The sequence below is a fragment of the Bacillus sp. FSL W7-1034 genome, from assembly GCF_038593365.1.
Lineage (GTDB): Bacteria > Bacillota > Bacilli > Bacillales > Bacillaceae > Bacillus > Bacillus altitudinis.
In genome coordinates, this window is record NZ_CP151989.1 from 57,672 (window position 1) to 173,014 (window position 115,343).

General features: G+C 42.9%; 116 protein-coding genes, 11 tRNA genes, 8 rRNA genes and 2 other annotated features (1 of these 137 only partly in view). Of the genes, 132 read left to right on the forward strand and 3 right to left on the reverse strand.

The features are described 5' to 3' along the window. The first annotated feature begins 23 nt into the window (after positions 1-23). The 126 genes from ridA to NST73_RS00935 all read left to right on the forward strand — a co-directional run bounded on the left by ridA (position 24) and on the right by NST73_RS00935 (position 105,970). Positions 24-401 (forward strand): 2-iminobutanoate/2-iminopropanoate deaminase, encoded by a 378-nt coding sequence (ridA, locus tag NST73_RS00310; protein ID WP_046527604.1) that lies wholly within the window; start codon positions 24-26, stop codon positions 399-401. A 224-nt stretch (positions 402-625) separates the two neighbouring features. After that, complete coding sequence (gene spoVG, locus NST73_RS00315; RefSeq protein WP_008357439.1) at positions 626-922, forward strand: septation regulator SpoVG; 297 nt, start codon at positions 626-628, stop codon at positions 920-922. Positions 923-1,120: 198 nt separating this feature from the next. Beyond that, entirely contained in the window at positions 1,121-2,491 is a 1,371-nt protein-coding gene (gene glmU / locus NST73_RS00320) for a bifunctional UDP-N-acetylglucosamine diphosphorylase/glucosamine-1-phosphate N-acetyltransferase GlmU (protein ID WP_342499297.1), read from the forward strand. A gap of 22 nt (positions 2,492-2,513) precedes the next feature. Then, positions 2,514-3,467 carry a ribose-phosphate diphosphokinase gene (locus tag NST73_RS00325; protein WP_003217907.1) on the forward strand — a complete coding sequence of 318 codons (954 nt, stop codon included), beginning with the start codon at positions 2,514-2,516 and terminating at the stop codon, positions 3,465-3,467. Between the two features lie 138 nt (positions 3,468-3,605). Continuing rightward, the gene (locus NST73_RS00330; protein WP_017359319.1) at positions 3,606-4,232 is read left to right on the forward strand and encodes a 50S ribosomal protein L25/general stress protein Ctc; all 627 of its coding nucleotides are present in this window, start codon (positions 3,606-3,608) and stop codon (positions 4,230-4,232) included. Positions 4,233-4,372: 140 nt separating this feature from the next. Beyond that, complete coding sequence (pth, locus tag NST73_RS00335; protein ID WP_007496201.1) at positions 4,373-4,939, forward strand: aminoacyl-tRNA hydrolase; 567 nt, start codon at positions 4,373-4,375, stop codon at positions 4,937-4,939. A 55-nt stretch (positions 4,940-4,994) separates the two neighbouring features. After that, complete coding sequence (locus NST73_RS00340) at positions 4,995-5,225, forward strand: anti-sigma-F factor Fin family protein (RefSeq protein WP_003217967.1); 231 nt, start codon at positions 4,995-4,997, stop codon at positions 5,223-5,225. Positions 5,226-5,292: 67 nt separating this feature from the next. After that, complete coding sequence (gene mfd / locus NST73_RS00345) at positions 5,293-8,826, forward strand: transcription-repair coupling factor (protein WP_144680501.1); 3,534 nt, start codon at positions 5,293-5,295, stop codon at positions 8,824-8,826. Between the two features lie 139 nt (positions 8,827-8,965). Further along, complete coding sequence (spoVT, locus tag NST73_RS00350; RefSeq protein ID WP_007496196.1) at positions 8,966-9,502, forward strand: stage V sporulation protein T; 537 nt, start codon at positions 8,966-8,968, stop codon at positions 9,500-9,502. Positions 9,503-9,708: 206 nt separating this feature from the next. Continuing rightward, positions 9,709-11,301 (forward strand): polysaccharide biosynthesis protein, encoded by a 1,593-nt coding sequence (locus NST73_RS00355; RefSeq protein WP_135009443.1) that lies wholly within the window; start codon positions 9,709-9,711, stop codon positions 11,299-11,301. A 1-nt stretch (position 11,302) separates the two neighbouring features. Beyond that, on the forward strand, positions 11,303-12,787 hold the full coding sequence (mazG, locus tag NST73_RS00360; protein ID WP_058337196.1) for a nucleoside triphosphate pyrophosphohydrolase: 1,485 nt from the start codon (positions 11,303-11,305) through the stop codon (positions 12,785-12,787). Beyond that, complete coding sequence (locus NST73_RS00365; RefSeq protein ID WP_008341839.1) at positions 12,784-13,044, forward strand: RNA-binding S4 domain-containing protein; 261 nt, start codon at positions 12,784-12,786, stop codon at positions 13,042-13,044. The genes mazG and NST73_RS00365 overlap by 4 nt, the downstream gene beginning before the upstream one ends. A gap of 74 nt (positions 13,045-13,118) precedes the next feature. Further along, entirely contained in the window at positions 13,119-13,427 is a 309-nt protein-coding gene (yabP, locus tag NST73_RS00370) for a sporulation protein YabP (protein WP_007496190.1), read from the forward strand. Beyond that, positions 13,424-14,062, forward strand: coding sequence for a spore cortex biosynthesis protein YabQ (yabQ, locus tag NST73_RS00375; protein WP_039170118.1), 639 nt, complete (start codon positions 13,424-13,426; stop codon positions 14,060-14,062). The genes yabP and yabQ overlap by 4 nt, the downstream gene beginning before the upstream one ends. Positions 14,063-14,080: 18 nt before the next feature. Continuing rightward, positions 14,081-14,455, forward strand: coding sequence for a septum formation initiator family protein (locus NST73_RS00380; RefSeq protein ID WP_007496186.1), 375 nt, complete (start codon positions 14,081-14,083; stop codon positions 14,453-14,455). A gap of 82 nt (positions 14,456-14,537) precedes the next feature. Next, positions 14,538-14,936, forward strand: a complete 399-nt coding sequence (locus tag NST73_RS00385; RefSeq protein WP_003217901.1) for a S1 domain-containing RNA-binding protein — start codon at positions 14,538-14,540, stop codon at positions 14,934-14,936. 179 nt (positions 14,937-15,115) lie between these two features. Next, a tRNA-Met gene (locus NST73_RS00390) sits at positions 15,116-15,189 on the forward strand. 25 nt (positions 15,190-15,214) lie between these two features. Continuing rightward, positions 15,215-15,286, forward strand: a tRNA-Glu gene (locus NST73_RS00395). 203 nt (positions 15,287-15,489) lie between these two features. Beyond that, positions 15,490-17,973 (forward strand): stage II sporulation protein E, encoded by a 2,484-nt coding sequence (gene spoIIE / locus NST73_RS00400; RefSeq protein WP_342495145.1) that lies wholly within the window; start codon positions 15,490-15,492, stop codon positions 17,971-17,973. Positions 17,974-18,049: 76 nt separating this feature from the next. Beyond that, positions 18,050-18,784 carry a VWA domain-containing protein gene (locus NST73_RS00405; RefSeq protein ID WP_342499298.1) on the forward strand — a complete coding sequence of 245 codons (735 nt, stop codon included), beginning with the start codon at positions 18,050-18,052 and terminating at the stop codon, positions 18,782-18,784. Next, a complete protein-coding gene (locus NST73_RS00410) occupies positions 18,768-19,778 on the forward strand; it encodes a protein kinase (RefSeq protein ID WP_082055600.1) in 1,011 nt (336 codons plus the stop codon). Before NST73_RS00405 ends, NST73_RS00410 begins: the two co-directional genes overlap by 17 nt. 96 nt (positions 19,779-19,874) lie before the next feature. Next, positions 19,875-21,278: a tRNA lysidine(34) synthetase TilS gene (gene tilS / locus NST73_RS00415; RefSeq protein ID WP_342499299.1), complete on the forward strand. Its 1,404-nt coding sequence runs from the start codon at positions 19,875-19,877 to the stop codon at positions 21,276-21,278. A gap of 15 nt (positions 21,279-21,293) precedes the next feature. Then, on the forward strand, positions 21,294-21,833 hold the full coding sequence (gene hpt, locus NST73_RS00420) for a hypoxanthine phosphoribosyltransferase (protein ID WP_007496175.1): 540 nt from the start codon (positions 21,294-21,296) through the stop codon (positions 21,831-21,833). 95 nt (positions 21,834-21,928) lie between these two features. After that, complete coding sequence (gene ftsH, locus NST73_RS00425; protein WP_024719367.1) at positions 21,929-23,833, forward strand: ATP-dependent zinc metalloprotease FtsH; 1,905 nt, start codon at positions 21,929-21,931, stop codon at positions 23,831-23,833. A gap of 164 nt (positions 23,834-23,997) precedes the next feature. Then, positions 23,998-24,774: a type III pantothenate kinase gene (locus NST73_RS00430; RefSeq protein ID WP_008341820.1), complete on the forward strand. Its 777-nt coding sequence runs from the start codon at positions 23,998-24,000 to the stop codon at positions 24,772-24,774. 15 nt (positions 24,775-24,789) lie between these two features. After that, on the forward strand, positions 24,790-25,665 hold the full coding sequence (gene hslO, locus NST73_RS00435; protein ID WP_007496169.1) for an Hsp33 family molecular chaperone HslO: 876 nt from the start codon (positions 24,790-24,792) through the stop codon (positions 25,663-25,665). A gap of 52 nt (positions 25,666-25,717) precedes the next feature. Further along, entirely contained in the window at positions 25,718-26,620 is a 903-nt protein-coding gene (locus NST73_RS00440; protein WP_259255614.1) for a peptidyl-prolyl cis-trans isomerase, read from the forward strand. Positions 26,621-26,697: 77 nt separating this feature from the next. Next, on the forward strand, positions 26,698-27,621 hold the full coding sequence (gene cysK / locus NST73_RS00445) for a cysteine synthase A (RefSeq protein WP_017359310.1): 924 nt from the start codon (positions 26,698-26,700) through the stop codon (positions 27,619-27,621). 124 nt (positions 27,622-27,745) lie between these two features. Then, on the forward strand, positions 27,746-29,164 hold the full coding sequence (locus tag NST73_RS00450) for an anthranilate synthase component I family protein (protein ID WP_048002274.1): 1,419 nt from the start codon (positions 27,746-27,748) through the stop codon (positions 29,162-29,164). A gap of 13 nt (positions 29,165-29,177) precedes the next feature. Next, positions 29,178-29,771, forward strand: a complete 594-nt coding sequence (gene pabA / locus NST73_RS00455; protein WP_008341810.1) for an aminodeoxychorismate/anthranilate synthase component II — start codon at positions 29,178-29,180, stop codon at positions 29,769-29,771. Then, positions 29,768-30,616: an aminodeoxychorismate lyase gene (pabC, locus tag NST73_RS00460; RefSeq protein WP_073415774.1), complete on the forward strand. Its 849-nt coding sequence runs from the start codon at positions 29,768-29,770 to the stop codon at positions 30,614-30,616. The genes pabA and pabC overlap by 4 nt, the downstream gene beginning before the upstream one ends. 9 nt (positions 30,617-30,625) lie before the next feature. Beyond that, the gene (gene folP / locus NST73_RS00465; RefSeq protein WP_024719371.1) at positions 30,626-31,483 is read left to right on the forward strand and encodes a dihydropteroate synthase; all 858 of its coding nucleotides are present in this window, start codon (positions 30,626-30,628) and stop codon (positions 31,481-31,483) included. Continuing rightward, positions 31,476-31,838 (forward strand): dihydroneopterin aldolase, encoded by a 363-nt coding sequence (gene folB, locus NST73_RS00470; protein ID WP_024719372.1) that lies wholly within the window; start codon positions 31,476-31,478, stop codon positions 31,836-31,838. Before folP ends, folB begins: the two co-directional genes overlap by 8 nt. Continuing rightward, positions 31,835-32,338 (forward strand): 2-amino-4-hydroxy-6-hydroxymethyldihydropteridine diphosphokinase, encoded by a 504-nt coding sequence (gene folK / locus NST73_RS00475; protein ID WP_007496156.1) that lies wholly within the window; start codon positions 31,835-31,837, stop codon positions 32,336-32,338. The genes folB and folK overlap by 4 nt, the downstream gene beginning before the upstream one ends. Beyond that, positions 32,290-32,523 carry a helix-turn-helix transcriptional regulator gene (locus tag NST73_RS00480; protein WP_008341798.1) on the forward strand — a complete coding sequence of 78 codons (234 nt, stop codon included), beginning with the start codon at positions 32,290-32,292 and terminating at the stop codon, positions 32,521-32,523. The genes folK and NST73_RS00480 overlap by 49 nt, the downstream gene beginning before the upstream one ends. Then, positions 32,516-33,517: a tRNA dihydrouridine synthase DusB gene (gene dusB, locus NST73_RS00485; RefSeq protein ID WP_337903212.1), complete on the forward strand. Its 1,002-nt coding sequence runs from the start codon at positions 32,516-32,518 to the stop codon at positions 33,515-33,517. The genes NST73_RS00480 and dusB overlap by 8 nt, the downstream gene beginning before the upstream one ends. Before the next feature lie 90 nt (positions 33,518-33,607). Next, positions 33,608-35,107, forward strand: a complete 1,500-nt coding sequence (gene lysS, locus NST73_RS00490; RefSeq protein ID WP_057078729.1) for a lysine--tRNA ligase — start codon at positions 33,608-33,610, stop codon at positions 35,105-35,107. A gap of 343 nt (positions 35,108-35,450) precedes the next feature. Then, positions 35,451-36,999, forward strand: a 16S ribosomal RNA gene (locus tag NST73_RS00495). A gap of 182 nt (positions 37,000-37,181) precedes the next feature. Further along, positions 37,182-40,112 (forward strand): 23S ribosomal RNA (locus NST73_RS00500). Between the two features lie 61 nt (positions 40,113-40,173). Beyond that, positions 40,174-40,289, forward strand: a 5S ribosomal RNA gene (gene rrf, locus NST73_RS00505). 782 nt (positions 40,290-41,071) lie between these two features. Beyond that, positions 41,072-41,147 (forward strand) — tRNA-Val (locus tag NST73_RS00510). A 33-nt stretch (positions 41,148-41,180) separates the two neighbouring features. Next, positions 41,181-41,256 (forward strand) — tRNA-Thr (locus tag NST73_RS00515). Positions 41,257-41,293: 37 nt separating this feature from the next. Next, a tRNA-Lys gene (locus NST73_RS00520) sits at positions 41,294-41,369 on the forward strand. A gap of 7 nt (positions 41,370-41,376) precedes the next feature. Continuing rightward, a tRNA-Leu gene (locus NST73_RS00525) sits at positions 41,377-41,459 on the forward strand. Between the two features lie 30 nt (positions 41,460-41,489). Next, positions 41,490-41,561, forward strand: a tRNA-Gly gene (locus NST73_RS00530). A gap of 12 nt (positions 41,562-41,573) precedes the next feature. Next, a tRNA-Leu gene (locus tag NST73_RS00535) sits at positions 41,574-41,659 on the forward strand. A gap of 11 nt (positions 41,660-41,670) precedes the next feature. Next, positions 41,671-41,747 (forward strand) — tRNA-Arg (locus tag NST73_RS00540). A 7-nt stretch (positions 41,748-41,754) separates the two neighbouring features. Continuing rightward, positions 41,755-41,831, forward strand: a tRNA-Pro gene (locus NST73_RS00545). Positions 41,832-41,839: 8 nt separating this feature from the next. Further along, positions 41,840-41,915 (forward strand) — tRNA-Ala (locus tag NST73_RS00550). A 124-nt stretch (positions 41,916-42,039) separates the two neighbouring features. Further along, positions 42,040-43,588, forward strand: a 16S ribosomal RNA gene (locus NST73_RS00555). A 182-nt stretch (positions 43,589-43,770) separates the two neighbouring features. Beyond that, positions 43,771-46,701: ribosomal RNA gene (locus NST73_RS00560) — 23S ribosomal RNA — on the forward strand. 61 nt (positions 46,702-46,762) lie between these two features. Continuing rightward, positions 46,763-46,878: ribosomal RNA gene (rrf, locus tag NST73_RS00565) — 5S ribosomal RNA — on the forward strand. The 16S, 23S and 5S rRNA genes sit together here with 9 tRNA genes alongside, the layout of an rRNA operon. 177 nt (positions 46,879-47,055) lie before the next feature. Further along, entirely contained in the window at positions 47,056-47,520 is a 465-nt protein-coding gene (locus NST73_RS00570) for a CtsR family transcriptional regulator (protein ID WP_003217184.1), read from the forward strand. 14 nt (positions 47,521-47,534) lie between these two features. Next, positions 47,535-48,092: a UvrB/UvrC motif-containing protein gene (locus tag NST73_RS00575; RefSeq protein WP_007496258.1), complete on the forward strand. Its 558-nt coding sequence runs from the start codon at positions 47,535-47,537 to the stop codon at positions 48,090-48,092. Between the two features lie 4 nt (positions 48,093-48,096). Next, positions 48,097-49,188, forward strand: coding sequence for a protein arginine kinase (locus tag NST73_RS00580; protein WP_008345444.1), 1,092 nt, complete (start codon positions 48,097-48,099; stop codon positions 49,186-49,188). Continuing rightward, positions 49,185-51,620, forward strand: coding sequence for an ATP-dependent protease ATP-binding subunit ClpC (gene clpC, locus NST73_RS00585; RefSeq protein ID WP_007496263.1), 2,436 nt, complete (start codon positions 49,185-49,187; stop codon positions 51,618-51,620). Before NST73_RS00580 ends, clpC begins: the two co-directional genes overlap by 4 nt. Before the next feature lie 93 nt (positions 51,621-51,713). Next, the gene (gene radA / locus NST73_RS00590) at positions 51,714-53,093 is read left to right on the forward strand and encodes a DNA repair protein RadA (RefSeq protein WP_017359160.1); all 1,380 of its coding nucleotides are present in this window, start codon (positions 51,714-51,716) and stop codon (positions 53,091-53,093) included. Between the two features lie 2 nt (positions 53,094-53,095). Beyond that, positions 53,096-54,175, forward strand: a complete 1,080-nt coding sequence (gene disA / locus NST73_RS00595; protein WP_007496267.1) for a DNA integrity scanning diadenylate cyclase DisA — start codon at positions 53,096-53,098, stop codon at positions 54,173-54,175. A gap of 153 nt (positions 54,176-54,328) precedes the next feature. Beyond that, the gene (locus tag NST73_RS00600) at positions 54,329-55,429 is read left to right on the forward strand and encodes a PIN/TRAM domain-containing protein (RefSeq protein WP_047946821.1); all 1,101 of its coding nucleotides are present in this window, start codon (positions 54,329-54,331) and stop codon (positions 55,427-55,429) included. 13 nt (positions 55,430-55,442) lie between these two features. Next, entirely contained in the window at positions 55,443-56,132 is a 690-nt protein-coding gene (ispD, locus tag NST73_RS00605) for a 2-C-methyl-D-erythritol 4-phosphate cytidylyltransferase (protein ID WP_008345432.1), read from the forward strand. A 3-nt stretch (positions 56,133-56,135) separates the two neighbouring features. Beyond that, entirely contained in the window at positions 56,136-56,612 is a 477-nt protein-coding gene (ispF, locus tag NST73_RS00610; protein ID WP_007496273.1) for a 2-C-methyl-D-erythritol 2,4-cyclodiphosphate synthase, read from the forward strand. Positions 56,613-56,706: 94 nt separating this feature from the next. Continuing rightward, on the forward strand, positions 56,707-58,158 hold the full coding sequence (gene gltX, locus NST73_RS00615; protein ID WP_039169429.1) for a glutamate--tRNA ligase: 1,452 nt from the start codon (positions 56,707-56,709) through the stop codon (positions 58,156-58,158). After that, positions 58,159-58,388: a binding site (T-box leader), on the forward strand. Between the two features lie 81 nt (positions 58,389-58,469). Next, the gene (gene cysE / locus NST73_RS00620; RefSeq protein ID WP_017366453.1) at positions 58,470-59,123 is read left to right on the forward strand and encodes a serine O-acetyltransferase; all 654 of its coding nucleotides are present in this window, start codon (positions 58,470-58,472) and stop codon (positions 59,121-59,123) included. Next, complete coding sequence (gene cysS, locus NST73_RS00625) at positions 59,120-60,520, forward strand: cysteine--tRNA ligase (protein ID WP_024718297.1); 1,401 nt, start codon at positions 59,120-59,122, stop codon at positions 60,518-60,520. The genes cysE and cysS overlap by 4 nt, the downstream gene beginning before the upstream one ends. A 3-nt stretch (positions 60,521-60,523) precedes the next feature. Continuing rightward, on the forward strand, positions 60,524-60,955 hold the full coding sequence (locus NST73_RS00630; RefSeq protein WP_268412724.1) for a Mini-ribonuclease 3: 432 nt from the start codon (positions 60,524-60,526) through the stop codon (positions 60,953-60,955). Beyond that, entirely contained in the window at positions 60,939-61,688 is a 750-nt protein-coding gene (gene rlmB, locus NST73_RS00635; protein ID WP_017359163.1) for a 23S rRNA (guanosine(2251)-2'-O)-methyltransferase RlmB, read from the forward strand. The genes NST73_RS00630 and rlmB overlap by 17 nt, the downstream gene beginning before the upstream one ends. 2 nt (positions 61,689-61,690) lie before the next feature. Continuing rightward, the gene (rae1, locus tag NST73_RS00640; RefSeq protein WP_007496285.1) at positions 61,691-62,203 is read left to right on the forward strand and encodes a ribosome-dependent mRNA decay endonuclease Rae1/YacP; all 513 of its coding nucleotides are present in this window, start codon (positions 61,691-61,693) and stop codon (positions 62,201-62,203) included. A gap of 63 nt (positions 62,204-62,266) precedes the next feature. Then, complete coding sequence (gene sigH / locus NST73_RS00645; protein WP_008345424.1) at positions 62,267-62,923, forward strand: RNA polymerase sporulation sigma factor SigH; 657 nt, start codon at positions 62,267-62,269, stop codon at positions 62,921-62,923. Between the two features lie 76 nt (positions 62,924-62,999). After that, positions 63,000-63,149 (forward strand): 50S ribosomal protein L33, encoded by a 150-nt coding sequence (gene rpmG / locus NST73_RS00650; protein ID WP_008356502.1) that lies wholly within the window; start codon positions 63,000-63,002, stop codon positions 63,147-63,149. A 34-nt stretch (positions 63,150-63,183) separates the two neighbouring features. After that, positions 63,184-63,360, forward strand: coding sequence for a preprotein translocase subunit SecE (gene secE / locus NST73_RS00655; protein ID WP_008345422.1), 177 nt, complete (start codon positions 63,184-63,186; stop codon positions 63,358-63,360). Positions 63,361-63,531: 171 nt separating this feature from the next. Further along, positions 63,532-64,065: a transcription termination/antitermination protein NusG gene (gene nusG / locus NST73_RS00660; protein WP_003217197.1), complete on the forward strand. Its 534-nt coding sequence runs from the start codon at positions 63,532-63,534 to the stop codon at positions 64,063-64,065. 171 nt (positions 64,066-64,236) lie between these two features. Further along, positions 64,237-64,662: a 50S ribosomal protein L11 gene (gene rplK, locus NST73_RS00665; protein WP_003216956.1), complete on the forward strand. Its 426-nt coding sequence runs from the start codon at positions 64,237-64,239 to the stop codon at positions 64,660-64,662. 99 nt (positions 64,663-64,761) lie between these two features. Then, positions 64,762-65,460 carry a 50S ribosomal protein L1 gene (rplA, locus tag NST73_RS00670; protein WP_017359164.1) on the forward strand — a complete coding sequence of 233 codons (699 nt, stop codon included), beginning with the start codon at positions 64,762-64,764 and terminating at the stop codon, positions 65,458-65,460. 46 nt (positions 65,461-65,506) lie between these two features. Continuing rightward, positions 65,507-65,647, forward strand: a sequence feature (ribosomal protein L10 leader region). Between the two features lie 69 nt (positions 65,648-65,716). Beyond that, positions 65,717-66,217 carry a 50S ribosomal protein L10 gene (rplJ, locus tag NST73_RS00675; RefSeq protein ID WP_003217048.1) on the forward strand — a complete coding sequence of 167 codons (501 nt, stop codon included), beginning with the start codon at positions 65,717-65,719 and terminating at the stop codon, positions 66,215-66,217. A gap of 42 nt (positions 66,218-66,259) precedes the next feature. Continuing rightward, a complete protein-coding gene (rplL, locus tag NST73_RS00680; protein ID WP_008345418.1) occupies positions 66,260-66,625 on the forward strand; it encodes a 50S ribosomal protein L7/L12 in 366 nt (121 codons plus the stop codon). Positions 66,626-66,721: 96 nt separating this feature from the next. Beyond that, a complete protein-coding gene (locus tag NST73_RS00685) occupies positions 66,722-67,327 on the forward strand; it encodes a class I SAM-dependent methyltransferase (RefSeq protein WP_007496296.1) in 606 nt (201 codons plus the stop codon). Positions 67,328-67,582: 255 nt separating this feature from the next. Further along, the gene (gene rpoB, locus NST73_RS00690) at positions 67,583-71,164 is read left to right on the forward strand and encodes a DNA-directed RNA polymerase subunit beta (RefSeq protein WP_024425866.1); all 3,582 of its coding nucleotides are present in this window, start codon (positions 67,583-67,585) and stop codon (positions 71,162-71,164) included. Between the two features lie 61 nt (positions 71,165-71,225). Further along, positions 71,226-74,825 (forward strand): DNA-directed RNA polymerase subunit beta', encoded by a 3,600-nt coding sequence (rpoC, locus tag NST73_RS00695; protein WP_007496298.1) that lies wholly within the window; start codon positions 71,226-71,228, stop codon positions 74,823-74,825. A 146-nt stretch (positions 74,826-74,971) separates the two neighbouring features. Beyond that, entirely contained in the window at positions 74,972-75,220 is a 249-nt protein-coding gene (locus NST73_RS00700) for a 50S ribosomal protein L7ae-like protein (protein WP_008345416.1), read from the forward strand. Positions 75,221-75,333: 113 nt separating this feature from the next. After that, a complete protein-coding gene (gene rpsL, locus NST73_RS00705) occupies positions 75,334-75,753 on the forward strand; it encodes a 30S ribosomal protein S12 (RefSeq protein WP_003216962.1) in 420 nt (139 codons plus the stop codon). 121 nt (positions 75,754-75,874) lie between these two features. After that, entirely contained in the window at positions 75,875-76,345 is a 471-nt protein-coding gene (gene rpsG / locus NST73_RS00710; RefSeq protein WP_003216884.1) for a 30S ribosomal protein S7, read from the forward strand. Positions 76,346-76,399: 54 nt separating this feature from the next. Continuing rightward, the gene (fusA, locus tag NST73_RS00715) at positions 76,400-78,478 is read left to right on the forward strand and encodes an elongation factor G (RefSeq protein WP_007496301.1); all 2,079 of its coding nucleotides are present in this window, start codon (positions 76,400-76,402) and stop codon (positions 78,476-78,478) included. A 117-nt stretch (positions 78,479-78,595) separates the two neighbouring features. Continuing rightward, a complete protein-coding gene (tuf, locus tag NST73_RS00720) occupies positions 78,596-79,786 on the forward strand; it encodes an elongation factor Tu (protein WP_007496302.1) in 1,191 nt (396 codons plus the stop codon). 108 nt (positions 79,787-79,894) lie between these two features. Beyond that, positions 79,895-80,854 (forward strand): alpha/beta hydrolase, encoded by a 960-nt coding sequence (locus NST73_RS00725; protein WP_342499300.1) that lies wholly within the window; start codon positions 79,895-79,897, stop codon positions 80,852-80,854. A 218-nt stretch (positions 80,855-81,072) separates the two neighbouring features. Beyond that, entirely contained in the window at positions 81,073-81,381 is a 309-nt protein-coding gene (gene rpsJ / locus NST73_RS00730) for a 30S ribosomal protein S10 (RefSeq protein ID WP_003156464.1), read from the forward strand. Positions 81,382-81,418: 37 nt separating this feature from the next. Then, on the forward strand, positions 81,419-82,048 hold the full coding sequence (gene rplC / locus NST73_RS00735) for a 50S ribosomal protein L3 (protein WP_007496311.1): 630 nt from the start codon (positions 81,419-81,421) through the stop codon (positions 82,046-82,048). A gap of 27 nt (positions 82,049-82,075) precedes the next feature. Continuing rightward, on the forward strand, positions 82,076-82,699 hold the full coding sequence (gene rplD / locus NST73_RS00740; protein ID WP_007496312.1) for a 50S ribosomal protein L4: 624 nt from the start codon (positions 82,076-82,078) through the stop codon (positions 82,697-82,699). Next, the gene (rplW, locus tag NST73_RS00745; RefSeq protein ID WP_003217016.1) at positions 82,699-82,986 is read left to right on the forward strand and encodes a 50S ribosomal protein L23; all 288 of its coding nucleotides are present in this window, start codon (positions 82,699-82,701) and stop codon (positions 82,984-82,986) included. Before rplD ends, rplW begins: the two co-directional genes overlap by 1 nt. Before the next feature lie 28 nt (positions 82,987-83,014). Further along, positions 83,015-83,848: a 50S ribosomal protein L2 gene (gene rplB / locus NST73_RS00750; RefSeq protein ID WP_007496314.1), complete on the forward strand. Its 834-nt coding sequence runs from the start codon at positions 83,015-83,017 to the stop codon at positions 83,846-83,848. Positions 83,849-83,905: 57 nt separating this feature from the next. Beyond that, positions 83,906-84,184, forward strand: coding sequence for a 30S ribosomal protein S19 (gene rpsS, locus NST73_RS00755; RefSeq protein ID WP_003216920.1), 279 nt, complete (start codon positions 83,906-83,908; stop codon positions 84,182-84,184). A gap of 17 nt (positions 84,185-84,201) precedes the next feature. Next, entirely contained in the window at positions 84,202-84,543 is a 342-nt protein-coding gene (rplV, locus tag NST73_RS00760; RefSeq protein WP_007496316.1) for a 50S ribosomal protein L22, read from the forward strand. Between the two features lie 3 nt (positions 84,544-84,546). Beyond that, positions 84,547-85,203 carry a 30S ribosomal protein S3 gene (rpsC, locus tag NST73_RS00765; protein ID WP_003217241.1) on the forward strand — a complete coding sequence of 219 codons (657 nt, stop codon included), beginning with the start codon at positions 84,547-84,549 and terminating at the stop codon, positions 85,201-85,203. 1 nt (position 85,204) lies between these two features. Beyond that, complete coding sequence (gene rplP / locus NST73_RS00770) at positions 85,205-85,639, forward strand: 50S ribosomal protein L16 (RefSeq protein ID WP_003225801.1); 435 nt, start codon at positions 85,205-85,207, stop codon at positions 85,637-85,639. After that, positions 85,629-85,829, forward strand: coding sequence for a 50S ribosomal protein L29 (gene rpmC / locus NST73_RS00775; RefSeq protein WP_003217155.1), 201 nt, complete (start codon positions 85,629-85,631; stop codon positions 85,827-85,829). The genes rplP and rpmC overlap by 11 nt, the downstream gene beginning before the upstream one ends. 25 nt (positions 85,830-85,854) lie before the next feature. Then, a complete protein-coding gene (rpsQ, locus tag NST73_RS00780) occupies positions 85,855-86,118 on the forward strand; it encodes a 30S ribosomal protein S17 (RefSeq protein ID WP_003216906.1) in 264 nt (87 codons plus the stop codon). Positions 86,119-86,157: 39 nt separating this feature from the next. Beyond that, positions 86,158-86,526, forward strand: a complete 369-nt coding sequence (rplN, locus tag NST73_RS00785) for a 50S ribosomal protein L14 (protein WP_003216882.1) — start codon at positions 86,158-86,160, stop codon at positions 86,524-86,526. Positions 86,527-86,561: 35 nt separating this feature from the next. Then, on the forward strand, positions 86,562-86,873 hold the full coding sequence (gene rplX / locus NST73_RS00790) for a 50S ribosomal protein L24 (protein WP_007496325.1): 312 nt from the start codon (positions 86,562-86,564) through the stop codon (positions 86,871-86,873). A gap of 25 nt (positions 86,874-86,898) precedes the next feature. Next, on the forward strand, positions 86,899-87,438 hold the full coding sequence (gene rplE / locus NST73_RS00795) for a 50S ribosomal protein L5 (protein ID WP_003217159.1): 540 nt from the start codon (positions 86,899-86,901) through the stop codon (positions 87,436-87,438). A 22-nt stretch (positions 87,439-87,460) separates the two neighbouring features. Further along, positions 87,461-87,646, forward strand: coding sequence for a 30S ribosomal protein S14 (gene rpsN, locus NST73_RS00800; protein WP_008356542.1), 186 nt, complete (start codon positions 87,461-87,463; stop codon positions 87,644-87,646). A gap of 31 nt (positions 87,647-87,677) precedes the next feature. Then, positions 87,678-88,076, forward strand: coding sequence for a 30S ribosomal protein S8 (rpsH, locus tag NST73_RS00805; protein WP_007496327.1), 399 nt, complete (start codon positions 87,678-87,680; stop codon positions 88,074-88,076). Between the two features lie 31 nt (positions 88,077-88,107). Continuing rightward, positions 88,108-88,644: a 50S ribosomal protein L6 gene (rplF, locus tag NST73_RS00810; protein WP_008345395.1), complete on the forward strand. Its 537-nt coding sequence runs from the start codon at positions 88,108-88,110 to the stop codon at positions 88,642-88,644. A gap of 32 nt (positions 88,645-88,676) precedes the next feature. Then, entirely contained in the window at positions 88,677-89,039 is a 363-nt protein-coding gene (gene rplR, locus NST73_RS00815; protein WP_003216951.1) for a 50S ribosomal protein L18, read from the forward strand. A gap of 24 nt (positions 89,040-89,063) precedes the next feature. Further along, the gene (gene rpsE / locus NST73_RS00820) at positions 89,064-89,564 is read left to right on the forward strand and encodes a 30S ribosomal protein S5 (RefSeq protein WP_007496332.1); all 501 of its coding nucleotides are present in this window, start codon (positions 89,064-89,066) and stop codon (positions 89,562-89,564) included. 13 nt (positions 89,565-89,577) lie between these two features. Continuing rightward, positions 89,578-89,760: a 50S ribosomal protein L30 gene (rpmD, locus tag NST73_RS00825; protein WP_003217067.1), complete on the forward strand. Its 183-nt coding sequence runs from the start codon at positions 89,578-89,580 to the stop codon at positions 89,758-89,760. A gap of 30 nt (positions 89,761-89,790) precedes the next feature. Continuing rightward, positions 89,791-90,231, forward strand: a complete 441-nt coding sequence (gene rplO / locus NST73_RS00830) for a 50S ribosomal protein L15 (RefSeq protein ID WP_003216888.1) — start codon at positions 89,791-89,793, stop codon at positions 90,229-90,231. A 1-nt stretch (position 90,232) separates the two neighbouring features. Then, entirely contained in the window at positions 90,233-91,525 is a 1,293-nt protein-coding gene (gene secY, locus NST73_RS00835) for a preprotein translocase subunit SecY (protein ID WP_007496334.1), read from the forward strand. A gap of 55 nt (positions 91,526-91,580) precedes the next feature. Beyond that, entirely contained in the window at positions 91,581-92,234 is a 654-nt protein-coding gene (locus NST73_RS00840; RefSeq protein ID WP_096880898.1) for an adenylate kinase, read from the forward strand. Then, positions 92,231-92,977 (forward strand): type I methionyl aminopeptidase, encoded by a 747-nt coding sequence (gene map, locus NST73_RS00845; protein WP_007496338.1) that lies wholly within the window; start codon positions 92,231-92,233, stop codon positions 92,975-92,977. The genes NST73_RS00840 and map overlap by 4 nt, the downstream gene beginning before the upstream one ends. A 310-nt stretch (positions 92,978-93,287) precedes the next feature. After that, entirely contained in the window at positions 93,288-93,506 is a 219-nt protein-coding gene (gene infA / locus NST73_RS00850) for a translation initiation factor IF-1 (protein ID WP_003217190.1), read from the forward strand. 31 nt (positions 93,507-93,537) lie between these two features. After that, on the forward strand, positions 93,538-93,651 hold the full coding sequence (gene rpmJ, locus NST73_RS00855) for a 50S ribosomal protein L36 (protein ID WP_003156543.1): 114 nt from the start codon (positions 93,538-93,540) through the stop codon (positions 93,649-93,651). Positions 93,652-93,672: 21 nt separating this feature from the next. Further along, the gene (gene rpsM, locus NST73_RS00860) at positions 93,673-94,038 is read left to right on the forward strand and encodes a 30S ribosomal protein S13 (protein WP_003217023.1); all 366 of its coding nucleotides are present in this window, start codon (positions 93,673-93,675) and stop codon (positions 94,036-94,038) included. Between the two features lie 20 nt (positions 94,039-94,058). After that, positions 94,059-94,454 (forward strand): 30S ribosomal protein S11, encoded by a 396-nt coding sequence (rpsK, locus tag NST73_RS00865; protein WP_003217231.1) that lies wholly within the window; start codon positions 94,059-94,061, stop codon positions 94,452-94,454. Positions 94,455-94,629: 175 nt separating this feature from the next. After that, on the forward strand, positions 94,630-95,574 hold the full coding sequence (locus tag NST73_RS00870) for a DNA-directed RNA polymerase subunit alpha (RefSeq protein WP_003217009.1): 945 nt from the start codon (positions 94,630-94,632) through the stop codon (positions 95,572-95,574). Positions 95,575-95,649: 75 nt separating this feature from the next. After that, on the forward strand, positions 95,650-96,012 hold the full coding sequence (rplQ, locus tag NST73_RS00875) for a 50S ribosomal protein L17 (RefSeq protein ID WP_003216944.1): 363 nt from the start codon (positions 95,650-95,652) through the stop codon (positions 96,010-96,012). Between the two features lie 124 nt (positions 96,013-96,136). Further along, positions 96,137-96,979, forward strand: a complete 843-nt coding sequence (locus NST73_RS00880; RefSeq protein WP_008345218.1) for an energy-coupling factor ABC transporter ATP-binding protein — start codon at positions 96,137-96,139, stop codon at positions 96,977-96,979. Beyond that, the gene (locus tag NST73_RS00885) at positions 96,955-97,824 is read left to right on the forward strand and encodes an energy-coupling factor ABC transporter ATP-binding protein (RefSeq protein WP_342499301.1); all 870 of its coding nucleotides are present in this window, start codon (positions 96,955-96,957) and stop codon (positions 97,822-97,824) included. Before NST73_RS00880 ends, NST73_RS00885 begins: the two co-directional genes overlap by 25 nt. Then, positions 97,821-98,618, forward strand: a complete 798-nt coding sequence (locus tag NST73_RS00890) for an energy-coupling factor transporter transmembrane protein EcfT (protein WP_008345215.1) — start codon at positions 97,821-97,823, stop codon at positions 98,616-98,618. The genes NST73_RS00885 and NST73_RS00890 overlap by 4 nt, the downstream gene beginning before the upstream one ends. A gap of 11 nt (positions 98,619-98,629) precedes the next feature. Continuing rightward, positions 98,630-99,373 carry a tRNA pseudouridine(38-40) synthase TruA gene (gene truA, locus NST73_RS00895; RefSeq protein ID WP_039169596.1) on the forward strand — a complete coding sequence of 248 codons (744 nt, stop codon included), beginning with the start codon at positions 98,630-98,632 and terminating at the stop codon, positions 99,371-99,373. 164 nt (positions 99,374-99,537) lie between these two features. Further along, a complete protein-coding gene (gene rplM / locus NST73_RS00900) occupies positions 99,538-99,975 on the forward strand; it encodes a 50S ribosomal protein L13 (protein ID WP_003217042.1) in 438 nt (145 codons plus the stop codon). A gap of 20 nt (positions 99,976-99,995) precedes the next feature. Next, entirely contained in the window at positions 99,996-100,388 is a 393-nt protein-coding gene (gene rpsI, locus NST73_RS00905) for a 30S ribosomal protein S9 (RefSeq protein WP_007496354.1), read from the forward strand. A 465-nt stretch (positions 100,389-100,853) separates the two neighbouring features. Further along, a complete protein-coding gene (locus NST73_RS00910; protein WP_342499302.1) occupies positions 100,854-102,005 on the forward strand; it encodes a DUF262 domain-containing protein in 1,152 nt (383 codons plus the stop codon). A gap of 4 nt (positions 102,006-102,009) precedes the next feature. Then, on the forward strand, positions 102,010-102,669 hold the full coding sequence (locus NST73_RS00915) for a HEPN domain-containing protein (RefSeq protein WP_342499303.1): 660 nt from the start codon (positions 102,010-102,012) through the stop codon (positions 102,667-102,669). A gap of 313 nt (positions 102,670-102,982) precedes the next feature. Then, entirely contained in the window at positions 102,983-103,507 is a 525-nt protein-coding gene (locus tag NST73_RS00920) for a GNAT family protein (protein WP_138277953.1), read from the forward strand. A gap of 97 nt (positions 103,508-103,604) precedes the next feature. Further along, the gene (locus NST73_RS00925) at positions 103,605-104,351 is read left to right on the forward strand and encodes an amidohydrolase family protein (RefSeq protein ID WP_342499304.1); all 747 of its coding nucleotides are present in this window, start codon (positions 103,605-103,607) and stop codon (positions 104,349-104,351) included. Positions 104,352-104,387: 36 nt separating this feature from the next. Further along, on the forward strand, positions 104,388-104,861 hold the full coding sequence (locus NST73_RS00930; RefSeq protein WP_160758349.1) for a GNAT family N-acetyltransferase: 474 nt from the start codon (positions 104,388-104,390) through the stop codon (positions 104,859-104,861). A gap of 110 nt (positions 104,862-104,971) precedes the next feature. Continuing rightward, positions 104,972-105,970, forward strand: a complete 999-nt coding sequence (locus NST73_RS00935; protein WP_342499305.1) for a serine hydrolase — start codon at positions 104,972-104,974, stop codon at positions 105,968-105,970. Between the two features lie 37 nt (positions 105,971-106,007). On the opposite strand, the gene NST73_RS00940 is transcribed toward NST73_RS00935, so the two are convergent. Further along, the gene (locus NST73_RS00940; RefSeq protein WP_178929445.1) at positions 106,008-106,577 is read right to left on the reverse strand and encodes a DUF4825 domain-containing protein; all 570 of its coding nucleotides are present in this window, start codon (positions 106,575-106,577) and stop codon (positions 106,008-106,010) included. Positions 106,578-106,724: 147 nt separating this feature from the next. Between NST73_RS00940 and NST73_RS00945 the strand changes: the two genes are divergently transcribed. The 3 genes from NST73_RS00945 (at position 106,725) to NST73_RS00955 (ending at position 109,102) form a co-directional block, all read left to right on the forward strand. Further along, complete coding sequence (locus tag NST73_RS00945; RefSeq protein ID WP_035389125.1) at positions 106,725-107,168, forward strand: YbaK family protein; 444 nt, start codon at positions 106,725-106,727, stop codon at positions 107,166-107,168. Positions 107,169-107,226: 58 nt separating this feature from the next. Further along, positions 107,227-107,940 carry an N-acetylmuramoyl-L-alanine amidase CwlD gene (gene cwlD, locus NST73_RS00950; protein WP_017359175.1) on the forward strand — a complete coding sequence of 238 codons (714 nt, stop codon included), beginning with the start codon at positions 107,227-107,229 and terminating at the stop codon, positions 107,938-107,940. A 103-nt stretch (positions 107,941-108,043) separates the two neighbouring features. Further along, positions 108,044-109,102, forward strand: a complete 1,059-nt coding sequence (locus tag NST73_RS00955) for an Mrp/NBP35 family ATP-binding protein (protein WP_110487782.1) — start codon at positions 108,044-108,046, stop codon at positions 109,100-109,102. 38 nt (positions 109,103-109,140) lie between these two features. On the opposite strand, the gene gerD is transcribed toward NST73_RS00955, so the two are convergent. Further along, entirely contained in the window at positions 109,141-109,719 is a 579-nt protein-coding gene (gene gerD, locus NST73_RS00960) for a spore germination lipoprotein GerD (RefSeq protein WP_007496366.1), read from the reverse strand. A 90-nt stretch (positions 109,720-109,809) separates the two neighbouring features. Here gerD and NST73_RS00965 point away from each other — a divergent pair, with 90 nt between their 5' ends. Then, complete coding sequence (locus tag NST73_RS00965) at positions 109,810-110,412, forward strand: KinB-signaling pathway activation protein (protein ID WP_008345196.1); 603 nt, start codon at positions 109,810-109,812, stop codon at positions 110,410-110,412. Here NST73_RS00965 and pdaB read toward each other — a convergent pair. Further along, entirely contained in the window at positions 110,405-111,169 is a 765-nt protein-coding gene (gene pdaB, locus NST73_RS00970; protein ID WP_342499306.1) for a polysaccharide deacetylase family sporulation protein PdaB, read from the reverse strand. The two genes, NST73_RS00965 and pdaB, sit on opposite strands and share 8 nt — an antisense overlap. Positions 111,170-111,544: 375 nt before the next feature. Here pdaB and NST73_RS00975 point away from each other — a divergent pair. Together NST73_RS00975 and NST73_RS00980 are read left to right on the forward strand one after the other, a co-directional pair. Then, positions 111,545-113,093 (forward strand): 16S ribosomal RNA (locus NST73_RS00975). A gap of 182 nt (positions 113,094-113,275) precedes the next feature. Continuing rightward, positions 113,276-115,343, forward strand: a 23S ribosomal RNA gene (locus tag NST73_RS00980) (it continues 863 nt past the right edge of the window).

Sequence of the window (115,343 nt, forward strand, 5' to 3'; positions counted from 1 at the left end):
GTATTTGAATGGGAGAGATTGATATGACAAAAGTTGTTCAAACCAAAAACGCGCCAGCAGCCATTGGACCTTACTCTCAAGGGGTTATCGTCAATAACATGTTTTACAGCTCAGGGCAGATTCCGTTAACGCCAGCTGGAGATTTTGTGAATGGAGATATTAAAGAACAAACACATCAAGTGTTTCATAATCTTAAAGCCGTCCTTGAAGCAGCGGGTGCTTCCTTTGAAACAGTCGTGAAAGCAACGGTTTTCATTAAAGATATGGAACAATTCGCTGAAGTGAATGAAGTGTACGGTGAATACTTCCATACACATAAGCCAGCTCGTTCATGTGTAGAAGTAGCCAGACTTCCAAAAGATGCACTTGTAGAAATTGAAGTTGTGGCATTAGTGAAATAAACAGGCCATCTCTTTGGAGACCGTTTGGTTTCATTATATGTATGAAAAGGCATCGTCATGATGTCTTTTTTCACGCAACCGATGTAAGCGTCGTCATTAAAATGACAAAAAATGTATAAATATCCCGATATTTCAAAAAAAGTTTAAAAAAAGAGCAGGAGAATCACCACAATCGTTGAATACCTAATTAATGCTTTTATATTGGGAAAAGGTGGTGAACTACTGTGGAAGTTACTGACGTAAGATTACGCCGCGTGAATACCGATGGTCGCATGAGGGCGATTGCATCCATCACGCTGGACCACGAATTTGTTGTTCATGATATTCGTGTGATTGATGGAAACAATGGCTTGTTTGTTGCAATGCCTAGCAAACGTACGCCTGATGGAGAGTTTCGCGACATTGCACATCCAATTAATTCAAGCACTCGGGGTAAAATCCAAGATGCTGTTTTAAATGAGTATCATCGCTTAGGCGAAGAGGAAGAGACAATTGAATATGAAGAAGCTGGAGCTTCTTAAAGATATGTGAACCTAAAAAGACAGCTTTAAGAGAAAATGAATGTTTTCTTTTAAATGCTGTCTTTTTTGCGTTTTTTCTCTTGTTCCTTATGTCTCCCGTTCATTAGAAAATTAATGCACTTCCTCTTGTATCCTTGAAATCAGTCCTTATTTAGGATATATTTTTCTATGGATAATAGGGATATTGGAGGCCAATCAATGGATAAGCGGTTCGCAGTGATTTTAGCAGCGGGAAAAGGAACAAGAATGAAGTCAAAGTTATACAAAGTACTTCATCCAGTTTGCGGAAAGCCAATGGTCGAGCATGTGGCAGATCAAGCGTTAAAGCTATCTTTAGCCAAGCTTGTGACGATTGTCGGTCATGGAGCAGAGGACGTCAAGAAGCAGCTTGGGGACAGAAGTGAATATGCACTTCAAGAAGAACAGCTGGGAACAGCACATGCCGTCAAACAAGCCAAATCGTTCCTCGCGCAGGAAAAGGGAACAACCATTGTCATTTGTGGAGATACACCATTATTGACAGCGGAAACAATGGAAGCCATGTTAAGCGAGCATCAAAAACAACAAGCGAAAGTCACGATTTTGACAGCACACGCGGATGATCCAACAGGTTATGGACGTATTCTTCGTGATGAAACAGGTGCTGTGGTAAAGATCGTCGAGCATAAAGATGCAAATGATGCTGAACGTCAAGTGAATGAAATTAATACTGGAACCTATTGCTTTTCAAATGAAGATCTCTTCCGTGTGATTGAGCAAGTGTCAAATGAAAATGCACAAGGTGAATACTATTTGCCGGATGTCATTGAAATTCTAAAGAATGAAGGACAGACGGTTGCAGCGTATCAAACACCGCATTTTGAAGAAACACTTGGAGTCAATGATCGTATCGCTCTATCACAAGCAGAGCAATTCATGAAGCGACGTATTAATCATCAGCATATGAAGAATGGTGTAACCTTGATTGATCCTGAGAACACGTATATCTCGCCCGATGCAGTCATCGGTGAAGATACAATGATTTATCCTGGGACGGTCATCAAAGGAAATGTAAAGATTGGTGCAGATGCCACAATGGGTCCGAACACTGAAATTGTTGATAGCGTAATTGGAGATCGGACAGTCATTAAGCAGTCTGTTGTCTGTGATAGTGAAGTTGGGGTAGATGTGACAATTGGACCGTTTGCTCATATTCGCCCGTTGTCGAAAATTGGCGATGAAGTGAAGATCGGAAATTTTGTCGAAATCAAGAAAACAGTTTTCGGTGACCGAAGCAAAGCGTCTCATCTAAGCTATATTGGAGATGCAGAGGTCGGAACGGATGTAAACCTTGGTTGTGGATCCATTACAGTTAATTATGATGGGAAGAACAAATTCTTAACGAAGATTGAAGATGGCGCATTTATTGGCTGTAATTCAAATCTCGTTGCACCAGTCACTGTCGGAAAAGGGGCATATGTTGCAGCCGGTTCAACGGTTACAGAAGATGTACCGCAGGATGCATTGTCTATTGCTAGAGCAAGACAAGTCAATAAAGAAGATTATGTGAAAAATATTCATAAAAAATAATCCAAATACCCGGAGGTTTACCATGTCTAATCGTTATGCTGATGCGAATTTAAAGATATTCTCTTTGAATTCAAACCCTGAACTTGCCAAAGAAATTGCCGATCGTATCGGAGTTGATGTAGGAAAGAGCTCTGTTAAACGTTTTAGTGACGGTGAAGTCCAAATCAATATTGAAGAAAGTATCCGTGGCTGTGATTGTTATGTTATTCAATCTACTAGTGCGCCAGTCAATGAGCACATTATGGAGCTACTCATTATGGTAGATGCACTAAAACGCGCTTCTGCGAAAACGGTCAATATTGTCATCCCTTATTACGGATATGCACGTCAAGATCGTAAGGCGAAACCTCGTGAGCCAATCACGGCGAAGCTTTTTGCGAACTTACTTGAAACAGCAGGTGCTACACGTGTCATTGCACTTGACCTTCATGCGCCGCAAATCCAAGGTTTCTTTGATATTCCAATCGATAACTTAATGGCTGTGCCAATCTTAACAAACTATTTTGAACAGAAAAACTTAAATGATATCGTTGTTGTGTCTCCTGACCACGGTGGTGTTACGCGTGCGCGCAAAATGGCGGACCGCCTGAAAGCACCAATCGCAATTATCGACAAACGTCGTCCGAAGCCGAACGTGGCTGAAGTGATGAACATCATTGGGAACATTGAAGGCAAAACGGCGATTCTCATCGATGATATCATTGATACAGCTGGTACGATTACACTTGCTGCAAATGCACTTGTGGAAAATGGAGCGGCTGAAGTCTATGCTTGTTGTACTCACCCAGTATTGTCTGGACCAGCAGTAGAACGTATTACAAACTCTAAAATTAAAGAATTAGTTGTGACAAACAGTATTCATTTAACAGATGACAAGAAAGTTGGAAAATTCATTCCGCTTTCAGTTGGGCCTTTGCTTGCAGAAGCCATCATCCGTGTACATGAAGAAGAATCTGTGAGCTACCTTTTCAGCTAATTTTCTGATTGAAAAAGGCCCTAGGCATCAGCTTGGGGTCTTTTTGCTGTGATAAATGAAAGACAAACATGTTTAAAATGATTCAGTTATGGGTATTTATGAAAGTAGTGACAAAAAAGAAATAGGATGGTGCTGAATATGGCAACTTTAAAAGCAAATAAAAGAACTGATTTCAAACGTTCCACACTGCAAAAAATCCGTCATTCAGGACACGTTCCTGGTGTCATATACGGAAAAAATACAGACAACCTTGCTGTTTCATTAGACAGTATTGATTTATTAAAGACATTACGTGATGAAGGAAAAAACACAATCATCACATTAGACGTTGGCGGTGAAACAAAATCTGTGATGGTAACAGAATTGCAAACAGATCCGTTGAAAAATGAGCTTGTCCACGCTGATTTCCAAGTGGTCGACTTACAGCGAGAAATTGACGCAGATGTACCTGTACAACTCATTGGCGAATCCAAAGGTGTAAAGGATGGCGGTGTGCTTCAGCAGCCACTATTTGAGCTATCCATTACAGCAAAACCAAAGGATATCCCGCAAAATATTGAAGCTGATATTACAAACTTAGAAGTAAATGACGTACTAACAGTTGGTGATCTGACTGTTCAATCTACGTATCAAATTAATAATGATCCAGAAGAAGTTGTTGCTTCGATCTTACCGCCTCAGCAATCAGAGGTTCCAGAGCCAGATAGTGAAGAGGAAACGCAAGAGCCTGAGGCCATTAAAGAAAAAGATGACAGCGAAGAATAACTGGTCAATTAGAGACGTAACCCTCCCGCGGTTACGTCTTTTGTGCTAGAATGAAAAGAATTCATACGTTTTGCATGAGGCAATCACATTGGCTCATTTTTTAGGCGTGTGCATGTGCGACAAAGGAGGTTATTGGTTTCATGATTGCGTTCGTTGGATTGGGTAATCCAGGAAAAGAATATGAAAAAACAAGACATAACGTCGGGTTTATGACAATAGATGAACTATCAAAAAAATGGGACATCCCATTAAATCAATCAAAATTCCATGGACAATATGGAACTGGGTTTGTTTCGGGGCAAAAGGTTCTACTTGTGAAGCCTCTTACATATATGAACTTATCAGGGGAATGTGTGCGTCCGCTGATGGATTACTATGATATTCCCCTTGAACATTTGAAGGTCATCTATGATGATCTTGATTTGCCAACGGGCCGGATTCGTTTGCGTACTAAAGGAAGTGCAGGCGGACATAACGGAATCAAATCGTTGATTCAGCATTTAGGTTCACCAGAGTTTGACCGATTCCGTATCGGCATCGGCCGTCCACAAAACGGCATGAAGGTCGTCGATTACGTACTAGGACGCTTCTCAGAGGAAGAACAGCCTGATATCTCATCTGCTATTCAAGCATCTGTTGAAGCTTGTGAAGCGGCTTTAACAAAGCCATTTTTAGAAGTGATGAATGATTTTAACAAGAAGGTATAAGAATGATAAGCAAAGCACATACTGATCATAAAATCTCAGCATGGGAGGATCACGTATGGCTTTGCACTATTACTGCCGGCACTGTGGTGTAAAGGTTGGCAGTCTAGATGAATCCGCTGTCCAAAGTGAAGCACTTGGATTTCATCACTTAACAAATGAGGAAAGAAACGATATGATTTCTTATAGGGAAAATGGTGATTTACATGTACAAACCATTTGTGAGGATTGCCAAGAGGCGCTCGAAAGAAATCCTGATTACCATCAGTATCATACCTTTATTCAATAAAAAGCTTTGGTGTAGATAATAGACCAAAGCGTTTTTCTGTTTTAAACAAGCAGGGAGGAGGAGCCAAATGAAAAATATACAATCATTTATCAAACAAAGTGATGATTTTCAGTCCATTTTTAATGGGCTAAAGGAAGGTTTAAAAGAACAACTGCTCGCCGGACTATCAGGCTCCGTCAGATCTTTATTTACAGCCGCCATATCAGACGAATTAAAGCGGCCGATGTTTATTGTGACACACAACTTATATCAAGCGCAGAAGGTCACAGATGATCTATCAAGTGTGATGCCAGATCGCTCGGTCCTTCTTTATCCTGTCAATGAACTCATTGCATCTGAAATTGCTGTGGCAAGCCCGGAGCTTAGAGCGCAGCGTCTTGATGTATTGAATCGTCTCGCGAATGGAGAAAATCCGATTGTCGTGACCCCAGCAGCTGCAGTGCGTAGAATGCTTCCTCCTGTTGAGCTCTGGAAGGAGAGTCAGATCCATTTAAAGGTTGGTGAAGAAATTGATTTGGAGGCGTTTTCAAAACAACTCGTGCAAATCGGTTATGACCGGACGTCCATGGTCGCTGCGCCCGGAGACTTTAGTGTGCGCGGAGGAATCATTGACATTTATGCATTAACGGAAGACCACCCGATCCGTATTGAGCTGTTTGATACAGAAGTGGATTCTATTCGGTCCTTCCACTCTGACACGCAGCGTTCATTGGAAACACTTCAAGAAATCAAGATTGGCCCGGCGAAAGAGCTGATTGTAAGAGGGCCTGAACGAGTGAGAGCGATTGAACAGCTTGACGAAGGTCTTGCCAACAGTTTAAAGAAATTCAACTCGGATAAACAAAAAGAACTGCTCCATCAGAATATTTCTGCTGATCGTGAGAAGCTGCTAGAAGGTATTGTGACACAAGAAATGACGAAGTATCTGTCCTATTTCTATGAAAAGCCTGCTAGTTTGCTAGATTATACATCGCAGGATACGATTATCATTCTAGATGAAATCAGCAGAATTCAGGAGATGGAAGAACAGCTTGAACAGGAAGAAGCAGATTGGACAATTAGTCTGCTGGAAGAAGGGAATATCCTGCATGATCTAGCCCTTTCCTTCCCATTTCAAGAGCTGTTCAATCAGCAATCGAGATCGATTCTGTACTATTCCTTATTTTTGAGACATGTTCAGCAGACCAATCCGCAAAATATCGTCAATGTATCTAGTAAGCAAATGCAGAATTTCCATGGGCAGATGAATGTGCTTGCAAGTGAAATTGAACGCTACAAAAAGCAGAATTATACGGTTGTCTTTTTAGGTGCGGATGAAGAGCGGACAGAGAAGCTGTCATCTGTCTTGCATGATTATGACATTGAAGCAGCTCTTGCTAAACCTGATGCTGAGCTTGTCAGCGGGCAAGTATATATTTTACAAGGTGAGCTGCAAACCGGTTTTGAACTGCCTTTATCCAAAATTGCTGTCATTACAGAGGGTGAACTTTTCAAGAAACGTGTGAAAAAGCAGGCACGTAAGCAAAAGCTGACGAACGCAGAGCGAATCAAAAGCTATTCAGAGCTGCAAGTGGGCGATTACGTGGTGCACATTAACCACGGGATCGGTAAGTATTTAGGAATTGAAACGCTTGAAATTGGCGGCATTCATAAAGATTATTTAAATATTCATTATCAAGGAAGCGACAAGCTTTATGTCCCTGTTGAACAAATTGATCAGGTGCAGAAGTATGTTGGGTCAGAAGGAAAAGAACCAAAGCTATACAAACTAGGCGGCAGCGACTGGAAGCGCGTGAAGAAAAAAGTAGAATCATCTGTGCAGGACATTGCAGATGATCTGATTAAGCTGTACGCAGAACGTGAAGCAAGCAAAGGGTATGCCTTCTCGCCTGACCATGAGATGCAGCGCCAGTTTGAATCGGCATTCCCTTACCAAGAAACAGACGATCAAATTCGCTCGATTCATGAAATCAAACAAGACATGGAGCGGGAGCGCCCGATGGATCGTCTGCTTTGTGGAGATGTGGGCTATGGAAAAACAGAGGTGGCGATTCGAGCGGCCTTCAAAGCTATTGCCGACGGGAAGCAGGTGGCACTGCTTGTACCAACAACAATCTTAGCGCAGCAGCATTTTGACACGATTATGGACAGATTCCAAGACTATCCTGTTAAAATCGCTCAGCTTAGCCGCTTCCGTACACGAAAAGAAACAACAGAAACCTTAAAAGGGCTGAAAAACGGAACGATTGATATGGTCATTGGGACGCATCGTCTTCTTTCAAAAGACATTGTGTACAAGGATTTAGGACTGTTAATTATTGATGAAGAGCAGCGCTTCGGTGTGACGCATAAAGAGAAAATTAAACAAATGAAAGCCAATATTGATGTGCTGACGTTAACGGCAACGCCAATTCCTCGTACGCTTCATATGTCGATGCTTGGCGTACGTGACTTATCTGTTATTGAAACACCACCTGAGAACCGTTTCCCAGTTCAAACCTATGTTGTCGAGTACAATGGTGCGTTAGTTAGAGAAGCCATTGAGCGAGAACTGGCAAGAGGCGGTCAAGTGTACTTCCTTTATAACCGAGTGGAGGATATTGAACGAAAAGCAGATGAAATCTCGATGCTTGTTCCAGACGCAAAAGTAAGCTACGCACATGGGAAAATGAGTGAGAACGAGCTGGAATCCGTGATGATTAATTTCCTAGAAGGTGAATCGGATGTACTCGTCAGTACAACCATTATCGAAACGGGCGTAGACATACCAAATGTGAACACGCTCATTGTTCACGATGCTGATAAAATGGGGCTTTCGCAACTGTACCAGTTAAGAGGACGAGTTGGGCGCTCGAATCGTGTGGCCTATGCTTATTTCACTTATCGAAAAGATAAAGTGCTTTCTGAAGTAGCAGAGAAAAGACTTCAAGCTATTAAAGAATTCACTGAGCTCGGATCAGGCTTTAAGATTGCGATGCGTGACTTAACGATTCGAGGAGCAGGAAATTTACTTGGTGCACAGCAGCATGGATTTATTGATTCTGTTGGATTCGACCTTTACTCTCAAATGCTGAAAGAAGCCATTGAAGAAAGAAGAGGCGATACGACTGCTCAAGAAAAATTTGAGCCGGAAATTGATCTCCAAATTGATGCCTACATTCCAGATAGCTATATTTCTGATGGCAAACAAAAGATCGAGATGTATAAACAGTTTAGAGCGATTGGATCAATAGAAGAGCGGAAAGAGCTTCAAGATGAAATGATTGACCGATTCGGAGAATATCCGCAAGAAGTGGCTGATTTGTTCACGATTGCGACGATGAAGGTGTACGCTGTGCAGGAACGTGTCGAGTTGATCAAGATGGAGAAAGGCATTGTCAGACTTACTCTCGATGAAAAAGCTAGCAGCGACATCGATGGTCAAAAATTATTTGAGCTTGGCAGTCAATATGGACGTGATATCGGTCTTGGCATGGAAGGCAGCAAGCTGATTATTTCTGTCCAAACAAAAGGCAAGAAAACGGAGGAGTGGCTTGAAGTCGTTCTTCGTATGCTTCGAGGTCTTCAAGATGTGAAAAAAGAAACCATTCCATCTTCATAAAATTTTGTTGGTCTCTCGTGTATATTACGTTTGATGTGACAGATACTAATCTCAGGGTCAAGTGGTGAATGTTGCATAAAGTGGACGCTTTTGTTCCATTCACCCAACACATCATCAAACGAAAGAGAGGCAGCAGTGAATGAAAGCAACTGGAATTGTACGCCGCATCGATGATCTAGGTAGAGTGGTTATACCGAAGGAGATTCGCAGAACATTGCGCATCCGGGAAGGAGATCCACTTGAGATTTTTGTCGACCGCGATGGAGAAGTCATTTTGAAGAAGTATTCACCGATTAGTGAGCTAGGAGACTTTGCGAAGGAATATGCTGATGCTTTATTCGACAGTTTGGGTCATTCTATCCTCATCTGTGATCGTGATACGTATATTGCTGTATCCGGCAGTTCAAAAAAAGAGTACTTAAACAAATCCATTAGTGATTTACTTGAACGAACAATGGATCAGCGTAATTCTGTATTAGAGGACAGCAAGAAAGAAATTCAGCTTGTGGATGGTATTGATGATGATGTATCAGCTTATACCATTGCACCTATTGTTGCAAACGGAGATCCAATTGGCGCCGTCGTCTTATTTTCTAAAGAGCGTTCAATGGGAGAAGTGGAGCATAAAGCGGCAGAAACGGCAGCTGGCTTCTTAGCCCGTCAAATGGAACACTAGGTCTAATAATTGTATATCATTTTGATAAAACGAAAGAATGCCGATGAAATCATTTTGATTTTGTCGGCGTTTTTTTATATGGAATGAAACAAAACGAGGAATGTGCCGTCTACTCCTTATAAAGAAACGGCTTTTCATTCACATATGATATAATGAGTGCGTTTAAATGCAGGTATATTTTTTGATTGAACATAAAGGAGTCATCCATGAAAAATGCTGTGAATCAGCCGCATTGGCTTTTCCAAGGTGCGGTGATTTTAACCATCGCAGGCTTGTTATCAAAGGTACTGAGTGCCGTATATCGTGTCCCTTTTCAAAATATCGTAGGAGACACAGGTTTTTATATTTATCAGCAGGTCTATCCCTTTCTTGGCATTGCGATTATGCTCGGCACCACTGGTTTTCCTGTGATGGTGTCCAAGCTCCTGAGCGAGCATGGTGAGGAGAATCGCCGAATCATTACAAAGGTATCCTTGGTGTATATCACTTTGCTGAGCTTGGTCTTATTTCTTTGTTTATATATAGGAGCAGGCACAATTGCGAATCTCATGGCGGACAGTCAATTAATGCTTCTCATCCAGATGAGTTCGTTTGTGTTTTTATTTCTGCCACTTACCGTGATGCTGAGGGGTGTTTTTCAGAGTGATGGGCTGATGCTCCCCACTGCGGTCTCTCAATTGGCTGAGCAGCTCATCAGAGTAGGCGTCCTGCTTGTTTTATCTTTCTATTTTGTGAGACATGGCTATTCGCTTTATGAAACAGGAGCGGGTGCGGTGTTCTCTTCTATAGCTGGAAGTGCTGCTTCACTCCTTTTGCTTCTTTTCCTTTGGCTGACCTATCGGAAGCGGTTGTCAGCGAGCAAGACATTAAAACAGGCTACACTGCGGAAAAAAGATGTGCTGAAGAGTTTGGTGCTGTATACATTGACGATTTGTGTGAGTGGATTGCTGATCCTATGGATGCAAATGATCGATGCTTTTCACTTGTATGCGCTGCTGCGCAGTGAGGGACTGAGTGAAGCAGCTGCAAAGGCGGCAAAAGGCGTATATGACCGAGGTCAGCCGTTCCTGCAGCTCGGGACGGTGTTTGCAATTAGTATCGGGACGTCTCTTGTTCCGTTTTTGTCGTCGGCCTTAAGAAAAGGGCAGCATGAAGCAATTCGTGAAAAAGTACGTACATCGTTTAAGGCAACATCGGTGCTGGGGATTGGTTCAGCTGTCGGGCTTATATGTATTTTATCGTCTGTAAACATTATGCTTTTTCGTAATGACTTAGGGACAGATGCGCTGCAAATATTTTGCATATCCATTGCCTTTACATCAATGGCGATTACGCAAACCGCTTTACTTCAGGGTCTGGGACATACCGTGTACCCGGCTATTGTGGTCCTGATCAGTGTACTGGTGAAATGGGGGCTGACGCTGGCTCTTGTCCCGTTATTCGGCATTTATGGAGCCGCATGGTCGACTGTTTGTGGGTTTCTCGCCGCCGCTGCGCTCAATGCGGTGTATTTGAAGCATAAAGGGTGGATTTCAATAAGAGAGCTATTCCCAGTGAAAATTCTTTTATCAGCAGCATTCATGGCCGTCGTTTTAATTGGATATCAGGCATTGTTTTCTTGGGTCATTCCCTTTGAGAAACGTCCGTTTTCTGTTTTAGAGAGCCTGACTTCAGTTTTTATTGGTGGTTTCGCCTTTTTATATAGTATTCTTAAGCTAGACGTATTTACGGAAGAGGAATGGAGACTCATTCCATTAGGAGAAAAGATTTTATATTTTAAACAGATGAGAGGGAATTGAAATGGCAGGTAAGATTACAGTCGTTGGTCTTGGGGCAGGCGACATGGATCAGCTGACGCTCGGTGTATATAAGCAGCTGAAGCAGGCGAAAGAAGTATACATGAGAACGCAGGATCATCCACTCACCGCAGAATTGATGCAGGAAGTCCCGTCTCTGACCTTTTTTGATGAGATATATGAAAAGCATGATCAGTTTGATGCAGTGTATGAGGAAATCACAGACATTCTCTTCCGAGAGGCTGAGGAGAAAGATATTGTTTATGCAGTACCAGGTCACCCGTTTGTAGCGGAAAAGACAGTGCAGCTTCTTGTTTCACAACAGAAGGAGCGCGGGGTTGAGGTGTACGTGGCTGGTGGACAAAGCTTTTTGGATGCGACGTTTAATTCCTTACAGATTGACCCAATTGAAGGGCTGCAATTCGTTGACGCAGGGGATATGAGAGCGGATGATCTAAAGTTGACCCAGCATGTGCTGATCTGTCAAGTATATGATCAGATGACAGCCTCGAATGTGAAGCTGACCCTCATGGAAAAGCTACCTGACGATTATGAAGTCTTTATCGTAACGGCAGCTGGAAGCAGTCAGGAACAGATTACAGGTGTTCCTTTATTTGAACTTGATCGAGATGTGTCGATAAATAACTTAACGAGTGTTTATGTGCCTCCAATCCAAGATGAAAAGCTACTTTATCAACAATTTGACACTTTCCGTGAAGTCATTCGTACATTAAGAGGTCCTGGCGGTTGTCCTTGGGATCAAAAACAAACGAATGAGTCGCTCAAACCATATTTAATTGAAGAATGTTATGAGCTGCTGGAAGCCATAGATGAAGACGATCCAGATCATATGGTTGAAGAACTCGGAGATGTACTGCTTCAAGTTTTACTCCATGCTCAAATTGGTGAAGATGATGGTTACTTCTCAATGGATGACGTCATCCAGCATGTCACAGAAAAAATGATTCGACGACATCCGCATGTGTTTGGTGATACGGATGTGTCTGAAGCATCAGATGTCGTCGCCAACTGGGAAAAAATCAAGCAGCAGGAAAAACCGGAGCGTGCAGCATCTATTTTGCAATCCATTCCAACGACTCTTCCAGCTTTAACAAAAGCCTATAAGCTCCAAAAGAAAGCAGCGAAAGTGGGCTTCGATTGGACAGAAGTAGAGGATATTTGGAACAAATACGAAGAGGAAAAGCAGGAATTCCTTGTGGAAGTGGCAGAGAAAACGGATGAAGGTGCAACAAAGCAGATGAAGGATGAATTTGGGGATCTTTTATTTGTTCTCGTCAACATCGGCAGATTTTATCACCTAGAGCCTGAAACCGCCCTCTCTTCTGCAAACACAAAATTTATGCGGCGCTTTCAGCATATTGAACAAAAAGCAAAGGACATAGGGCGTTCACTAGAGGACTTGACCCTAGAAGAAATGGACGATCTGTGGAACGATGCCAAACGCATAGAAAGAGGTGAACATACATGAGACTAGATAAATTCTTAAAAGTGTCTCGTTTAATCAAAAGAAGAACATTGGCAAAAGAAGTAGCCGATCAAGGGAGAATTTCCATTAATGGCACTCAGGCGAAAGCCAGCTCTGACGTGAAAGAAGGAGACGAGCTTCAAATCCGCTTCGGCCAAAAGCTTGTGACCGTTCAAGTCAACGAGTTAAAAGACACAACGAAAAAAGAAGAAGCTGCTGGCATGTATACCGTGCTAAAAGAAGAGAAAACAGCAGAGTAGGGCTTGTTCTAAATGTCCCGCCTGTCACATACAATGCAGTAACAATGCAAGTATGAGATATGGGGGATGTATAAATGAATCAATATTATAATCAACCTCAAGGCACGAAGTTGTCATCAGAAGCCGAGCATCATGTCACAATGCGCAACAGAAAGCATTTAGATATTACCGGGGTCAAACAAGTCGAGAGCTTTGATAATGAAGAATTTCTGCTTGAGACTGTCATGGGAGTCCTCGCCATTCGCGGAGAAAATCTGCAAATGAAAAACTTAGATGTAGAAAAGGGCGTTGTGTCCATTAAAGGGCGTGTCTTTGACTTAATCTATGTAGATGAGCAGCACGGGGAGAAAGCTAAAGGATTTTTTAGCAAGCTGTTTAAATGACACTGACGGTCCAGTTTTATACGATGCTTTCGATGGCGGCGATGGGCATCTGGCTGGGCGCATCGCTGGATACGTACAAGCTGTTTGTGAACCGGGAAAAAACAGCAAAATGGCTGCTGGTCATTCACGACCTCCTTTTTTGGGTGGTGCAGGGTCTCTTATTCTTTTATGTCCTGCTGCTGACCAATGAGGGAGAATTCAGGCTTTATATTTTTCTAGCTGTTGCTTTAGGTTTCTCGATGTACCAGGCATTGATGAAACAGCTGTATATGAACATCCTCAAGTTTGTGATGAGGTGTATTTATCAGACTGTTCTCGTCCTGAAAAGGCTGATCATGTCGATGGTTTTCCAGCCCATTCGCTGGATCGTTGGTTTGATCATAAGTGCTCTTCTGTTCTTGTTCCACTTGCTCTTACGCCTTGTTCGTTTTGCGTTTCGACTCGTGTGGAAGGTGCTGTATATTGTTTGTTATCCGCTTATTTGGTTACTCAATGTAACCATTATTCATCGAATTCCCGAAAAATGGCGAACATCAATGAGGTTGTTTTTCTCAAAAGGAGCAGGAATTTTACAAGGGATCAAGAAAGTATCTCGTACCATGAAAACGAAATGGAAACAATTCTGGACAAAGTAAGAGAGGAGGCCTTCATCCTTGAACGAGAGAAAAAGAAATATCGCACAAATTCAAAATGATTATCAAAAACAAATGGAACAGCAAGCGCAGCGCCTAAAACGCAAACGCCGGGGACTCCTTAGAAGGCTTACCGTGTTTGGAGTCATTGTGCTCATGTTTGCTGTTTTGGTAACAAGTGCCCTCTGGTCGCAATCGTCTGCATTGAAAGAAAAAGAAGAGAAGAAGGTTGCGCTTGAAAAAGAATTGAAGCAATTACAAACAAAGCAGGAAGATATTTCTGATGAAATTAAAAAGCTGAAAAGCAAGGAATACGTACTCGAACTGGCACGACGGGACTATTATATGTCCAAAAAAGGCGAAAAAATCTTTGATGTGGGCAATAAGAGCGATTAGCCTTGTTGACACTTAAAATTCAGTTTATGTATAATTGAACAAATGAGATTTTTTTATAAGTCTAAGGAGGAGCACTTTTTTTATGTCGATTGAAGTTGGCAGCAAGTTACAAGGGAAAGTTACGGGCATTACAAATTTTGGAGCTTTTGTGGAGTTGCCAGGCGGTTCAACTGGTCTCGTTCATATCAGTGAGGTAGCCGATAACTATGTAAAAGATATTAATGAGCATTTAAAAGTCGGTGAACAAGTTGAAGTGAAAGTGATTAACGTTGAAAAAGACGGTAAAATCGGCTTGTCCATTAAAAAAGCAAAAGATCGTCCTCAACAACAACAATCAAGACCGAGCAGAAATGATTTCCGTCCGAAGGAATCGTTTGAGCAAAAAATGAACAAATTCTTAAAAGATAGTGAAGACCGCTTAACATCTTTAAAACGTAACACGGAATCAAAACGTGGGGGACGCGGAGCAAGAAGAGGTTAACTTGTTGCTGCTTTCTATATATCTTTCACAACAAAGCACCTGCTGTTTAGCGGGTGCTTTTTTTCAATACAAATTCAACGTTTTTTGTGATTTCGCCATTTAATTTAAAACTTTCTATTGACGGACAAGCGAATCCTTTGTATTATAGTTCTTGTGCTTCTTAGCGCATTTTATATTATGGCGGTGTAGCTCAGCTGGCTAGAGCGTACGGTTCATACCCGTGAGGTCGGGGGTTCGATCCCCTCCGCCGCTATCCTTTTAAAAAGAACAATAAGCAAGGCCCGTTGGTCAAGCGGTTAAGACACCGCCCTTTCACGGCGGTAACACGGGTTCGAATCCCGTACGGGTCATCTTCAAAACAGCTTTCTATAGGAAAGCTGTTTTTTTGTGCTTTCGTAAAATTCTGATGAAAGACATCGACTTTCAAGAAAGTATGCCTTTTTGGCAAATAAAGCGTCGAACGTTTTATGGAAACGACAACTTCTTTTGACAAAATTTCTTTTTCACCTTCGCTATAATGACAAGCAACGAATATCAGGTGGGGGATGAAAAGATGGAAAAACTAGAAAGAAGAACTGATTTAACGGGAGCCGGGTTTGAAAGAATCAGTGCAGGGTTAAAAAAGATGAAAAACCTGTTTCTTCATCATACGCATTCTCTTTTTTTCTATAAAGGGTTTATTTATGTTGTTCTGGGCTTTTTATTGGGACGAGCCTTTATCTTATCTGAAATTATGCCGTTTGCATTGCCTTTCTTTGGGTCCATGGTGCTCATTAAAAGGGATAAAGCCATGCTTGCTTGTCTTGCTTTACTCGCTGGAGCGATGACGATATCACCTCAAAATGCATTATTCGTGTTTGCGTCATTGATCGTGTTCCTTCTCATGTCAAAGGTCGTTTCATTCATCATCAAAGACCCAGTGAAAACATTACCGGTTGTGATTGTGCTCTCAATGCTGATGACAAGGGGAGCTTTTGTATACCTCGAGCAGGGTGCGGTTCAAAGCTATGACTATGTGATGGCAGGGGTTGAAGCTGGACTTGCCTTCATTTTGACACTGATTTTTCTTCAAAGTTTGCCGATATTTACAGTCAGGAAAATCAAACACTCTTTAAAGGTTGAAGAAATTATTTGCTTTATGATATTAATCGCTTCAGTTTTAACAGGTCTGGCTGGGATCACATTTCAAGGAATGCAGGCAGAGCATATTTTGTCACGATATGTAGTGCTGAGCTTTGCCTTTATTGGAGGAGCGAGTATTGGTTGTACAGTGGGTGTTGTAACTGGATTAATTCTTGGTCTCGCCAACATCGGCAACCTTTATCAGATGAGTCTGCTTGCCTTTTCGGGCTTATTAGGCGGATTATTAAAAGAGGGGAAAAAAGCAGGAGCAGCCATCGGCTTGATTGTGGGTTCTTTACTAATCTCCCTCTACGGTGAAGGGTCAGCAGGGCTAATGACAACGCTATATGAATCACTCATCGCAGTTGCACTGTTTTTGCTCACGCCACAGTCAGTAACGTCCAAGGTGGCAAAATATATTCCTGGTACGGTAGAGCATGTACAGGAACAGCAGCAATATGCCAGAAAAGTACGAGACGTGACAGCAAAAAAGGTAGATCAATTCTCTAATGTATTTCATGCGCTGTCTGAGAGTTTTGCGACATTTTACGAATCCATTCCTGAGGAGAAGAAGCAGGAAGAGGATGTAGATCTTTTTTTAAGTACGATCACAGAACGTTCCTGTCAAACGTGCTATAAGAAAAATAAATGCTGGGTGCAGAACTTTGATACAACCTATGAACTCATGAAACAAGTTATGCATGAATCTGATGAAAAAACGTACGAGCATAACCGGAAGTTGAAAAAGAAATTCAGTCAGCACTGCTCAAAATCAAAGCATGTAGAAGAATTGATTGAAGAGGAGATAGCTTACTATAAAGCAAATCAGACCTTAAAGAAAAAGGTCCAAGACAGCAGGCGCCTTGTGGCCGAACAACTTATGGGTGTCTCACAAGTCATGGAGGATTTTTCCCGGGAAATAAAACGAGAAAGAGAGCAGCATTTTATTCAGGAAGAGCAGATGATAGAAGCACTTCAGAACTTTGGAATTGAAATTCAGCAAGTTGAAATTTATAGCTTAGAACAGGGAAATGTTGATATAGAGATGAGAATTCCCTATTGCCAAGGTCATGGGGAATGCGAAAAAATCATCGCTCCAATGCTCTCGGATATTTTAGAAGAACAAGTTTTAGTCAAAGCAGAGCAGTGTGCGGATCATCCAACAGGTTATTGTCATGTTGTATTCGGTTCTGCAAAATCGTATCGAGTGTCTACAGGTGTAGCACATGCAGCGAAAGGCGGAGGATTAGTATCTGGAGACAGCTACAGCATGATGGAGCTGGGTGCAGGTAAATATGCCGCAGCTATTAGTGATGGGATGGGAAATGGAGCAAGAGCCCATTTTGAAAGCAATGAAACGATCAAGCTGTTAGAAAAAATCTTGGCGTCTGGTATTGATGAAAAAGTAGCGATTAAAACGATTAATAGCATTTTATCTTTACGGACAACAGATGAAGTCTATTCCACATTAGACTTATCTATCATTGATTTACAGGATGCGAGCTGTAAGTTCCTCAAGATTGGCTCCACCCCAAGTTTTATTAAACGTGGTGATCAAGTGATGAAGGTACAGGCCAGCAACTTGCCTATTGGCATTATTGATGAATTTGAAGTAGAAGTGGTGAGTGAACAGATGAAGGCAGGAGATCTCCTTATCATGATGAGCGACGGTATCTTTGAAGGACCAAAGCATATCGAAAATCATGATTTGTGGGTCAAACGAAAAATGAAGAGCTTTAAAACAGAAGATCCGCAAGAGATTGCTGATTTATTAATGGAGGAGGTCATTCGCACAAGAGCAGGTCAAATCGATGACGATATGACGGTTGTCGTCATTAGGCTCGACCACAATACACCAAAATGGGCATCCATTCCGACAGGTACATTCTATCTCCAGAAACAAGAGATTTCTTGAAATATCGTATAATATGAATTTCTTCTGGCGATGATGGGGATATAAGCATTCAGTTACAATCCCAGGAGGAATGAAGATGCGAAAAGGTCACGTAAACCAAATCTTACTGATTACAGATGGCTGCTCAAATCATGGGGAAGACCCACTTGCGATTGCCGCATTGGCAAAGGAGCAAGGGATCACAGTCAATGTCATTGGCATTATGGAAGAGAACAGACACGATCATGAAGCGATGAAAGAAGTAGAGGGGATTGCTCTAGCAGGCGGAGGCATTCATCAGGTTGTCTACGTTCAGCAATTGTCTCAAACCGTACAAATGGTTACAAAAAAGGCGATGACGCAAACGTTACAAGGTGTTGTGAATAAAGAATTGCAGCAAATTCTTGGCAAAGATACTGAAATTGAAGAACTTCCCCCAGATAAGCGTGGAGAAGTGATGGAAGTTGTGGACGAGCTCGGTGAGACTGTTCATCTTAAAGTGCTTGTGCTTGTGGATACGAGTGCAAGTATGAAACCGAAGTTGCCAACGGTCAAAGAAGCACTCATCGATCTCTCTATTAGTCTAAATTCGAGAATTGGTGAAAATCAGTTTGGGATGTGTGTATTTCCCGGGAAAAACTCAGATGCAGAAATTGTGTTGAACTGGACGCCACGGTTCGATTCGTTATCATCGATTTTCCCGAAGCTGACAACAGGAGGAATTACACCGACAGGACCAGCAATTCGAGAAGCACTCCAGCATTTCAAATCAGTTCGTTCACGAAAAGGGCTGCTTGAAGCGAAGGAAGAACATGATGAATTCGGCTTCTAACATCCCATTAGGTACAATGATAAAGGGAAAGTGGCATCACCAACATTACCGCATTGTAAAAGAGCTGGGAAAAGGGGCGAACGGTGTGGTCTATCTGGCCGAATCGCCAAAGGGGCAAGTGGCCCTTAAAGTGAGTGATGACAGTATGCTCATTGCATCTGAAGTCAATGTATTAAAATCCTTTTCAAAGGCTCCTGTGAAAACCATGGGGCCTTCTTTTTATGATATGGATGATGCTCTTTATCCTGGAATGTCAGAGAAACGGTCGTTTTATGTCATGGAGTATGTCAGAGGGCCATTGCTGCTTGAATTTGTGAAACAAAAAGGTGATGAATGGATCGTCGTTCTCATGATTCAACTGTTGTCTAACCTTGCTCACTTACATAAGGAAGGCTGGATCTTCGGTGACTTGAAGCCTGATAATCTCATCGTTTCAGGCCCCCCAGCTACGATTCGATGTATTGATGTTGGAGGAACAACGAAGGCAGGAAGGGCGATTAAGGAATACACCGAGTTTTTTGACCGCGGCTACTGGGGCTTCGGTACAAGAAAAGCAGAACCTTCTTATGATCTATTTGCCTTAAGTATGGTCATGGTGAACTGTGCCTATAAAAAAGAATTTAAAAAAGGGGCAGAACCAGAAAAGCAGCTTTATCGAGCGATTGAAGGACATCCTTTATTAAAGCGATATGAGAGGGTGTTAAAAGCGGCTCTCCAAGGCAAATATCAATCAGCGGCAGACATGAAAAGCGCGATGTTGAAAGAAGGACAATTGCTTGCTTCAAGAAAATCACGACAAAAGAAGCCATCACAGCAAAATAGGCAAAAGCCAGCTGTTTCCCAACATCAACAGGCCGCACCTTCACGATCAAGAGCTGCTGCTGCGAAAAGAACATCAGTACGCAAAAAATCAGGCGGTCTTTTTGAAACCATTCTCATCTTATGCAGTGTGCTCGCTCTTTACTGTGCCTATGTGGTTTTATTCCTATTATAGAGCTGTAAAAAAGCAGGCTTCTTCTTTGCTTGGAGCTAATGAAAGTGATAGGATATGTATATCTTTAAATTACCTGCTCTTTGTGAGGAGGAAGTTGTGAATAGAATTGAATCTTTTCTGAAAAAACATGATGTTTTCCTTGAAAATACGACAGTCATTGTCGGGGTTTCTGGCGGACCAGATTCTATGCTCTTGCTGCATGAACTAAACAAACGTCGAAAAGGTTCCTTTCAGCTGATTGCAGCCCATGTAGATCACATGTTCAGAGGAGAAGAATCCTTTGCTGATTTGGCATTTGTTGAAGCGTACTGTAAAGAGCATGAGATCCTTTTTGAATCGGCTCGTATACAGGTCGCCCAATATGCAAAAGAAAACCGCTTAAACAAACAGGCAGCTGCAAGAGAGTGCAGATATGCTTTCTTTCGTCAATTGATGGAACAGTACAACGCTCAATTTATAGCACTTGCACATCATGGAGACGATCAAGTAGAAACAATGGTGATGAGGCTGACAAGAGGGACTGTTGGAATAGGACTCGCAGGTATGCAAGCAAAGCGCCCTTTTCAAGAAGGGTGGCTGATTCGTCCGCTGATTGGATATTCTAAGGATGATGTACTCACTGCTTGCGAAAAAGAACAAGTTCCTTATGTCATTGATCAAAGCAATCACACCGATGACTACTTGAGAAACCGGATCAGAAGACACGTTCTTCCCGTGTTAAAAGAAGAGGCACCTCATGTGCATGAAAGCTTTCAGTTTGTAAGTGACATGCTGACTGAGGATGAGCAGTACTTGCAGGCATTAACAAAGGATCAAATGCATCAAGTCATTACGAATCAAACGCCTAAGCAAATTGAGATCAAAACGAAGCCTTTGCTTGACCTGCCTTTGCCTTTACAAAGAAGAGGCATTCAACTAATATTAAACTATCTTTATGAAAACACTCAATCAGCGTTTTCAAACCAGCATATTCTAGGGACTTTGGACTGGTTATCTCATACTGATCAACCGTCTGGATCATTAGATTTGCCAAAAGGTTTACAAGCTGTCAAATCTTATGATCACTGTATGTTTACCTTTGAACGATCGCTTGTCATAGATCAGTCATATACTCATCATTTAAAAGGTGAGCTTGGCGAGGAACTTTTTCTCCCGAATGGACAGTCTATCTTAGTATCAAATCATGTTCCGGAGGATGCACGGAACGGAAACCATTTTTTCTTGCTTCAAAAAGATCATGTTCGTCTTCCTTTGATCATTCGCTCACGAAAAAACGGTGATCGAATCAAACTTAAAGGGATGAATGGATCAAAAAAGGTGAAAGATATATTTATTGATAAAAAAGTGCCTCTTGCAGAAAGAGACAGCTGGCCGATCGTCACTGACTCGGATCATCAAATCATCTGGATCCCAGGTCTGAAAAAATCCGTTTTTGAAGAAATTGATATGACAAACAGCGATCTCATTGTATTACAATATAGACAGCACGAAAATTTGTAGGGGGCAAGCAAAAGCATGAAACAAGATATTGAAAAGATTTTGATCTCAGAAGAAGAGATCCAGCTAAAAGTGAAGGAACTGGGTGCAACATTAACCAGCGATTATGATGGTAAATTTCCCCTGGCTATTGGTGTTTTGAAAGGGGCTCTTCCATTCATGGCAGACCTGATCAAACACATTGATACATATTTAGAGCTTGATTTTATGGATGTATCTAGCTACGGAAAGTCTACCGTATCTTCTGGAGAAGTGAAGATCATCAAAGATCTAGATACTTCTGTTGAAGGAAGAGATATTCTAATTATGGAAGATATCATCGACAGTGGGTTAACTTTGAGTTATCTGGTAGAGCTTTTCCGATACCGTAAAGCAAACTCCATTAAAATTGTGACATTGCTTGATAAACCAAGCGGCCGCAAAGCAGACATCAAAGCAGATTATGTTGGGTTTGAAGTACCAGATGCATTTGTTGTTGGCTATGGATTGGATTTTGCCGAACGTTACCGAAACCTCCCGTATATTGGAGTGTTAAAACCATCTGTTTACGAAGGCTAATGAGCACACGTTTACATGAGGTTATTGGTTGTGTTGGAATGATTTTCTATGATACTATTGAACATAGTTGTGCTTACTGTGGGAGGAGGTAAGGAATGAATCGGGTTTTTCGTAATACGATTTTTTATATACTTATTTTATTACTTGTGATAGGGGTTGTCAGTTGGTTAGGATCCCCTAATCAAAAGCCTGAGAACATGTCTTACAGCAAATTTTCGCAAAATTTAAGTGCGGGAAAAGTGGAGAGTATCTCCATCCAGCCTGTAAGAGGGGTTTATGAAATTCGTGGTCAATTAGATGGCGCGAAGAAAGATGAATACTTCATTACCCATGTTCCAGATGGTCAAGGTGTTGACCAGATTTACAGTGCACTGAAGAATACAGATGTAAAAGTAGAACCAGCACCTGAAACAAATGGATGGCTGCAAGTTCTGACAACCATCATTCCATTCATCATCATCTTTATCCTGTTCTTCTTCTTATTGAACCAAGCTCAAGGCGGTGGAAGCCGTGTCATGAACTTTGGTAAGAGTAAGGCGAAGCTTTACACAGAAGAGAAGAAACGTGTGAAATTTAAAGATGTTGCCGGTGCGGATGAAGAAAAACAAGAGCTCGTAGAAGTGGTTGAATTCTTAAAAGATCCACGTAAATTTGCGGAGCTTGGCGCAAGAATCCCTAAAGGGGTTTTACTAGTAGGACCTCCAGGTACAGGTAAAACATTGCTTGCGAGAGCATCTGCAGGAGAAGCAGGCGTTCCTTTCTTCAGCATCAGTGGTTCTGACTTCGTCGAGATGTTCGTCGGTGTCGGTGCTTCACGTGTACGTGATTTGTTTGAAAATGCGAAAAAGAATGCACCTTGCTTAATCTTTATTGATGAGATTGATGCAGTGGGTCGTCAGCGTGGAGCAGGTCTTGGCGGTGGTCATGATGAGCGTGAACAAACGCTTAACCAGCTTCTTGTTGAAATGGATGGTTTTAGTGCCAACGAAGGGATTATTATCATTGCTGCAACGAACCGTGCAGATATCCTAGATCCTGCATTGCTACGTCCGGGACGTTTTGACCGTCAAATTACGGTTGACCGCCCAGATGTCATTGGCCGTGAAGAAGTACTGAAGGTTCATGCGAAAAACAAACCGCTTGATGATACAGTCAACTTGAAAGCCATTGCAAGCAGAACACCAGGGTTCTCTGGGGCAGATCTTGAGAACTTACTAAACGAAGCAGCACTTGTTGCTGCCCGTCAAAACAAAAAGAAAATTGATATGCGTGATATCGACGAAGCAACTGACCGTGTCATTGCTGGACCGGCTAAGAAAAGCCGTGTCATTTCGAAGAAAGAACGTAATATCGTGGCGTACCATGAAGCAGGTCATACCGTCATTGGGCTTATCCTAGACGAAGCGGATATGGTGCATAAAGTAACGATCGTTCCTCGTGGTCAGGCAGGCGGATATGCGGTCATGCTTCCAAGAGAAGACCGTTATTTCCAAACGAAGCCAGAGCTTCTTGATAAAATCGTCGGCTTGCTCGGCGGCCGTGTTGCAGAGGAAATTACGTTTGGTGAAGTAAGTACAGGCGCACACAACGACTTCCAGCGTGCAACAGGTATTGCAAGAAGAATGGTCACAGAATTCGGTATGTCTGATAAACTTGGTCCTCTACAATTCGGTCAAGCACAAGGAGGTCAAGTATTCCTTGGCCGTGATTTTAACAACGAGCCGAATTATAGTGAAGCGATCGCTTATGAAATTGACCAAGAAGTTCAGCGCTTCATCAAAGAAAGCTACGAACGTGCGAAACAAATTCTCACTGAGAATAAAGATAAGCTAGAAATCATCGCACAAGCTCTTCTAGAAGTGGAAACATTAGATGCTGAACAAATTAAATCTCTTTACGAAACTGGAAAGCTTCCAGAGCGTGTATACGCAGATGACGAAGAGAAAAACGATGATGTGAAAGTGAACATCAAGAAAAAAGAAGAAGACGAGGAGATCTAATCTCCTTCTATAAAAAGCTGTCGGGCTCACCGGCAGCTTTTTTTTATTTCGATTCATGAATGGATCGGTTTCGAATTGTTTACAAATGGAACTCAATTCGTGTATGGTATGATAGAAAGTCGAAAAATGCTCTTTTTGAGACACTATTCAAAGTGGTGATGAAGTTGTTACTCGTGATAGATGTAGGAAACACAAATACCGTTTTAGGTGTTTATCATAATGGCGATTTGAACTACCATTGGCGGATTGAAACAAGCCGTCATAAAACAGAAGATGAATTTGGTATGGCAATCCGATCCTTATTTGACTATGTAGGGCTGATGTTTGACCAGATAGAAGGGATTATCATTTCTTCTGTTGTCCCGCCAATGATGTTTGCTCTGGAAAGAATGTGCGAAAAGTATTTTCACATTACTCCTCAAATCGTTGGGCCTGGCATGAAGACTGGATTAAACATTATGTGTGATAATCCAAAGGAAGTCGGCGCTGATCGAATTGTGAACGCAGTGGCGGCCATTCACCTGTATGGGGCGCCTCTCATTGTGGTAGACTTTGGAACGGCCACAACCTACTGCTATATCAATGAACAAAAACAATACATGGGTGGCGCAATTGCACCGGGTATTACCATCTCAACAGAAGCTTTATATACAAGAGCGGCTAAGCTGCCGAGAATTGAAATTGTCCGTCCAGATCACATTGTTGGAAAAAATACCATCAGTGCGATGCAATCCGGCATCCTTTATGGATATGTTGGTCAAGTCGAGGGCATAGTGAAACGGATGAAGCAGCAAGCCAAACAAACACCGAAAGTCATTGCAACAGGCGGTTTGTCTACATTGATTGGAAATGAATCAGACTGTATTGATATTGTCGATCCGTTCCTCACATTAAAAGGACTTCAATTAATTTATGAACGCAATCGTGTCGGTGTATTATAGGAGGGTTTAATCAAAATGGATTATTTAGTTAAAGCGTTAGCATATGACGGGAAAGTCCGTGCGTATGCTGCGAACACAACAGATACAATCAACGAAGCGCAGAGAAGACACCATACGTGGCCAACTGCTTCAGCTGCAATCGGCAGAACCATGACAGCGACTGTCATGATGGGAGCCATGCTGAAAGGCGAGAATAAATTAACTGTCAAAATTGAAGGCGGTGGGCCGATCGGAGCCATCATTGCAGATGGAAACGCAAAAGGTCAGGTGCGCGGATATGTCTCAAACCCACAAGTTCACTTTGATTTAAATGAACATGGGAAGCTGGACGTTAGACGTGCTGTTGGAACATCTGGAACGTTAAGTGTTGTCAAAGATATCGGACTGAAAGACCACTTTACAGGGCAAACGGAAATTGTCTCAGGTGAAATTGGAGATGACTTTACTTATTACCTGGTCTCCTCTGAACAAGTGCCATCCTCTGTAGGTGTGGGTGTTCTTGTCAATCCAGACAACTCGATCCTTGCAGCAGGCGGTTTCATCATTCAATTGCTGCCTGGAACAGAAGATGCAGTCATCGAAAGACTCGAAAAGAGATTATCAACCATTGAACCGATCTCTAAACTGATTGAAAAAGGGATGACTCCTGAAGAAATTTTAGAAGAAGTGCTCGGTGAAAAACCTCAAATCTTAGAAACTGTACCTGTCGAATTTTCTTGTAACTGCTCAAAAGAACGGTTTGCCAACGGTATTATCAGCCTAGGGAAAGCCGAAATTGAGGATATGATTGAACAAGACGGACAAGCAGAAGCTCAATGCCATTTTTGTAACGAAACGTATGTATTTACAAAAGAAGAGCTAGAAGAGCTACGTGAAGAAATAACCCGCTAAGCTCTAAGCAGCGGGTTTTCTTTTTAGAATGGAAAGGAGACGAAAGATGAGACTGAAAGCAAGAGTGGTATGGACATTTATCCTCGTTCTGCTCATGATTAATGCCGTTGTCATTGCATATGTATTAACAAAGTCACAAATGTCGCAGGCTTCTTCAAATGGGAAGAGCGGTGAAGAAATTGCTTCTATTGGGAAAGAGAAAGTCACACGTCAAGAATGGTTAAAGAAAATGGAAGACCGCTACGGAAAGGCAACACTTGAACAAATGATTAATCAGAAGGTAGTCAATCAGCTTGCGAAAGAAAACAAGCTGGAGGTATCTTCAAAAGAGATCAATCGTGAGCTGCTGATGCTGAAAGCGGTATCTAATAATTTCTACGAAGACGGTCATACAAGTGAAAAGGAATGGAAAGAGCAGATTCGTTATCAAATTTTATTAGAACAGCTTCTAACGAGAGATGCGGTCGTTTCTGAAAAAGAAGCCACATCCTTTTATGAAAAAAACAAAGACTTGTATCAATATGATGACTCATACCGAATTCGCCACATTGTTGTGAAAACAAAAGACGAGGCACAAAGTGTATTAAAAGATTTAAAGGGCGGATCTAGTTTCGAAGCTGTAGCAGCTGAGCGATCCACCGATCGATATACCTCTCCTTACGGCGGAGATCTTGGATTTGTCACAGAAGAGCAAGAAAGCATTCCAGCCCTATACATACAAGAAGCCCAAAAGCTTAAGCCAGATGAATGGACGAAAGAGCCGATCGAGATCAAAAATGGTTATGCCATCATACAATTAAAAGAAAAATTAAATGGCCGCTCTTTCTCTTATGAAGAAGTCAAAGATCAGATCAAAAGGCAGATCGCCATGGAAGATCTGGGTGAAAAGGCGAATGTCAAAACCCTGTGGAAAGAAGCAAAAGTCACATGGTTTTACGATGGAGAGCAGGACTAAAAGCATTGACAAAATTTTTCGAAATTGATAATTTAATATTAATACAATAAAATTACTCGGAGATAGAGGTGTTAGTGATGGCTCGTATTGCAAATTCAGTTTTTGAACTAATAGGAAATACACCAGTCGTTAAATTAAACCGTTTAGTAGATGAAGACAGTGCGGATGTCTACTTGAAACTTGAATATATGAACCCAGGTAGCAGTGTAAAAGATCGTATTGCGTTAGCGATGATCGAAGATGCTGAAGCAAAAGGTACATTAAAAGCTGGTGACACACTCATTGAGCCAACAAGCGGAAACACAGGAATCGGTCTTGCGATGGTCGCGGCTGCAAAAGGAATCAATGCGATTTTAGTTATGCCGGATACAATGAGTCAGGAGCGCCGCAACCTTTTACGCGCTTACGGTGCAGAGCTTGTCTTAACACCGGGTGCAGAAGGAATGAAAGGTGCCATCAAAAAAGCAGAAGAATTAGCGGAAGAGCACGGATACTTCATGCCTCAGCAGTTCAGCAATGAAGCCAACGCTGAGATTCACCGCCGCACAACAGGGAAAGAGATTCTTGAACAGTTTGACGGCGAACTTGATGCATTTATTGCAGGAGTTGGTACGGGTGGTACGATTACAGGTGCTGGTGAAGTCCTGAAAGAAGCCATTCCATCTATTCAGCTTTATGCGGTAGAACCAACAGATTCTCCTGTACTATCAGGCGGGAAACCAGGTCCGCATAAAATTCAAGGCATCGGAGCAGGGTTTGTTCCATCTATCTTGAACACAGAAGTATATGACGGCATTATCCAAGTGAAAAACGAAGATGCATTTGAACTTGCAAGAAAGGCAGCGAAAGAAGAAGGAATCCTTGGTGGTATATCTTCAGGAGCAGCCATTTATGCAGCGCTTCAAACAGCGAAGAAGCTTGGTAAAGGGAAAAAGGTTCTAGCGATTATTCCAAGTAACGGTGAACGTTACCTTAGTACGCCGCTTTATCAATTTGATTAAACAATACACCCCAGCATTTGCTGGGGTTTTTTTATGAATTCTGAAGATGGAAAGCAAATACTATTTTCTAATTAAAATGGATTGCATTACAATAAGATTAATGAAAATAAAAAAGGATGATTACATGACACAACGTAGGCCGATGGGCATCAAAATTCCTTTTACGAAAGATGCATTCTTGAAACGATACGAACAATTAACGGCTCATGAATCACATCACGTCCTTCTTGAAAGTGCACGTGGAGGAGAATACAGTATTGCCGGCATTCATCCGATCGCTAAAGCGAAAGGGAAGGACGGGATGACCACCATCCATTATCAGAATGAGGTGTTGTTCAAAGAGGGAGATCCTTTTAGGGCATTTGCTGATTGGTTTCAAACCCTACAAACCGAAACGAACGACGAATACCCTGACTTCCAAGGTGGAGCGATTGGATTTTTAAGCTATGATTACGCAAGATATATCGAGCATTTTAAAATGCTGTCCATCGATGATTTGAAGACGCCTGATTTGTATTTCCTCGTATTCAATGATGTCGCTGTCTTTGATCATAATAAAGACGTCCTCTGGCTGATGACTCATACAGAAGGAGACGAACCTGTCAGTGAAGTTCATCAAAGACTTGAAGAATTAAAGCAAAGCTGGACAAGCACATCAGAAGAATCAGCACATTCACCTGTCAATGTGTCTTCTTCGGAATGTGTACCTGCTGCACCTTTTACTGAAGAAGCTTTCGGGGAAGCTGTAGAAACGATTAAACAATATATCGCCAGCGGTGACGTGTTCCAAGTGAACCTATCCATTAGACAAGATGAACAGCTTCATACCCACCCATATCATTTATACAAAACATTACGTCACGTGAATCCATCTCCATATATGTCATATCTGCACACGCCAGATTTCCAAATTGTCTGTGGATCTCCAGAGCTGCTTATTAAGAAAAAAGGCATTCAGCTCGAAACAAGACCGATCGCTGGCACAAGATCAAGAGGCAAGGATGATGCGGAAGATCAAGCGCTGGCAAAAGAACTCATTGAAGATGAAAAAGAACGTGCAGAACATGTGATGCTCGTTGATCTTGAGCGGAATGATCTTGGACGAGTGTCTACTTATGGCTCAGTCAAGGTGAACGAGTTTATGGCCATTGAGAAATATTCACACGTGATGCACATTGTATCAAATGTCCAAGGGGAGCTGCGTGATGATTGTGATGCAGTAGATGTCATGAGAGCTGTATTCCCAGGCGGCACAATTACAGGTGCGCCAAAAGTGAGAACAATGGAAATCATAGAAGAGCTTGAGCCGACAAGGCGTGGGCTTTATACTGGATCTATAGGCTGGTTTGGATTCAATCAAGATATGCATTTTAATATCGTCATTCGTACGGCTTATTGTACAGGGGGCAGAGCCTTCATGCAGTCAGGTGCAGGCATTGTCATCGATTCTGTACCAAAGCACGAATACAAAGAATCGATTAAAAAAGCCTATGCAGTGAAAAAAGCATTACAGTTGAGCAAAGAAGAGACTATTTTGAGTTAGAGGTGAGCAGAGTATGATATTAATGATTGATAATTACGATTCATTTACGTACAACCTGGTCCAGTATTTAGGTGAGCTTGGGGAAGAACTGATTGTAAAACGAAACGATCAAGTCACTATTCAAGAAATCGAAGAGCTTAAGCCAGACTTTCTGATGATTTCTCCAGGACCTTGCAGTCCGGATGAAGCAGGAATTAGTATGGAAGCGATCAAACATTTTGCTGGGAAGATTCCGATCTTCGGTGTCTGTTTAGGTCATCAATCCATTGCACAAGTATTTGGTGGAGATGTCATTCGTGCGGAGCGGTTAATGCATGGGAAAACATCAGAGATTGAACACGACGGCAAAGGTGTCTTCACGGGACTCCAAAATCCGCTCGTCGCAACGAGATATCATTCATTAATTGTTAAAGACGAGACGCTACCGGAGTGCTTTGTCAGAACAGCGAGCACAAAGGAAGGCGAACTCATGGCCATTCGCCATAAAGAACTTCCGATTGAAAGTGTTCAATTCCATCCAGAATCGATTATGACGTCCTTCGGTAAGGAAATGCTCAGAAATTTCATTGAAACCTATCGTAAAAAGGGGAATGAAGTAAACGCATGATCATTTACCTGAACGGTCAGTATATAGAGGAGAAAGACGCGACTCTTTCTCCTTTTGATCATGGTTTTCTATATGGCATCGGTGTATTCGAAACATTTACCTCTCTAGCAGGACAAGTCTTCTTGTTAGACTGGCATCTTGAAAGGCTCAATCAATCATTGCGTGACCTTTGCATCGAATCCACAATAGAGAAACCATTTGTACTCGACATCATTCATACATTATTCAATCAAAACCAAATAACGGACGGTCATGCGAGGATCCGCTTCAATGTTTCTGCGGGCAGAGGCAATGGATTTTCTGCAGACCCTTATGAGAAGCCTGTTGTTTTTGTGATGATCTCCCCATTCCGGCCTGAATCAATAGTAGATGAAAAACAGGGAATCATTCTTGATACAAGAAGAAACACACCGGAAGGTCCAAGACGGCTCAAGTCGCATCATTACATGAACAACCTGCTGGCGAAAAGAGAAGTAGGGAACGATCCGTCTGTAGAAGGGATCTTTTTAACAAAAGAAGACGATGTGGCAGAAGGAATTACGTCAAATCTATTTTGGCGAAAAAAAGATGTGATCTATACACCTTCACTTGATACCGGCATTTTAAACGGGGTTACCCGTCGATATTGTATTGAAACGCTGCAAGCTTCGGGGATCCCACTAATAGAAGGAAGATATCCACTCTCGCACTTGCTCTCAGCTGATGAGGCGTGGATGACCAATTCGGTTCAGGGAATTGTGCCTTTTAAAAATATCGGAGACACCGTCCTGCAAAACCACAACCGAACGATTTCGACCAAGTTGAGAACAGAATATACAAAAGAACGTCTAGAACATAAAGAGTAGGTGGACACAATGACACAACAATTGATAAAACAGCCTAAAATCATACAAGCCAAGCACCATACCCTTAGTTATGAAGAAAAGACATTGGTCATGGGCATTTTAAATGTCACACCGGACTCTTTTTCAGATGGAGGAAAATTCAATCAAATTGATAAAGCGCTGGCTCATGCAACGCAGCTCATAGAAGATGGGGCGCATATTATTGATATTGGCGGTGAATCGACTCGGCCGGGGGCGGCACTTGTCTCAGAGCAAGAGGAGCTTTCAAGGGTCATTCCTGTCATTGAGAAGATCACAAAAGAATTGGACATACCTATTTCTATTGATACGTATAAAGCCCATGTCGCAGATGAGGCAGTGAAAGCAGGAGCCTCAATCATTAATGATGTATGGGGGGCGAAAGCTGATCCTCAAATGGCGCATGTGGCAGCGAAGCACAACGTGCCAATCATCTTAATGCACAATCGACCAGAGCGGAATTACACCCATCTGATTTCAGATATGATCGCAGATCTGAAAGAAAGTGTTCAAATTGTGAAACAAGCGGGTGTCCGTGATGACATGATCATATTAGATCCTGGTGTAGGATTTGCGAAAAATAAAACTGACAACCTCATGGTCATGAATGAACTTGAACATTTTTGCCACCTAGGGTATCCGCTGCTTCTAGCAACATCCCGCAAACGATTCATCGGTGCAGTTTTAGACCTGCCGCCTGAAGAACGTACTGAAGGAACGGGTGCGACGGTCTGTCTTGGGATTCAAAAGGGCAGCGCGATGGTCCGAGTGCACGATGTAAAAGAAATCGCAAGAATGGCAAAAATGATGGATGCCATGCTGAATAAAGGAGGCGCTTATCATCGATAAAGTATATGTAAACGGAATGGAATTTTACGGCTATCACGGTGTATTTGCAGAAGAGAATAAACTAGGCCAGCGCTTTCGTGTGGACCTAACAGCTTCACTGGATTTAAGTAAGGCAGGACAAACGGATGACCTAAATGAGACCATCAACTATGCTGAGCTCTACAACATCTGCAAAAATATTGTAGAAGGGGACCCAGTGAACCTCGTTGAAACGCTGACAGAAAGAATTGCAAATCAAGTGTTAAAGGACTTTCCGACAGTTCAAGAATGTACAGTAAAAGTAATCAAACCAGATCCGCCAATTCCAGGACACTATCAGTCCGTTGCCATTGAAATGACGAGATCACGCGCATGAACAATACAGCTTATATCGCTTTAGGCTCAAACATAGGAAAAAAGGAAACCTACTTAAAAGAAGCTGTCAAAAAACTTCACGAACATCCAGGTGTTCAAGTTGAATCCATTTCATCTATATATGAGACAACACCTGTAGGCTACGAGAATCAGGATGACTTCTTGAACATGGCTGTGAAGATTTCCACCTCGCTTCGTCCTGAAGAACTTCTATCACTGACTCAGAACATTGAGCAGGAGTTAGGCAGAACAAGAGAAGTGAGGTGGGGTCCACGGACAGCTGACCTTGACATTTTACTTTATAATCGTGAAAATATTGAAACAGAACAACTTGTAGTGCCGCATCCTAGAATGTACGAACGTTTATTCGTTCTTGTTCCGATGAGTGAGATTTGCCCAGAAATCGGCGAAGCCCAGATAAACGCCGTAACAGACCAAGAAGGTGTAAGCATATGGAAAAAGACATGTGGGGTAGAAGAATTCGTGCATACCGAAAGCTAAAAGGGTATACTCAGGAAGGGTTCGCCAAAAGACTGGGCATCTCTGTCTCTGTCTTAGGGGAAATTGAGCGAGGCAATCGATTACCAACAAACCAAATGGTTGGTCAAATAGCAGATGCTTTAAATATAACGGTGGAAGAACTTTCACCAATTCTTGAAGAAGAAAGGAGGGGACATGATGTTTAAAATCGGAGATATCGAAATTAAAAACAAAGTAGTGCTCGCACCAATGGCTGGTGTGTGTAACTCTGCTTTCAGACTCACGGTGAAAGAGTTTGGAGCGGGCTTAGTCTGCGCTGAAATGGTCAGTGACAAAGCGATCTTGATTAATAATGCCAGAACGATGGGCATGCTGTACATTGATGAACGTGAAAAACCGTTGAGCCTTCAGATATTTGGGGGAGAAAAGGACACGCTCGTAGAAGCGGCCAAGTTTGTAGACCAGAATACAACGGCGGACATTATTGATATTAATATGGGATGTCCTGTACCAAAGATCACGAAATGTGACGCAGGAGCGAAATGGCTGCTGGATCCAAACAAGATTTACGAAATGGTATCCGCAGTCGTAGAAGCTGTAGATAAACCTGTTACTGTGAAAATGAGAATGGGCTGGGACGAAGAACATATCTTCGCTATCGACAATGCCCGTGCTGTTGAACGAGCAGGTGGACAAGCGGTTGCGCTTCACGGACGGACACGTGTGCAGATGTACGAAGGAACAGCGAATTGGGATATTATAAAAGAGGTCAAACAATCTGTTTCCATTCCAGTCATCGGCAATGGAGATGTCAAAACCCCTCAAGATGCAAAACGTATGCTTGATGAAACGGGTGCAGATGCTGTCATGATCGGAAGAGCCGCACTAGGAAACCCGTGGATGATTTACCGGACGGTTCATTATTTAGAAACGGGTGAACTAAAAGAAGAGCCTAATGTGCGTGAGAAAATGTCTGTGTGCAAACTTCACTTAGACAGACTCATAGACCTGAAAGGTGAGCATGTGGCTGTCAGAGAAATGAGAAAACATGCAGCATGGTACTTAAAAGGTGTCCGAGGCAATGCAGATGTAAGAAACCAAATCAATCAAAGTGAAACGAGAGCGGAGCTTGTAAAAGTTCTAGATGACTTTACGATCGAAGTCGAGGCAAAAGAGCTTCAAAGAATAAAAGTAGGATAAGACTATCTTTCTTTTTGTAGCTCACTGCTAGTGCACGTACTGGCAGTTTTTCTGCTTTTCTCTGCAAAATACATTATTGGAGTGATATAAATGAGTAATGAAGGGCTTAATAACGAAGAATTAAATGATCAATTCCAAGTAAGACGTGACAAAATGAATAAAATGAGAGAAGAGGGTATCGATCCATTCGGTGAACGATATGACCGTTCTCATCAATCCGCACAAATTATTGCTGAATATGACGAGTTTTCAAAAGAAGACTTAGAAGAAAAAGCAGCTCAAGTAACAATTGCTGGCCGTATGATGACAAAACGCGGAAAAGGGAAAGCTGGCTTTGCACACATTCAAGACTTAGAAGGACAAATTCAAATCTATGTACGTAAAGATAGCGTAGGAGAAGAAGCTTACGAATTATTCAAAAGCTCGGACCTAGGCGATATTATCGGTGTGACGGGAACCGTATTTAAAACGAATGTAGGAGAACTTTCAATTAAAGCGACTAGCTTTGAGGTTCTTACAAAAGCACTTCGCCCGCTCCCTGATAAATATCACGGACTAAAAGATGTAGAACAACGCTATCGTCAGCGTTACCTTGACCTGATTGTCAATCCAGAAAGTAAGCAGACGTTCATCATGCGAAGCAAAATCATTCAATCAATGAGAAGATACTTAGATTCAAAAGGATACCTAGAAGTTGAAACACCAACAATGCATAGCATCCCTGGTGGTGCATCAGCTCGTCCTTTCATTACTCATCACAATGCACTTGATATGCCGCTTTATATGCGTATTGCGATCGAGCTGCATTTAAAACGTCTAATTGTCGGTGGTCTAGAGAAAGTATACGAGATTGGCCGCGTATTCCGTAATGAAGGAGTCTCAACTCGTCATAACCCGGAATTTACTATGATTGAGCTGTATGAAGCATATGCAGACTACAAAGACATCATGAACCTAACGGAAAACTTGATTGCTCATATTGCCCAAGAGGTACTAGGAACAACAACGATTCAATATGGAGAAGATGAAATTGATCTAAAACCTGAATGGAAGAGACTCCATATGGTTGAAGCAGTCAAAGAAGCAACAGGTGTAGACTTCTGGCAGGAGATGTCTGTAGAAGAAGCAAAACAGCATGCTGCTGATCACGATGTTGAAATCACAAAAAACATGACAGTAGGTCATATTATCAATGAGTTCTTCGAGCAAAAAGTAGAAGAAACACTGGTTCAGCCTACCTTTATTTACGGGCACCCAGTTGAGATTTCTCCATTAGCTAAGAAAAATCCTGAAGACCCGCGCTTCACGGACCGCTTTGAGCTATTCATCGTGCGTCGCGAGCATGCAAATGCATTCACCGAGCTGAATGATCCAATTGACCAAAGAGAACGCTTTGAAGCTCAATTAAAAGAACGTGAAGAAGGAAATGACGAAGCGCATCTCATGGATGACGATTTTGTTGAAGCATTAGAATATGGCATGCCGCCAACAGGCGGACTAGGAATCGGTATCGACCGATTAATCATGCTGCTAACAAATTCTCCATCAATCAGAGATGTACTGCTTTTCCCGCAAATGAGAAACCGTTAATACATCAACAAAAGCGCCATTTGATCTGTGGCGCTTTTTATTTTTCATAAAATGAAACTTTTTTTAAAAAAACTATTGCAAGAAAAGAATCCAGATGGTATATTATTATTCGTTGCCGCAAAACAGCAACGAGGTTGAAAAAAGAAAATGAAAAAAGTTCTTGACTTCAACCGAAGCGAAATGTTAAGATATTAAAGTCGCTTACGAGCGATAACGAAGATGATCTTTGAAAACTAAACAAGACAAAACGTACCTGTTAATTCGAGTTTTTATAAAAAATCCTATGATACATCATAGGTAGTCAGTCAAACGCTGACGAAAAACAAAACTTCGGTTTTGTACTTTTTCGGAGAGTTTGATCCTGGCTCAGGACGAACGCTGGCGGCGTGCCTAATACATGCAAGTCGAGCGGACAGAAGGGAGCTTGCTCCCGGATGTTAGCGGCGGACGGGTGAGTAACACGTGGGTAACCTGCCTGTAAGACTGGGATAACTCCGGGAAACCGGAGCTAATACCGGATAGTTCCTTGAACCGCATGGTTCAAGGATGAAAGACGGTTTCGGCTGTCACTTACAGATGGACCCGCGGCGCATTAGCTAGTTGGTGAGGTAACGGCTCACCAAGGCGACGATGCGTAGCCGACCTGAGAGGGTGATCGGCCACACTGGGACTGAGACACGGCCCAGACTCCTACGGGAGGCAGCAGTAGGGAATCTTCCGCAATGGACGAAAGTCTGACGGAGCAACGCCGCGTGAGTGATGAAGGTTTTCGGATCGTAAAGCTCTGTTGTTAGGGAAGAACAAGTGCAAGAGTAACTGCTTGCACCTTGACGGTACCTAACCAGAAAGCCACGGCTAACTACGTGCCAGCAGCCGCGGTAATACGTAGGTGGCAAGCGTTGTCCGGAATTATTGGGCGTAAAGGGCTCGCAGGCGGTTTCTTAAGTCTGATGTGAAAGCCCCCGGCTCAACCGGGGAGGGTCATTGGAAACTGGGAAACTTGAGTGCAGAAGAGGAGAGTGGAATTCCACGTGTAGCGGTGAAATGCGTAGAGATGTGGAGGAACACCAGTGGCGAAGGCGACTCTCTGGTCTGTAACTGACGCTGAGGAGCGAAAGCGTGGGGAGCGAACAGGATTAGATACCCTGGTAGTCCACGCCGTAAACGATGAGTGCTAAGTGTTAGGGGGTTTCCGCCCCTTAGTGCTGCAGCTAACGCATTAAGCACTCCGCCTGGGGAGTACGGTCGCAAGACTGAAACTCAAAGGAATTGACGGGGGCCCGCACAAGCGGTGGAGCATGTGGTTTAATTCGAAGCAACGCGAAGAACCTTACCAGGTCTTGACATCCTCTGACAACCCTAGAGATAGGGCTTTCCCTTCGGGGACAGAGTGACAGGTGGTGCATGGTTGTCGTCAGCTCGTGTCGTGAGATGTTGGGTTAAGTCCCGCAACGAGCGCAACCCTTGATCTTAGTTGCCAGCATTTAGTTGGGCACTCTAAGGTGACTGCCGGTGACAAACCGGAGGAAGGTGGGGATGACGTCAAATCATCATGCCCCTTATGACCTGGGCTACACACGTGCTACAATGGACAGAACAAAGGGCTGCGAGACCGCAAGGTTTAGCCAATCCCACAAATCTGTTCTCAGTTCGGATCGCAGTCTGCAACTCGACTGCGTGAAGCTGGAATCGCTAGTAATCGCGGATCAGCATGCCGCGGTGAATACGTTCCCGGGCCTTGTACACACCGCCCGTCACACCACGAGAGTTTGCAACACCCGAAGTCGGTGAGGTAACCTTTATGGAGCCAGCCGCCGAAGGTGGGGCAGATGATTGGGGTGAAGTCGTAACAAGGTAGCCGTATCGGAAGGTGCGGCTGGATCACCTCCTTTCTAAGGATATATGGAGCAGCGTACGTTTTTCGTCTTGTTTAGTTTTGAAGGATCATTCCTTCAAACATGTCTCTAGCGAGACAGGATTGTTCTTTGAAAACTAGATAACAATAAGTAATACATTCACATTGAATGCAATGCAAAGTTCATCACACATAGTGATTCTTTCTAAAGTAAGAAATGGTTAAGTTAGAAAGGGCGCACGGTGGATGCCTTGGCACTAGGAGCCGATGAAGGACGGGACGAACACCGATATGCTTCGGGGAGCTGTAAGCAAGCTTTGATCCGGAGATTTCCGAATGGGGAAACCCACTGCTCGTAATGGAGTAGTATCCATACTTGAATACATAGAGTATGAGAAGGCATACCCGGGGAACTGAAACATCTAAGTACCCGGAGGAAGAGAAAGCAAATGCGATTCCCTGAGTAGCGGCGAGCGAAACGGGAACAGCCCAAACCAAGAGGCTTGCCTCTTGGGGTTGTAGGACACTCTATACGGAGTTACAAAGGAACGATATAAGCGAAGAGGTCTGGAAAGGCCCGCCAAAGAAGGTAACAGCCCTGTAACTGAAATGTTGTTCTCTCCAGAGTGGATCCTGAGTACGGCGGAACACGTGAAATTCCGTCGGAATCCGGGAGGACCATCTCCCAAGGCTAAATACTCCCTAGTGACCGATAGTGAACCAGTACCGTGAGGGAAAGGTGAAAAGCACCCCGGAAGGGGAGTGAAATAGATCCTGAAACCGTGTGCCTACAAGTAGTCAGAGCCCGTTAACGGGTGATGGCGTGCCTTTTGTAGAATGAACCGGCGAGTTACGATCCCGTGCAAGGTTAAGCAGAAGATGCGGAGCCGCAGCGAAAGCGAGTCTGAATAGGGCGCATGAGTACGTGGTCGTAGACCCGAAACCAGGTGATCTACCCATGTCCAGGGTGAAGTTCAGGTAACACTGAATGGAGGCCCGAACCCACGCACGTTGAAAAGTGCGGGGATGAGGTGTGGGTAGGGGTGAAATGCCAATCGAACCTGGAGATAGCTGGTTCTCTCCGAAATAGCTTTAGGGCTAGCCTCAAGGTAAGAGTCTCGGAGGTAGAGCACTGATTGGACTAGGGGCCCCTACCGGGTTACCGAATTCAGTCAAACTCCGAATGCCGATGACTTATCCTTGGGAGTCAGACTGCGAGTGATAAGATCCGTAGTCGAAAGGGAAACAGCCCAGACCGCCAGCTAAGGTCCCAAAGTATACGTTAAGTGGAAAAGGATGTGGAGTTGCTTAGACAACCAGGATGTTGGCTTAGAAGCAGCCACCATTTAAAGAGTGCGTAATAGCTCACTGGTCGAGTGACTCTGCGCCGAAAATGTACCGGGGCTAAACGTATCACCGAAGCTGCGGACTGTTCTTACGAACAGTGGTAGGAGAGCGTTCTAAGTGCAGTGAAGTCAGACCGGAAGGACTGGTGGAGCGCTTAGAAGTGAGAATGCCGGTATGAGTAGCGAAAGACGGGTGAGAATCCCGTCCACCGAATGCCTAAGGTTTCCTGAGGAAGGCTCGTCCGCTCAGGGTTAGTCGGGACCTAAGCCGAGGCCGAAAGGCGTAGGCGATGGACAACAGGTTGATATTCCTGTACCACCTCCTCACCATTTGAGCAATGGGGGGACGCAGGAGGATAGGGTAAGCGCGGTATTGGATATCCGCGTCCAAGCAGTTAGGCTGGGAAATAGGCAAATCCGTTTCCCGTGAAGGCTGAGCTGTGATGGCGAGCGAAATTTAGTAGCGAAGTTCCTGATTCCACACTGCCAAGAAAAGCCTCTAGCGAGGTGAGAGGTGCCCGTACCGCAAACCGACACAGGTAGGCGAGGAGAGAATCCTAAGGTGATCGAGAGAACTCTCGTTAAGGAACTCGGCAAAATGACCCCGTAACTTCGGGAGAAGGGGTGCTTCTTAGGGTGTTAAAGCCCCGAGAAGCCGCAGTGAATAGGCCCAGGCGACTGTTTAGCAAAAACACAGGTCTCTGCGAAGCCGTAAGGCGAAGTATAGGGGCTGACGCCTGCCCGGTGCTGGAAGGTTAAGAGGAGCGCTTAGCGTAAGCGAAGGTGCGAATTGAAGCCCCAGTAAACGGCGGCCGTAACTATAACGGTCCTAAGGTAGCGAAATTCCTTGTCGGGTAAGTTCCGACCCGCACGAAAGGCGCAACGATCTGGGCACTGTCTCAACGAGAGACTCGGTGAAATTATAGTACCTGTGAAGATGCAGGTTACCCGCGACAGGACGGAAAGACCCCGTGGAGCTTTACTGCAGCCTGATATTGAATGTTGGTACAGCTTGTACAGGATAGGTAGGAGCCTTGGAAACCGGAGCGCTAGCTTCGGTGGAGGCATCGGTGGGATACTACCCTGGCTGTATTGACCTTCTAACCCGCTGCCCTTATCGGGCAGGGAGACAGTGTCAGGTGGGCAGTTTGACTGGGGCGGTCGCCTCCTAAAATGTAACGGAGGCGCCCAAAGGTTCCCTCAGAATGGTTGGAAATCATTCGCAGAGTGTAAAGGCACAAGGGAGCTTGACTGCGAGACCTACAAGTCGAGCAGGGACGAAAGTCGGGCTTAGTGATCCGGTGGTTCCGCATGGAAGGGCCATCGCTCAACGGATAAAAGCTACCCCGGGGATAACAGGCTTATCTCCCCCAAGAGTCCACATCGACGGGGAGGTTTGGCACCTCGATGTCGGCTCATCGCATCCTGGGGCTGTAGTCGGTCCCAAGGGTTGGGCTGTTCGCCCATTAAAGCGGTACGCGAGCTGGGTTCAGAACGTCGTGAGACAGTTCGGTCCCTATCCGTCGCGGGCGCAGGAAATTTGAGAGGAGCTGTCCTTAGTACGAGAGGACCGGGATGGACGCACCGCTGGTGTACCAGTTGTTCTGCCAAGGGCATCGCTGGGTAGCTATGTGCGGACGGGATAAGTGCTGAAAGCATCTAAGCATGAAGCCCCCCTCAAGATGAGATTTCCCATTCCGCAAGGAAGTAAGATCCCTGAAAGATGATCAGGTTGATAGGTCTGAGGTGGAAGCGTGGTGACACGTGGAGCTGACAGATACTAATAGATCGAGGACTTAACCTATATTCTAATGTGAAAAATGAACATTGTTATCTAGTTTTGAGAGAACATTCTCTCCATCAGGTTTGGTGGCGATAGCGAAGAGGTCACACCCGTTCCCATACCGAACACGGAAGTTAAGCTCTTCAGCGCCGATGGTAGTTGGGGGTTTCCCCCTGTGAGAGTAGGACGCCGCCAAGCTTTTCAAAGGATCAGTTCCAATCGGAACTGGTCTTTTTTGTGTTTTAATAAATGATATATCTATTTATATTAAAAATAGTGGTCTTTCACTACATTCTCAATAACTCATTCATTTCATCCCCTTCACTGGAATTCTAGACATTCTATAAAATTCTTATCATCCAATCTCGTCGCTCGCTCATCTTGCTAAGAGTCAACATCGAAAGAGTAAACATGTCTAAAAAGGATCTTCTCCTCTGGCAACCATATGTAGCGAACTGCGCTTGCTGCTAGATCATTGAAACCTACATAAGAGAGCAAAGGGCATCTTGGTTTGCTAATGAGAGAGGGGAGGAAGATTTGAGTTAAGCACCACAATGTTTGATGAGGCAAGGGAACACTGAGACGAATTTTTGGAAAATGACCAGGATCAATTTAATATAAAGCAAATATACAAAATGGTTTCTCGGAAAAATAAAATAATAAAAAAATTCGTTTCTATATGCACGTTATCTGAGGATTTAAGGAATAAAACAAACATTTTTCAGCTTTAAAAGAGCTGTTTTTACATTGAAAAAGCGCTATTAATGCCCTTTTTAACAAAAAACATAAAAAAAATGAAAAAAAGACTTTTAAAATGAAGAGACAAGTGGTAAACTTCTTTAGGTGCCTTAACGAAAAGATGTGAAAAAATAGCTTTAAAATAAATTCAAAAATTATTTTAAAAAAGTCTTTACAAACAATATCTTATCGTTATATAATACTATTTGTCAGATCGAGAGACATTCGAAACGACATAATATGGAGGATTAGCTCAGCTGGGAGAGCATCTGCCTTACAAGCAGAGGGTCGGCGGTTCGAGCCCGTCATCCTCCACCATATTTATTCTTACATAATGTTAGGATAGATAAAGCCGGTGTAGCTCAACTGGTAGAGCAACTGACTTGTAATCAGTAGGTTGGGGGTTCAAGTCCTCTTGCCGGCACCACTTTCATATGGTAAGATAGACAAGTCGCTTTAAAAGCGAGCCATTAGCTCAGTTGGTAGAGCATCTGACTTTTAATCAGAGGGTCGAAGGTTCGAGTCCTTCATGGCTCACCATTTTCATGCGGGTGTGGCGGAATTGGCAGACGCGCTAGACTTAGGATCTAGTGTCTTTATGACGTGGGGGTTCAAGTCCCTTCACCCGCATTGCCAAACAACATAAAGAAATCCTGTAATGCGGAAGTAGTTCAGTGGTAGAACACCACCTTGCCAAGGTGGGGGTCGCGGGTTCGAATCCCGTCTTCCGCTTATACCATCCACGCCGGGGTGGTGGAATTGGCAGACACACAGGACTTAAAATCCTGCGGTAGGTGACTACCGTGCCGGTTCAAGTCCGGCCCTCGGCATTATAAAATAAGCGCCCGTAGCTCAATTGGATAGAGCGTTTGACTACGGATCAAAAGGTTAGGGGTTCGACTCCTCTCGGGCGCGCCATTAAGATCGGGAAGTAGCTCAGCTTGGTAGAGCACTTGGTTTGGGACCAAGGGGTCGCAGGTTCGAATCCTGTCTTCCCGACCATCTTTTATGGGGCCTTAGCTCAGCTGGGAGAGCGCCTGCCTTGCACGCAGGAGGTCAGCGGTTCGATCCCGCTAGGCTCCACCAATATGATCTTTGAAAACTAAACAAGACAAAACGTACCTGTTAATTCGAGTTTTTATAAAAAATCCTATGATACATCATAGGTAGTCAGTCAAACTGGCGAAAAGCAAAACTTCGGTTTTGTACTTTTTCGGAGAGTTTGATCCTGGCTCAGGACGAACGCTGGCGGCGTGCCTAATACATGCAAGTCGAGCGGACAGAAGGGAGCTTGCTCCCGGATGTTAGCGGCGGACGGGTGAGTAACACGTGGGTAACCTGCCTGTAAGACTGGGATAACTCCGGGAAACCGGAGCTAATACCGGATAGTTCCTTGAACCGCATGGTTCAAGGATGAAAGACGGTTTCGGCTGTCACTTACAGATGGACCCGCGGCGCATTAGCTAGTTGGTGAGGTAACGGCTCACCAAGGCGACGATGCGTAGCCGACCTGAGAGGGTGATCGGCCACACTGGGACTGAGACACGGCCCAGACTCCTACGGGAGGCAGCAGTAGGGAATCTTCCGCAATGGACGAAAGTCTGACGGAGCAACGCCGCGTGAGTGATGAAGGTTTTCGGATCGTAAAGCTCTGTTGTTAGGGAAGAACAAGTGCAAGAGTAACTGCTTGCACCTTGACGGTACCTAACCAGAAAGCCACGGCTAACTACGTGCCAGCAGCCGCGGTAATACGTAGGTGGCAAGCGTTGTCCGGAATTATTGGGCGTAAAGGGCTCGCAGGCGGTTTCTTAAGTCTGATGTGAAAGCCCCCGGCTCAACCGGGGAGGGTCATTGGAAACTGGGAAACTTGAGTGCAGAAGAGGAGAGTGGAATTCCACGTGTAGCGGTGAAATGCGTAGAGATGTGGAGGAACACCAGTGGCGAAGGCGACTCTCTGGTCTGTAACTGACGCTGAGGAGCGAAAGCGTGGGGAGCGAACAGGATTAGATACCCTGGTAGTCCACGCCGTAAACGATGAGTGCTAAGTGTTAGGGGGTTTCCGCCCCTTAGTGCTGCAGCTAACGCATTAAGCACTCCGCCTGGGGAGTACGGTCGCAAGACTGAAACTCAAAGGAATTGACGGGGGCCCGCACAAGCGGTGGAGCATGTGGTTTAATTCGAAGCAACGCGAAGAACCTTACCAGGTCTTGACATCCTCTGACAACCCTAGAGATAGGGCTTTCCCTTCGGGGACAGAGTGACAGGTGGTGCATGGTTGTCGTCAGCTCGTGTCGTGAGATGTTGGGTTAAGTCCCGCAACGAGCGCAACCCTTGATCTTAGTTGCCAGCATTTAGTTGGGCACTCTAAGGTGACTGCCGGTGACAAACCGGAGGAAGGTGGGGATGACGTCAAATCATCATGCCCCTTATGACCTGGGCTACACACGTGCTACAATGGACAGAACAAAGGGCTGCGAGACCGCAAGGTTTAGCCAATCCCACAAATCTGTTCTCAGTTCGGATCGCAGTCTGCAACTCGACTGCGTGAAGCTGGAATCGCTAGTAATCGCGGATCAGCATGCCGCGGTGAATACGTTCCCGGGCCTTGTACACACCGCCCGTCACACCACGAGAGTTTGCAACACCCGAAGTCGGTGAGGTAACCTTTATGGAGCCAGCCGCCGAAGGTGGGGCAGATGATTGGGGTGAAGTCGTAACAAGGTAGCCGTATCGGAAGGTGCGGCTGGATCACCTCCTTTCTAAGGATATATGGAGCAGCGTACGTTTTTCGTCTTGTTTAGTTTTGAAGGATCATTCCTTCAAACATGTCTCTAGCGAGACAGGATTGTTCTTTGAAAACTAGATAACAATAAGTAATACATTCACATTGAATGCAATGCAAAGTTCATCACACATAGTGATTCTTTCTAAAGTAAGAAATGGTTAAGTTAGAAAGGGCGCACGGTGGATGCCTTGGCACTAGGAGCCGATGAAGGACGGGACGAACACCGATATGCTTCGGGGAGCTGTAAGCAAGCTTTGATCCGGAGATTTCCGAATGGGGAAACCCACTGCTCGTAATGGAGTAGTATCCATACTTGAATACATAGAGTATGAGAAGGCATACCCGGGGAACTGAAACATCTAAGTACCCGGAGGAAGAGAAAGCAAATGCGATTCCCTGAGTAGCGGCGAGCGAAACGGGAACAGCCCAAACCAAGAGGCTTGCCTCTTGGGGTTGTAGGACACTCTATACGGAGTTACAAAGGAACGATATAAGCGAAGAGGTCTGGAAAGGCCCGCCAAAGAAGGTAACAGCCCTGTAACTGAAATGTTGTTCTCTCCAGAGTGGATCCTGAGTACGGCGGAACACGTGAAATTCCGTCGGAATCCGGGAGGACCATCTCCCAAGGCTAAATACTCCCTAGTGACCGATAGTGAACCAGTACCGTGAGGGAAAGGTGAAAAGCACCCCGGAAGGGGAGTGAAATAGATCCTGAAACCGTGTGCCTACAAGTAGTCAGAGCCCGTTAACGGGTGATGGCGTGCCTTTTGTAGAATGAACCGGCGAGTTACGATCCCGTGCAAGGTTAAGCAGAAGATGCGGAGCCGCAGCGAAAGCGAGTCTGAATAGGGCGCATGAGTACGTGGTCGTAGACCCGAAACCAGGTGATCTACCCATGTCCAGGGTGAAGTTCAGGTAACACTGAATGGAGGCCCGAACCCACGCACGTTGAAAAGTGCGGGGATGAGGTGTGGGTAGGGGTGAAATGCCAATCGAACCTGGAGATAGCTGGTTCTCTCCGAAATAGCTTTAGGGCTAGCCTCAAGGTAAGAGTCTCGGAGGTAGAGCACTGATTGGACTAGGGGCCCCTACCGGGTTACCGAATTCAGTCAAACTCCGAATGCCGATGACTTATCCTTGGGAGTCAGACTGCGAGTGATAAGATCCGTAGTCGAAAGGGAAACAGCCCAGACCGCCAGCTAAGGTCCCAAAGTATACGTTAAGTGGAAAAGGATGTGGAGTTGCTTAGACAACCAGGATGTTGGCTTAGAAGCAGCCACCATTTAAAGAGTGCGTAATAGCTCACTGGTCGAGTGACTCTGCGCCGAAAATGTACCGGGGCTAAACGTATCACCGAAGCTGCGGACTGTTCTTACGAACAGTGGTAGGAGAGCGTTCTAAGTGCAGTGAAGTCAGACCGGAAGGACTGGTGGAGCGCTTAGAAGTGAGAATGCCGGTATGAGTAGCGAAAGACGGGTGAGAATCCCGTCCACCGAATGCCTAAGGTTTCCTGAGGAAGGCTCGTCCGCTCAGGGTTAGTCGGGACCTAAGCCGAGGCCGAAAGGCGTAGGCGATGGACAACAGGTTGATATTCCTGTACCACCTCCTCACCATTTGAGCAATGGGGGGACGCAGGAGGATAGGGTAAGCGCGGTATTGGATATCCGCGTCCAAGCAGTTAGGCTGGGAAATAGGCAAATCCGTTTCCCGTGAAGGCTGAGCTGTGATGGCGAGCGAAATTTAGTAGCGAAGTTCCTGATTCCACACTGCCAAGAAAAGCCTCTAGCGAGGTGAGAGGTGCCCGTACCGCAAACCGACACAGGTAGGCGAGGAGAGAATCCTAAGGTGATCGAGAGAACTCTCGTTAAGGAACTCGGCAAAATGACCCCGTAACTTCGGGAGAAGGGGTGCTTCTTAGGGTGTTAAAGCCCCGAGAAGCCGCAGTGAATAGGCCCAGGCGACTGTTTAGCAAAAACACAGGTCTCTGCGAAGCCGTAAGGCGAAGTATAGGGGCTGACGCCTGCCCGGTGCTGGAAGGTTAAGAGGAGCGCTTAGCGTAAGCGAAGGTGCGAATTGAAGCCCCAGTAAACGGCGGCCGTAACTATAACGGTCCTAAGGTAGCGAAATTCCTTGTCGGGTAAGTTCCGACCCGCACGAAAGGCGCAACGATCTGGGCACTGTCTCAACGAGAGACTCGGTGAAATTATAGTACCTGTGAAGATGCAGGTTACCCGCGACAGGACGGAAAGACCCCGTGGAGCTTTACTGCAGCCTGATATTGAATGTTGGTACAGCTTGTACAGGATAGGTAGGAGCCTTGGAAACCGGAGCGCTAGCTTCGGTGGAGGCATCGGTGGGATACTACCCTGGCTGTATTGACCTTCTAACCCGCTGCCCTTATCGGGCAGGGAGACAGTGTCAGGTGGGCAGTTTGACTGGGGCGGTCGCCTCCTAAAATGTAACGGAGGCGCCCAAAGGTTCCCTCAGAATGGTTGGAAATCATTCGCAGAGTGTAAAGGCACAAGGGAGCTTGACTGCGAGACCTACAAGTCGAGCAGGGACGAAAGTCGGGCTTAGTGATCCGGTGGTTCCGCATGGAAGGGCCATCGCTCAACGGATAAAAGCTACCCCGGGGATAACAGGCTTATCTCCCCCAAGAGTCCACATCGACGGGGAGGTTTGGCACCTCGATGTCGGCTCATCGCATCCTGGGGCTGTAGTCGGTCCCAAGGGTTGGGCTGTTCGCCCATTAAAGCGGTACGCGAGCTGGGTTCAGAACGTCGTGAGACAGTTCGGTCCCTATCCGTCGCGGGCGCAGGAAATTTGAGAGGAGCTGTCCTTAGTACGAGAGGACCGGGATGGACGCACCGCTGGTGTACCAGTTGTTCTGCCAAGGGCATCGCTGGGTAGCTATGTGCGGACGGGATAAGTGCTGAAAGCATCTAAGCATGAAGCCCCCCTCAAGATGAGATTTCCCATTCCGCAAGGAAGTAAGATCCCTGAAAGATGATCAGGTTGATAGGTCTGAGGTGGAAGCGTGGTGACACGTGGAGCTGACAGATACTAATAGATCGAGGACTTAACCTATATTCTAATGTGAAAAATGAACATTGTTATCTAGTTTTGAGAGAACATTCTCTCCATCAGGTTTGGTGGCGATAGCGAAGAGGTCACACCCGTTCCCATACCGAACACGGAAGTTAAGCTCTTCAGCGCCGATGGTAGTTGGGGGTTTCCCCCTGTGAGAGTAGGACGCCGCCAAGCTTTTCAAAGGATCAGTTCCAATCGGAACTGGTCTTTTTTGTGTTTTTGGGACGTTTGGCACCAGATAAATGTGGAAATAATATTGTTAGTTGAGCGATTATCTTGAAAAATCGATCGAAAAAATTTATAGTAAGATTAAAGTCAAATATAGTCAAAGTCAATGGAGGAGGAGGCGGAGTGGCACAAAATATTTCTGATATCATCGAGCAGTATTTGAAGGAAGTCTTGGATCAGAATGGTCGAGAAATATTAGAAATTAAACGCAATGAAATTGCAGATAAGTTTCAATGCGTACCTTCACAAATTAACTATGTTATCAATACACGCTTTACGAGCGAAAGAGGTTATATCGTCGAAAGTAAGCGTGGCGGCGGTGGCTATATCCGAATCATTAAAGTCAAAATGAATGATGAAGTCGATTTATTGAACAACATTATTTCCCAAATATATCATCGTTTATCACAGGCTGCATCTGATCATATCATTATGCGTCTTGTTGAGAACAACATTTTATCCGAAAGAGAAGCAAAGATGATGATTAGTGTCATGGACCGTTCTGTTTTACACATTGATTTACCTGAACGAGATGAACTGCGGGCTCGGATGATGAAAGCGATGTTGAATGCTTTGAAATTAAAGTAAAGCGGGTGAAAAGATTGATTTGTCAAGAATGCAATGAGAGACCAGCCACTTTTCACTTTACGAAAGTAATAAATGGAGAAAAACAAGAAATGCACATATGTGAACAATGTGCAAAAGAAAACAGTGATTCATATGCTATGAGTGGAAACCAAGGTTTCTCGATTCACAACTTATTATCAGGCTTATTGAATATTGATCCTAGCTTTACCACAAGTGCGAATAAAGGATCATCTATTTTTCAAGAGGCAAGAGAAGTGGATCAATGTCCTAAGTGTGGCTTAACTTTTCAGCAATTCAGGAAAACAGGCCGTTTTGGCTGTGCAGAATGTTATCGAACCTTTGATCAGTATTTAAATCCTGTTTTAAGGAAAGTCCATAGTGGAAATACAGTCCATAATGGAAAAGTCCCTAAACGGATTGCCGGCAGTCTGCATGTTCGCCGGAAACTTGAGTTAATGCAGCAAGAACTGAAGCAGCTGATTGAACAGGAAGAGTTTGAAAAAGCAGCGGAAGTTCGAGATCAAATTCGTGCGTTAGAGCATGAGCAATCTCAGCAGAGGGAGGGAGATTAACGACATGTCGCTCCAGCATTTTATTCAAGACGCATTAAGTCAATGGATGAAACAGAAAGGACCAGAAAGTGACATTGTTCTAAGCAGTCGTATTCGGCTGGCACGCAATCTAGAGCATGTTCGTTTCCCAACTCAGTTTTCTCAAGAGGAGGCTGAAGCTGTTCTTCAGCAATTCGAGCAAAAGTTTGCGAGCCAGGAAGTGAAGGACATTGGAAACTTTGTTCTGATTCGAATGAATGACACGCAGCCTTTGGCTAAAAGGGTACTTGTTGAAAAGCACTTGATTAGCCCCAATTTAGCAGAATCAAGATTTGGCGGCTGTTTGCTTTCAGAAAATGAAGAAATCAGTGTCATGCTGAATGAGGAAGACCATATTCGTATTCAATGCTTGTTCCCAGGATTTCAGCTGGCTAATGCACTAAAAGCAGCTAACCAAATAGATGACTGGATTGAAGAGCAAGTGGATTATGCATTTTCTGAAAAGCGAGGATACTTAACGAGCTGTCCGACCAATGTAGGTACAGGTATTAGGGCTTCAGTCATGATGCACTTACCAGCATTAGCCCTGACAAGACAAATGAATCGCATTATTCCTGCAATTAATCAATTAGGTCTTGTGGTCAGAGGAATTTATGGTGAGGGTAGCGAAGCAATAGGGAACATCTTTCAAATTTCAAATCAAATGACACTGGGTCAATCAGAAGAAGATATTGTAGATGACTTGAATAGTGTGACGGCGCAGCTCATTGAACAAGAGCGATCTGCACGTAAGGCATTATATCAGACGTCTAAAATTGAACTTGAAGACAGAGTGTACCGTTCCTTGGGGATTTTGGCTAATTGTCGCATGATTGAATCTAAGGAAACGGCTAAGTGTTTGTCAGATGTGCGACTTGGAATTGATTTAGGTATCATTAAGGGGCTTTCAAGTAATATACTGAATGAACTCATGATTTTGACACAGCCTGGCTTCCTTCAGCAATATTCAGGAGGAGCCTTGGAACCAAATGAAAGAGATATAAAACGAGCAGCAATTATCAGAGAAAGGCTGCGCTTAGAAATGCATAGGAATGGACAGGAGGATGAAACGATATGATGTTTGGAAGATTCACTGAAAGAGCTCAAAAGGTATTAGCACTTGCACAAGAAGAAGCCATTCGCCTAGGCCATAAGAACATCGGTACAGAGCATATTTTACTTGGTCTTGTACGTGAAGGTGAGGGCATCGCCGCAAAAGCATTAGAAGCACTGGGCCTTGTTTCAGATAAAATCCAAAAAGAAGTCGAGAGCTTGATTGGAAGAGGGCAAGAGGTGTCTCAAGCTATTCCTCATTACACACCTAGAGCGAAGAAGGTTACGGAGCTTTCTATGGATGAAGCGAGAAAGCTTGGTCATTCCTATGTAGGGACAGAACATATTCTTTTAGGTCTTATTCGTGAGGGAGAGGGTGTAGCTGCCCGTGTCTTAAATAACCTCGGAGTGAGCTTAAATAAAGCACGCCAGCAAGTATTGCAGCTTCTAGGCAGCAATGAAACGGGTGCATCTGCGGCAGGATCTAATAGCAATGCCAATACACCAACTTTAGATAGCTTGGCAAGAGACTTAACGGCTATTGCGAAAGAGGACAGCTTGGACCCTGTGATTGGCCGCAGCAAAGAAATTCAGCGTGTCATTGAGGTCCTAAGTAGAAGAACAAAGAATAACCCTGTCTTGATTGGGGAGCCTGGTGTTGGTAAAACAGCGATCGCAGAAGGCCTCGCACAGCAAATTATTCACAACGAAGTGCCTGAAATTCTGCGTGATAAACGAGTCATGACACTTGATATGGGAACCGTTGTAGCGGGAACGAAATATCGTGGTGAATTCGAGGATCGTTTGAAAAAAGTCATGGACGAAATCCGTCAGGCTGGAAATATCATTCTCTTCATTGATGAGCTTCATACACTGATTGGTGCAGGAGGAGCAGAGGGTGCGATTGATGCCTCTAATATTCTAAAACCATCTTTAGCACGTGGTGAGCTTCAATGTATCGGGGCAACAACGTTAGATGAGTACCGTAAATATATTGAAAAAGATGCTGCACTTGAACGTCGATTCCAGCCAATTCAAGTGGACCAGCCATCTGTCGATGAAAGTATTCAAATTTTAAGAGGGCTTAGAGACCGTTATGAAGCACATCACCGTGTGTCTATTACAGATGAAGCCATTGAGGCGGCGGTAAAGCTTTCTGATCGTTATATCTCCGATCGTTTCCTTCCAGATAAGGCGATCGACTTAATTGATGAGGCGGGTTCAAAAGTTCGCTTACGTTCTTTCACAACACCGCCTAATCTAAAGGAACTTGAGCAAAAGCTGGATGAAGTACGCAAGGAAAAGGATGCAGCTGTTCAAAGTCAAGAATTTGAAAAAGCCGCTTCTCTTCGTGATACGGAGCAACGTTTGCGTGAAAAGGTAGAAGTGACGAAGAAATCTTGGAAAGAAAAGCAGGGACAAGAGAATTCAGAGGTTTCTGTGGATGATATCGCAATGGTTGTTTCTAGCTGGACGGGAGTACCTGTTTCAAAAATTGCTCAAACAGAAACAGATAAGCTTCTAAACATGGAACAATTGCTCCACTCTCGCGTCATTGGACAGGATGAAGCAGTTGTTGCTGTTGCAAAAGCTGTAAGACGTGCCCGTGCTGGACTAAAAGATCCGAAACGTCCGATTGGCTCCTTTATTTTCTTAGGGCCAACAGGTGTTGGTAAGACTGAGCTTGCAAGAGCACTCGCCGAGTCTATCTTCGGTGATGAAGAAGCGATGATTCGTATTGATATGTCTGAGTACATGGAAAAACACTCGACTTCAAGACTTGTTGGATCACCTCCAGGCTATGTGGGCTATGATGAGGGTGGTCAGCTGACTGAAAAGGTGAGAAGAAAGCCGTATTCTGTCGTGCTTCTAGATGAGATTGAAAAGGCGCACCCTGATGTGTTTAACATCTTACTTCAAGTGTTAGAAGATGGTCGTCTCACTGATTCTAAAGGTCGTACTGTTGACTTTAGAAATACGATTTTGATTATGACTTCAAACGTTGGAGCTAGTGAGCTGAAGCGCAATAAATATGTTGGCTTTAACGTGCAGGATGAAAGTCAAAATTACAAAGATATGAAAGGCAAAGTAATGGGTGAGCTGAAACGTGCGTTTAGACCAGAGTTCATCAACCGTATTGATGAAATCATTGTCTTCCACTCACTCGAAAAGAAACATCTAAAAGAGATTGTGTCTCTCATGTCTGATCAATTGACAAAACGACTAAAAGAGCAGGACCTTTCAATTGAATTGACGGAAGCAGCAAAAGCCAAGATTGCCGACGAAGGCGTAGATCTTGAGTATGGTGCTCGTCCGTTAAGAAGAGCGATTCAAAAGCACGTCGAGGATCGACTTTCTGAGGAATTGCTGAAAGGCAATATTGAAAAGGGCCAACATATCGTATTAGATGTAGAAGATGGAGAAATTGTCGTAAAAGCAACGGCTGCTACGAACTAATATAGTAAGAAAAAAGTGTGAGGCATACCAGTAAGTTGGATGCCTCCCTTTACTTATTTTCTGACCAGTATAAGGAGTTGTATTCTTCAATCTATGGCTAAGTCAAAATCAAAATTTATATGCCAATCGTGCGGTTATGAGTCAGCCAAATGGATGGGGAAATGTCCCGGCTGCGGCACTTGGAACAGTATGACAGAAGAGGTCGTTCGTAAAGAGCCGGCAAATCGTCGAAGTGCGTTTAATCATTCTGTTCAAACCATTCAAAAACCTTCACCTATATCTGCAATTGAAACATCCGAAGAACCCCGAATTAAAACGAATTTAGAAGAATTTAACCGAGTATTAGGAAGTGGAATTGTCAAAGGTTCACTCGTTCTTATTGGCGGTGATCCTGGGATTGGGAAGTCCACACTATTATTACAAGTTTCAGCACAGCTATCAGATCAAAATCAGAATGTGTTATACATATCTGGTGAGGAATCAATCAAACAAACGAAGCTTAGGGCGGACCGTCTCGGTATTGAAAGTGCCTCTTTACATGTTTTGGCTGAAACCGATATGGAGTATATAACGTCTGCTATACAAGAGATGAAACCCGCTTTTGTTGTGGTCGATTCAATTCAAACCGTTTATCAAAGCGATATCACGTCAGCTCCTGGATCTGTTTCTCAGGTGAGGGAATGCACTGCCCAGCTGATGAAAATTGCCAAGACGAATGGTATTCCTATTTTTATCGTTGGTCACGTGACGAAGGAGGGCTCGATTGCTGGGCCGCGCCTTTTAGAGCATATGGTAGATACAGTTCTTTATTTTGAAGGGGAGCGCCATCATACGTTTCGTATTTTACGGGCAGTGAAAAACCGTTTTGGTTCAACGAATGAATTAGGAATTTTTGAAATGAGAGAGGAAGGGCTCACAGAGGTATTAAACCCATCAGAAATCTTCTTAGAAGAGCGGTCAGCAGGTGTATCTGGATCGTGTGTTGTTGCCTCAATGGAAGGAACAAGACCTGTTCTAGTGGAGATACAAGCACTTATTTCACCGACGAGCTTTGGGAATCCACGGAGAATGGCTACTGGCCTTGATCATAACCGAGTGTCATTGCTTATGGCCGTTTTAGAAAAACGGGTAGGGCTGCTACTGCAAAACCAAGATGCCTATTTAAAGGTCGCAGGTGGTGTGAAACTTGATGAACCAGCGATTGACTTGGCTATTGCCGTCAGTATTGCATCAAGCTTTAAAGATGCAGCGCCGCATCAAGCAGATTGCTTTATAGGAGAAGTGGGTCTGACGGGAGAAGTCAGAAGAGTATCAAGAATTGAACAGCGTGTGCAGGAAGCTGCTAAACTAGGATTTAAGCGAATGTTTATTCCTCAGGCGAATATAGATGGATGGAAAAAACCGAGAGGGATTGAGTTAGTCGGTGTAGAAAATGTAGCAGAGGCACTTCGTATTTCACTAGGGGGATCATAGAAATGGAAAAAGAGAAAAAAGGAGCGAGAGAAGTCGATCTCTTAGATATTGTCCAGTTTGTGGCACCGGGGACACCCCTGCGGGCAGGGATTGAAAACGTCCTAAGAGCCAATACTGGAGGGCTCATTGTTGTTGGTTATAATGATAAAGTGAAAAGTGTGGTAGATGGAGGATTTCATATTAATTCTGCTTTCTCCCCAGCACATTTATATGAATTGGCGAAAATGGATGGGGCGATTATTTTAAGTGACTCTGGTCAAAAAATCTTGTATGCGAATACACAGCTTATGCCGGATGCAACCATTCATTCATCAGAAACAGGCATGAGACACCGAACGGCTGAACGTGTAGCAAAGCAGACAGGTTGCTTAATCATTGCCATTTCTGAACGTCGGAACGTCATTACCTTATACCAAGGGAATCGACGATATACGCTGAAAGATATTGGTTTTATTTTGACGAAGGCCAACCAAGCGATACAAACACTTGAGAAATATAAAACCATTTTAGATCATGCCATTTCTGCGTTAAGCGCCTTAGAATTTGAAGAGCTTGTGACCTTTGGTGATGTATTATCCGTGCTACATCGTTATGAAATGGTACTTAGAATCAAAAATGAAATCAATATGTATATCAAAGAGCTTGGGACAGAAGGACACTTGATCCGTCTGCAAGTCAATGAGCTGATTACAGATATGGAGCAGGAAGCGGCGTTATTTATTAAAGATTACGTGAAAGAAAAGATCAAAGATCCATATGTGCTGCTGAAACAGCTCCAAGATATGTCGAGTTTTGAGCTTTTAGATGACTCCATTTTGTACAAGTTACTTGGCTATCCAGCATCTACAAATATTGACGAATATGTATACACTAGAGGATACAGATTACTTCATAAAATCCCTAGACTGCCTATGCCAATCGTTGAAAACGTGGTCGAAGCATTTGGTGTGCTAGATCGAATTATGGAAGCAGATGTACAAGATTTGGATGAAGTAGAAGGAATTGGAGAAGTAAGGGCGAAAAAGATAAAAAAAGGATTAAAAAGACTGCAAGAAAAACATTATATCGACCGTCAGCTATAAAAAGAGAAATTTTTCTTAAATACGGTTAAAAATGGATGAATATGGGTATATTAATGATGGTTTTGTTTTCTGTTCATGATGATAGGAAACTTAAGCATATATCAATGTCAGATGAAGGTGGATTGACAGATGAAAAATAAAGGAGGTGAAGGTATGTTAAAAAGAATCGTTCAGGCGTTTTTTATCATTTTCGGTGCAGTTGTAGGGATTTTTATCATTCCAGAGTTATTTCTGCTGTTAAATTTGAAGGACATACCTTTCATAACAAATGCTTACTCTTCAGCACTAATAGGAGCCGCTGTGTTCTTTATCATTGGTAAATGGTGCACAGGCTATGTGGTTAATTGGGTGAAATGGATCGAGGATTCTCTATTGAAGGCGCCTCTTCCTGATCTTATATCTGGAAGTTTCGGTTTAGTATTTGGACTTATTCTAGCATATCTTATTGTAAACGTGATCCCGCTAAACAATATCCCATATCATATTTTTGGTACCATTATTCCGATTTTCCTGGCTTTCTTTTTAGGATACCTTGGATTTCAGGTAGGGTTTAAGAAGAAGGATGAAATGATGGGGCTGTTCTCCCGATCTGCAAAGGTCACAAAGAAAAAAGGAGCAGCTGATGATGAACCTGAAATAGAAGATAAAAAGCTGAAAATTTTAGACACAAGTGTTATCATTGATGGAAGAATCGCAGATATTTGTCAAACTGGATTCCTAGAAGGTGTGATGGTCATTCCTCAATTTGTACTCGAGGAATTACAGCATATTGCAGACTCTTCTGATGTATTAAAGAGAAATAGAGGCCGAAGAGGTCTTGATATTTTAAATCGTATCCAAAAAGAACTGGATATTAAAGTTGAAATTTACGAAGGTGACTTTGAAGATATTCAAGAGGTTGACAGTAAGCTTGTGAAACTCGCTAAGTTAACTTCAGGTGTTGTTGTGACAAATGATTTTAATTTAAATAAAGTATGCGAACTTCAAAAAGTAGCAGTGTTAAACATCAATGATCTAGCCAATGCAGTCAAACCGGTTGTGCTGCCTGGGGAAGAAATGAAGGTACAGGTCATTAAAGATGGGAAAGAGCATAACCAAGGTGTTGCTTACTTAGATGACGGTACGATGATTGTGGTCGAAGAAGGACGCAATTATATTGGAAAAGACATTGATGTGCTCGTCACGAGTGTGCTGCAAACTGCTGCTGGAAGAATGATTTTTGCGAAGCCAAAACTTCTGGAGAAGGCGCTCTAAAGGGAGAACGAACATGTATTATGAAGTAGTTATTCCGGCTGCGGGGCAGGGGAAGCGAATGAAGGCCGGCCGCAATAAACTTTTTATTGAATTGAAAAGAATGCCGGTCATCATCCACACACTGAAGGTGTTTGACGCTCATTCGCAATGCAGACGCATGATCTTAGCGATCAATGAAGAAGAGCGTCGTGACTTTGAAAGGCTACTGAAGGTACACGCTTTTCAAACGCCTGTTTCACTTGTCACTGGCGGTGAAGAACGGCAGCAAAGTGTATACGAAGGATTGAAGGCTGTGCAAGATGCGGACATCGTGCTTGTTCATGATGGCGCAAGGCCTTTTATTAAGCATACACAGATTGACTTGCTCGTTAAAGCAGCGATTGAAAAAGGCTCCGCAGTCGTAGCGGTACCAGTGAAAGACACAATCAAACGCGTTCAAGAAGGCAAAGTGGAACAAACCATTGAACGTCAGAGCTTGTGGGCAGTCCAGACCCCACAAGCTTTTCGTCATTCTATTTTAAAAGAAGCGCATGAACATGCGGAGCGGACAGGCTTTCTTGGAACAGATGACGCCAGTCTTGTGGAACAATTACACGGTGAGAGTGTGTATATTGTCCAAGGAGACTATACCAATATTAAACTGACAACACCGGATGATTTATTGGTTGCCAAGGCAATTATGGATGCGGAAAGAGGGTACTAGAACATGTTTAGAATAGGACAAGGTTTTGATGTGCATCAATTAACAGAGGGAAGACCTCTTATTATTGGCGGTGTGACGATCCCTTATGAAAAGGGTCTACTTGGGCATTCAGATGCGGATGTACTGCTTCATACTGTGGCGGATGCCTGCCTAGGTGCGATTGCAGAAGGAGATATCGGCAGACATTTCCCAGACACGGATCCGGAGTTTAAAGATGCAGACTCTTTTAAATTACTTCAACACGTGTGGGCACTTGTAAAAGAAAAAGGCTATACACTGGTGAATATCGATTGCACGATCATGGCGCAAAAGCCAAAGATGGCACCATACATTCAGCCAATGTGTGAGAAAATCGCAGAAGCCCTTGAGGCAGATGTCACACAGGTGAATGTCAAAGCAACAACAACAGAGAAACTTGGATTTACAGGAAGAGGCGAAGGAATTGCCTCTCAAGCAACCGTACTTCTTCAGAAAAAGTAAAATCCGTTTTGATGAGAATGGGTTTTGATGATAAAATACGTTTATAAAAAATTGGTGTCAGACAACATGATGCAGATGAAAGGAAGTTAAACTCATGGGAAATGAAGTGCGTGTTCGTTATGCACCGAGTCCAACTGGTCATTTACATATTGGGAATGCTAGAACGGCTCTTTTCAACTATTTGTTCGCACGCAGTCAAGGCGGCAAATTTATTATTCGAATCGAGGATACGGATCAAAAGCGTAATGTAGAAGGCGGAGAAGAAAGCCAGCTTCGCCACCTGCAATGGCTCGGGATTGATTGGGACGAGAGCATTGATAAAGATGGCGGCTACGGTCCTTACAGACAATCAGAGCGTAATGATATTTACAAAAAATATTATGACGAGCTACTAGCGAAAGATTTGGCATATAAGTGCTATTGTACGGCTGAAGAACTAGAAGAAGAGCGTGAAGCACAAATTGCCCGCAGTGAAATGCCACGATATTCTGGTAAATGCAGTCATTTATCAAAAGAAGAAGAGGACAAGCTGATTGCGGAAGGAAGAGAGCCAAGCATCCGCTTCCGAGTGCCTAAAGGAGAAATCATCAAATTTGACGATATGGTCAAAGGCGAGATTTCATTTGAAACAGACGGCATCGGTGACTTTGTTATTGTGAAGAAAGATGGTACGCCAACGTATAACTTCGCTGTAGCGGTGGATGATCATTTGATGAAAATGACTCACATTCTTCGCGGTGAGGATCACATCTCGAATACACCTAAACAAATTATGGTCTTCAATGCATTTGGCTGGGATGTTCCGCTGTTCGGACATATGACGCTGATTGTAAACGAGAACCGCAAGAAATTAAGCAAGCGTGATGAATCAATTATCCAGTTCATCGAACAGTATAAGAACTTGGGCTATTTACCAGAAGCTTTGTTTAACTTCATTGCACTGCTTGGATGGTCTCCAGTTGGTGAAGAGGAACTATTTACAAAAGAGCAGTTCATCGATATTTTCGATGTCAATCGACTTTCTAAGTCACCAGCTCTCTTCGATATGCATAAACTAAAATGGGTGAATAACCAATACGTGAAAGCACTTGATCTTGATCAAGTTGTGGCACTTACACTTCCACATCTTCAAAAGGCAGGCAAGGTAAGCGAGCAGCTGACAGAAGAAGAAAACACGTGGGTGCGCAAACTCATTTCTCTATACCACGAGCAATTGAGCTACGGAGCAGAAATTGTTGAGTTAACAGAGTTGTTCTTTAAGGAACAAATTGAGTATAATCAAGAGGCAAAGGAAGTTCTTGCAGAAGAGCAAGTACCAGAAGTGATGGCTTCGTTTGCAGGTCAGCTTGAACGTCTTGAGTCTTTCACACCAGATGAAATCAAAGCTGCCATTAAAGCGGTACAAAAAGAAACAGGGCATAAAGGTAAGAAACTATTCATGCCAATTCGTGTGGCTGTCACTGGACAAACGCATGGCCCAGAGCTTCCGCAAAGTATTGAACTACTAGGTAAAGAGACGGTATTAAACCGCATTAAACAAATATAAGGAAAATCGTTGCGAGGGAGAAGTACAATGTTATCGTCCATCACAGAAAGAGTCTTCACCGGCTGAAAGAGACTTATGGGCAGACGTTGGAAATGCACCCTCAAGACCCTTGAGGAACACGTATGTTAGTATGCAAGGGCGGTACCCTCCGTTATGGGATGAAGTTGAGAAGGCTGCGAAATGAGGGCTTTCTAAACAGAGTGGAACCGCGTTTTCAAAACGTCTCTGTCATATGGCAGAGGCGTTTTTTATTTGTCCAAAAAAGAGAGCAAGTCCTAAGAGAGATTGATGGGGAAGAACGGGGGGAGCATGTGTTTTTCAAAATGCTGAAAGAAGATATTGATACTGTGTTTGATCAAGATCCTGCTGCTAGAAGCTATCTTGAAGTAGTGCTAACCTATTCAGGGCTTCATGCGATTTGGGCTCATCGTGTTGCGCATGCATTTTACAAGCGTAAGCTGTATTTTCTTGCGCGGATCATTTCTCAGGTCAGCCGGTTTTTCACAGGGGTTGAGATTCACCCAGCAGCAACCATCGGCCGGCGGTTCTTTATTGATCACGGCATGGGCGTCGTGATTGGGGAAACATGTGAAATTGGCGATAACGTCACTGTTTTCCAAGGCGTGACATTAGGGGGAACAGGGAAAGAAAAGGGAAAGCGGCATCCAACTATTTTGGACGATGCCCTGATTGCGACTGGTGCTAAGGTGCTCGGTTCCATTACCGTAGGAAAAGGGTCCAAGATTGGTGCGGGGTCTGTTGTGTTAAAAGACGTACCAGACCATTCTACTGTTGTAGGTATACCTGGGCGAGTGGTCGTTCAAAATGGAAAGAAAATCAATCGTGATCTCAATCATCAAGATTTGCCAGATCCAGTTTCTGATCGTTTCAAAGAATTGGAGCGAGAAATGGAAAAGCTAAAACGTGAGCTGGCTTCATTGAGCAGAAAGGAAGAACAATCATGACAATCAATATTTATAATACATTGACACGTAAGAAGGAAGAGTTTGTCCCACTTGAACCAGGAAAGGTCAAAATGTATGTATGCGGACCAACCGTGTATAACTACATTCATATCGGGAATGCAAGACCTGCCATTGTATATGACACGGTACGTAAGTATTTAGAATATAGCGGCTATGATGTGAATTTCGTATCCAACTTTACTGATGTGGATGATAAACTCATCAAAGCAGCAAATGAATTAGGCGAAGATGTCCCAACGATTGCTGATCGATTTATCCAAGCATACTTTGAGGACGTCAGTGCATTAGGCTGCAAAAAAGCAGACCTTCACCCGCGAGTGACAGAAAATATGGATGATATCATTGCGTTTATCGCCACATTGATTGAAAAAGGCTACGCCTATGAGGCAGATGGTGACGTGTATTACAGCACACGCTCATTTGAAGGCTACGGAAAACTGTCTCACCAATCGATTGATGAATTAAAGACAGGTGCCCGTATTCGTGTAGGTGAGAAGAAACGAGATGCGCTGGACTTTGCTTTATGGAAGGCTGCAAAGGACCAAGAAATCTCATGGGATAGCCCGTGGGGCGAAGGACGCCCAGGCTGGCATATCGAATGCTCAGCCATGGTTAAAAAATATTTAGGTGATACGATCGATATTCATGCAGGCGGACAGGATTTAACCTTCCCTCATCATGAAAATGAAATCGCTCAATCTGAGGCTTTGACAGGCAAACCTTTTGCAAAGTATTGGATGCATAACGGATATATTAATATTGAGAATGAAAAAATGTCAAAATCACTAGGTAACTTTGTGCTCGTGCATGACATTGTGAAAGAACAAGATCCTGACGTCCTTCGATTCTTTATGTTATCGGTTCACTACCGTCATCCAATTAACTACTCAATGGACTTACTAGAGAGTACAAAGAGTGCGTTTAACCGACTCAAAACGTCGTATGCTAATTTACATCATCGCCTTGAAAGCAGCACGAATATCACAGAAGATAACACTGAATGGTTGACAAAGATTGAAGAGCAGCGAGCGACATTTATTTCTGAAATGAATGATGACTTCAATACGGCAAATGCCATCTCTGTTTTATTTGAACTAGCGAAACAAGCGAATTACTATATGGAAAATGATCATACTTCCGAGGAAGTGATCAAGGCATTTATTGGCTTGTTCCAAGAAATCACATCCGTCCTCGGCTTCTCACTAGAAGAAAAGCACACGCTTGACGAAGAGGTAGAAGCATTAATTGAGAAGCGGAATGAAGCTAGAAGGAATCGTGACTTCGCATTGTCTGATCAAATTCGTGACCAGTTAAAGAGCATGAATATTGTATTGGAGGACACTCCTCAAGGTACGCGCTGGAAAAGAGGAGAATAGGTCATGTTGAATTTTGAAAAGCTGAAAGACGGAAAACAGTTGAACGGACTTGCACTTGCTTATATGGGTGATGCCATTTTTGAAGTATACGTGAGGCATCACCTCCTCCAAACGGGGGCGACCAAACCAAATGAGCTTCATAAACGTGCAAGTAAAATCGTTTCAGCTAAATCTCAGGCCGCTATTTTATTTGAGCTTCAGCAGAAGGGCTTTTTCACAGAAGTGGAAGAAGCGGTGCTGAAAAGAGGAAGAAATGCAAAATCAGGCACAGTGCCTAAAAACACAGACGTTCAAACGTATCGTTATAGTACAGCGTTTGAAGCGCTCATGGGTTATTTATTTATTGAGAAGCAGGACGAACGCTTAGAAGAGTTGATTAGTCAGGCGATTGAAATCGGAACGTCAGGGAGGAAGACAAATGAGTCAGCAACATGATTATGTGATTGGGAAAAATGCAGTGATTGAAACACTGAAGTCAGATCGGGAGTTATACAAGCTCTGGATGGCAGAAAACACTGTAAAAGGACAAGCCCAGCAGGTCATTGAACTCGCGAAAAAGCAAAATATCACCATTCAGTATGTTCCGAGGAAAAAGCTTGATCAGATGGTAACAGGTCAGCACCAGGGAATCGTTGCACAAGTAGCAGCATATGAATATGCAGAATTGGACGATCTGTATCAAATTGCTGAAAAGCGGAATGAACAACCATTTTTCATCATCTTAGATGAAATTGAAGATCCGCACAATTTAGGGTCGATCATGCGTACGGCCGATGCTGTTGGTGCACATGGAATCGTCATTCCAAAACGACGAGCGGTAGGCTTGACGACAACTGTTGCGAAAGCATCTACTGGAGCCATTGAACATATCCCGGTCGCAAAAGTAACCAATCTTTCCAGAGCTCTTGATGAAATGAAAGAAAGAGGAATTTGGGTCGCAGGAACAGATGCATCTGCGAAGCAGGACTACAGACAATTTGATGGCACGATGCCTCTCGCTCTTGTCATTGGCAGTGAAGGAAAAGGAATTGGCCGATTGATTAAGGAAAAATGTGATTTCTTGATTAAATTGCCAATGGCCGGGAAGGTCACTTCATTAAATGCATCAGTTGCCGCTAGTCTATTGATGTATGAAGTGTATCGAAAACGTTATCCGTTAGGAGAATAGAGATGGACATCCTCTTAGTCGATGGATACAACATGATAGGTGCATGGCCTCGTTTGCAGCACTTAAAAGAAAACAGCTTTGAAGAAGCCAGAGACGTGCTGATTCAACATTTAGCAGAATATCAAGCATATACAGGGTATCGAGTCATTGTCGTATTCGATGCCCATATGGTCAAAGGAATCGAAAAGAAGCGGACAAACCACCGAGTAGAGGTCATCTTTACAAGAGAAAATGAAACGGCTGATGAGCGGATTGAAAAACTGGCACAAGACTTAAATAACATTCGGACGCAAATTCATGTGGCGACCTCTGATTACACAGAACAATGGGCGATTTTTGGACAGGGTGCACTTCGTAAGTCAGCACGAGAGCTCTTAAGAGAGATAGAAGTGATTGAACGAAAGATTGAAACACGTGTCAAAAAGATTACTTCTGATAAACCAGCATCCAAAATTGAATTGTCAGAAGATGTATTGAAAACGTTTGAAAAATGGCGGCGGGGAAACTTGGAATAGCTTGACGATATTTCAACCATTATTGTATAATATTTCTATCTAGGTGCGGTCGGGGGGATCGAAGTGAATCTAAACAACAGCAAGGGTAAGTCCATCAGAGAGCAATTTTGCCAGTTGGAAGATGAACAAGTCATTGAAAGGGTTCATGTCGGAGATAGTGATGCGCTAGATTATTTAATAACGAAATACCGCAATTTTGTACGTGCGAAAGCAAGATCTTATTTCTTGATTGGAGCGGATCGAGAGGACATTGTCCAAGAGGGGATGATCGGACTTTATAAGTCTATCCGCGATTTCAGAGAGGACAAGCTTACTTCATTTAAGGCTTTTGCAGAATTATGTATTACCCGCCAAATTATCACCGCAATTAAAACAGCTACTCGCCAAAAACATATCCCGTTAAATTCCTATGTATCATTAGACAAGCCGATATACGATGAAGAATCGGACAGAACATTATTGGACGTCATTTCCGGTGCTAAAGCGCTTAACCCAGAAGATTTAATCATTAGCAAAGAAGAATTTGATGATATTGAAATGAAAATGGGTGAATTACTAAGCGAGCTGGAAAGAAAGGTACTTGTGCTTTATCTTGATGGCAGGTCCTATCAGGAGATTTCTGAAGATTTAAACCGTCATGTGAAATCAATTGATAACGCACTCCAAAGAGTAAAGAGAAAATTAGAGAAATATTTAGAGCTGCGCGAGATCAGTCTCTAATCAAACCTATATTGACAGCTTTTTCGACACTGTGATAAGGTACTAAGGAAATGATGTCGAGAAAATAGGTGTAAATATGAGGAAAAAGATTACTCTAGCCTGTAAAGACTGCGGAAGCCGCAATTATACGACAATGAAAAGTGTTGCTTCAGCAGCTGAAAGATTAGAAGTTAAGAAATATTGCAAGACTTGTAATTCACATAAAACACATTTAGAAACGAAGTAGGATTTGCGTTCTTTAATCTGTGGAGGTCTTTTACATGCGTATTATCAGTTTCTTAAAAAGTGTCGGGAAAGAAATGAAAAAGGTCAGCTGGCCAAAGAAAAACGAAATGGTCCGCTACACGATCACTGTTATTTTAACAGTCGTATTTTTTGCCATCTTTTTCTCTTTTCTTGATATAGGAATCTCACAATTAATCGAATTAATTCATTAATACTTGAATAATGGTCTGCTGAACGTGCTATAATAGATCATAATATGACTTGCCAAAAAACCCGTTTTACGGGTTTTTTCAATTGCTTGAAAATATTTACCGGTACTCGAGATTCGTCAAATAGACATTACGAAATGTGGGGAGGGAAGGACTAAATAGTCCTGAACGAAAATGGAAAAGAATTGGTATGTTGTGCATACGTACTCTGGCTATGAGAACAAAGTGAAAGCGAACTTGGAAAAGCGTGTTGAATCAATGGGCATGCAGGATAAAATTTTCCGCGTTGTTGTACCAGAAGAAGAAGAAACGGACATTAAAAACGGTAAGAAAAAAGTAGTGAAAAAGAAAGTATTCCCTGGATATGTGCTAGTAGAAATCGTCATGACTGACGATTCTTGGTATGTCGTTCGTAATACACCAGGTGTGACAGGATTCGTTGGATCAGCTGGATCAGGCTCTAAGCCGACAGCGTTATTACCTGGCGAAGCGGAAACCATTCTGAAGAGAATGGGACTTGAAGAGCGCAAGACAGAAATCGACTTTGAACTAAAAGAAACAGTCAAGGTCATCGATGGACCATTTGCTAACTTCACAGGCTCTATCGAAGAGATTGATTATGATAAAAGCAAAGTCAAAGTATTCGTTAATATGTTTGGTAGAGAAACTCCTGTGGAACTTGAGTTCACACAGATCGATAAATTGTAATTTAAAAGAGCTTGAAATGAGTGTATAGAAGTGGTAATATAGCAAAGGTACGTCTTGAGTTCGCTCAAGATCGCTAGCTAGTTATTTCGTCATTCATATAAAGAATGAAGTTGTTGAGTGGGAGGGGGATTCCCCTATTACCACATCACGGACTTTAAGGAGGTGTGTCTCGTGGCTAAAAAAGTAGTAAAAGTTGTTAAATTGCAAATTCCTGCTGGAAAAGCTAACCCAGCTCCACCAGTTGGACCTGCACTAGGTCAAGCCGGTGTTAATATCATGGGATTCTGTAAGGAGTTTAACGCTCGTACAGCTGACCAAGCTGGTCTTATCATTCCTGTTGAAATTTCGGTTTTTGAAGACCGTTCATTTACATTTATTACTAAAACTCCACCTGCTGCAGTATTACTTAAAAAAGCAGCTGGTATTGAGTCTGGTTCTGGTGAACCTAACCGTAATAAAGTGGCAACTGTTAAGCGTGATAAAGTACGCGAAATCGCGGAAACAAAAATGCCTGACTTAAACGCTGCTAGCGTTGAATCAGCTATGCGCATGGTTGAAGGTACTGCACGCAGTATGGGTATTGTCATCGAAGATTAATTTTTTGTCTTGTTGGGTTGCGAGTTTGGTTTTGACAAGTTCGCAACCCTTATTCGTGGGAGGTTATTCCGCTAAAACCACATAAGGAGGATTTTTATAATGGCTAAAAAAGGTAAAAAGTATGTAGAAGCTGCTAAGCTGATCGATCGTACAAAAGCGTATGATGTTGCTGAAGCTGTTTCTCTTACAAAAAAAGCAAATACAGCGAAATTTGATGCGACTGTAGAAGTTGCTTTTCGTTTGGGTGTAGACCCTCGTAAAAACGATCAACAAATCCGCGGTGCAGTTGTACTTCCTAACGGAACTGGTAAAACTCAACGCGTTCTTGTGTTCGCTAAAGGCGAAAAAGCAAAAGAAGCAGAAGCTGCTGGAGCAGACTACGTTGGAGATTCTGATTACATCACTAAAATCCAACAAGGCTGGTTCGAATTCGATGTAATCGTTGCGACACCTGACATGATGGGTGAAGTTGGTAAGATCGGTCGTGTACTTGGACCAAAAGGTCTTATGCCAAACCCTAAAACAGGAACTGTTACATTCGAAGTAGAAAAAGCAATCAATGAAATCAAAGCTGGTAAAGTAGAATACCGCGTTGATAAAGCTGGTAACATCCACGCGCCAATCGGAAAGGTTTCTTTCGAGGACGAAAAGCTTGTTGAGAACTTTGCAACAATCTATGACACAATCCTTAAAGCAAAACCTGCAGCGGCTAAAGGTGTATACGTGAAAAACGTTTCTGTTACATCTACTATGGGCCCTGGCGTGAAAGTGGATCCATCTTCTTTTTCTGCAAAATAATTCTTGACTTATCACAACCGTTTTGATAATATCAAAATGTTGTAAAATAGAATAATCATTTATACCGTAGACAGCAGGGGCCTTATGGCTTAATTAACCCGCCGAGGTGTATATGTCACAGTCTTACGTTAACGTATGCTTGTATATACAGCCTCCATGTCTTAATGGAGGCTTTTTATATGGAGAACCGTTCGTTAGGAACGTGATGGCCTGATCGGTATAAGTGTTACACAAAGAATGTACAGGAGGTGTAACCATGAGCAATGCAATCGATACTAAAAAAGTTGTCGTTGATGAAATTACTTCTAAATTTAAAGACAGTATGTCTACTGTAATCGTAGATTACCGCGGTCTTTCAGTTTCTGAAGTGACTGAACTTCGTAAACAGCTTCGTGATGCTGGCGTAGAATTCAAAGTTTACAAAAACACTTTGACTCGCCGTGCAGTTGAACAAGTTGAACTAACGGGTTTAAACGATTTCTTAACAGGTCCAAACGCTATCGCATTCAGTAACGAAGATGTTATCGCACCTGCGAAAATCATCAACGAATTTGCGAAAAGCCACGAAGCTTTAGAAATCAAAGCTGGTGTTATCGAAGGAAACGTAGCGACTGTAGAAGAAGTGAAGGCTCTTGCGGAACTTCCGTCTCGCGAAGGCTTACTTTCTATGTTGCTTAGCGTTCTTCAAGCTCCAGTTCGTAACCTTGCTCTTGCTACTAAAGCAGTTGCAGATCAAAAAGAAGAACAAGGCGCTTAATGCGTACTTGACGTAAAAAAACTTAAAATGGAGGAATTACAAATGGCTTTAAATATCGAAGAAATCATTGCTTCAGTTAAAGAAGCAACTGTACTTGAGTTAAACGACTTAGTAAAAGCAATCGAAGAAGAATTTGGCGTAACTGCTGCTGCTCCTGTAGCTGTAGCTGCTGGTGGCGGTGCTGCTGCTGAAGAAAAAACTGATTTTGATCTAGTACTTGCTGGTGCTGGAGACCAAAAAATCAAAGTTATCAAAGTGGTTCGTGAAATCACTGGTCTTGGCTTGAAAGAAGCTAAAGAACTTGTTGACAACACTCCAAAACCACTTAAAGAAGGTATTGCTAAAGAAGAAGCTGAAGAACTTAAAGCTAAGCTTGAAGAAGTTGGCGCTTCTGTAGAAGTTAAGTAATCTTCGCCTAATCTTTTGGGAAAGCTCGCTTTTACTGGCGGGCTTTTTCTTTTCTTATCTCCTGAAACGATTGAATCCAGAGGAGGTCCATTCACCATGAGTGACCACTATTATACGGAAAAGCCATCAGTGAAAAGCAATAAACAGACATGGGACTTCACCTTGAGAAACCGTAGCTTTACTTTTACAAGTGACAGTGGAGTGTTTTCTAAGAAAGAAGTCGACTATGGTTCGAGGCTTTTAATTGAAGCTTTTGAAGAACCTGACTTGGATGGCGACGTCTTAGATGTCGGTTGCGGTTATGGACCGATCGGCTTATCATTAGCAAACGAAATGACAGGCCGCACCATTCATATGATTGATGTGAACGAAAGAGCAGTCGAACTTTCAAAGGAAAACGCTAAGCATAATCGCATTGATAATGTCCGCATCTATCAAAGTGATTTGTTCTCGAATGTTCATTCATCAGCTGCTTTTGCCTCTATACTGACCAATCCCCCAATACGGGCAGGGAAGAAAGTAGTACATGCGATCTTTGAAAAAAGTGCTGATCATTTATTGCCGGAAGGTGAGTTGTGGGTGGTTATTCAGAAAAAACAAGGTGGACCATCTGCGATTGAGAAATTAGAGCAGCTTTTTGGAGAAGTGACGGTCGTTATGAAAAAAAAGGGCTACTATATTATCAAAGCTAAAAAAGTTTGACGCAGTTTCCTAGCTGTGTTAACATTATAAAATGCCAATGTGTATATTTTGCTTGATAGGCTTAAAAAACAACTATTTTGTATAAATTATGCATACTTGGGAAAACTAATAAAATCGGTATTTGTTTTTGGATGTGGTTTTCTTATTTTAGAAACCCTTTTTTCTTTTGTCTTGTAAAAGTATTTCTTTACTGACATTTGAAAGACAGAAATACTTTTTACACATATAATACGCATGATTTGAGGGGTGAATCAGTTGACAGGTCAACTAGTTCAGTATGGACGACACCGCCAGCGCAGAAGCTACGCACGCATAAGCGAAGTGTTAGAATTACCAAATCTCATTGAAATTCAAACCTCTTCTTATCAGTGGTTTCTTGATGAGGGTCTTAGAGAGATGTTTCAAGATATATCCCCAATTGAGGATTTTACTGGTAACCTTTCTCTTGAATTCATTGATTACAGCCTAGGGGATCCTAAGTATCCTGTAGCAGAATCAAAAGAACGTGATGTAACTTACTCTGCTCCACTAAGAGTAAAAGTTCGTTTAATTAACAAAGAAACTGGAGAAGTAAAAGACCAAGATGTGTTTATGGGTGATTTCCCAATCATGACAGACACAGGTACTTTTATCATTAATGGTGCGGAACGTGTAATCGTTTCTCAGTTAGTACGTTCTCCAAGTGTATATTTCAGTGGTAAAGTAGACAAAAACGGTAAAAAAGGTTTTACTGCGACTGTCATTCCAAACCGTGGCGCATGGTTAGAATACGAAACTGATGCGAAGGATGTAGTCTATGTACGCATCGATCGCACACGTAAGTTGCCGGTTACGGTTCTTTTGCGTGCTCTCGGCTTCAGCTCTGATCAAGAGATTCTTGACCTCATTGGCGAGAATGAATACTTACGCAACACGTTGGAAAAAGACAATACAGAGAATGCCGATAAAGCACTTCTCGAAATCTACGAGCGTCTTCGTCCCGGAGAGCCGCCAACTGTTGAAAATGCGAAAAGCTTGCTAGACTCTCGCTTCTTTGATCCGAAGAGATATGACTTAGCAAATGTTGGACGCTACAAGATTAATAAGAAGCTTCATATTAAAAATAGACTATTCAATCAAAAATTGGCTGAAACGCTAGTTGATCCTGAAACAGGTGAAATCCTAGCAGAAAAAGGTCAAATTTTAGATAGAAGAGTGCTTGATAAAGTTCTTCCATACTTAGAAAACGGCATCGGATTTAGAAAGCTTTATCCAAATGGTGGCGTAGTAGAGGATGAAGTAGAACTTCAATCTATCAAGATTTATGCACCAACTGATCAAGAAGGCGAGCAAGTGATCAACGTGATTGGTAATGCATATGTAGAGGAAGCTGTGAAGAACATCACGCCTTCTGACATCATTGCTTCAATCAGTTACTTCTTTAACCTGCTTCATGGAGTAGGTGACACAGATGATATCGATCACCTTGGTAACCGTCGTCTGCGTTCTGTAGGTGAACTTCTGCAAAACCAATTCCGTATTGGTTTAAGCAGAATGGAGCGTGTTGTTCGTGAAAGAATGTCGATTCAAGACACGAACACGATCACACCTCAGCAGCTGATCAACATCCGTCCTGTGATCGCTTCTATCAAAGAGTTCTTTGGTAGCTCTCAGCTTTCTCAGTTCATGGATCAAACAAACCCGCTTGCTGAATTGACACACAAACGTCGTCTATCAGCGCTTGGACCGGGTGGTTTGACACGTGAGCGTGCAGGAATGGAAGTTCGTGACGTTCACTATTCTCACTATGGTCGTATGTGTCCGATTGAAACACCAGAGGGTCCAAACATTGGTTTGATCAACTCTCTATCTTCATTTGCGAAAGTGAACCGCTTCGGATTTATCGAAACACCTTACCGTCGGGTTGATCCTGAAACAGGTAAAGTGACGCCGAGAATCGATTACTTAACAGCTGATGAAGAGGATAACTACGTTGTAGCACAAGCGAACGCTCAGCTAGCTGATGATGGTTCGTTTATCGATGATAACATTATCGCTCGTTTCAGAGGGGAAAACACCGTTGTTCCTCGAAACCGCGTTGACTACATGGACGTTTCGCCGAAGCAGGTTGTTTCTGCAGCGACAGCATGTATCCCATTCTTAGAAAACGATGACTCTAACCGTGCTCTAATGGGAGCGAACATGCAACGTCAGGCTGTGCCTTTGATGCAGCCGGAATCACCGATTGTTGGTACAGGTATGGAGTATGTATCAGGTAAAGACTCTGGTGCTGCTGTGATCTGTCGTTACCCAGGTGTTGTAGAACGTGTTGAAGCGAAGAATATTTGGGTTCGCCGTTATGAAGACGTTGACGGACAACAAGTCAAAGGAAACCTAGACAAATACAGCTTGCTGAAATTTGTCCGCTCTAACCAAGGGACTTGCTACAACCAGCGCCCAATTGTAAGTGTTGGAGATGAAGTCGTCAAAGGAGAAATCCTTGCAGACGGTCCTTCTATGGAAAAAGGTGAATTGGCTCTAGGACGTAACGTCATGGTCGGCTTCATGACTTGGGACGGTTACAACTATGAGGATGCGATCATTATGAGTGAGCGCCTTGTAAAAGATGACGTCTACACTTCTATTCATATTGAAGAATATGAATCAGAAGCTCGTGATACAAAGCTTGGACCAGAAGAAATTACGCGTGATATTCCAAACGTTGGGGAAGATGCTTTACGCAACCTTGACGAGCGTGGAATCATCCGTATTGGTGCAGAAGTAAAAGACGGAGATCTTCTTGTCGGGAAAGTAACGCCTAAAGGTGTAACAGAACTAACAGCTGAAGAACGTCTATTACATGCAATCTTCGGTGAAAAGGCTCGTGAAGTACGTGATACGTCTCTACGTGTACCACACGGCGGCGGCGGAATCATCCACGATGTCAAAGTCTTTAACCGTGAAGATGGAGATGAATTACCACCAGGTGTTAACCAGTTAGTCCGTGTATACATCGTTCAGAAGCGTAAAATTTCTGAAGGTGACAAAATGGCCGGACGACATGGTAACAAAGGTGTTATCTCTAAGATTCTTCCAGAAGAAGATATGCCGTATCTTCCAGATGGAACACCGATTGATATCATGTTAAACCCTCTAGGGGTACCATCTCGTATGAATATCGGTCAGGTACTTGAGCTTCATATGGGTATGGCTGCACGTTACCTAGGCATCCACATTGCGTCACCAGTATTTGATGGTGCGCGTGAGGAAGATGTTTGGGAAACGCTTGAAGAAGCAGGTATGTCCCGTGATGCGAAAACAGTCCTTTATGACGGTCGAACTGGTGAACCATTCGATAACCGTGTATCTGTTGGAATCATGTATATGATCAAACTGGCTCACATGGTTGACGATAAACTTCACGCTCGTTCAACTGGACCATACTCACTTGTTACGCAGCAGCCACTGGGCGGTAAAGCACAGTTTGGTGGACAGCGTTTCGGAGAGATGGAAGTATGGGCACTTGAAGCTTACGGTGCAGCATATACACTTCAAGAAATCTTAACTGTAAAATCGGATGACGTTGTGGGTCGTGTGAAAACATACGAAGCGATCGTCAAAGGGGATAACGTACCTGAACCAGGTGTCCCTGAATCATTCAAAGTATTAATTAAAGAACTTCAAAGTTTAGGTATGGATGTGAAAATCCTATCTGGCGATGAAGAAGAGATAGAAATGAGAGATTTAGAAGACGATGAGGAAACGAAGAAAGCAGACGGATTAGCGTTATCTAATGACGAAGATGCTGCAGACCTCGCACCTGTCGATCTTGAACGTGACGCAGTCACAAAAGAATAGCAGAAACGATTAGAGCAAGTGACTAGGGTATAACCCGAAGATTAAAAGGGAGGTAGGCCCCTTGCTAGATGTGAACAATTTTGAGTATATGAACATCGGTCTCGCATCACCTGATAAAATCCGTTCTTGGTCTTTTGGTGAAGTGAAAAAGCCTGAAACGATTAACTATCGTACACTGAAACCGGAAAAAGATGGTCTCTTTTGTGAACGTATCTTCGGACCGCAAAAAGACTGGGAATGTCATTGTGGAAAGTATAAACGCGTTCGTTATAAGGGTGTTGTATGTGACCGTTGTGGTGTAGAAGTAACACGGGCAAAAGTCCGTCGTGAGAGAATGGGGCATATCGAACTGGCTGCCCCAGTTTCCCACATTTGGTATTTCAAAGGTATCCCAAGCCGTATGGGTCTTGTTCTAGATATGTCACCACGTGCGTTAGAAGAAGTGATTTACTTCGCTTCTTACGTCGTGACTGATCCGGGCAACACACCGCTTGAGAAGAAACAACTTCTTTCTGAGAAAGAATTCCGTGCTTATTTAGATAAATACGGTAACACCTTCCAAGCAGCTATGGGTGCAGAAGCAATTAACAAACTTCTTCAAGATATCGATCTTGTGAAAGAAGTAGATACACTCAAAGAAGAGCTGAAAACAGCTCAAGGACAGCGTCGTACACGTGCGATCAAACGCCTTGAAGTGTTGGAAGCTTTCCGTAACTCAGGAAACAAACCGTCTTGGATGATCCTTGATGTACTTCCGGTTATTCCACCAGAATTACGTCCAATGGTTCAGCTTGATGGTGGACGTTTTGCTACTTCTGACTTGAACGACCTTTATCGTCGTGTCATCAACCGTAACAATCGTCTGAAACGTTTATTAGATCTTGGCGCGCCAAGCATCATCGTTCAGAACGAGAAGCGTATGCTTCAAGAAGCTGTCGATGCCTTGATTGATAATGGACGTAGAGGCCGACCAGTAACAGGACCAGGAAATAGACCATTGAAATCTCTTTCTCACATGCTGAAAGGGAAACAAGGGCGTTTCCGTCAAAACTTGCTTGGTAAACGTGTTGACTATTCTGGACGTTCCGTTATCGTCGTTGGACCACATTTGAAAATGTATCAGTGTGGACTTCCGAAAGAAATGGCTCTTGAACTATTCAAACCATTCGTGATGAAGGAGCTTGTTGAAAAAGGATTAGCTCACAACATTAAGAGCGCGAAACGTAAGATTGAGCGCGTGCAGCCGGAAGTTTGGGATGTTTTAGAATCAGTGATTCGTGAGCATCCAGTCTTACTAAACCGTGCACCAACTCTTCACAGACTTGGTATTCAAGCGTTTGAACCTACACTTGTGGAAGGACGCGCAATTCGTCTGCATCCACTTGTATGTACTGCCTACAACGCTGACTTTGATGGTGACCAAATGGCGGTTCACGTACCATTATCTGCTGAAGCTCAAGCTGAAGCTCGTATCTTAATGCTTGCTGCTCAAAACATTTTGAACCCGAAAGATGGAAAACCTGTTGTTACGCCATCTCAGGATATGGTGCTAGGTAACTACTACCTTACACTTGAGCGTAAAGGTGCTATCGGAGAAGGTATGGTCTTCAAAGATACGAACGAAGCCCTTCTAGCTTATCAAAATGGGTATGTGCATCTTCATACACGTGTAGCTGTTGCAGCTAACTCGTTGAAGAATGTGACATTCACTGATGAACAGCGTTCTAAATTGTTGATTACAACAGTTGGAAAACTAATCTTTAACGAAATCTTACCGGAATCATTCCCTTACATGAATGAGCCGACAAAGAGCAATATTGAAGAAAAAACGCCTGACCGCTTCTTCCTTGAAAAAGGTGAAGATGTCAAAGCTGCGATCGAGAAACAAGAAATCAATGCGCCGTTCAAAAAAGGTATTTTAGGTAAAATCATTGCGGAAATCTTTAAGAGATTCCATATCACTGAAACATCTAAAATGCTTGACCGCATGAAAAATCTTGGTTTCAAATACTCTACTAAAGCGGGTATTACGGTTGGGGTGTCTGATATCGTCGTATTAGATGATAAACAGAAGATCCTCGAAGAAGCGCAAGCAAAAGTAGATAACGTCATGAAGCAATTCAGACGTGGTTTGATTACTGAAGAAGAGCGTTACGAGAGAGTCATTTCGATCTGGAGTTCTTCTAAAGATGTCATCCAAGGTAAACTGATGAAGTCCCTTGATGAAGTCAACCCTATCTACATGATGAGTGACTCTGGAGCGCGTGGTAACGCATCTAACTTCACTCAGCTGGCTGGTATGCGTGGTCTGATGGCCAACCCGGCTGGACGTATCATTGAACTTCCGATTAAATCTAGTTTCCGTGAAGGTTTAACCGTATTGGAATACTTTATTTCCACTCACGGAGCGCGTAAAGGTCTTGCCGATACAGCTCTTAAAACAGCTGACTCTGGTTACCTCACGCGTCGTCTCGTTGACGTTGCGCAGGATGTTATCATCCGTGAAACAGATTGCGGTACAGACCGTGGAATCTTGGCGAAGTCCATTAAAGAAGGAAATGAAATTATTGAGAAACTTGAAGAACGTCTTATCGGACGTTTTGCAAGAAAACCAATTGTTCATCCTGAAACGGGCGAAGTCATTGTTGGCGAAAACGAACTAATTGATGAAGATAAAGCACTTGAAGTAGTTGAAGCAGGAATCGAGGAAGTATGGATCCGTTCTGCATTTACATGTAACACGCCTCATGGTGTATGTAAACGATGCTACGGCCGTAACCTTGCAACTGGTACTGACGTTGAAGTCGGTGAAGCAGTTGGAATCATCGCTGCACAATCGATCGGTGAGCCAGGAACACAGCTTACAATGCGTACGTTCCACACCGGTGGGGTAGCAGGAGACGATATCACTCAAGGTTTACCTCGTATCCAAGAGTTATTTGAAGCGCGTAATCCGAAAGGGCAGGCAACCATTTCTGAAATTGATGGTGTCGTTGCTGAAATTAACGATGTTCGTGACAAGCAACAGGAAATTGTGGTTCAAGGCGAAGTTGAAACTCGCTCTTACACAGCTCCTTACAATGCACGTCTGAAAGTTGTTGAAGGTGACAAAGTCACTCGTGGTCAAGTACTGACAGAAGGTTCAATCGATCCGAAAGAACTTCTTAAAGTGACTGACATGACAGCTGTTCAAGAATATCTGCTTCATGAAGTACAAAAAGTATACCGTATGCAAGGGGTAGAAATCGGAGATAAGCACGTAGAAGTAATGGTTCGCCAAATGCTTCGTAAAGTGCGTGTCGCTGATGCAGGGGATACAGATGTATTACCAGGCACACTTCTTGATGTACACCAATTCACAGAAGCGAACAAAAAAGTACTATTCGAAGGCAAACGTCCTGCAACAGGCCGTCCAGTTCTTCTTGGTATTACAAAAGCATCGCTTGAAACAGACTCATTCTTGTCTGCAGCATCCTTCCAAGAAACGACTCGTGTCCTAACAGATGCGGCGATCAAAGGAAAACGTGATGAACTGCTTGGCTTGAAAGAGAATGTCATCATCGGTAAACTTGTTCCTGCTGGAACTGGAATGCCGAACTACCGTAAAGTTAAGCCGGTTTCACAAGTGCAGCCGTCTGACGATATGGTTCCTGTAGAGTAATCTTTCTCTTAAGATTTCTATAAAAATCATCAAAAAATGGTGAAGGATGTCAAGATTATCTGTCAAACGATATTGACATCCTTCTGCCATGATGATAATATAACCAAGGTGCTCAAAATAAAACCTGTTACTTTGGAGGATATTCGATGTCTTATGATAAAGTATCACAGGCTCAATCCATTATTATTGGTACGAAGCAAACAGTAAAAGCTCTGAAACGAGATTCAGTGAAGGAAATCGTCGTAGCGAAAGATGCTGATCCTGCTTTAACCGCTAGTGTAATGAAACTAGCGCAAGAGAAGGGTGTAGACATTTTAGTGGTAGATTCCATGAAAAAGCTCGGCAAGGCCTGCGGAATTGAAGTTGGGGCAGCAGCTGTTGCCATTATGTTATAGCGTACTTGTTTTGTTTTTGCATGCTTAAAATGCAAAAGCATTGTTTTTTGCCTTTTGATGAACCACCTGGGTATGTGGGTTATAAAAAAAGTAATGAAGGGAGGAATAACAACATGCCTACAATTAATCAGCTAATACGCAAAGGACGCGTGAGTAAAGTTGAAAACTCAAAGTCTCCTGCACTTAACAAAGGATACAACAGTTTCAAAAAAGAGCACACTAACGTAACATCTCCACAGAAGCGCGGGGTTTGTACTCGTGTCGGTACAATGACACCGAAAAAACCAAACTCAGCACTACGTAAATATGCTCGTGTACGTTTGTCTAACCTGATTGAGGTAACAGCTTACATTCCTGGTATCGGACATAACCTACAAGAGCACAGTGTAGTACTTATCCGTGGCGGACGTGTAAAAGACTTACCGGGTGTACGTTACCACATCGTTCGTGGTGCGCTTGATACTGCCGGAGTTGACGGTCGTATGCAAGGACGTTCTAAATACGGAACAAAACGCCCTAAACAAAGCAAATAATATAAACAAACATAAGGGTTTTTAGAAGTTGAGTTCAGTTCAGTGGAGTCAGGCAGCTGACAATGAAATTGAGATGAAAGACAGATAGAAATCCTTTTAAAAGAGAAGGGAGGCTATTCAGATGCCACGTAAAGGTCCTGTAGCAAAAAGAGACGTTTTGCCAGATCCAATTTACAATTCTAAACTTGTATCTCGTTTGATCAACAAAATGATGATCGACGGTAAAAGAGGAAAGTCACAAACTATTCTCTACAAGTCATTTGATATCATCAAAGAACGTACTGGTAATGAAGCGATGGAGGTTTTCGAACAAGCCTTGAAAAACATCATGCCAGTTCTTGAAGTTAAAGCACGTCGTGTAGGTGGAGCTAACTACCAAGTTCCTGTAGAAGTTCGCCCAGATCGTCGTACGACTTTAGGTCTTCGCTGGTTAGTAAACTACGCTCGTCTTCGTGGAGAAAAAACGATGGAAGAGCGTCTTGCTAACGAAATCCTTGACGCAGCTAACAACACTGGTGCTGCTGTTAAGAAACGTGAAGATACACACAAAATGGCAGAAGCGAACAAAGCATTCGCTCACTACCGCTGGTAGGATTTATACCAAACTAAAAAAACTATTCCCTAATAAGGAAGGAGAAATTACCCAATGGCAAGAGAGTTCTCCTTAGACAAAACTCGTAATATTGGTATCATGGCTCACATCGATGCCGGTAAAACGACAACGACTGAGCGTATCTTGTACTACACTGGTCGTATCCATAAAATTGGTGAAACTCACGAAGGAGCTTCACAAATGGACTGGATGGAGCAGGAGCAAGAACGTGGTATTACAATCACTTCTGCTGCTACTACAGCACAATGGAAAGGTTACCGTGTAAACATCATTGATACACCAGGACACGTAGACTTCACTGTTGAAGTTGAACGTTCTTTGCGTGTACTTGATGGTGCGGTTGCTGTTCTTGATGCACAATCAGGTGTAGAGCCTCAAACTGAAACAGTTTGGCGCCAAGCAACAACTTACGGAGTACCTCGTATCGTATTCGTTAACAAAATGGATAAAACCGGTGCGGACTTCCTTTACTCTGTAAGCACATTAAGAGATCGTCTTCAAGCGAACGCTCATGCAATTCAATTGCCGATCGGCGCTGAAGATCAATTCGAAGGAATCATCGACCTTGTAGAAAACGTAGCATACTTCTACGAAGATGACCTTGGAACTCGCTCTGATGCACAAGAAATCCCTGCTGAGTATAAAGACAAAGCTGAAGAGCTTCGCAGCAGCTTGATTGAAGCTGTCGCTGAGCTTGATGAAGAGCTTATGGAAAAATACCTTGAGGGTGAAGAAATCACAATTCCTGAATTGAAAGCTGCAATCCGTAAAGGAACTTTGAATGTTGAATTCTACCCAGTTCTTGTTGGATCTGCTTTCAAAAACAAAGGTGTTCAGCTTGTACTTGACGCTGTGCTTGACTACCTTCCTGCACCAACTGATGTTGCTGCAATCAAAGGTACATTGCCAGATACAAATGAAGAAGTTGTACGTGAGTCTACTGATGACGCACCATTCGCAGCTCTTGCATTTAAAGTTATGACTGACCCTTATGTTGGGAAACTAACTTTCTTCCGCGTATACTCTGGAACACTTGATTCTGGTTCTTACGTGAAGAACTCTTCTAAGAACAAGCGTGAGCGTGTTGGACGTATCCTTCAAATGCACGCAAACAGCCGTGAAGAAATCTCTACTGTATATGCAGGGGATATCGCAGCAGCTGTTGGTCTTAAAGATACATCTACTGGTGATACTCTTTGTGACGAGAAAAATCTTGTTATCCTTGAGTCTATGGAATTCCCAGAGCCAGTTATCGATGTAGCTATCGAGCCTAAATCTAAGGCTGACCAAGATAAAATGGGTATCGCTTTAGCTAAACTAGCTGAAGAGGATCCAACATTCCGTACACAAACAAACACTGAAACTGGTCAAACGATCATCTCTGGTATGGGTGAGCTTCACCTTGATATCATTGTTGACCGTATGAAGCGTGAGTTCAAGGTTGAAGCTAACGTAGGTGCTCCTCAAGTTGCGTACCGTGAAACATTCCGTTCTAGTGCAAAAGTTGAAGGTAAATTCGTACGTCAGTCTGGTGGACGCGGTCAGTTCGGACACGTATGGATCGAATTCGAACCAAACGAAGAAGGCGCAGGCTTCGAATTCACAAATGCAATCGTCGGTGGGGTTGTTCCACGTGAATACATTCCAGCAATTCAAGCAGGTCTTGAAGATTCACTAGAAAATGGTGTATTAGCTGGATTCCCATTAATCGACATCAAAGCAAAATTATTCGATGGATCTTACCACGATGTTGACTCTAACGAAATGGCGTTTAAAATTGCTGCATCTATGGCATTGAAAAATGCTGTCAGCAAATGTAACCCAGTTCTACTTGAGCCAATGATGAAAGTAGAAGTCGTTATCCCAGAAGAATACATGGGAGACATCATGGGTGATATCACATCTCGTCGTGGACGTGTAGAAGGTATGGAAGCTCGCGGTAACGCTCAAGTTGTTCGCGCTATGGTTCCACTTTCTGAAATGTTCGGATATGCAACTGCACTCCGTTCTAACACACAAGGACGCGGTACTTTCACTATGCACATGGATCACTACGAAGAAGTGCCTAAGAGCATCAGTGAAGAAATCATCAAAAAAAATAAAGGTGAATAATTGATTTTGCCTTTAAACTAAAGTATAACTACTATTGAAGATCAGAAAGTGGGAGGTAACTCTTCACTTTCTATCACTCATACCAAATACAATGAACCTTTAAGGAGGATTTTTAGAATGGCTAAAGAAAAATTCGACCGTTCCAAATCGCATGCTAACATTGGTACAATTGGACACGTTGACCATGGTAAAACAACTCTAACTGCTGCTATCTCAACAGTTCTTCATAAGAAATCTGGTAAAGGTACAGCTATGGCTTATGACCAAATCGATGGTGCTCCAGAAGAGCGCGAGCGTGGAATCACAATCTCAACTGCACACGTTGAGTATGAAACTGAAACTCGTCACTATGCACACGTAGACTGCCCAGGACACGCTGACTATGTTAAAAACATGATCACTGGTGCTGCTCAAATGGACGGCGCGATCTTAGTAGTATCTGCTGCTGATGGTCCAATGCCACAAACACGTGAGCACATCCTACTTTCTCGTAACGTAGGTGTTCCTTACATCGTAGTATTCCTTAACAAATGTGACATGGTTGACGATGAAGAGTTACTTGAACTTGTTGAAATGGAAGTTCGTGACCTTCTTTCTGACTATGACTTCCCTGGTGACGATGTACCAGTTATCAAAGGTTCTGCTCTTAAAGCTCTTGAAGGTGATGCTGATTACGAAGCAAAAATCTTCGAACTTATGGATGCGGTTGATGAGTACATCCCAACTCCAGAGCGTGACACTGAGAAGCCATTCATGATGCCAGTTGAGGACGTATTCTCAATCACTGGTCGTGGAACAGTTGCTACTGGTCGTGTTGAGCGTGGACAAGTTAAAGTCGGTGACGAAGTTGAAATCATCGGTCTTCAAGAAGAAAACGGTAAAACAACTGTTACAGGTGTTGAAATGTTCCGTAAACTTCTTGACTATGCTGAAGCTGGTGACAACATCGGTGCACTACTTCGTGGTGTATCTCGTGAAGATATCCAACGTGGTCAAGTACTTGCTAAACCAGGTACAATCACTCCACATAGCCGTTTCAAAGCTGAAGTTTATGTACTTTCTAAAGAAGAGGGTGGACGTCATACTCCATTCTTCACTAACTACCGTCCGCAGTTCTACTTCCGTACAACTGACGTAACTGGTATCGTACATCTTCCAGAAGGTACTGAAATGGTAATGCCTGGCGATAACACTGAGATGGAAGTTGAACTTATCTCTACTATCGCTATCGAAGAAGGAACTCGTTTCTCTATCCGTGAGGGTGGACGTACTGTAGGTTCTGGCGTCGTTTCTACTATCATTAAGTAATAACAGTTAAAAGAGACTCCTTGCAAAAGGGTCTCTTTTTTTGCTTTTCCAGTGCATAACAGCTACTATAAGCTATAGAATCTAAATGGAACCGAGAGGATCACTGGAATGGCGAAGACAATGTTGAAAAAGTGGCCGATTGGCGGGGTTGATCAATGGATTATGATAAAAGAAGATCAAGCAGAAAAAACAAAACCTGTTTTATTATTTTTACACGGTGGCCCAGGCTCAGCTCAAATGAGTTATATCGATTCCTTTCATAAGGAACTTGATCAAGACTTCACTGTTGTTCATTGGGACCAGCGCGGTGCAGGACTGTCTTATCAAAAAAACATTCCTGAGTCTTCTATGACCATTGGGCAATTCGTAGAGGATACGATTGAGCTTACAGAAAAACTGCTTTCTTATAATGATCAAACGAAATTATACATTGCGGGTTATTCATGGGGATCATTAATTGCGATACAAGCTGTACATAAACGACCAGATTTGTATCATGCCTATTATGGAGTTAGTCAGGTGGTTGATGTATTAAAAGAGGATATTGTATCGTACGAACTTCTTCTAAAAAAATATCAAGGCAAGCATTTCTTCACTAGATGTCTAAGATTGCTGACACCACCCCCTTGGAAACGCACCTCTGCTCATGCTTTGTTCTCTCTATACAAAGAGTTCGCAAAAGTAGGGCTCACGCATAGGTGGAAGCCACTTTTTCAAATGCTGTATGCATTTCTTGTTAGTAAGCATTATCAGCTAAAAGATAAGTGGAAATTCCTTATGGGACAGAAGTATAGCCAGGATATGCTGTGGGACGAGCTGATGAACGAAAGCATTCAATACCGAGTTTCTTCTATATTAATACCCTGCTACTTTATCATCGGGGAACATGACATGATTACACCAGCTGCTGTATCAAAACCATATGTTGATCAACTTACAGCACCAATAAAAGAGTGGTTTACTTTTAAAGAATCTGCGCATTCTCCGCATATTGAAGAGCCAGAAGAATTTATTCGTATCGTCAGGAAGACAGCTACACATCATCTTCAGGGAAAGCTTGATTTATAGGCTGAACCCCTGTATAATATGAAAAGTGTGCAAATCATAAATTTATCCGATTTATTATTGCAACACGCAGGCCAATTTGGTACAATAGTGCATGTTGGTCTTTGACTGCGATGAAGTGAGAGGTTGCTGACACACCCGGCCGCTTTGCCATGGCAAGGTGATCAGGTTTTTCTCACGGAGAACTGTCTAACGTAAGTAGGCGAAAAGGAGGGAAAATAATGGCAAAACAAAAAATTCGTATTCGTTTAAAAGCATATGATCATAGAATTCTTGATCAATCTGCTGAGAAGATTGTTGAAACGGCTAAGCGTTCTGGTGCTAGTGTATCTGGTCCAATCCCGCTTCCAACTGAAAAATCAGTTTACACAATCCTTCGTGCGGTGCATAAGTACAAAGATTCTCGTGAGCAATTCGAGATGCGTACTCACAAACGTCTAATCGACATCGTGAATCCAACTCCGCAAACAGTTGATGCACTTATGCGTTTAGATTTACCATCCGGTGTAGATATCGAAATCAAACTTTAATTCAAATAGAAAACACATATTATAGGAGGTGTGACGAATGACCAAAGGAATCTTAGGTAGAAAAATTGGTATGACGCAAGTATTCGCAGAAAACGGTGATCTTATCCCTGTAACTGTTGTTGAGGCTGCTGCTAACGTTGTTCTTCAGAAGAAGACTACTGACACGGATGGCTATGAAGCAATCCAAATCGGTTTTGACGACAAACGTGAGAAGCTTTCTAACAAACCAGAGAAAGGCCACGTTGCTAAAGCGGAAACTGCTCCTAAGCGCTTCGTAAAAGAATTACGCGGTGTGGAGTTAGATGCGTATGAAGTTGGTCAGGAAGTCAAAGTTGATATTTTCGCAAATGGAGATATCGTAGATGTAACAGGAACATCAAAAGGTAAAGGATTCCAAGGGGCTATCAAACGCCACGGACAATCACGCGGACCAATGACTCACGGTTCACGTTACCACCGTCGTCCTGGTTCAATGGGACCTGTTGATCCAAACCGAGTATTCAAAGGTAAACTTCTTCCAGGACGTATGGGCGGAGAGCAAATCACTGTCCAAAATCTTGAGATCGTTAAAGTTGATGCAGAACGCAATCTTCTTTTGATCAAAGGAAACGTACCAGGAGCTAAAAAATCTCTAGTAACTGTAAAGAGTGCAGTTAAAACTAAATAACTCTCTTAGGAAAGGAGGAAACAAGTCATGCCAAAAGTAGCATTATTTAACCAAAACGGTTCTACTAACGGTGAAATCGAATTAAACGCTTCTGTGTTTGGAATTGAGCCAAACGAAAGCGTAGTATTCGATGCTATTCTTATGCAAAGAGCTTCCTTACGTCAAGGAACTCACAAAGTAAAAACTCGTTCTGAAGTACGTGGCGGAGGTCGTAAACCTTGGAGACAGAAGGGTACAGGTCGTGCTCGTCAAGGTTCTATCCGTTCACCACAATGGCGCGGAGGCGGTATCGTATTCGGTCCAACACCACGCAGCTATTCTTATAAATTACCTAAAAAAGTTCGCCGCTTGGCTATCAAGTCAGTATTGTCTTCTAAAGTAATCGACAACAACATCATCGTTCTTGAGGATCTTACTCTTGATGCAGTGAAAACGAAAGAATTCGCAGGCATCCTTAAAGGGTTATCTGTTGAGAAGAAAGCGTTGATCGTCACTGCGGATGCAAACGAAACAGTTGCTTTATCTGCTCGTAACATCCCTGGAGTAACAGTTGTTGAAGCTAACGGTATCAACGTTCTTGACGTTGTCAACCACGACAAACTTCTGATCACTAAAGCAGCGGTTGAAAAAGTAGAGGAGGGACTTGCATAATGAAAGATCCTCGTGATGTTCTAAAGCGCCCTATCATTACTGAACGTTCTGCTGATCTAATGACAGAGAAGAAGTACACGTTCGAAGTTGATGTCAGAGCTAACAAGACAGAAGTGAAAGACGCTGTTGAAGAAATCTTTGGAGTGAAAGTTGAGAAAGTCAACGTTCAAAACTACAAAGGTAAATCAAAACGCGTTGGACGCTACACTGGTATGACTAGCCGTCGCAGAAAAGCGATCGTGAAATTAACTGCTGACAGCAAAGAAATCGAAATTTTTGAAGCGTAAATCTTAAAAAGAAGGAGGGAAATTCAAAATGGCGATTAAAAAGTATAAACCAACCAGTAATGGTCGTCGTGGCATGACTACTTCAGATTTTGCTGAAATCACGACTGACAAACCAGAAAAATCGTTGCTTGCACCGCTTCACAGAAAAGGCGGACGTAACAACCAAGGTAGATTGACTGTTCGTCATCAAGGTGGCGGTCACAAACGTCAATACCGTATCATCGACTTTAAGCGTGATAAAGACGGTATACCTGGACGCGTTGCTACAATCGAGTATGATCCAAACCGTTCAGCGAACATCGCTCTTGTAAACTATGCAGATGGTGAGAAACGTTACATTCTTGCTCCGAAAGGAATCCAAGTTGGTACTGAAGTTACTTCTGGACCAGAAGCTGACATCAAACCAGGTAATGCTCTTCCACTTATCAACATTCCAGTTGGTACAGTTGTGCATAACATTGAATTAAAACCAGGTAAAGGTGGACAATTAGTTCGTTCTGCTGGTACTTCTGCTCAAGTTCTAGGTAAAGAAGGTAAATACGTTCTTGTACGTTTGAACTCTGGTGAAGTACGCATGATCCTTTCTGCTTGCCGTGCGACTATCGGTCAAGTTGGAAACGAACAACACGAACTAATCAACATCGGTAAAGCTGGACGTTCTCGCTGGAAAGGCGTACGCCCAACAGTTCGTGGTTCTGTAATGAACCCTAACGATCACCCACACGGCGGTGGTGAAGGACGCGCTCCAATCGGACGTAAATCACCAATGTCTCCATGGGGTAAACCGACTCTTGGATTCAAGACTCGTAAGAAAACCAACAAGTCTGATAAATTCATTGTACGTCGTCGTAAAAACAAGTAACGGGGTTGTCTACGGTTCATTTAGGACCGTAGTTCAATCACGAAGGGAGGTTCCACAATGGCTCGCAGCTTAAAAAAAGGACCATTTGTTGATGATCATTTGATGGCTAAAGTCGAGAAATTGAATGAAACTGACAAAAAGCAAGTCGTAAAAACTTGGTCTCGTCGTTCTACAATTTTCCCACAATTCATCGGTCACACAATCGCTGTCTATGACGGACGCAAACATGTACCTGTTTTCATTTCTGAAGATATGGTAGGTCACAAATTGGGCGAATTCGCACCAAGCCGTACTTACAAAGGTCATGCTAGTGACGATAAAAAAACAAGACGCTAATGAGAGGAGGCTTTTAAATGCAAGCTAAAGCTGTCGCAAGAACAGTCCGTATTGCTCCTCGTAAAGCACGTCTAGTAATGGACCTGATCCGAGGTAAGCAAGTAGGAGAAGCAGTTTCTATCTTAAACCTTACGCCTAAGGCTGCTTCACCAATTATTGAAAAAGTATTAAAATCTGCTATCGCAAATGCTGAGCACAACTACGAGTTGGACGCTAACAGCCTAGTGATTACTCAAGCATTCGTTGACGAAGGTCCAACACTTAAGAGATTCCGTCCACGTGCTATGGGTCGTGCGAGCGCAATTAACAAACGTACTAGCCACATTACAATCGTTGTATCAGAAAAGAAGGAGGGATAATCCGTGGGTCAAAAGGTAAATCCAGTAGGTCTTCGTATTGGCGTCATTCGTGATTGGGAATCTAAATGGTTCGCAGGAAAAGATTACGCTGACTTCTTACATGAAGACTTGAAAATCCGTGAATTCATCAGCAAGCGTTTGTCTGACGCGTCTGTTTCTAAAGTAGAAATCGAACGTGCTGCAAACCGCGTAAATATCACAATCCACACGGCTAAACCAGGTATGGTAATTGGTAAAGGCGGATCTGAAGTTGAAGCACTTCGTAAAGCTCTTAACAGCCTAACTGGCAAACGTGTACACATCAACATTCTTGAAATCAAGAGAGCAGATCTTGATGCTCAGCTAGTTGCTGAAAACATCGCTCGTCAACTTGAAAATCGTATTTCATTCCGTCGTGCACAAAAACAAACAATCCAACGCACAATGCGTGCTGGAGCACAAGGAATCAAAACAATGGTTTCTGGTCGTCTTGGCGGTGCAGATATTGCTCGTTCTGAATATTACAGTGAAGGTACTGTTCCATTGCACACACTTCGTGCTGACATCGACTATGCTACTGCTGAAGCTGATACTACTTATGGTAAGCTTGGCGTAAAAGTATGGATCTATCGTGGAGAAGTCCTTCCAACTAAGAAGAATACTGCGGAAGGAGGAAAATAATATGTTATTGCCAAAACGCGTGAAGTATCGCAGAGAACATCGTGGAAAAATGCGTGGTCGTGCAAAAGGCGGCACTGAAGTACATTTCGGTGAGTTCGGTATCCAAGCTCTTGAAGCTTCTTGGATCACTAACCGTCAAATCGAAGCTGCTCGTATTGCTATGACTCGTTACATGAAACGTGGCGGTAAAGTTTGGATCAAAATTTTCCCTTCTAAGCCATACACAGCTAAACCTCTAGAGGTCCGCATGGGTTCCGGTAAAGGTGCTCCAGAAGGCTGGGTAGCTGTAGTAAAACCGGGCAAAGTTTTATTTGAAATTTCTGGTGTGTCTGAAGAAGTTGCTCGTGAAGCTCTTCGTCTTGCATCTCACAAATTGCCAATTAAAACGAAGTTCGTAAAACGTGAAGAAATTGGTGGTGAATCAAATGAAAGCTAATGAAATTCGTGACCTTACCACTGCTGAAATTGAACAAAAAGTAAAGTCTCTTAAAGAAGAACTTTTCAATCTTCGTTTCCAATTAGCGACTGGGCAGCTTGAAAACACTGCTCGCATTCGTGAAGTGCGTAAATCAATCGCACGCATGAAAACTGTGATTCGTCAAAGAGAAATCGCTGCTAATAAATAATAATTAGAGGGGAGGCCCCGCAAACATGAGCGAACGTAACCAACGTAAAGTGTATCAAGGTCGTGTTGTTTCTGACAAAATGGATAAAACCATCACTGTTGTAGTTGAAACATACAAAAAGCATTCACTTTATGGCAAACGTGTAAGATACTCTAAAAAGTTCAAAGCACATGATGAAAACAACCAAGCAAAAATCGGAGACATCGTAAAGGTCATGGAAACTCGTCCATTATCTGCGACTAAACGCTTTCGTCTAGTTGAAGTTGTCGAAGAAGCTGTTATTATCTAATAAAGTTCGGATTTCTTTTTCCGAAGGGAGGTAACATTAATGATTCAACAGGAGACTCGTTTAAAAGTAGCTGACAACTCTGGCGCACGCGAAGTACTAACGATTAAAGTTCTTGGTGGCTCTGGACGTAAGACGGCTAACATCGGTGATGTCATTGTTTGTACGGTTAAACAAGCAACACCAGGAGGCGTTGTCAAAAAAGGTGAAGTTGTGAAAGCAGTTATCGTTCGTACTAAGAGCGGAGCTCGCAGAAACGATGGATCTTACATCAGTTTTGATGAAAATGCATGTGTCATCATCCGTGACGACAAGAGCCCACGTGGAACTCGTATCTTCGGACCAGTAGCACGTGAACTTCGTGAAAACAACTATATGAAAATTGTTTCTTTAGCACCAGAAGTACTTTAATGAATACAATCCGCGACTCAAGGAGGTGCGATTAAATGCATGTTAAAAAGGGCGATAAAGTAGTGGTTATCTCTGGTAAAGATAAAGGTAAACAAGGTGTCATCCTTGCTGCTTTCCCTAAAAAGGACCGTGTTTTAGTAGAAGGTATTAACCTTGTGAAAAAACACTCTAAACCAACCCAAGCTAACCCTCAAGGCGGAATTTCTGAACAAGAAGCGCCGATCCACGTATCAAACGTAATGCCGCTTGATCCTAAAACGGGTGAAGTGACACGTATTGGATATAAAGTTGAGGACGGAAAGAAAGTCCGTGTAGCGAAAAAATCTGGGCAAGTTCTAGATAAATAGTAAATAAGGAAGGGAGGTCTTTCTCATGAACCGCCTTAAAGAAAAGTATGTAAAAGAAATTACACCTGCATTAGTTTCTAAGTTTGAATACAAATCAGTAATGCAAGTGCCAAAAATCGAAAAAATCGTGATCAACATGGGTGTTGGTGACGCCGTTCAAAACGCTAAAGCAATCGATACTGCTGTTGAAGAATTAACGTTTATCGCTGGTCAAAAACCTGTCGTTACTCGTGCGAAGAAGTCTATTGCTGGATTCCGTCTACGTGAAGGAATGCCAATCGGTGCGAAAGTAACACTTCGCGGAGAGCGCATGTACGATTTCCTTGATAAACTTATTTCTGTATCTTTACCACGTGTACGTGACTTCCGCGGGATTTCTAAGAAATCTTTCGACGGTCGTGGAAACTACACGCTTGGTATTAAAGAACAGTTAATCTTCCCAGAAATTGATTACGATAAAGTAACAAAAGTCCGCGGTATGGATATCGTTATCGTTACGACTGCCAACACGGATGAAGAAGCACGTGAGTTATTAACTCAAGTAGGTATGCCGTTCCAGAAATAATCAATGAAAGGGAGGCGAAATCGTGGCTAAAAAGTCTATGATTGCGAAACAACAACGCAAACAAAAGTTTAAAGTTCAAGAGTATACGCGCTGCGAACGTTGTGGACGTCCACATTCAGTAATTCGCAAGTTTAAACTTTGCCGTATTTGTTTCCGCGAACTTGCATATAAAGGACAAATTCCTGGCGTTAAAAAAGCCAGCTGGTAATCCCCATAAATGGGAAGGAGGTTATTAAATAATGGTTATGACAGATCCGATTGCAGATTTGCTGACTCGTATTCGCAATGCGAACATGGTACGTCATGAGAAGCTAGAAGTACCGGCTTCAAAAATCAAAAGAGAAATTGCTGAAATCTTAAAGCGTGAAGGTTTTATCCGTGACGTTGAGTACGTCGAAGACAGCAAACAAGGAATTATCCGTTTGTTCCTTAAATACGGCCAAAACAACGAACGTGTTATCACTGGTCTTAAAAGAATCAGTAAACCTGGTTTACGCGTATATGCGAAATCAAATGAAGTACCACGTGTACTTAACGGACTTGGAATCGCAATTATTTCTACATCACAAGGTGTTTTATCGGACAAAGAAGCCCGTGCTAAACAAGCTGGTGGAGAAGTACTTGCTTACGTATGGTAAAAAAAGTTTAAGATGAATGGAGGTGCTTGGTATGTCTCGTATAGGTAAAAAGCTAATCGAGATCCCTTCAGGAGTAACTGTGACAAACAACGATAACACAGTGACAGTAAAGGGACCAAAAGGTGAACTAACTCGTGCATTTCACCCTGATATGGAAATTAAAATTGAGGACAACGTCTTAACTGTAAGCCGTCCGTCTGAAAATAAAGAACACCGTGCATTACATGGTACAACACGTAGCTTAATTGCAAACATGGTTGAAGGTGTATCTAAAGGTTTCGAAAGAGGTTTAGAACTAATCGGTGTCGGTTACCGTGCAGCTAAATCTGGAAACAAACTTGTTCTTAACGTTGGATACTCTCACCCAGTTGAAATCGTTCCTGAGGCTGGAGTAGAAGTAGAAGTTCCATCTCAAACGAAAGTAATCGTTAAAGGTATCGATAAAGAGCGTGTAGGAGCTCTAGCTTCTAACATCCGCGCTGTCCGTGCTCCAGAGCCTTACAAAGGTAAAGGAATTCGTTACGAAGGTGAATTCGTTCGCCGTAAAGAAGGAAAAACTGGTAAGTAAGATCGCTTAATGTGAAGAAAGGAGTGACTCGGATGATTACGAAAACTAGCAAAAACGCTACTCGTCTTAAAAGACACGCTCGTGTTCGTGCGAAACTTTCAGGTACTGCTGAAAGACCTCGCCTTAACGTTTTCCGTTCTAACAAGAACATCTACGCTCAAGTAATTGATGATGTTAACGGTGTAACACTTGTAAGTGCTTCTACTCTTGATAAAGAGTTAAAGATCGAGAATAGTTCTGACGCTGCAGCTGCTACTAAAGTTGGCGAACTTGTTGCAAAACGTGCTGTTGAAAAAGGCATCTCTAACGTGGTATTTGACCGCGGAGGATACTTATATCATGGACGTGTAAAAGCTCTAGCTGAAGCTGCTCGTGAGGCTGGACTTAAATTTTAATAAAAGAAGGAGGGACACATCCGAATGAGTCGTATTGACCCAAGCAAATTAGAGTTAGAAGAACGCTTAGTTACGGTTAACCGGGTAGCGAAAGTTGTTAAAGGTGGACGTCGTTTCCGTTTTGCAGCTTTAGTTGTTGTCGGTGACAAAAACGGTCATGTAGGATTCGGTACTGGTAAAGCACAAGAAGTACCAGAAGCGATCCGCAAAGCTGTTGAAGACGCGAAAAAGAATTTAATTGAAGTACCAATGGTTGGAACTACAATTCCACATGAAATCATCGGTCGATTCGGTGCAGGAAACGTTCTATTGAAGCCTGCTTCAGAAGGTACAGGAGTTATCGCTGGAGGCCCAGTGCGTGCGGTACTTGAGCTTGCTGGTCTAGCTGATATCCTTTCTAAATCTCTAGGTTCTAATACACCGATCAACATGATCCGCGCAACACTTCAAGGTTTAAGTGAACTTAAACGTGCTGAAGATGTAGCGAAGCTTCGTGGAAAATCTGTAGAAGACCTGTTAGGATAAGGAGGGAACAATAATGGCAAATAAATTAGAAATTACCCTCAAACGCAGTGTAATCGGTCGCCCGGAAGATCAGCGTGTCACTGTTCGTACTCTTGGTCTAAAGAAAACAAACCAAACAGTCGTACATGAAGACAATGCAGCGATCCGCGGCATGATTAACAAGGTGTCTCATTTAGTTTCTGTTAAAGAACAATAAAACATTTTTAATCGATAAGGAGGTGCCCAAATGAAACTTCATGAATTGAAGCCTTCAGAAGGTTCACGTAAAGTACGCAACCGTGTTGGTCGTGGTATTGGATCAGGTAACGGTAAAACTTCTGGTAAAGGTCATAAAGGTCAAAACGCTCGTTCTGGCGGCGGTGTACGCCCTGGATTCGAAGGTGGTCAAATGCCTTTATTCCAACGCCTTCCAAAACGTGGTTTTACAAACATCAACCGTAAAGATTACGCGGTAATCAACTTAGACAGATTAAACAGTTTTGACGAAGGAACGGAAGTCACTCCTGAACTTCTTCTAGAGACTGGTGCAATAAGCAAGTTAAAAGCAGGAGTAAAAATTCTTGGCAACGGTAAATTAGAAAAAAAATTAACTGTAAAAGCCAATAAATTCTCTGCTTCTGCTAAAGAAGCGATTGAAGCTGCTGGCGGTACAGCCGAGGTGATCTAACTTGTTTAAGACAATCTCCAATTTTATGCGCGTGAAAGATATACGGAATAAGATTATATTTACACTTTTAATGTTAGTCGTCTTTCGTATAGGTGCTTTCATCCCTGTGCCTAATGTGAACGCCGAAGTTCTCCAGGCACAGGATCAAATGAGTGTTTTCGGAATCCTCAACACGTTTGGGGGCGGGGCACTTTTCCAATTCTCCATTCTTGCAATGGGGATTATGCCGTATATCACTGCTTCGATCATCATCCAGCTCTTGCAGATGGATGTTGTACCGAAGTTTACTGAGTGGTCAAAGCAAGGAGAGGTTGGCCGCCGAAAATTAGCACAATTCACAAGGTATTTTACAATTGTTCTAGGATTTATCCAGGCGTTAGGAATGTCATATGGATTTAACAATATGGCAGGAGGCATGCTGATTGAAAACCCAGGTGTTTCAACGTATCTCTTAATTGCGGTCGTACTCACTGCGGGAACAGCATTTTTAATGTGGCTGGGAGAGCAGATTACTGCTCACGGTGTTGGTAACGGTATTTCGATTATTATCTTTGCCGGTATCATCGCAGGTATCCCTCAAACATTAAAGCAAGTGTACGCTCAGCAATTTGTAGGTGGAGATGGACAGCTGTTCATGCAAATCCTGAAAATTGCCCTTATTGTGATTGCTATTCTTGTCATTGTTATCGGTGTTATTTACATTCAAATGGCAGTGAGAAAGATTGCGATTCAGTATTCAAAAGGAACTGGCCGTGCACAAATGTCTGCTAGTCAAGCAACGCACCTTCCATTGAAAGTGAATCCAGCAGGGGTGATTCCAGTCATCTTTGCCGTTTCGTTCATTATTACTCCGCAGACGATCGCATCGTTCTTCGGAACAAATAATGTGACAACCTGGATAACTAACAACTTTGACTATACTAAGCCAATCGGTATGACGATTTATGTAGCACTGATTGTTGCTTTCACATATTTTTATGCCTTTGTCCAAGTAAACCCTGAACAAATGGCTGAAAATCTGCAAAAGCAGGGTGGCTATATCCCGGGAGTTCGTCCAGGGAAAATGACTCAAGATAGAATTACGAGCATTTTGTACCGACTCACGTTTGTGGGCGCCATTTTCTTAGCCGTGATTTCAATACTTCCTATCTTTTTCATTCAATTCGCTGGATTACCTTCCGCTGCACAAATTGGCGGCACAAGTCTTCTCATTGTTGTAGGTGTTGCACTTGAAACAATGAAACAGCTTGAAAGCCAATTAGTGAAACGAAACTACCGTGGATTTATGAAATAAAACAGAGGGCTGGGCTCCTGCCCAACCTCTCTAAGTAAGGAAGGGGAAATCCGAAATGAACTTAGTCTTAATGGGGCTTCCGGGTGCTGGTAAAGGCACTCAGGCAGAACGAATTGTTGATGAATATGGGATCCCTCATATCTCAACAGGAGATATGTTCCGTGCTGCTATGAAAGAGGAGACACAACTTGGACTCGAAGCAAAATCCTTTATCGATAAAGGAGAGCTTGTTCCTGATGAGGTCACAATCGGTATTGTTAGAGAAAGACTTGGCAAGAATGATTGTGAACAAGGTTTTCTTCTGGACGGATTTCCGCGAACAGTCGCTCAGGCTGAAGCTTTAGAAGACATTCTAAAGGACCTTGGCAGAACGATTGATTATGTCATTAATATTAAAGTCGATAAAGATGCTTTGATGGAGCGTCTGACTGGCCGAAGAATTTGCAAAGATTGCGGAGCAACATATCATTTAGTATTCAATCCACCTGCGAAAGAAAATGTTTGTGACAAGTGTGGAGGCGAGCTTTATCAACGTGCAGATGATAATGCAGAAACCGTTTCGACAAGACTTGAAGTGAACTTAAAGCAGACTGAACCTTTACTGAACTTCTATTCAGAAAAAGGATATCTTGCAAACATTGATGGTGCGAAGCACATTAACGATGTTTACGCTGATATCAAGGACCTGCTTGGGGGATTAAATAAATGATTATCTGTAAAACTCCTCGCGAGCTTGAGATTATGAGAGAAGCTGGACGCATTGTCGCACTGACTCATGAAGAGCTGAAGAAACATATAAAACCAGGTATTTCGACAAAAGAATTGGATCAAATTGCCGAACGTTTTATTACAAAGCAGGGTGCAATCCCATCTTTTAAAGGGTATAATGGTTTTCGCGGGAGCATTTGCGTTTCGGTGAATGAAGAACTCGTTCACGGTATTCCTGGTAAACGGGTTTTACGTGATGGAGACATCATTAGTATCGATATCGGCGCAAAGTTAAATGGCTATCATGGTGACTCTGCTTGGACTTATCCAGTTGGGGTAATCAGTGATGAGGACCGCAAACTACTGGAAGTCACAGAGGAATCTCTATATAAGGGCTTACAGGAAGCAAAGCCAGGTGAACGTCTGTCAAACATTTCCCATGCCATACAAACGTATGTTGAAGGTGAGAATTTCTCAGTTGTTAGAGAATATGTTGGACATGGGGTCGGACAGGATCTTCATGAGGACCCTCAAATTCCTCATTATGGTCCGCCGAACAAAGGCCCACGGCTCAAACCTGGAATGGTGTTGGCCATCGAACCGATGGTGAACGCAGGCAGCCGATATGTGAAAACACTGGCTGATAACTGGACGGTTGTAACGGTTGATGGGAAAAAGTGTGCTCACTTTGAGCATACGATTGCGATTACAGATACAGGTTTTGATATACTGACTAAGATTTAGGTCTTCACTGAAGCCTTTCAGGCCCAAATCGGGCAGGTTGTCTGTATAGTCCAAGGAAAGAACAAGATCAGTATACAGTTGTCATCGGCGTGTTCGATGGCTGCCATGTACTAATCGCAGACGGAGAAAAGCGTAAATTCATTCTCCTAAGAAAAAATATCAATCATTTAACCTTTTATGATTGCGTATCTCCGGAAGTTCAGAACAGTATATTCAAAACAGGTCGGGTGATAGATGGACAATTGAGAACATCTCATTTGGACATTTATCAGAGAGCAAGTTACTGATTTGAAGAAGGGAGAACACTTGAATGGCGAAAGACGATGTAATTGAAGTGGAAGGTACTGTAGCAGAAACTTTGCCAAATGCAATGTTCAAAGTTGAACTAGAGAATGGTCATACAGTTTTGGCTCATGTATCAGGAAAAATCCGTATGCACTTCATTCGCATTTTACCTGGAGACAAAGTTACGGTAGAATTATCTCCATATGACTTAACTCGTGGTAGAATTACGTACCGTTACAAATAAAGCAACTCCGGAAGAAGGAGGTTGGAAACACATGAAAGTGAGACCATCTGTTAAACCTATCTGTGAAAAATGTAAAGTGATTCGCAGAAAAGGAAAAGTAATGGTGATCTGTGAAAACCCAAAACATAAACAAAAACAAGGCTAATAACAAGGAGGTGCCCAAATCATGGCTCGTATTGCTGGTGTAGATATTCCACGTGATAAGCGTGTTGTCATTTCTTTAACATATGTTTTTGGAATTGGTCGTACGACGGCTCAACAAGTCCTTAAAGAAGCAGGTGTTTCTGAAGACACTCGCGTTCGCGATCTAACTGAAGACGAACTAGGTAAAATCCGTGATATCATTGACAAACTTAAAGTAGAAGGTGACCTTCGTCGTGAAGTTTCACTTAACATTAAACGTCTAATTGAAATCGGAAGCTACCGCGGAATCCGTCATCGTAGAGGACTTCCTGTTCGTGGACAAAACACAAAAAACAACGCGCGTACTCGTAAAGGTCCGCGTCGTACTGTAGCTAACAAGAAAAAATAAGTAAAGGAGGTAGTTAAAGAATGGCTGCTGCTCGTAAACAAAATACGCGTAAACGTCGCGTGAAAAAGAATATTGAAGCTGGAATCGCTCATATCCGTTCCACTTTCAACAACACGATTGTAACGATTACTGATGTTCATGGAAACGCAATTTCTTGGTCAAGTGCTGGTGCATTAGGATTCAGAGGTTCTCGTAAATCTACTCCTTTCGCTGCACAAATGGCTGCTGAAACTGCTGCTAAAGGTTCTATCGAACATGGTCTTAAAACACTTGAAGTAACTGTTAAAGGTCCTGGTTCTGGTCGTGAAGCTGCAATTCGTGCGCTTCAAGCTGCAGGTCTTGAAGTTACTGCAATCAGAGACGTAACTCCAGTTCCTCATAACGGATGCCGTCCACCAAAACGTCGCCGCGTGTAATTTGTTTGTATAGATTTTGTGTCCCTGTCAATAATGGGTTATGATACAGTTATTTATGAGACGAATACACGACTCGTTGCCTGAGCACATACGGGACTAAACAATGAGGAATTTCGGATGGAATCTCATATGATTCTATTCGAGGTTTCGACGTTTTGAAGGAGGGTTTTATTAGATGATCGAAATTGAAAAACCAAAAATCGAAACGGTTGAAATCAGCGACGATGCCAAGTATGGCAAGTTTGTCGTAGAGCCACTTGAGCGTGGATATGGTACCACTTTAGGGAACTCCCTTCGTCGTATCCTTTTATCCTCACTTCCTGGTGCAGCTGTAACATCGATCCAGATAGATGGTGTCTTACACGAATTCTCAACGATCGAAGGCGTGGTTGAAGATGTTACAACGATTATCTTAAACATTAAAAAGCTTGCACTCAAAATCTACTCTGAAGAAGAGAAGACGCTTGAAATTGATGTACAAGATGAAGGAACTGTAACAGCTGCTGATATTACACACGACAGCGATATTGAAATCTTAAATCCAGATCTCCACATCGCAACTCTTGGCAAAAATGCGAGCTTCCGTGTTCGTTTGACTGCACAAAGAGGTCGCGGGTATAATCCTGCTGATGCAAACAAAAGAGACGATCAGCCTATCGGCGTGATTCCGATCGACTCAATCTATACACCTGTATCTCGTGTAACTTATCAAGTGGAGAACACCCGTGTTGGGCAAATCACAAACTATGATAAATTAACACTAGATGTATGGACTGATGGAAGCACAGGACCGAAAGAAGCGATCGCTCTAGGTTCTAAGATTTTAACTGAACACCTAAATATTTTCGTTGGGTTAACTGACGAAGCTCAGCATGCAGAAATCATGGTTGAAAAAGAAGAAGACCAAAAAGAAAAAGTGCTTGAAATGACAATTGAAGAGCTTGATCTTTCTGTTCGTTCTTACAACTGTTTGAAGCGTGCGGGTATTAACACTGTTCAAGAGCTTGCTAACAAGACAGAAGAGGATATGATGAAAGTTCGTAACCTTGGACGTAAATCTCTTGAAGAAGTGAAAGCGAAACTAGAAGAACTTGGACTGGGTCTTCGTAAAGACGATTGACTAGTTTCATTGTGAACTAGGATTTTCGTGTGTTTTTTATTCATACAGCATCTCTAATTAAGGAGGGGACATCACATGGCATACAGAAAGCTAGGACGCACTAGTGCACAACGTAAAGCAATGCTTCGTGACCTAACGACTGATTTGATCATCAACGAACGCATCGAAACAACTGAAACACGTGCGAAAGAACTTCGCTCTGTAGTTGAAAAAATGATCACTCTTGGCAAACGCGGAGATCTTCATGCTCGCCGTCAAGCTGCAGCTTACATTCGTAACGAAGTAGCTAACGCTGAAACAAACCAAGATGCACTTCAAAAATTATTCGCTGACGTTGCAACTCGCTACGAAGATCGCCAAGGTGGATACACTCGTATCATGAAGCTTGGACCTCGTCGCGGCGATGGCGCACCAATGGCTGTCATTGAATTAGTTTAATCACATATCGTGTATCTAAGAAAGGGCGGGACAGTTCATAACTGGATCTATGCCCTTTTTTAGATACTACGGCTTTTTAGCAATAGGCAAAGTAGAGGTTGAGCTGAGAGGAGGTCCGGTAGAGATGGAGAAGACATTAATTGACGTAAAAGACATTGTATTTCGTTATCACAAAGATGCGGACAAGCCCGCTTTAGACCAAGTGTCATTGCATGTGAATCAAAATGAATGGCTTGCCATTGTTGGCCACAACGGTTCAGGTAAATCCACACTTGCCCGTGTACTGAATGGGCTCATTTTACCGGATGCAGGAACGGTCAAGGTTGGTGAGATTGAGCTGAAAGAAGAAAGTGTTTGGGATATTCGCAAAAAGGTCGGCATGGTCTTTCAAAACCCAGACAACCAATTCGTTGGCTCAACGGTTCGTGATGATGTGGCTTTTGGTTTAGAAAATAACGGGGTTGAGCGGGAATTGATGATAGAGCGTGTAGATTGGGCTGTCAAACAGGTCAATATGCAGGAGTTTCTTGATCAAGAGCCGCACCATCTATCAGGCGGGCAAAAGCAGAGAGTAGCAATCGCAGGTGTACTTGCCGCAAGCCCTGACATCATGATCTTGGATGAAGCAACATCAATGCTTGATCCGATTGGCCGTGAAGAAGTGTTAGAAACCGTCAGACTGCTGAAGGAACAAGGAACGGTCACGGTCATTTCCATCACACATGATTTAGACGAGGCTGCGAAGGCAGACCGCGTTATTGTGATGAATGGTGGGAAGAAATTTGCCGAGGGAACACCAGAGGAAGTATTTGAACTAGATGAACAGCTGGTTCAGATTGGACTTGATCTGCCATTTTCCTACCGGTTGAGTAAGCAATTGAAGCAGCAAGGTGTGCCGCTTGCAAATGCCCATTTGACACAAGAAGGATTGGTGAAAGAGCTATGGACATTACGATCAAAGAATTAGAGCATCGTTATCAAATGAAAACGCCGTTTGAGCGTCTCGCTTTGTATGATGTCAATGCTTCCATCAAAGAAGGCAGCTATGTGGCTGTCATCGGTCATACGGGTTCTGGCAAGTCGACATTGCTGCAGCACTTAAATGGACTGCTCAAACCAACAAAAGGGAGCATTGCGCTTGGAGATACGGTCTTAAAAGCCAATAAAAAGCAGAAGGATATGAAACCCCTTCGAAAAAAGGTCGGCATCGTGTTTCAGTTTCCTGAACATCAGCTCTTTGAGGAGACCATTCTGAAGGATATCTGCTTTGGTCCGATGAATTTCGGTGTTCCAAAAGAAAAGGCAGAAGCCAAGGCTAAAGAAATGCTGAAGCTTGTAGGCCTTCCTGAATCCTTGTTATCTCGATCACCCTTTGAATTAAGCGGTGGTCAAATGAGACGTGTGGCGATTGCAGGTGTTCTAGCGATGGAGCCAGAAGTGCTTGTGCTTGATGAGCCGACTGCGGGATTAGATCCACGCGGACGTAAAGAAATCATGGACATGTTCTATGAGCTTCATCAAAAAGCCAACCTGACGACGATCCTTGTGACACACAGTATGGAAGATGCCGCTCATTATGCGGATCAAATGATTGTGATGCATAAAGGAACAGTAAAGGCGACAGGTACGCCGAGGGAGCTATTTGCCAATCGTACCGACATGTCTTCTTTCGGACTGGACCTCCCGGAAACGATCAAATTCCAGCAGGCTGTCGAAGAAAAGCTGGGGATGACGTTTCCAAGACCGCTTCTGACCATGGATGAAATGGCAGAAGCGTTAACAGCTTTATATCAGGAGGACACGACGACATGATGGATAGTATGATTATCGGCAAATATGTGCCAGGTACATCCTTTGTCCATCGTCTTGATCCAAGGACAAAGCTGTTATCAATTTTCTTTTTTGTCTTTATTGTCTTTTTTGCGAATAACTATATCACTTACGGGCTTTTAGGGGTCTTTACGATCCTTGTGGTGATGGTGTCTCAGGTGCCGCTGTACTTTATTCTCAAAGGAATGAAACCCATCCTTTGGATTGTTCTGTTTACCTTTATTCTGCATATCTTCATGACAAAGGATGGCGCTTTGCTCTTTCACTTTGGTTTTCTGAATATTTATGAAGAAGGTCTAAAACAGGGGATTTTCATTTCACTCCGTTTTGTCTATCTCATCATGATGACAACACTTCTGACGTTGACCACAACGCCTATTGAAGTAACAGACGGTATGGAGAAGCTGTTGCATCCTTTCCGTAAAATCAAGCTACCTGTTCATGAACTTGCTCTTATGATGTCAATTTCTCTTCGATTTATTCCTACTTTACTCGAAGAAACAGACAAAATCATGAAAGCCCAAATGGCAAGAGGTGTTGATTTTACAAGCGGACCCGTGAAAGATCGTTTAAAAGCGATTGTTCCGTTGCTTGTCCCGCTTTTCGTCAGTGCGTTTAAGCGTGCGGAGGAATTGGCGACCGCTATGGAAGCGAGAGGCTACCGCGGGGGAGAAGGGCGTACGAAATACCGTCAGCTTGTCTGGGGAATGAAAGACACGTTCACGCTGCTTCTATTCATCCTGTTAACAGCACTCCTTGTGCTGCTTAGAAATTAGGTGATGCCTAGATGAAAGTAAAATGTACCGTATCATACGATGGGACACATTTTAAAGGGTATCAAGTGCAACCAGGACAGCGTACTGTACAAACGGAGATTGAATCTGCTCTTGCTAGAATGCATAAACAAGATGAACTGATTCCGATTGTGGCTTCTGGCCGGACAGACAGTGGCGTTCACGCAAAGGGGCAGGTCATCCATTTTGACACCCCGCTTGCCATCCCGATGGAAAGATGGCCTTTTGCCCTCAATAGCCTCCTGCCTGATGACATCAGGGTTCTAAAGGCTGAGGAAGTGGATGAATCGTTTCATGCACGTTTTAGTGTCGTTTCGAAGGAGTACCGTTATAAGGTCTCAACGGAAACGCACCAAAATGTGTTCACGAGACAGTATGCCTGCCACTTTCCTTACCGGCTGGATGCAGACAAAATGAGAGAAGCTGCTGGACACCTCATTGGCATACACGATTTCACAAGCTTTTGTGCGGCCAATACAGAGGTTCAAGACAAGGTGAGGGAGATTTACACCCTTGAGTGGAAAAACGTCTCAGACGGGCTTGAAATGCGTGTGAGAGGGAATGGTTTTTTATATAACATGGTGCGAATTATAGCCGGCACGTTACTTGAAATTGGTTCTGGTAAATTTCACCCTGAGGAGATAAAAGCCATGCTTGCCGCCCGAAATCGCGAAGCGGCAGGCAAGACTGCGCCCAGTCACGGACTGTATTTATGGGAAGTTTTCTATGACAACTAAACCAGGTGTAACATGTTCTTGACACAGGAAGCAGAAAGTTATAAGATATCATATGGTATGTATTTCAACCCCACAAATAAGCCCCGGAAGACTTATCTGTGTTTTGAAATAGAACGTAGCATTTGATTCAGGAAAATTCATTGATTTATTTAGGAGGGAAACTCATGCGTACAACACCAATGGCGAACGCAAGCACAATTGAGCGCAAATGGCTAGTGGTTGATGCGGCAGGCAAGACTCTAGGTCGTCTTTCTACTGAAGTAGCATCACTTTTGCGCGGTAAGCACAAACCAACTTATACACCACACGTTGATACAGGTGATCACGTGATCATCATCAATGCTGAGAAAATCGAATTAACTGGTAAGAAATTGACGGACAAAATTTACTACCGTCATACGATGCACCCAGGTGGTTTGAAACAAAGAACTGCTCTTGAGATGCGTACAAACTACCCTGAAAAAATGTTGGAGCTTGCTATCAAAGGTATGCTTCCAAAGGGTCCACTAGGTCGTCAAATGTTCAAAAAATTAAATGTGTACCGTGGTTCTGAGCATCCACATCAAGCACAACAACCTGAAGTTTACGAACTTCGCGGTTAATTATAAGGGAGGTTAACAATTTGGCACAGGTTCAATATTACGGTACAGGTCGTCGTAAAAGTTCTGTAGCGCGCGTTCGCTTAGTTCCAGGTGAAGGCCGTATCGTCGTTAATAATCGTGAAATTACTGAATACATTCCATTCGCTGCTTTAATCGAAGACGTGAAACAGCCTTTGAACATCACAGAAACAGCTAACAGCTACGATGTTCTTGTAAATGTTCACGGTGGTGGATTCTCTGGTCAAGCTGGAGCAATTCGTCACGGTATCTCTCGTGCTCTTCTAGAAGTAGATCCTGAGTACCGTACACCACTTAAACGTGCTGGACTTCTTACTCGTGACTCTCGTATGAAAGAGCGTAAGAAATACGGTCTTAAAGGCGCACGTAGAGCTCCTCAGTTCTCGAAGCGTTAATCTTGATGATTATATGTGTTTTCAAGCCTTTTCCCCTTTTTGTGGGAGAGGGCTTTTTTAGTTTTAAACCAGATTAATTATGGAAACCAATGAAATTCTCGAAAGATGTTAGAATCTTTTCTCTTGTAGAGTTTTGAAATTGTTACTTTAATTTTACTTTGACCGCTAATAAGTACTTAAAAATGTTCTATTGTCAGAATAGGTTCAAATTATTGCGGTACATGATTAAGATTTTAAAGAAGCTGAATTAACTTTTAAGAAGAGAGGAAATAAGAATATTTCTCAACTCTTTTGGGAATCTGAATTTTATAAATGATTGTTTTTAATATTTTTGATAACTCTACTTTCATAATGAAATTGGTTTTACAAATAAATCACGGTATATGAAATTATTTCTCTTTAATACAATTTTGTATTAAAATGGTATAATTGATTCGTTATCGGAATAATCGGTGAAGGAGTGGCATGGTGGACGATTTATTTAATTTTGAAAATAATTCAGTCGAATATGAAAATGAACAAATAGAATATGTAGAAGAGATAAAAGTTGTTACAAGAGGTGTTGACTTCTCTGTACGTGAATTAAAAATGTTAAGGGAAGAAAAAGAGTTAGTTGTTCCGCAATTCCAACGAGAATTGGTTTGGGATAATAAAAGGAAGTCTCGATTTATTGAATCAATTTTATTAGGATATCCTATTCCAGGAATGTTCTTCACAGATTTGGAAGCAGGTCAAATGATGATAATTGATGGACAACAGAGAATCAATACTTTAGTAGAATTTTTAAATAACGAATTAAAAATTATAAAGCGAGATGATATTAATCCTAAATGGAGAGGGAGATTTTATAGGGAAATAGATGAGGAATCGCAACGTCGATTAAGAAATACTAATATAAGAGCTTCAGTTTTTCAAATACTTTCTGATGAAGTAGATAAGAATATAGCTTTATATAGTTTATTCGAAAGAATTAATACGGGAAGTATCCAGCTTAATAGTCAAGAAATCAGAAGGGCAATATATTTTGGAGAATTTATTAAAGAACTAAATTCTTTTGTAGAAAAACCTATTTGGTTAGCTGCATACAAAGCTGTATTTGTAAATGAAACTGAAGAGCTAAAGAAAGATAAAAGATTGAATGATCAAGAAATTATTGCAAGGTACTTTACAATACAGTCTTTAATTGATAATAATGAATTGGATAGTGATATCTCTTATAAAAAGGAAATCAATAGATACATGTCGGGTATGCAAAAAACTGATCTTACTTTAGTTATTGAAAAATTTCAAGAACTTGAAAATAAATTAGATTGGCTACAATCACAAATAAAAGTTCCTGTTGGTTATCTTTTTAGAAGACCGACAGAAGAAATATTAGATTTAGAGGGTTTACAAAATCATTTAAAAGGTAAAAAATTCAACATCCCATTATTTGAAAGTATAATGATATGTTTAGATAAAATAAATTTTATTAGTACTAAATTTGATTTAGAAAAACATTTTTCTTTATTTAATGACCCGAAATTTGTAGAGTCCATTTCTGCTCAAACGAATCGTCTTGAAAATATTAACTATAGAATAAGTGCTATAAAAGAGGTTTTCTTCAGTGGAGAATAATTTAATGGATACTGAAATTATGGATAAGGTAGAAATTCAGGAAGTACAAGGAGAATCCACTGAATCAACTAGAACCGATAAAGTAGTTCGAGATTCTGTAATAGACGAAATAACTGAAAAAATTGAGGACCTAAAAAAGGAAATTTCTTTTCTAAACGGACTAGTAGAAGATGTTACCTATGATTCTTTTGGTAGGGTTATAGATTATTATGAGAGCTTATTAAGAATGACTAGTGGTGAAAGGGCTCAATCAATATATGGCCTGACAAGTACATATGGTTTACTATTACTAAATTCTACATACGACGTTGCAGTAAAAGAAATTTTTAGAAAGAGGTTTTCTAATTCTTTAAATGATAGACAAAATATACAATATTATCTAGGGGAGATTATTGATAATAAAATACTTAATAAACATATGACGAATATCAAACATAAACAAATAAAAGATACTTTTTCATTAAGTATTGATAATCAGGATTCAGAACTTCAAAGAAGCATTACAATAATCAATGATTTAATTGAAACAAGAAATAAAATTGCACATGGATTAGAAACCAGTACAAAAGGGCATAATGACTTAATTCAAGCGTTAAAAAGTGTAGTTTATTATCTTAATTGGTATTCAGATGAGCTTTTAGGGAAATTTCCTCAAAATGAATAATCGTCTGTATAAAATTGAATTGTGATTGCTTTGTTTAGAAAAATTAAAGGGTAAAACTAAATCATGTTAAAGGCATCCTAAAATTTTTTTATTTATCATTGTTGCCTCTGGTATTGAAAGAAATAACCTCTTAATAACGTATTAGAGCTCTTTAATTCATTTACAAAGGTTTGTTACAGACAAACCTTTGTAAAAAGCATCAGCATCCTGCTGGTGCTTTTTTTATTTGTGTTTTTTTCTGTCTGGAAACATATAAAATAGGATCATAGTCAGGTTTTTGTTTGAAAAATGATGTTAAAGGGGGATGGCATTTATGAATCTAACAACAGAAAGATGTCTCATTCGACCGTTTATTGAGGTTGATTGGCAGGATGTCTATGCATATACATCTGATCCGGTGGTGATGAGGTATATGCCAGAAGGTGTTTTTTCTAAAGAAGAGGCGCAGCAATTTGTCAAAAATAATCGTCTTGAGACGGGCAAGAATTTTGCTGTTCTATTAAAAGAAGATCATACATGCATCGGGCATATCGTGTTTCATCCTTACTTTGGTGAGCACACATATGAAATTGGCTGGGTCTTCAATTCTGCATATCAAAACAAAGGCTATGCATCAGAAGCTGCTTTTGCTGTCCTACATCATGGTTTTCACACAATGAATTTACATCGAATCATTGCCACTTGTCAGCCTGAAAATGTGCCGTCATGGAGAGTGATGGAGAAAATGGGGATGAGGAGAGAGGGCTATTTTAAAAAATGTATACCACAAGGAAATGAGTGGTGGGATGAGTTTTATTATGCCATCTTACAAGAGGAATGGTTTGTAAAGAAGGGTTAATAAGTTTTCATAATATGAAGTGATTCATCATCCCGAATATTCTCTGGCTTTTTTAATTGATATAATCAGGTCAAATAAGCAGAAGAGGGGCGCGGGCATGAGGATCTTTGATGCACATTTTCATATCATTGATTTTGATTTTCCTATTCAAGAAAACCAAGGATATACACCGCCGAGTTATGTGGTGAATGATTATAGGAGAGAGACAGCTGATTTAGGGATTGTAGGTGGAGCGATTGTATCAGGGTCATTTCAGGGCTTTGATCAAGGTTATTTGTTGAAAGCACTAGATGAAATGGGACCGGCTTTTTGCGGTGTGACACAATTACCTTTTACCGCAGCCGATGCTGAGATTGTTCAATTGAATCAACAAGGGGTAAAGGCTTTACGTTTTAATGTGAAGCGGGGCGGTTCGGAGGATATTTCAAAGCTCGACTATTTTGCGAGAAGGGTGTATGAGCTGGCTGGGTGGCATAGTGAGATTTACATAGACGCTAAGCATCTCCCTGACATCTCATCAACGCTTGAACAGCTGCCGGCCGTTTCCATTGATCATCTAGGCTTATCTGAAGAAGGCTTGCCGCATTTGCTCAAGCTGGTTGATAAAGGGGTTCGTGTGAAAGCGACTGGCTTTGGACGTGTAGATTTACATGTTGAACAGGCATTGACGTCTATTTATCAAACGAATCCTGATGCACTGATGTTTGGTACAGACCTGCCCTCTACAAGGGCGAAACGGCCATTTGAATACGGTGATGTTAAATTGATTCAACAGATGTTTGATGAGGAAGCGGTGGATAAAATTTTATATGAGAACGCTATCAATTGGTATTTTGGCAAATGAATAAAGGCTTCCATTCCGTGATAGGAGGTGTGTTCATTGAATCTGAATCAATTGACATTTAGGGAAGCCGTCCAAGGAGACCTCGACAACATCGTTTTGATGCTTTCAGATGATAAATTAGGCCAAAAGAGAGAACGCTACACTCGTCCATTATTAGAAAGCTACCTCAATGCCTTTCATTCGATCGAAGCGGATCCCAATATTGAACTAATCGTCGCTTGTGATCGGGACGAGGTAGTCGGTGTTCTCCAATTAACAATGACCCCATTTCTAACGTATCAAGGAGGATGGAGAGCTTCAATAGAAGGAGTTCGTACAGCCTCGACTCATAGAGGAAGAGGAATTGGCACATTGTTGATCAAACGGGCTATTCAACGCGCAAGTGACCGCGGGTGTCATATGATTCAGCTGACAACAGACAAACAGAGGCCAGAAGCACGCCGTCTTTACGAAAAGTTGGGATTTGAAGCTACACATGATGGGATGAAACTGCATCTTCTTCGTAAATAAACACACCAAGAAGCAAAGGTATTCACAGTCCTTTGCTTTTTTGTTCCTTTGTTTCAAATATTTGTTATATTGGAGACGAGAATCTATAGTGGTTTGGAAAGGAGAAACATTTGAAGAAAACAAAAGAGGATCTTTTGGCATTTGTCACGAAAAACAAAAAGGACGTATCAGTAACAATTATTGAAAATGAAGATGTGGTATTAGATTGGAATGGTGATCAAAAAACACCACTTGCAAGTACGATGAAATTAATGGTTTTGTTTCATTTTGTTAAAGCTGTATCCAGCGATGAAATCAAGTTAGATGAAAAAGTGACATTGTCTGATATAGAGCGGTTTTATATTGATAGAACCGATGGCGGTGCTCACACATACTGGCTGGAGGTCAATGATTTTTCTGAGCATGCAACTTTATTAGATGTGGCCAAAGGGATGATGCAATTCAGTTCGAATGCTTGTACTGATTATTTGATTGACCTGCTGGGCTTAGAGAAGATCAATAATCAGATGAAACAAGCAGGTCTTACAGAACATGATGAACTCATGCCGCTGACACCCAAGGTGTTGTGGCCAGCCTATGTATCTGATCATGAGCAGGATGCATTAAAGCAAATAAGCGATGTAACTGATGAACAATACAAATCTCTGATGATTGAGATTTTTCATATCATGAAAAATGACCCGGAGCATAAAAAGGCGTTAGAAGAAAAATTGATGAAAAAGAACTTGTTAAGCTTGCGTATTCAATCTTTACTGACGCAAAAGATGACAAGGTCTACAACGAATCAATATGCACATTTTATGAAACGTCTACAGGATGAGCTGTTAACAACAGAAGAAAAGCGTCTTTTTAGCCAAATTGTGCTGGGAGAAATATTGAAGACGGAAACAGATCAATATATTTGGTATAAAGGTGGATCGACGTTGTTTGTTGTCACTGCTGCCTTATATCGAAAAACGGATACATCAACTATATCGATTTCTCTATTCATCAATGACCTGAAAGCGGAGAATTCTCACTGGATGGGGGAAGTGTTCGATGAATTTATACTTACAGTAGTAGCAGATCAAAACTTTCGACAACGATTGATTCAAGCTTTTACTACATAATTATCAAAAAACAGAGGGTGACGCCCCTCTGTTTTTATTATTTCTTGATGGGAAACGCTTTGTATACATCTTGACGTTTATCTTTTGACTTCACAACTCCATCAACCAGTTCCTTTTGCCAAAGCGCTGTATCGTCTTTGTACACTTTAAAAGAGTGAGGCAGCTTTTTTTCTAGCTGTTGTCTTTTAAACGTGACGGATGGCTCGTCTTTAGCGTTCATCTTGAGTATCACTTGCTCCACGTTATCGATAAGAATAAAAAGTGCCAATGCATTATATAAGTAGTTTTTTTCAATGGTATCCTTCTTATCAAACCAAAATGAATCAAACTGTTCTTCTGTATCATTGGTATTTTCTTTCACGCCGTATGTCACTTTTAGCGCTTTTTCATCTACGATTTCATACTCGCGAATCACGTTACCTGGAAGATCTGATAAAATAGCGCCGACTGCTCCATTGTCTCCAATATAAGAATTTTTGTGCTTAGAAAGCTGTTTTAAGGAAATGTCTTCTATTCCTTTCATGTCGCTTTCTTTCTCACTGGCTTGACTACTGCAAGCGGATAGAATGACTGTCATTAGTAGTAGGATATACATCCACTTTTTCATTTACTTTGCCCCTTTATCTTTTTTCTATATAAAAATTCATTTTATCATAAGGTCCCATTTCCACCACTTATTTCATGATTTCCATTTACTGAACTGCATGTTTTGTTCAAACCAACGAACAATACAAAGAAAAAAGGAGTTCAGTCCATGGCAGAAGTTCTTTCATTTTATCAATTGAAAACAAAGCGAGATGTCACGCTTGAAAAGAAACTGTTGCGTACATTGTCTCTTCAACAGGTGACGGTCGCTTCCGAGAAATTCACGAGGAAGTTGTTCCCATTTGCAGATGATCCAGCTGGGATTATGAGTGATGGCTGTATTGATTTCGCCATTGAGGCTTTTTTAGCAGGTGGGAGATACGGTGAGTCGAGTAAGTATGGTGAATCCTTCGATGATATAAAAAAGCGGTCAGTTCATGAAGAAGATGAGCTGGTTGAGGAGCTAGCAGGGTGTTTGCAATCGTGGGGGAATATGTTCCGAATGGAGCGTAAGATGTCGTGTCTGTATCCATTTGCGAAGGAATTTTTAAGTAAGTGGTGGCAGGAAGGCTTTCGGGAATCAGAAAAAAGGCATAAGCTTCGACTGCACTAAGCATATTTCAAGCCCTTGTCCCATATCTATAAAATAATGGTGTATGGGAGGGACAGGGATGAAAAGAAAGCTGAAATGGACAGGGTTTTTAATCGGGTTTATTGTCCTCTTATTCTTATTCAGATTTCAGTTTCTAAATGATGATTCGTGGAAATCGTGGAACTTGCCTTTGAGCGGCAAGATCATCTATTTAGATCCGGGTCACGGCGGTCCAGATGGCGGTGCTGTTGGCGGCGAGTTGCTCGAAAAAGAGATTGCACTGGATGTGTCCATGAAGATAAGAGACTATTTGCAGGAGCAGGGAGCACTTGTTCTCATGACCCGGGAAGATGACTCTGATTTATCATCAAAGAATACAAAGGGTTATGCCCGAAAGAAAGCGGAGGATTTGAGAAACCGTGTGAAAGTCATCAATGAATCTGAAGCGGATCTCTATTTAAGCATTCATTTAAATGCGATCCCATCGAACAAATGGAGCGGGGCACAGACGTTCTTTTACGGAAAGTATGAAGAGAATGAAAAAGCAGCGAAGTTCATTCAAGATGAATTGCGCAACAACCTTGAAAACACAGATCGCAAGGCGAAGCGAATCAACGGGATTTATTTAATGCAAAATGTCACGAAGCCAGGAGCGCTTGTCGAAATCGGATTTTTATCGAATCCAAAAGAGGCTGGTCAGCTGGCGACTCCTAAATATCAGGATCAAATTGCTGCTTCGATTTATAAAGGCATTTTAAGATATTTAACAGAGCAAAAAGAGCCGCCTGAATAAGGGGCTTTTTCCTGTTTATCGCAGGCAAAGAGGACAGACATTGTAAGGATATGTATGATATACTTGGATTGTAAACGAATTCAATAAAGGGTGAGGTTCTGCTATGATCGGACAAGATGATGTGAGAAAACTAGTTGGGAAGATGGACGAACCTTTCCTTCATATACCGCTCGGTGAGCTGGATGCCATCAAGGAAATCAGCCTAAAACCTGAAAAAGAGCATGTGAGCTTAAAAGTGGCGATTGCCAAAACAGGCACTGCTGAGCAGATGAAGCTGCAGCAAGACATCGTACAAGCTTTAAAAGCAGCGGGCGCGAACACTGTAGGACTTCGTTTTGAAGAACTGCCTCAAGAAACGCTTGAAAGGTTTATGCCGTCACAAGATGAGGAAGAAAACCTGCTCAACTCTAAAAATCCACCTGTGTTCTTAGCGATTGCGAGTGGAAAGGGCGGCGTTGGGAAATCAACTGTTTCCGTTAACCTGGCTGTGGCACTGGCTCGTCTAGGGAAAAAAGTGGGACTGATCGATGCTGATATTTACGGCTTTAGCGTACCGGATATGATGGGAATCACCGTCAGACCGACAGTTAAAGGGGAAAAAATTATTCCTGTGGAACGCTTTGGCGTCAAAGTGATTTCAATGGGCTTTTTTGTTGAAGAAAACGCACCGGTCATTTGGAGAGGACCGATGCTTGGTAAAATGCTAAATAACTTCTTCCACGAAGTAGAGTGGGGAGAATTAGATTACTTACTATTAGACCTTCCGCCTGGAACAGGTGATGTGGCACTTGATATTCATACGATGCTTCCGAGCTGTAAAGAAATCATTGTGACGACACCGCATCCAACAGCGGCTTTCGTTGCTGCTAGAGCAGGCGCAATGGCACTGCAAACAGATCACGAGGTGCTAGGGGTCGTTGAGAATATGAGTTACTATGAAAGCAAAAAAACAGGTGAGAAGGAATATGTCTTTGGAAAGGGCGGCGGGGACAAGCTGGCGGAGGAGCTGCGTGTATCAGTTCTTGGTCAAATCCCTTTAAGACAGCCTGATTGGAATGAGGACGATTTTGCACCTTCTGTCTATGATGCGAGTCATCCGACAGGGGAAGTGTATCAACACATTGCCAATAAAGTCATTGAACAATTAACAGTGAAAGCATAATGAAAGCCCGAGTGGACCTTGTGCCACTCGGGTGATGTTTAACTGCCGCTTCCTTGTGAACCGGAATCATTGCTGCTTTCAGAGACTGCTTTTTTTAGCTCATCTTCGAATTTCTTCTTATAGAGAGGGCTGCTTAATGTTTCTGTAATAACTTTCTCTAAGTGCTTTCGGAACTCTTTGCTTTTGACCAGTTCACCGTATTTCTTTTCCATTTCAGGATCCTTGAGAATATCCATCATCATTTGTTGATAGTCAGGGTCCTTCATCAATTGTTTTAACATCTTTTCATGCTGTTGCTGCATGGATTTTGCGAAAGTCTCGGCAAATTTAGAATCCTCAAAGACCTTCTTCCAGAACTCTTTGCCTTTATCAGAAGTCAGTGTTTTCTCTATTGTTTTTTTCACAGTTTGTTCATCCATTACCAAAGCTTCATTCATTGCCTCGTCATTTAATAACTGTTGAATGGCCTTTTTACCGTCATCTGTTTTCAAAATATCGACGACCATTTTTTTCGTTTCGTCATAGTCCATATTAGATGAGGATTGGGTTTTGGGAGCACAAGCTGTTAGAGATAAAAGAAGAAAACAGCTCATTATACGCAAGATGCCTTTTGACATACTGTGGCTCCTTTCGTTACATGTCTTACTTTTAATATGAATGTTTCACATGAATTTATACATAACAAAAATAGGGGTTGGGTCATTTCAATGAAAAGTCGGGATTTAGTTCGTTTTTTCTTCTCTGTGCTGGCTGTTGGAGCGGTCATTACAAGCGTGGTAGGTTTTGCGCTGGAGTGGGGGAAATATCAGAAGCTGTTTGTATCGTTTGAGATTTTAGAGATTGCGTCTGTGTTATTTTGGTTTATTGGTGTGGGGATGATCTTTAGTGTAATCAGTCAGATGGGGTTTGTTGTCTTTTTGACAGTGCACCGGTTTGCGCTGGAGATTTTCAGGTCGCATTCTTTATGGAATACCATTCAGTTATTCCTTGTGATTTTCGTGCTGTTTGATTTAGCTTATTTGCGGTTTTTGTTTTTCGGGGAGAATGAATCATTTCTTCCATACTTGTGGCTGCCTGTTTTTATCGGTGTGTTTGCATTGATCGTGTCTTATTTTAAACAGCAGCAGTCCTCTAAGAAAACATTTATTTCTGCAATGTTTCTCATGGTCGTCATCACGTCGTTAGAATGGTTTCCGGCGCTTAGAGTCAATGAAGAGGACTGGCTATATTTAATGCTATTCCCGCTATTAGGTTGTAATGCGTTTCAGTTATTAGCTATGCCGCGGTTTTCAAAAGCAAAAGCTACTTAACCTCAGTTGACTTTGTTTTTGTATTAGAGATAAGCTCGCCAACCGTGACGTTTCTTAAATTCTTGTCTTTTAAGTGTTTTAAAATGGCTGGTAAGGCTTGAGCGGTTTGGGTGGCTGAATCTGAGGCGTGAAGGAGAATGATGTCTCCGCTTTTCATTCGATCATTTACATTATGAACAATCTGGTCGACGCCCGGGTTCAGCCAATCTTGAGAATTGATGCTGTAATGGACAACGGTATAACCATACTGTGTTGCAATTTTCAATACCGTTTCATTAAATTGCCCAGTTGGCGGTCTTAATAATTGAATGTCTTCCAGTCCAAGCTTTTGGAATGTATTTTGTGCACGGACAAGATCTCGCTTAATTTCGTTTTCTTCCAGCTGGCTATAATTTTTATATGCATAGCCAAGGCTGCCGATTTGATGGCCGTCATCTTTAATCCTTTTCACAATATCCGGGTGACGCTCAGCCCAAGAAGCAGACAGAAAGAAAGTGGCGTTCTTTATATCGTACTCGCGGAGGACATTTAAAATAGGAACAGCCTTCTCGTCTCCCCAGCCAATATTAAACGTAAGGGATGCGTGTTTTGATGAGGTCTCTCCTTTATAAATTGCTCGGGGTCCTTGTTCTGTTTTAAATACCGACAGCGGCGGTGCCTTTTGTACATAAAAAAAGGTTGCAGCTGCAAGGGCTGCTACAAGAATAATGACTACTTGCTTCAGCCGTTTAATAGGCAACACATATAATCGACTCAATTCAAACACTCCTGCCTTGTCCAAGATTGTTACTTGATTGTATGCAGGACAAGGGTTTAACATGCACGATAAAACTATTTTAAAAAAGTTCTGAAAAGGCGTTGACCAACAGAATGTTTTCGTGATATATTATTAATCGTCGCTGACACACAGTGACAAACACAAACGCTTCGGGAAATAAACTTGAAAAAAGTTATTGACATAAGATGAAGCGAAATGTTATATTATTAAAGCCGCTAAGAACGGCGAAGATGATCTTTGAAAACTAAACAAGACAAAACGTACCTGTTAATTCGAGTTTTTATAAAAAATCCTATGATACATCATAGGTAGTCAGTCAAACACTGACGAAAAACAAAACTTCGGTTTTGTACTTTTTCGGAGAGTTTGATCCTGGCTCAGGACGAACGCTGGCGGCGTGCCTAATACATGCAAGTCGAGCGGACAGAAGGGAGCTTGCTCCCGGATGTTAGCGGCGGACGGGTGAGTAACACGTGGGTAACCTGCCTGTAAGACTGGGATAACTCCGGGAAACCGGAGCTAATACCGGATAGTTCCTTGAACCGCATGGTTCAAGGATGAAAGACGGTTTCGGCTGTCACTTACAGATGGACCCGCGGCGCATTAGCTAGTTGGTGAGGTAACGGCTCACCAAGGCGACGATGCGTAGCCGACCTGAGAGGGTGATCGGCCACACTGGGACTGAGACACGGCCCAGACTCCTACGGGAGGCAGCAGTAGGGAATCTTCCGCAATGGACGAAAGTCTGACGGAGCAACGCCGCGTGAGTGATGAAGGTTTTCGGATCGTAAAGCTCTGTTGTTAGGGAAGAACAAGTGCAAGAGTAACTGCTTGCACCTTGACGGTACCTAACCAGAAAGCCACGGCTAACTACGTGCCAGCAGCCGCGGTAATACGTAGGTGGCAAGCGTTGTCCGGAATTATTGGGCGTAAAGGGCTCGCAGGCGGTTTCTTAAGTCTGATGTGAAAGCCCCCGGCTCAACCGGGGAGGGTCATTGGAAACTGGGAAACTTGAGTGCAGAAGAGGAGAGTGGAATTCCACGTGTAGCGGTGAAATGCGTAGAGATGTGGAGGAACACCAGTGGCGAAGGCGACTCTCTGGTCTGTAACTGACGCTGAGGAGCGAAAGCGTGGGGAGCGAACAGGATTAGATACCCTGGTAGTCCACGCCGTAAACGATGAGTGCTAAGTGTTAGGGGGTTTCCGCCCCTTAGTGCTGCAGCTAACGCATTAAGCACTCCGCCTGGGGAGTACGGTCGCAAGACTGAAACTCAAAGGAATTGACGGGGGCCCGCACAAGCGGTGGAGCATGTGGTTTAATTCGAAGCAACGCGAAGAACCTTACCAGGTCTTGACATCCTCTGACAACCCTAGAGATAGGGCTTTCCCTTCGGGGACAGAGTGACAGGTGGTGCATGGTTGTCGTCAGCTCGTGTCGTGAGATGTTGGGTTAAGTCCCGCAACGAGCGCAACCCTTGATCTTAGTTGCCAGCATTTAGTTGGGCACTCTAAGGTGACTGCCGGTGACAAACCGGAGGAAGGTGGGGATGACGTCAAATCATCATGCCCCTTATGACCTGGGCTACACACGTGCTACAATGGACAGAACAAAGGGCTGCGAGACCGCAAGGTTTAGCCAATCCCACAAATCTGTTCTCAGTTCGGATCGCAGTCTGCAACTCGACTGCGTGAAGCTGGAATCGCTAGTAATCGCGGATCAGCATGCCGCGGTGAATACGTTCCCGGGCCTTGTACACACCGCCCGTCACACCACGAGAGTTTGCAACACCCGAAGTCGGTGAGGTAACCTTTATGGAGCCAGCCGCCGAAGGTGGGGCAGATGATTGGGGTGAAGTCGTAACAAGGTAGCCGTATCGGAAGGTGCGGCTGGATCACCTCCTTTCTAAGGATATATGGAGCAGCGTACGTTTTTCGTCTTGTTTAGTTTTGAAGGATCATTCCTTCAAACATGTCTCTAGCGAGACAGGATTGTTCTTTGAAAACTAGATAACAATAAGTAATACATTCACATTGAATGCAATGCAAAGTTCATCACACATAGTGATTCTTTCTAAAGTAAGAAATGGTTAAGTTAGAAAGGGCGCACGGTGGATGCCTTGGCACTAGGAGCCGATGAAGGACGGGACGAACACCGATATGCTTCGGGGAGCTGTAAGCAAGCTTTGATCCGGAGATTTCCGAATGGGGAAACCCACTGCTCGTAATGGAGTAGTATCCATACTTGAATACATAGAGTATGAGAAGGCATACCCGGGGAACTGAAACATCTAAGTACCCGGAGGAAGAGAAAGCAAATGCGATTCCCTGAGTAGCGGCGAGCGAAACGGGAACAGCCCAAACCAAGAGGCTTGCCTCTTGGGGTTGTAGGACACTCTATACGGAGTTACAAAGGAACGATATAAGCGAAGAGGTCTGGAAAGGCCCGCCAAAGAAGGTAACAGCCCTGTAACTGAAATGTTGTTCTCTCCAGAGTGGATCCTGAGTACGGCGGAACACGTGAAATTCCGTCGGAATCCGGGAGGACCATCTCCCAAGGCTAAATACTCCCTAGTGACCGATAGTGAACCAGTACCGTGAGGGAAAGGTGAAAAGCACCCCGGAAGGGGAGTGAAATAGATCCTGAAACCGTGTGCCTACAAGTAGTCAGAGCCCGTTAACGGGTGATGGCGTGCCTTTTGTAGAATGAACCGGCGAGTTACGATCCCGTGCAAGGTTAAGCAGAAGATGCGGAGCCGCAGCGAAAGCGAGTCTGAATAGGGCGCATGAGTACGTGGTCGTAGACCCGAAACCAGGTGATCTACCCATGTCCAGGGTGAAGTTCAGGTAACACTGAATGGAGGCCCGAACCCACGCACGTTGAAAAGTGCGGGGATGAGGTGTGGGTAGGGGTGAAATGCCAATCGAACCTGGAGATAGCTGGTTCTCTCCGAAATAGCTTTAGGGCTAGCCTCAAGGTAAGAGTCTCGGAGGTAGAGCACTGATTGGACTAGGGGCCCCTACCGGGTTACCGAATTCAGTCAAACTCCGAATGCCGATGACTTATCCTTGGGAGTCAGACTGCGAGTGATAAGATCCGTAGTCGAAAGGGAAACAGCCCAGACCGCCAGCTAAGGTCCCAAAGTATACGTTAAGTGGAAAAGGATGTGGAGTTGCTTAGACAACCAGGATGTTGGCTTAGAAGCAGCCACCATTTAAAGAGTGCGTAATAGCTCACTGGTCGAGTGACTCTGCGCCGAAAATGTACCGGGGCTAAACGTATCACCGAAGCTGCGGACTGTTCTTACGAACAGTGGTAGGAGAGCGTTCTAAGTGCAGTGAAGTCAGACCGGAAGGACTGGTGGAGCGCTTAGAAGTGAGAATGCCGGTATGAGTAGCGAAAGACGGGTGAGAATCCCGTCCACCGAATGCCTAAGGTTTCCTGAGGAAGGCTCGTCCGCTCAGGGTTAGTCGGGACCTAAGCCGAGGCCGAAAGGCGTAGGCGATGGACAACAGGTTGATATTCCTGTACCACCTCCTCACCATTTGAGCAATGGGGGGACGCAGGAGGATAGGGTAAGCGCGGTATTGGATATCCGCGTCCAAGCAGTTAGGCTGGGAAATAGGCAAATCCGTTTCCCGTGAAGGCTGAGCTGTGATGGCGAGCGAAATTTAGTAGCGAAGTTCCTGATTCCACACTGCCAAGAAAAGCCTCTAGCGAGGTGAGAGGTGCCCGTACCGCAAACCGACACAGGTAGGCGAGGAGAGAATCCTAAGGTGATCGAGAGAACTCTCGTTAAGGAACTCGGCAAAATGACCCCGTAACTTCGGGAGAAGGGGTGCTTCTTAGGGTGTTAAAGCCCCGAGAAGCCGCAGTGAATAGGCCCAGGCGACTGTTTAGCAAAAACACAGGTCTCTGCGAAGCCGTAAGGCGAAGTATAGGGGCTGACGCCTGCCCGGTGCTGGAAGGTTAAGAGGAGCGCTTAGCGTAAGCGAAGGTGCGAATTGAAGCCCCAGTAAACGGCGGCCGTAACTATAACGGTCCTAAGGTAGCGAAATTCCTTGTCGGGTAAGTTCCGACCCGCACGAAAGGCGCAACGATCTGGGCACTGTCTCAACGAGAGACTCGGTGAAATTATAGTACCTGTGAAGATGC

Excerpts from the sequence above, each read along its gene's own strand:
- rpsK (WP_003217231.1), top strand. The coding sequence starts at position 94,059 with ATGGCTGCTGCTCGTAAACAAAATACGCGTAAACGTCGCGTGAAAAAG.
- NST73_RS00600 (WP_047946821.1), top strand. The coding sequence starts at position 54,329 with ATGTTAAAAAGAATCGTTCAGGCGTTTTTTATCATTTTCGGTGCAGTT.
- NST73_RS00870 (WP_003217009.1), top strand. The coding sequence starts at position 94,630 with ATGATCGAAATTGAAAAACCAAAAATCGAAACGGTTGAAATCAGCGAC.
- NST73_RS00365 (WP_008341839.1), top strand. The coding sequence starts at position 12,784 with ATGAGACTAGATAAATTCTTAAAAGTGTCTCGTTTAATCAAAAGAAGA.
- spoIIE (WP_342495145.1), top strand. The coding sequence starts at position 15,490 with ATGGAAAAACTAGAAAGAAGAACTGATTTAACGGGAGCCGGGTTTGAA.
- rplF (WP_008345395.1), top strand. The coding sequence starts at position 88,108 with ATGTCTCGTATAGGTAAAAAGCTAATCGAGATCCCTTCAGGAGTAACT.
- rplQ (WP_003216944.1), top strand. The coding sequence starts at position 95,650 with ATGGCATACAGAAAGCTAGGACGCACTAGTGCACAACGTAAAGCAATG.
- rplA (WP_017359164.1), top strand. The coding sequence starts at position 64,762 with ATGGCTAAAAAAGGTAAAAAGTATGTAGAAGCTGCTAAGCTGATCGAT.
- NST73_RS00355 (WP_135009443.1), top strand. The coding sequence starts at position 9,709 with ATGAAAAATGCTGTGAATCAGCCGCATTGGCTTTTCCAAGGTGCGGTG.
- tuf (WP_007496302.1), top strand. The coding sequence starts at position 78,596 with ATGGCTAAAGAAAAATTCGACCGTTCCAAATCGCATGCTAACATTGGT.
- rpmD (WP_003217067.1), top strand. The coding sequence starts at position 89,578 with ATGGCAAATAAATTAGAAATTACCCTCAAACGCAGTGTAATCGGTCGC.
- NST73_RS00925 (WP_342499304.1), top strand. The coding sequence starts at position 103,605 with ATGAGGATCTTTGATGCACATTTTCATATCATTGATTTTGATTTTCCT.
- NST73_RS00915 (WP_342499303.1), top strand. The coding sequence starts at position 102,010 with ATGGATACTGAAATTATGGATAAGGTAGAAATTCAGGAAGTACAAGGA.
- pabC (WP_073415774.1), top strand. The coding sequence starts at position 29,768 with ATGATCATTTACCTGAACGGTCAGTATATAGAGGAGAAAGACGCGACT.
- rplW (WP_003217016.1), top strand. The coding sequence starts at position 82,699 with ATGAAAGATCCTCGTGATGTTCTAAAGCGCCCTATCATTACTGAACGT.
- NST73_RS00945 (WP_035389125.1), top strand. The coding sequence starts at position 106,725 with ATGGCAGAAGTTCTTTCATTTTATCAATTGAAAACAAAGCGAGATGTC.
- rplV (WP_007496316.1), top strand. The coding sequence starts at position 84,202 with ATGCAAGCTAAAGCTGTCGCAAGAACAGTCCGTATTGCTCCTCGTAAA.
- rae1 (WP_007496285.1), top strand. The coding sequence starts at position 61,691 with ATGGACATCCTCTTAGTCGATGGATACAACATGATAGGTGCATGGCCT.
- rlmB (WP_017359163.1), top strand. The coding sequence starts at position 60,939 with ATGAGTCAGCAACATGATTATGTGATTGGGAAAAATGCAGTGATTGAA.
- disA (WP_007496267.1), top strand. The coding sequence starts at position 53,096 with ATGGAAAAAGAGAAAAAAGGAGCGAGAGAAGTCGATCTCTTAGATATT.
- rplN (WP_003216882.1), top strand. The coding sequence starts at position 86,158 with ATGATTCAACAGGAGACTCGTTTAAAAGTAGCTGACAACTCTGGCGCA.
- map (WP_007496338.1), top strand. The coding sequence starts at position 92,231 with ATGATTATCTGTAAAACTCCTCGCGAGCTTGAGATTATGAGAGAAGCT.
- rplJ (WP_003217048.1), top strand. The coding sequence starts at position 65,717 with ATGAGCAATGCAATCGATACTAAAAAAGTTGTCGTTGATGAAATTACT.
- clpC (WP_007496263.1), top strand. The coding sequence starts at position 49,185 with ATGATGTTTGGAAGATTCACTGAAAGAGCTCAAAAGGTATTAGCACTT.
- hslO (WP_007496169.1), top strand. The coding sequence starts at position 24,790 with ATGGATTATTTAGTTAAAGCGTTAGCATATGACGGGAAAGTCCGTGCG.
- ridA (WP_046527604.1), top strand. The coding sequence starts at position 24 with ATGACAAAAGTTGTTCAAACCAAAAACGCGCCAGCAGCCATTGGACCT.
- rplR (WP_003216951.1), top strand. The coding sequence starts at position 88,677 with ATGATTACGAAAACTAGCAAAAACGCTACTCGTCTTAAAAGACACGCT.
- yabP (WP_007496190.1), top strand. The coding sequence starts at position 13,119 with ATGAATCAATATTATAATCAACCTCAAGGCACGAAGTTGTCATCAGAA.
- NST73_RS00325 (WP_003217907.1), top strand. The coding sequence starts at position 2,514 with ATGTCTAATCGTTATGCTGATGCGAATTTAAAGATATTCTCTTTGAAT.
- glmU (WP_342499297.1), top strand. The coding sequence starts at position 1,121 with ATGGATAAGCGGTTCGCAGTGATTTTAGCAGCGGGAAAAGGAACAAGA.
- NST73_RS00840 (WP_096880898.1), top strand. The coding sequence starts at position 91,581 with ATGAACTTAGTCTTAATGGGGCTTCCGGGTGCTGGTAAAGGCACTCAG.
- radA (WP_017359160.1), top strand. The coding sequence starts at position 51,714 with ATGGCTAAGTCAAAATCAAAATTTATATGCCAATCGTGCGGTTATGAG.
- fusA (WP_007496301.1), top strand. The coding sequence starts at position 76,400 with ATGGCAAGAGAGTTCTCCTTAGACAAAACTCGTAATATTGGTATCATG.
- NST73_RS00330 (WP_017359319.1), top strand. The coding sequence starts at position 3,606 with ATGGCAACTTTAAAAGCAAATAAAAGAACTGATTTCAAACGTTCCACA.
- rplP (WP_003225801.1), top strand. The coding sequence starts at position 85,205 with ATGTTATTGCCAAAACGCGTGAAGTATCGCAGAGAACATCGTGGAAAA.
- NST73_RS00880 (WP_008345218.1), top strand. The coding sequence starts at position 96,137 with ATGGAGAAGACATTAATTGACGTAAAAGACATTGTATTTCGTTATCAC.
- rplL (WP_008345418.1), top strand. The coding sequence starts at position 66,260 with ATGGCTTTAAATATCGAAGAAATCATTGCTTCAGTTAAAGAAGCAACT.
- NST73_RS00910 (WP_342499302.1), top strand. The coding sequence starts at position 100,854 with ATGGTGGACGATTTATTTAATTTTGAAAATAATTCAGTCGAATATGAA.
- rplB (WP_007496314.1), top strand. The coding sequence starts at position 83,015 with ATGGCGATTAAAAAGTATAAACCAACCAGTAATGGTCGTCGTGGCATG.
- NST73_RS00965 (WP_008345196.1), top strand. The coding sequence starts at position 109,810 with ATGAAAAGTCGGGATTTAGTTCGTTTTTTCTTCTCTGTGCTGGCTGTT.
- cwlD (WP_017359175.1), top strand. The coding sequence starts at position 107,227 with ATGAAAAGAAAGCTGAAATGGACAGGGTTTTTAATCGGGTTTATTGTC.
- rpsG (WP_003216884.1), top strand. The coding sequence starts at position 75,875 with ATGCCACGTAAAGGTCCTGTAGCAAAAAGAGACGTTTTGCCAGATCCA.
- mfd (WP_144680501.1), top strand. The coding sequence starts at position 5,293 with ATGAAAAATATACAATCATTTATCAAACAAAGTGATGATTTTCAGTCC.
- rpsE (WP_007496332.1), top strand. The coding sequence starts at position 89,064 with ATGAGTCGTATTGACCCAAGCAAATTAGAGTTAGAAGAACGCTTAGTT.
- NST73_RS00940 (WP_178929445.1), bottom strand. The coding sequence starts at position 106,577 with ATGAAAAAGTGGATGTATATCCTACTACTAATGACAGTCATTCTATCC.
- cysK (WP_017359310.1), top strand. The coding sequence starts at position 26,698 with ATGGCTCGTATTGCAAATTCAGTTTTTGAACTAATAGGAAATACACCA.
- secE (WP_008345422.1), top strand. The coding sequence starts at position 63,184 with ATGCGTATTATCAGTTTCTTAAAAAGTGTCGGGAAAGAAATGAAAAAG.
- rpsQ (WP_003216906.1), top strand. The coding sequence starts at position 85,855 with ATGAGCGAACGTAACCAACGTAAAGTGTATCAAGGTCGTGTTGTTTCT.
- NST73_RS00725 (WP_342499300.1), top strand. The coding sequence starts at position 79,895 with ATGGCGAAGACAATGTTGAAAAAGTGGCCGATTGGCGGGGTTGATCAA.
- rpsM (WP_003217023.1), top strand. The coding sequence starts at position 93,673 with ATGGCTCGTATTGCTGGTGTAGATATTCCACGTGATAAGCGTGTTGTC.
- hpt (WP_007496175.1), top strand. The coding sequence starts at position 21,294 with ATGAAACAAGATATTGAAAAGATTTTGATCTCAGAAGAAGAGATCCAG.
- spoVT (WP_007496196.1), top strand. The coding sequence starts at position 8,966 with ATGAAAGCAACTGGAATTGTACGCCGCATCGATGATCTAGGTAGAGTG.
- rpmC (WP_003217155.1), top strand. The coding sequence starts at position 85,629 with ATGAAAGCTAATGAAATTCGTGACCTTACCACTGCTGAAATTGAACAA.
- gerD (WP_007496366.1), bottom strand. The coding sequence starts at position 109,719 with ATGTCAAAAGGCATCTTGCGTATAATGAGCTGTTTTCTTCTTTTATCT.
- rplM (WP_003217042.1), top strand. The coding sequence starts at position 99,538 with ATGCGTACAACACCAATGGCGAACGCAAGCACAATTGAGCGCAAATGG.
- rplE (WP_003217159.1), top strand. The coding sequence starts at position 86,899 with ATGAACCGCCTTAAAGAAAAGTATGTAAAAGAAATTACACCTGCATTA.
- nusG (WP_003217197.1), top strand. The coding sequence starts at position 63,532 with ATGGAAAAGAATTGGTATGTTGTGCATACGTACTCTGGCTATGAGAAC.
- NST73_RS00405 (WP_342499298.1), top strand. The coding sequence starts at position 18,050 with ATGCGAAAAGGTCACGTAAACCAAATCTTACTGATTACAGATGGCTGC.
- rpsS (WP_003216920.1), top strand. The coding sequence starts at position 83,906 with ATGGCTCGCAGCTTAAAAAAAGGACCATTTGTTGATGATCATTTGATG.
- yabQ (WP_039170118.1), top strand. The coding sequence starts at position 13,424 with ATGACACTGACGGTCCAGTTTTATACGATGCTTTCGATGGCGGCGATG.
- NST73_RS00955 (WP_110487782.1), top strand. The coding sequence starts at position 108,044 with ATGATCGGACAAGATGATGTGAGAAAACTAGTTGGGAAGATGGACGAA.
- mazG (WP_058337196.1), top strand. The coding sequence starts at position 11,303 with ATGGCAGGTAAGATTACAGTCGTTGGTCTTGGGGCAGGCGACATGGAT.
- lysS (WP_057078729.1), top strand. The coding sequence starts at position 33,608 with ATGAGTAATGAAGGGCTTAATAACGAAGAATTAAATGATCAATTCCAA.
- rpmJ (WP_003156543.1), top strand. The coding sequence starts at position 93,538 with ATGAAAGTGAGACCATCTGTTAAACCTATCTGTGAAAAATGTAAAGTG.
- gltX (WP_039169429.1), top strand. The coding sequence starts at position 56,707 with ATGGGAAATGAAGTGCGTGTTCGTTATGCACCGAGTCCAACTGGTCAT.
- ftsH (WP_024719367.1), top strand. The coding sequence starts at position 21,929 with ATGAATCGGGTTTTTCGTAATACGATTTTTTATATACTTATTTTATTA.
- rplD (WP_007496312.1), top strand. The coding sequence starts at position 82,076 with ATGCCAAAAGTAGCATTATTTAACCAAAACGGTTCTACTAACGGTGAA.
- NST73_RS00580 (WP_008345444.1), top strand. The coding sequence starts at position 48,097 with ATGTCGCTCCAGCATTTTATTCAAGACGCATTAAGTCAATGGATGAAA.
- folK (WP_007496156.1), top strand. The coding sequence starts at position 31,835 with ATGAACAATACAGCTTATATCGCTTTAGGCTCAAACATAGGAAAAAAG.
- rplC (WP_007496311.1), top strand. The coding sequence starts at position 81,419 with ATGACCAAAGGAATCTTAGGTAGAAAAATTGGTATGACGCAAGTATTC.
- pth (WP_007496201.1), top strand. The coding sequence starts at position 4,373 with ATGATTGCGTTCGTTGGATTGGGTAATCCAGGAAAAGAATATGAAAAA.
- rpsH (WP_007496327.1), top strand. The coding sequence starts at position 87,678 with ATGGTTATGACAGATCCGATTGCAGATTTGCTGACTCGTATTCGCAAT.
- rpsL (WP_003216962.1), top strand. The coding sequence starts at position 75,334 with ATGCCTACAATTAATCAGCTAATACGCAAAGGACGCGTGAGTAAAGTT.
- NST73_RS00920 (WP_138277953.1), top strand. The coding sequence starts at position 102,983 with ATGAATCTAACAACAGAAAGATGTCTCATTCGACCGTTTATTGAGGTT.
- ispF (WP_007496273.1), top strand. The coding sequence starts at position 56,136 with ATGTTTAGAATAGGACAAGGTTTTGATGTGCATCAATTAACAGAGGGA.
- cysS (WP_024718297.1), top strand. The coding sequence starts at position 59,120 with ATGACAATCAATATTTATAATACATTGACACGTAAGAAGGAAGAGTTT.
- NST73_RS00385 (WP_003217901.1), top strand. The coding sequence starts at position 14,538 with ATGTCGATTGAAGTTGGCAGCAAGTTACAAGGGAAAGTTACGGGCATT.
- rpsJ (WP_003156464.1), top strand. The coding sequence starts at position 81,073 with ATGGCAAAACAAAAAATTCGTATTCGTTTAAAAGCATATGATCATAGA.
- NST73_RS00410 (WP_082055600.1), top strand. The coding sequence starts at position 18,768 with ATGAATTCGGCTTCTAACATCCCATTAGGTACAATGATAAAGGGAAAG.
- dusB (WP_337903212.1), top strand. The coding sequence starts at position 32,516 with ATGTTTAAAATCGGAGATATCGAAATTAAAAACAAAGTAGTGCTCGCA.
- rplO (WP_003216888.1), top strand. The coding sequence starts at position 89,791 with ATGAAACTTCATGAATTGAAGCCTTCAGAAGGTTCACGTAAAGTACGC.
- NST73_RS00890 (WP_008345215.1), top strand. The coding sequence starts at position 97,821 with ATGATGGATAGTATGATTATCGGCAAATATGTGCCAGGTACATCCTTT.
- rpmG (WP_008356502.1), top strand. The coding sequence starts at position 63,000 with ATGAGGAAAAAGATTACTCTAGCCTGTAAAGACTGCGGAAGCCGCAAT.
- pabA (WP_008341810.1), top strand. The coding sequence starts at position 29,178 with ATGATATTAATGATTGATAATTACGATTCATTTACGTACAACCTGGTC.
- ispD (WP_008345432.1), top strand. The coding sequence starts at position 55,443 with ATGTATTATGAAGTAGTTATTCCGGCTGCGGGGCAGGGGAAGCGAATG.
- NST73_RS00450 (WP_048002274.1), top strand. The coding sequence starts at position 27,746 with ATGACACAACGTAGGCCGATGGGCATCAAAATTCCTTTTACGAAAGAT.
- NST73_RS00700 (WP_008345416.1), top strand. The coding sequence starts at position 74,972 with ATGTCTTATGATAAAGTATCACAGGCTCAATCCATTATTATTGGTACG.
- folP (WP_024719371.1), top strand. The coding sequence starts at position 30,626 with ATGACACAACAATTGATAAAACAGCCTAAAATCATACAAGCCAAGCAC.
- NST73_RS00630 (WP_268412724.1), top strand. The coding sequence starts at position 60,524 with ATGTTGAATTTTGAAAAGCTGAAAGACGGAAAACAGTTGAACGGACTT.
- NST73_RS00480 (WP_008341798.1), top strand. The coding sequence starts at position 32,290 with ATGGAAAAAGACATGTGGGGTAGAAGAATTCGTGCATACCGAAAGCTA.
- NST73_RS00885 (WP_342499301.1), top strand. The coding sequence starts at position 96,955 with ATGGACATTACGATCAAAGAATTAGAGCATCGTTATCAAATGAAAACG.
- infA (WP_003217190.1), top strand. The coding sequence starts at position 93,288 with ATGGCGAAAGACGATGTAATTGAAGTGGAAGGTACTGTAGCAGAAACT.
- NST73_RS00340 (WP_003217967.1), top strand. The coding sequence starts at position 4,995 with ATGGCTTTGCACTATTACTGCCGGCACTGTGGTGTAAAGGTTGGCAGT.
- rplX (WP_007496325.1), top strand. The coding sequence starts at position 86,562 with ATGCATGTTAAAAAGGGCGATAAAGTAGTGGTTATCTCTGGTAAAGAT.
- truA (WP_039169596.1), top strand. The coding sequence starts at position 98,630 with ATGAAAGTAAAATGTACCGTATCATACGATGGGACACATTTTAAAGGG.
- NST73_RS00685 (WP_007496296.1), top strand. The coding sequence starts at position 66,722 with ATGAGTGACCACTATTATACGGAAAAGCCATCAGTGAAAAGCAATAAA.